The organism is Clostridium sp. BNL1100 (genome assembly GCF_000244875.1).
In the GTDB taxonomy this organism is placed as follows: Bacteria; Bacillota; Clostridia; order Acetivibrionales; family DSM-1351; genus Ruminiclostridium.
Window position 1 is genome coordinate 1,388,873 of record NC_016791.1, and the last position, 115,343, is coordinate 1,504,215.

Below are 115,343 nucleotides of genomic sequence, written 5' to 3' on the forward strand. Positions count from 1 at the left end.
AGTTTACGAACTTGTGAAGAATGATGGTAATAACCATCTTCACGGCGGTACAATAGGTTTTCATAATGTAGTATGGAATGCTGAAATACAAGAAGAAAAAGGAGTTCAAAAGTTAGTTTTAACTCACACTAGCCCTGACGGTGAAGAAAATTACCCCGGAAATCTCAACGTAAAGGTAGAATATTCACTTTCCGAAAATAATGAGTTAAAGATAGACTATAATGCGGTTTCTGATAAGGACACGGTTGTAAATCTTACAAACCATGCATATTTCAACCTATCCGGACATGATTCCGGAGATGTTTTAAAACATCAGATATATATTAATGCAGACAAATTTACTCCTGTAAATGACGAATGTATTCCTACCGGAGAAATACGCGATGTTAAAGGTACTGTAATGGACTTTACTAAATTGAGTAGTTTTTCAGAAGGGATTTCCAGCGGCGACGAGCAGATTGTATATGGTCTGGGTTACGACCATAACTGGGTACTGAATACAGAAGGAAATATAAATGAAGTTGCTTGTGAGCTATATGAACCTGAAAGCGGCCGTGCTATGCAGGTATTCACAACAAAACCGGGTATTCAGTTTTATTCCGGAAACCATTTAAATGAAAAAGTAGAGTTGATTGGAAAGAATAATACTGTTTACAACAAGAGAACGGGCCTTTGTCTTGAAACACAGTTTTTCCCTAATGCAATGAAGCATAAGAATTTTCCATCACCGATTCTTAAAGCTAATGAAACGTATCATTATGTAACTATATATAAATTTTTTAATAAATAAAATCAAAAAGCCCCTGATTCTTCAGGGGCTTCAATTTGCTCATAATTACGAAAATTATCTTCTGTTAAATCCGCCATTAAAGCTTTTCTGTGATGCCTTCTTAGCTCTTCTGCAATCAGGACATCTAGCTGGTTCATTAGTGAATCCTTTTTCGGCGTAGAATTGTTGCTCGCCAACCGTAAATGTAAAAGTTGCACCGCAATCTTTACAAGTAAGAGTTTTATCTTCCATGGGTCTACCTCCTATAAAATTTTATTGCTGAGCATATAAGAACTTAAACATTACGGACCAAAAAGGATGTTATGAATCAGTATAAGAAATTATAAGCTTTGCATCTTTATTATACACTTTGGAAAAATAATAAGCAATAAAATTAAAATAATTAATGTAAAAATATTACATATAAGAAGCTATATGGATTTAAGAAATACTTTATATATAGTATTTTGATGGTGATTGAGCTATTTAATAAAAAATAGTGAAAAATAATTTATTTTCTATTGACAAAAGTAACATTGTACCGTAAAATATCAAATGTGTCTTGCGGGACATACTTATAAATGGTGGGTATAGCTCAGTTGGTTAGAGCGCCAGATTGTGGCTCTGGAGGCCGTGGATTCGAATTCCACTATTCACCCCATATTTAAAAAAAGCCGATAAATTTACTTTATCGGCTTTTTTGCTACTTGTCAGTTTTATCATTGTCATACTCTATAATCAAGTCAGGATTGTGCTTTTTTCCCATCTTATGTCTTGCTTTTCGATTTTCAACAGTATCAAATATTATTGAAAAATCGTAGTCAGGCGGGTACAGCTCACTGGCAGGCACGTGGAGCTTTATTCTTTTGTGGGAGATAAGCTTTTTTTGGCCTTTAATCTGAACACCTATTTCACCATACTCATTGGCTTTTTGATAGACCAGCCCCAATTCTTTCTGGGGAAAGACCATAACACTGTCTCCTATGTTAAATTTGCTGCTCCGGTTTTGAGGCACAGGTTTCTTTGGAGTTTCCTTAATTAGTACAGGCGAGCCTAAGCCTGGTGTAATTTGAGTTTGACTTTCCTGTCCAATAGAGCTCAAAAAAGCTTCTTTATTTTCCGAAGCAATAACCTTGGTAGAGTGGTACTCCTTATAGGCAGCATCGTGAGCAAGACTGAGAAGATGTGCAGGAAAGCCCAGCCTTTTTGCAATATACAGAGCACAGCTTTCCCCAGCCTCGCCAATTTCAAGTTTATATAAAGGTTTTAGACTCTCCTTGTCAAAAGCCATTCTTGCATTTATTAGACCGGCTGTATTTTTGGCATAGTCCTTTATTTCGGGGTAATGAGTAGTTGCCACAAACAGGCAGCCTTTGGTTTTTAGTTCTTCCAGAATTGCCGTAGCTATGCCCATACCCTCTGCCGGATCAGTTCCTGAGCCTACCTCATCCAGCAGGACGAGGCTTTCTCCTGTGGATTGCTTTAGGATATCATTAATGGTTGTTATGTGTGCCGAAAAAGTTGATAAATTTTCGGTAATACTTTGACCGTCACCGATATCACACAAAATCATATTATGCATTGAAAATTCACTTCCCGGATTGGCAGGGACATGAAGTCCACTTTGGGCCATAGTTGAAAGCAACCCTACAGTTTTAAGGGCCACTGTTTTACCTCCTGTATTCGGGCCTGTTATAACAACTCCTCTAATTTCATTACCGATTTCAAAGTCAAGAGGTACACATTCCGACTGGTTGAGAAGAGGGTGTCGTCCGGCTTTAATAACAATCCTACGCTTCATATGGATGTCAGCTGCAGTTGCCTTCATTTGAACAGAAAGTTTGGCCTTGGCAAAAAAGGCATCTAAAGTTTCCATAATATCTACGTTGGTTTTAAACACAGGTAAATGTTCATCTACCAAGGAGGTCAGAGTATATAGTATTTTTCTTTCTTCATTTTCTTCTTCAACAGCAAGGGTTGATATATCATCCTGAAGTCTGCGAACAACAGAAGGCTCTATAAAATATGTGCCTCCTGTGGCCGAGGTTTCTATCAGGGTACCGGATACCATGTTCTTATATTCTTTTCTAACTGGCAGTACGAAATGCCCGTTCCTCATAGAAATAAAACTGTCAGCAAACCATTCCTTTTTACCCCTTAAAATACTTTCAAGCTTGGAACGGATTTGCTGATGGGCATTTTCCTTTCTTCTGCGAATATCTTTCAGTTTCGGTGATGCAGAATCATCAACCCTTCCATTTCTTATTGAACCCTCAATTTCTTCACAAAGGTCATTAAGGGCATCAATTGAGCTTCCATAATAAGCAATTTCATTCTCCAGGCTTTCAGCCCTTTTAAGATATGATTTCATGCGTCGGCAAGCCAGAAGAAACTGTGAGACCTCCTCAAATTGTTCTGGAATAAGCATTGCTCCCTTTGCACATAAATCAAGAATTTTATCAAGCTCGTTCATAGAAGACAGAGGAGGAGTACCCAAGCTTTCAAGAAGCCTCTTTGAATCTGTGGTTTCCTTCATTCTTCTTTTACATTCACTTTCACTCATATATGGTTCAAGCAGTGAAAGTTTATCTTTAGCTTTCTGGGAAACGGTATTTTCAATAAGCATTTCAATTATTTTATTAAACTCAAGTGTTATGGCATATTTATTCATAATTACTCTCCTGTTATTAGTAGGCAGAGAGGTGTGTCCAATCTGCGTGAAATTTTACTTTTAATTAAGCGGACACGATTTTTGTATATACGTTCTCCAGAACAAATAAAAAAGCGTAACAGGAACAAACCCGTCACGCTTTGCTAAAATCATTTGAATACGGCTAATAACTATATTAGTAAAAATGGTTTTGAAGCATATCTGTAATGTACTGAACGTACGAAGCAGGTGTCCAATGATACCCAAACTCAGGTATCTGTAATAAAAAGGTACACTAAATAAACAGGATTACGACCTGTTTAAGAAAAGGACCTTTTCCAACTATTTAGTTGTTAATCACCTTTACAGATAATACCGACATCAAAACCTTCCTTCCATGTTAAAATTTATTTCAGAATAGCATATGCTATTTGGAGTTGTCAAGGATCTCTAAAGTAAACAACAAAAAAACTCTTTTAACAATAAAGTTAAAAGAGTTTTGGTGACCCATCGCAGATTCGAACTGCGGACACCTTGATTAAAAGTCAAGTGCTCTGCCAACTGAGCTAATGGGTCAAATGGCTGGGATGGCTGGACTCGAACCAACGAAATGCCAGAGTCAAAGTCTGGTGCCTTACCGGCTTGGCTACATCCCAACGTCAAGCGCAAAACCTATTATAAAGGGGTTTGCACTTTTTGTCAAGCTTTATCGAACAATTTATTTTATTATTTTTTAACTTTAAAATCCTGTGTTGCAATGTCAATAAGTTTAAGGTCTTTGTTTCTTTCTTCTGCCATACGTATAGACCACTCATTTTCAAATAGAATGGAATTTCTTCCTTCCTTATCCTCAACAATAATAGATGTACTTGGCAAGTTTAATTTTCTGGGATCTAGACCTTCATTCTCAATCCATCTGGCGTGTCTGAAAGGAAGATTCTGTACACGGAGGGAGACACCGTATTCATTCTTCAGTCTGTATTCAAGGACTTCAAACTGCAAGGCACCTACAACACCGATAATTAATGCTTCTATACCTATATCAATCTGTTTGAATACTTGTATGGCACCTTCCTCGGACAATTGGTCTATTCCCTTAATAAATTGCTTTCTCTTCATTGTGTCGGCAGGAGATACCCTTGCGAAAAATTCGGCAGGGAAGATAGGAATACCTTCAAACCTGACGTTGCCGTTTCCTTCATATAATGTATCACCCAGATTGAAAATGCCTGGATCAAACAAACCAATGATGTCACCGGGATATGCTTCTTCCACGATTGTTCTCTCCTGAGCCATAAACTGCTGAGGCTGTGAAAGACGTACATCCTTTCCGGCATTTACATGTTTTACTGTCATACCTTTTGTAAACTTTCCGGAGCATATTCTTATAAAAGCAAGTCTGTCCCTGTGAGTAGGATTCATATTTGCCTGAATTTTAAATATAAAGCCGGAGAACTTGTCACTTTCCGGGTCGATTTCACCATCGGAAGTTGTCTTGATTCCCGGCGAAGGCGCTAATTCCAGAAAAGATTCAAGGAATGGCTGAACACCGAAATTTGTCATGGCACTTCCGAAGAACATGGGAGTCAACTCTCCGCTGCGGATTTTTTCCTTGTCGAACTCGTCTCCCGCCATATCCAGCAACTCTATATCTTCACAAAGCTTGTCATGGTAATGACTTCCTAAGAGGTCTGCAAATATCTTATCATCAACTTTACCAACTGTTGATGATACCTGAGTTTGTCCATGCGCACCGCCGTCAAAAAGCTCTATTTGTGAAAGCTTTCTATTATATATACCTTTAAAATCACCCTCTGTACCTATAGGCCAGTTCATAGGGTAGGAACGGATTCCCAGAACCTGTTCGATTTCTTCCATAAGCTCAAAGGGGTCTTTGCTGGCACGGTCCATTTTATTTACAAATGTAAATATGGGAATACCCCTCATTTTACAAACATGAAATAGCTTTATTGTTTGTGCTTCCACACCTTTTGCACCGTCAATAAGCATGACTGCACTATCAGCGGCAACAAGAGTTCGGTAAGTGTCCTCACTGAAGTCCTGGTGACCGGGTGTATCCAATATATTGATACAATAGTCGTTATATTCAAACTGCATTACACTGGAGGTAACTGATATTCCTCTTTGCTTCTCAATCTCCATCCAGTCGGACACAGCGTATTTATTGGCTTTTCTTGCCTTAACAGAACCCGCAAGTCGGATAGCTCCTCCATAAAGGAGCAATTTCTCGGTCAAAGTGGTTTTTCCTGCGTCAGGGTGAGAAATAATAGCAAAAGTTTTTCTGCGAGATACTTCTTTTTTTATTTCATTTTTTAAATCAGGCATCGTTTATAACCTCTCGAAATTCTATTTATAACCACGTTTCATTGTATATTATAGCCTTGTTACTGTCAAATAGTAATGAATATTAGAAAATGGTTTTACAATGTTTAATATTGTGTGTTAAAATTTACCAAAGAATGTACAAAAGCATCATAATTATTTGAAAGGGTATTTAAAAATTCTTATAGAATAGTATAATTAGGTAAATGTTATATAAAGTCATATATAATAAAGCATTCGGAGGTTTTGGATGAGCAACGGTCAAATATTTGTTACTATAAAGAATCAAAGGTATGAATTGGAAGATAGTATTACTTTGCTGGAATTGAGTAAACGTTTTGCAAAGGAATGCGTATCGACTATTATTGCAGCAAGAGTTAATAATGATATTAAGGAACTCAGCTTCAGAATAAAAGAAAATGCTGAAATAGGTTTTATAGATTTAACCGACGAAGACGGCATGAGAATTTACAGGAGAAGCCTGTATTTTATATTTATTATGGCAGTTCACGATGTTTTTCCAAATAGAAAGGCAGTAATAAGCCATCCTATGAGTAACGGTGTTTATTGTGAGATAAACGGTAAGGATGAGCTTACAGAAGACGATATTGAGCTGGTTGAGAAAAGAATGAGAGAGATAGTCTCCCAGAAAATACCTTTTGAAAAAAAGGAGATTTCAACAGAAAGTGCGAGAAAACTGTATAAGGACAGCGGGAAGCTTGACAAGTATGAGGTGCTGGAACACAGGCAAAAACCTTATGTTACTTTTTACAATTGCGGAGGTTATGAGGACTACTATTATGGGTACATGGTACCTGATACAGGATATATTAACTGTTTTAAACTAAAGTTTCATAAACCGGGAGTAGTTATTCAGTTTCCATCAAAGACAGACCCCTGCAAACTTCAACCCTTTACGGAACAGAAAAAGCTGTTTAACGTATTTATTGAGTATAAAAAATGGGTGAGGATATTAGGTGTTGAAAACATTGGTTCACTTAATGAAATTGTAAGGTCCGGTGAAATAGGGAATCTTATAAGAGTAAGCGAAGCCCTGCATGAGAAAAAGATTGCCCAAATTGCAGATAAAATAACAAATCATGAAGAGGAAAAAAGAATTGTACTTATTTCAGGTCCATCGTCTTCAGGCAAAACTACATTTGCAAATAGATTAGGTATTCAGTTGAGGGTAAACGGTTTTGTACCAAGAACTATTTCCCTTGACAACTACTTTGTAAACAGGGACAGGACTCCTATAGATGAAGATGGAGAATTTGATTATGAGGCACTTGAAGCTATTGATATTGAGTTGTTTAATGAACATCTCTCCCAGTTGCTAAAGGGCAATGAAGTTGAAATACCTCTCTATAATTTCGAGACCGGTTCAAGAGAACCTGTAGGTAAAAAAATGGTTATGAAGGATAATAATATCCTTGTTATAGAAGGAATTCACGGCCTGAATGACAAACTTACCGAAGCAGTGTCCTGTGAAGATAAATATAAAATCTATGTCAGTGCATTAACATCTATAAACATTGATGACCATAATAGAATACCGTCAACTGATACCAGAATCTTAAGGAGAATTGTAAGAGATAATCAATTCAGAGGGTGTTCTGCAATTAATACAATAAGCAGGTGGCCTTCGGTGAGAAGGGGTGAGGAAAAAAACATATTTCCTTTTCAAGAAAACGCAGATATTATGTTTAATTCATCCCTTGTATATGAGCTGTGCCTTTTAAAAGTATATGCAGAACCTTTGCTGCTTAAACTGGGGCCTGATAATGAAAGATACTCGGAAGTGAAAAGGTTAATAGAGTTTTTAAGCTACTTCCTGCCAATTGATGCAAAAGAAGTTCCCAATAATTCAATAGTCAAGGAGTTTATTGGAGGAAGCTGCTTCTTCTAAAAGCCTTTTAAAAAGCTGTTTCAAAGTGCTGTTCTGCTGGAAGGACGTACGATTATCCCGAAAAGCAGAGCAGCCAGAACCCATTTTGGGGAGGGAATGTATGACGTTGGAAAATCTTTTAAAGAAAATTGACGGTAAAGTATTAACGGATAATTTAAAAGAGATAACTATTGATAATATTTACATATGTGATTTATTGAGCTGGGTTATGTCTCATGCAAAAAAGGGCGATGCATGGATTACCGTACTAACAAATGTCAATGTACCTGCGGTTGCACTTCTCACTGAAGTAGCTTGTGTTATTATACCGGAGGACATTCGGGTAGAGGAGATGACATTAAGAAAAGCCAAAGAAAACGGCATCATAATAATAGGCACACAATATAATGCTTTTGATATTTGTAAAAAGTTTATAGATCAATAGTTCGTACAAATTTACGGAGGAAAAATCTTATATGAATTATATACAAAGCAGCCAAAACTCAACTTTAAAGGAAATTAAGTCACTGCACTTGAAAAAAAACAGGGATTCGCAGGGCTTATATTTTGTAGAGGGAATACGCTTTGTCAACGATGCCATTGACAACGGAAAGGTTATATCAAAAATAATAATTTCAGATAAGCTGGAAGGCCTTAATGGGGGTAGTGAACTGATAGAAAAGGTTAAAGGTGTTTGCAGCGACATAAGCCTTGTTCCTGAAAAATTATTCAAAGAAGTCTCAGATACTCAGACTCCTCAAGGTATTCTTGCAGTGCTTGAAAAGAATCAATTTGATTTTGAGCAGGTTATTGAGGAAGGCAATTCTGTGGTAATATTGGATTGTCTACAAGATCCCGGCAACGCAGGAACAATTATTAGAACTGCAGATGCCGCGGGAATTTCGGCAGTACTTATGTCAAAAGGCTGCGTTGATCTTTATTCTCCAAAAGTTCTTAGATCTACAATGGGTTCTGTTTTTCATGTCCCGATATTTGAAGGATTGAATATTACAGAAACTATCCAAGTACTTAAACAAAAGGGTTACAAGGTAATAGCCTCTCATTTGTCAGGCAAAAACAATTACTTTCAGGAGAACCTGACAGGCAGGAGTGCAATTATTGTAGGCAATGAGGCAAATGGTATTTCTGATGAAACAGCCCATATGGCGGACAGCCTCGTAAAAATACCCATGCCCGGCAAGGCTGAATCCTTAAATGCTTCTATTGCAGCGTCTATAATGATATATGAAATTGTAAGACAGAAAGCAATGTAAAATTTTGTTATAAGTCCTTGAAGATTTACCAAAACCCATATATAATATTCCTATATGGGAACGTTCCCATTTTTATTAAATTTCATGGAGGAATTTTTGAACAATATTTTTGATATAGCTAGAATGGCAGGTGTATCAAAAACTACGGTTTCAAGGGTAATAAACAACCAGCCCGGTGTCAGGGAGGAAACCCGTATAAAGATACAGGAAGCCATAAAAAAGTTAAATTACATTCCGAATCATGTTGCAAGAAGTTTGGTTTCAAGAAAATCCGGAGTTATCGGAGTTGTTTTAAATGAGTTTAATGCTTCTGTGTATCTCAAACTTGCAAATTATCTTGAAAAATATGCGGCTCTGTATAATTACAATGTAGTTTTCTGCAGCTCAAACGACAATTACGAGTCCAAATACAGATATGTTCAGTATTTCACTGGAGGTGCGGCAGACGGGCTTATACTTTTTGGAAGTGACACAAGAGACAGAGAGTTGGTTAAGAAAGTTCTCAAAACAGGTTTTCCACTAGTATTAATAGAGAATTACTTTAATGAAATAAAGATTAATGATGTAATAATTGACAACTTCTCAGGAGCAGTAAATGCTGTTAATTATCTGGTAGAGCTGGGGCATCGTAAAATTGCACACATTACCGGAAATAAAAACCACAAGGTTGCGTTGGAAAGGCTTAACGGTTATATAAAAGCCTTAAACGAAAACGGTATAGCCTATAACAAGGAATACGTCATACATACAGATTCCGGTGAGCAAAGCGGATGCAAATCTGCAGACAAATTGTTAAGATTAAAGGAACCTCCCACTGCCATATTTACATTTAACGATATGCAGGGATATGAGGTAATCCAAAGGGCATCCGAGTTGGGAATAAGTGTTCCGCGGGATTTATCAGTGGTTGGTTTTGATAATATTTACGATATTCTCAGGTTCATTCCGTCCAATATACGGCTCACTTCCATGAAGCAGCCCATGGACAAAGTAGCTGAGGCTGCAATAAGTTTAATGATGACAAATATTGACGACATTAATGCAAAACCTCAGATTATTTCATTTGAAACGGAAATATTTCATGGTACTTCTTGTTGTGAAAAGAAATGAGCTTGGTGAGAGCTTAATAAAATAATATATTTTAGCATAAAATGGGAACGTTCCCACTGTATGCAGAGGAGGTAAATATGAGGTTCGGATATTTTGATCGACAGAACAGAGAGTATGTTGTTACAAGGCCTGATACACCAACGCCATGGATTAATTACATAGGCAGCGGAAATTACGGGGGGATAGTTTCCAATACAGGAGGAGGGTACAGTTTCCATAAGGACCCTCAAAATCGCAGGGTAACACGATACAGATACAACAATATACCAATGGACAGACCCGGACGGTACGTTTATATAAGAAATAAGGACACAGGGGAGTACTGGAACCCCGGATACCAGCCTGTCCAGAAAAACCTGGACGGTTACAGCTGCCGTCACGGTCTAGGCTACACTGTTCTGACCGGAGAATATAAAGGGGTTATAGGAGAGGTTACATATTTTGTACCCGACGATAAGAACTTTGAACTATGGTTTGTAAAAGTATCCAATACCCGGAGTATAAAGCAGAATCTTCAGGTTTTCGCATACTCCGAATTCTGCTTCTGGGATGCAATCATGGATCAACAAAATGTTGACTGGGTTCAACAGATTAATCAGGGCAGGTTCGATGATGGAATTATCACATGGCATCCGCACCACATAAGTGACAATGCTGCTTTTTTTGCAACAGGTGAAAAAGTAAACAGCTTTGATACCAATCTGGAAACCTTTATAGGAAAGTATAGATCGGAAAGCAATCCTATTGCCTTGGAACAGGGAGGTTGCAGTAATTCCGTATCTTACAGGACAAACGGAGTAGGAGCCTTTTGCATCGATTGTGATCTTGGCCCCAATGAAGAGCGTGAGTTGGTTTTTGTACTTGGGTTTGCAGAGGAAAAATCAGAAATAAAAAAAGACATAAAGGATTACCTGTTGCCGGAAAATGCTAAGGCAGCTTTCAGCAGACTACAGGGTTCATGGGTTGACTTTATATCCAAGCTCAGTGTTGAAACACCTGATGAGGATATGAACCTATTTGTAAACATATGGAACCAGTATCAGTGCAAAACAACCTTTAACTGGTCAAGATTTGTTTCACTGTATCAACTGGGTCTGGGAAGAGGTATGGGTATCAGAGACAGTGCCCAGGATACACTAGGGGTAATGCATACCATACCCGGGGAGGCTAAGGAGCTTATTATAAAGCTTCTCAAATGTCAGTACACGGATGGAAGGGCATATCATTTATTCTTTCCGCTTACAGGGGAAGGCGGACAGGGGGATGCTCCCGTCAAGAAATTTGACTGGTACTCCGATGACCATCTGTGGCTAATACTTGCTGTAAATGCGTATATAAAGGAAACAGGAGATTTTGATTTTCTTAACATGGAAGTTCCGTATAACGATAAAATTACCTCCCAGACGGTAATGCAGCACCTTGATAAGGCCTTGGAATTTACAAATAATAACCGTGGTCCTAACAATATTGCTCTTGCAGGCCGTGCTGACTGGAATGACACACTTAACCTTGATACCGGTAAGGGTGTTGCAGAAAGTGTATTTACGTCTATGCTTTATTGCAGGGCATTAATAGAAATGATTGAAATACTGGAATTCTTAAAAAGGACGGATATGATAGGAAAATATTCCAACATGTATGAGGATATGAAGAACGCCATAAACGATACCTGTTGGGATGGAGAATGGTACAAGAGGGCTTTTGATGATAACAGTCAGCCTCTTGGCTCAAAGGAAAACAAGTTCGGTAAAATATTTATAAATTCCCAGTCATGGGCAGTTTTAAGCAAAGTAGCGGAAAACGGAAGAGAAGAGCAGTCAATGGAATCCGTCGAAAAGTATCTAAATTCAAAGTACGGGATTGTAACCATGTATCCTGCTTACACGGAGCATGACACCACAAAAGGCGGAGTAACGACATATCCTCCGGGAACAAAGGAAAATGGGGGGATTTTCCTTCACACAAATCCTTGGGTAATGATTTCAGAGGTAATGCTTGGCCACGGAGATAAGGCTTTTATGTATTACAATCAGATTTTGCCGGGCAAAAGGAATGATGATGCGGAACTTTATGAGGTCGAGCCTTACGTTTATTGCCAGAATATTTTGGGCAAAGAGCATCCTCAGTTCGGAATAGGCAGAAATTCCTGGCTTTCAGGAACGGCTGCTTGGAATATGGTAGCTTCCAGCCAGTACATACTGGGAATAAGGGCAAACTATGATTCACTGACGGTTGATCCGTGTATTCCTTCAAGCTGGAATGGTTTTAAAGCTACAAGGGTATTCAGGGGTGCTACCTATAATATAGAAGTACAAAATCCAAACAGGGTTTGTGCAGGGGTGGCAAAGATAATTGTAGACGGCGTTGAAGGGGAAAAGATTCCTGTATTTGAGGCGGGAACAGAGCACAACGTAGTGGTTGTAATGAAATAAGATAATTAAAAGGGAGTGCCGTTGAGGCACTCCCTTTGCTAATTCCTTTCTTTTGAGCAGAATCCATAAATCAAAACAAGTAATGAAATAATGAATTGAACCCCAAGCAAGAGCTTTAAGATGGGATTTATATCACTTAAAATCCCTCCATGGCTTCCGCCGTACGTCCTTTGGATTATGTATGCATCATTCAAGGTTATTACTGTCATTAATTCAAACATACATACAAACAGCAGAGCAATTCCGAATTTTATCATAGATAATCCGGTTTGGGATATTCTATATACATGTTGGGGAAGATCAGCTTGTTCCACAAGGTCTATATGACAGTCACTGCACTGTGTATAACCGTTTTCATATTCTACTTTACATTTTGGACAAATCATTATTGCAACCTCCTATAAAGCTTATATTTCTATCGACGAGATAAGATCTGCTTTTCTGCTTTCATTATCGGAGAGGTTTTTCTTTAGTTCCTTTCTGTTGGTTTCAAGAATTCTTAATGTTTTATTTATTTTATCCATAAGATTTCTTAGACTTTCAGCATCACTTCGTATCCTGTCTCTTACTTTTAAATCTGTAAAAATATTATCAAACCAGAAATCAACAGCTCTGGTAGTAGAATCGATTTCGGAAGAAAGGTACGAAGCCTGTAGATTCACATCCTTTAGTTCATTCTCGAAAGCCTTAACTTGAGAGTTCAATATATTGAAATTTCTTTGAGCTTCTTCAATATGGTTGTATTTTGCCGAATGAGTTAAAATTCCTCCATCCAGCCATACATCGAGCGTAGCAAGGTCTTCTGCCTTATTGAGATGCTCCATGGCATTGTTAGCTGTAATCAAAACATTGTTACCGGCTCTAATAGCTTCCTCTGCCTCAACCAGCTGCCCGGAAAGGAATTTATGTTCCTGCCCTAGTTCCATGTACGTTTTGTATGACTCGGCTGAGATATTGTTTTTTATTGATTCCTCACGTTTTGCCAATTCATCCTCTACTGTGCGTTTCAATTCGTAAAGTTCAGACAGCTTCACATTTAGTTCTGATTCTTGCTTTAACAATACACATACATTTTCAGTAGCCCTGTCATAATCCATTTTTGCAGCAAACATTTCTTGGGTTTCTTTATTTACTTTTCCCTCATATTTTCCTAAAATTTTTCGTAGAGAGTTTGCTAAGGAATCCTTTTTTATATTTTCCACATCCAGGGATTCAGCTTCAAATTTATGAAGAAGAGTATTCACATTGGCCTTAGCATCAGATACTTTTCCACGAATATTTTCCATTCTATGTTCCAGTACAGGTAGCACTTCGAGACGGTCTTTTATTTCCTGCAATTGCTTGTTGTCCATTTTAATCCCTCCAGTTATTTAAAATTATTATAATATAAAGAACCATATTCTCAATTTTTAGGTAATATGTATAGGCGGTGTATCAACAACATATATTATTTTTTTCAATACACTTTCGTTTTTCTCATAATAATCACTGTCCTTCAAGATACTAAGACTGGTTCCGTAATCTATAAGTCCTCTTGAAATAATTGTGCCTTTTCGTATAAGAATACTGTCAACCTTTAATATATTTCTCCAGAACTGCTTTGATCTTCGTAAATCTATATCCTTGCCGTTTTTAAACTTCAAAACATAGTGAAGGTCAACTTTTGAAATGGATTTTCTATTGTATGAACAGTAAACCTCAGCATTATTTACATCCTTCCAACTATATATTCGGCTTTTATTAAAAAAGCCTTCGTCCGAGATTATCTCATTCTCACTTACTTTTGTATATGTAGAAAAAAGCTGAATTACTAGTATTAAAAAAATAACTGAAATAATCAGAAAGACTTTCTCAATGCCCAGTCTTGTTATGGTTTTGTATAGTATAGGAGGATAAAAACCTGCTTCTTCACGAGAAATAATTATACAAAATATAGCAAAACCATATAAGAAAAATACCCATTTCAGGAATCCTGAACTAACAAACAGTAAATCTCCCGTTGACATAAATGTTTTTTGTTGAATAAAAATAAAAAGATTGTAAAGCATAATTAAAATTATAGAAATCGGTGCACCTGTAAATACACATTTTAACGTAAAGCTAATTTTCTCTGCAGCATCCATGAAAACCTCATAAATTATAAAATATTTCCCATCCATTATATAATCTGGAAAAGCTGTAGTCAAATAGAAACAAGCAAATTTGTGCCTTGATTGTTTTAGTTTAAGTTGCTATAATACCTTTATATATGTGGTTTTGAAATTATAATTCAATTGCAATGATGGAGAAAAGTAAGCGAGAGACGAGTATTTCAGAGAGAAGGTATCACCGGCTGAAAGTACCTTTATTATACGACTTGCCCAAGTTCCCTCCGAAGCTGCAGCTTTGAACCGTGATATGTTTTTTATCATTTGTAGAGGCTGCCGGTTAAAACCGTTATATTTAAAAAAGAGTCCGGGTAAGTTTATCCGGAAATCCGGGTGGTACCGCGAAGATATCCTTCGTCCCTTTATTGGGGCGGAGGTTTTTTATTTTGTGACAGTAAGTAATGAAAGGAGATAATAGAAGTGATTGAAAAAATCAGTAATTTAAGAGATACTGCCATTGGTAGGATCAAGGAAGCTGTCAGCAGTGCAGAGGTAGAAGAACTCAGAGTAAAGCTGCTGGGCAAAAAAGGTGAATTGACTGAAATGCTAAAAGACCTCAAGAATATGGATATTGAGGAAAGAAAGCAGTTTGGGCAGGAAGCAAATGCATTGAAAAACGAATTAACTGAGATAATTGAAGGAAAATTCAAGGAGCTTAGTGTAAATGATGTAAAGAAGTCTTTATCCAACGGGTCAAACTTTGATATATCTTTACCGGGTACTAACTTCAAGCTCGGCTCTTTGCACCCTGTAACTATTGTACAAAAGGAAATAGAAAGAATATTTACGGGAATGGGCTTCAATATAGTTGATGGTCCTGAGGCAGAGGAAGAATTCTTTAATTTTGAGGCATTAAATATACCAAAGCACCATCCCGCAAGAGATATGCAGGACACATACTGGTTGGAAAACGGCTCTTTGCTGAGAACCCATACATCTCCATGCCAGGTTAGGGCAATGCAGAAGTACGGAGCACCTCTCAAGGTAATTGCTCCGGGAAGATGTTTCAGAAATGAAAGTACTGATACTTCACATGAAAATACATTCTTCCAGTTGGAAGGAATGATGATTGATAAAAACGTATCAATTGCAAATCTCATTTATGTAATGAAGTTGCTTTTGTCCGAAGTGTTTCAGAGAGATGTTAAAATAAGGCTTAGACCAGGGTTTTTCCCATTCGTTGAACCGGGCTTTGAACTTGACTTGAACTGTATGATCTGTGGCGGAAAAGGCTGTCCTACTTGTAAGCATTCAGGCTGGATAGAATTACTGCCTTGTGGAATGGTTCATCCTAATGTACTCCGCTACGGTGGCATAGACCCTGAGGAATATACAGGTTTTGCATTCGGACTTGGACTTACAAGACTTGCAATGATGAAATATGGAATAAGTGATATCCGTGTTCTTAATTCAGGCGATTTAAGGGCTATGGAACAATTTTCGGTAAGATAGGAGGGAAAAAGATTGAAAATATCATTAAACTGGATTAAAGATTATGTTGATTTAGAAGGCATTGATATAAAGGAATTATGGTATAGGTTTACCATGTCCACAGCTGAAGTAGAAGATGTGGAGTTTGTAGGACAGGACATAAAAAACGTAGTTGTGGCTAAGGTTTTAAGCGTAGTTCCCCATCCTGAATCCAAAAAGTTGAAAATTACACAGGTAGATTCCGGAGATGGTGTAATTCAGATTGTTTGCGGAGCTCCTAATGTAGCCGAAGGAATTCTGGTGCCATTGGTAAAAATCGGAGGTTCTGTAAATAAAATACCAAAGATAGGAAAGGCAAAACTTGTAGGAGTTGAAAGCTTTGGTATGCTGTGTTCTGCTTCAGAGCTGGGAATCAGTGATGATCACAGTGGGCTTCTTGTACTGGACGGCGATTATGCACCGGGAACAGATATAAAATCAATAATTGATATTGATGATGTAATTATTGAGATAGACAACAAGTCACTTACAAACAGGCCTGACCTCTGGGGACACTATGGAATTGCCCGAGAAATCGCAGCTATTTACGGCAGAGAGCTAAAGCCAATGAACCTTGATAGTCTGGAAGGTTCCGGGGAAAAGGCAAAACTGGATATAAGTGTTGAAGATACAGAGAAATGCCTCAGGTATTCAGGACTCAAAATAGATGGTGTAAAGAAACTGGAAACTCCGTTGAATATGAAGGTAAGGCTTTTCTACTGTGGAATGAGATCCATATCTCCATTGGTTGATTTAACCAACTACCTTATGCTTGAAATGGGCCAGCCAATGCATGCATTTGACAGCAGACAGGTGGAAAGCGGTATTGTTGTTCGTTCTACAAAAGAACCAACAATGTTCAAGACTCTTGACGGCATTGAGAGAAAGCTCCCAGAGGATGTACTGCTCATTTGTACAAAGGAGCGTCCTGTTGCAATAGCAGGTATTATGGGTGGGGAAAATTCAGAGGTACTGGATGACACCACCTCAATATTGCTGGAATCTGCTACTTTTGAGGGTTCATCAACCAGAAAAAGCTCAACCAAAATAGGACTTCGTACAGAAGCAAGTGCAAGGTACGAAAAAATGCTTGACCCAAATATGACAGTTCAGGCAATACAAAGGTTTGTAAAACTCCTTCGTGATATGCAGCCTGATATACAGTTTGCATCAGCTTTAACAGATGTTTATTGTAATAAGCTTGAACCAATTGATATAGAAATAACCAAACCGTATATCGACAAGTATATCGGAAACACCCTGACTACCGAAAAAATGGTTGAGATACTCCGGGCTCTGGAATTCAAGGTTGATGCGGACGGAGATACTTTCAGAATAAAAGTTCCTACCTTCAGAGCAACAAAGGATATAACTATGAAGGTAGATATAATAGAAGAAATAACAAGGGTTTTCGGTTATGATAACATTCAGCCTCAGACTCTTGATATTGCCTTGAAACCGCTGCAATATAATGAAGAAAGACTTCTTGACCACAAAATAAAGGAACTGCTTTCAGAAAGATTTGGTGCTTCCGAGGTCAACAGCTATATATGGTATGACAATACTTTCAATTCAAGAGCAGGTATTGAAACAAATGCACAGGTAAAGGTTCTGAACCCTCAGGCTCAGGATTCCAATACTTTGAGGGACAGTATGGTTCCCGAGATGCTTTCATTTGCTGAAAAAAATGAAAAGACGTATGACGATTTTTCATTGTTTGAAATCGGAAGTGTATTCAAAGCTGCAACCCCAAAGGATAAATGTGAACAGCATAAGAATATATGTGTTTTGGTTGCCAGCAAGATTAAAAGTGAAGACGAGCTTTTCTATGAATTGAAAGGAATGCTCTCCTTTATTGCCAAAACGGTAAAAAATATTGATCTTGAATTTACAGCAAGTACATGCGGAAATAACTGGGTTCATCCTATGAAATCAGTTGATGTGAGCTTTAACGGGAATATGATGGGATACATTTCGGTAGTTCACCCGATGATTAAGAAAAACATCGGCAAAAAACTGAACATTGCAGTCTTTGAGATAAACAGGGATGTTCTCCAGAGTATTGAACAAAAACTGGTTAAATACAAGGAACCGTCCAAATATCCGGAAGTTCTTCTTGACTACAGCTTCCTGGTTGACACTAGTGTAACATTTGACAAGCTGATGCAAGATATCAGAGGCTTCAAGTCAAAGGTACTAAACAGTTTTGAGTTTGTTACAATATACAATGGAAAAGGCTTACCGGAAGGAAAGAAGAGTATGACTTTCAGATTTGTAATCGGTTCAGCTGAAAAAACCCTTTCCAGTGAGGATATAAATGAATTTGCAAACAGTCTGCTGAATTATATGGCGGGAATTGGTTACACCCTCAGATAATGTTGCAGTAGTTACTGATATTAATTAATAAAAGCACATTAGCGAAAAGCCCTATTTACATTGGTTTCCAGCTAATGTGCTTGCTTTTTATTTATATATTTATTCTTGATTTTTCAACTGATTTTCATAAGCTTCAATCATTCTCTTAACCATCTGTCCACCAATAGGGCCGCCTTCAGAGCCATTCTGTTTTGCTGTCAAATCTCCCTTGTAGTGGTCGTTGTTCTCTTTTGTAAATTGAGTCCTGCCAATTTCAGCAGCACACTCCATCTTAAACCTTGTAAGAGCTTCTCTGCTGTCTTCCACAAGTGGTGTTTTAGGTCTCGACATAATAATTCTCCTTTTTGTTCATATTATTAACGGAAACATTCCGTTTAAATGTAGTTTTATCAACATTGCCGATTTTGTTACATGTAAATATTACTCGAATTGGTTCAGAGAACATTTCTTTTTATTATAAAAAAAGGAAATATAACTTTAATTTACTAGTACCTAATGTTATACTAGTAAAGATAAAATTCTTTAGCAAAGAGCAATTTAGGAGGGTACTTATGGAAAGAGTAACATTTGACAGCTCCAAAGCTTCCGGCTTTGTAAGCGATTACGAGATTAACTATTTCGAAGGCTACGTAGAACAAGCACACAAAATGCTTCACGAAAAAAACGGCCCTGGAAGTGATTTTTTAGGATGGGTTGATTTACCTTTAAATTATGATAAAGATGAATTTGCACGTATAAAGAAGTCAGCTGAGAAAATCAAATCCGATTCAGATGTGTTGATAGTTATAGGAATCGGAGGTTCATATCTTGGTGCAAGAGCAGCAATAGAAATGCTTTCACATTCTTTTTACAATATGCTTCCAAAGGATAAAAGAAAAACCCCTGAAATCTACTTTGTAGGAAACAACATTAGTTCTACTTATCTTTCTGACCTATTGGAATTAATAGAAGGTAAAGAAGTATCAGTTAACGTTATATCAAAATCAGGTACAACTACTGAACCTGCAGTCGCTTTCAGGATATTTAGGGAATACATGGAAAACAAGTATGGCAGACAGGAAGCTCAGAAAAGAATATATGCTACTACAGACAAGGCAAGAGGAGCTTTAAAGAAACTTGCTGATGAAGAAGGCTACGAGTCCTTTGTAATACCTGATGATGTAGGCGGCAGATTTTCAGTTCTGACAGCTGTTGGACTTCTGCCAATTGCTGTTTGTGGTGCAGACATTGATATGATTATGAAAGGAGCTCTTGACGCATACAATCAGTACAAGGACTTTGATTTCAAAAACAATGACTGTTACAGATATGCAGCTGCAAGAAATGCACTCTATAACAAGAATAAAACTATTGAAATTATGGTTAACTATGAGCCATCACTTCACTTCTTTACAGAATGGTGGAAGCAGCTTTACGGAGAAAGTGAGGGAAAGGATCAGAAGGGCATTTTTCCTGCAGGTGTTGATTTTACAACTGACCTTCATTCCATGGGGCAGTATGTACAGGATGGTTTGAGAAACCTGTTTGAGACTGTTATAAATGTTGGTAAGGCTAAGAAAAGCATAACAATAAAGGAAGATAAGGACAATATCGACGGTCTTAACTTCCTTGCCGGAAAAGAAATGGCTTTCGTTAACAATAAAGCCTTTGAAGGCACACTCCTTGCACATACAGATGGCGGAGTACCTAATCTTATCGTTAATGTTCCCGAACTTAATGAGTATTACTTCGGAAACCTTGTATACTTCTTTGAAAAGGCTTGCGGAATAAGCGGTTATCTTCTTGCTGTTAATCCGTTCAACCAGCCCGGTGTTGAGGCATACAAGAAAAATATGTTTGCACTCCTTGGTAAACCGGGATTTGAGGAACAGAAAAAGGAACTGGAAGCAAGACTTGGTAAGTAAATTATAAAAATTTTAATACTAAATTAGAAAAAACATATGACCGTAAAAAGTCATATGTTTATTTTTTTCGCTAAGTATCCCAAGTATATTCACATTGTTTAAAGCGAAGTATATAATTTAAGCAATAATAGGACATTAAGGAGATTACAATGGATAAATCAATCAAGCTAAAAATATCGGAAAATAAAAAAGTAAAAGGTGCAATATCAGATTTTACAATATCGTACTCCTCCAAAAATCCGAATAATAAAAGTGCCAGTAATAAAATAATATCAGCACTTAAAGGCAATGAAAATATAATTATTGAAATAGACAGTTCACTGATGACTTTGGATGAGGATAAAAAGAACTACTTACTCGGACGCCTGACAGCTGCTTTAGAGAGAATGAGCCTGAACTATATAATAAATAAGGTTTATTACGACAAAAAACGTTCATTCTTATCAGTTCCCATCGAAAGTAAAAAAGTTGAGGGTTTGGAAATCTATGTTTTTGCCGACGATAATATTTGGGGAAATGAAGAATTCACAGATGTGATTCCTGAGTACGGAGTAAGGTACTATATTTCAGGTGGATTTAATGATTTGGAAACCTTTACAGGAGAGGATGAAGAAGAACGTACTAACAAGTGCAGTATGGTTATTTTTGATCATATAATGCTCGGAAGTATGGGAATAAATACTTCAAAAAGCTTGGAAGAATTAAAAAGTATGTTGGATAAAAACATGCTATAAAAAGGCTCCTGACCGTTTCACATTGACTGTGTATAAAAAAACTGATATTGTTTACTTATATTATATATATTTGACAATAAGTAATAATATTTGGAGGTTTACCATGAATTATGAAGCTGCATTGGAATATTTACATGGTACCCTGAAGTTTGGCAGTATATTCGGGCTTGACAGAATTACCAAACTTTTGGAATTAATGGGTAATCCCCATAAAAAACTAAAGTTCATCCATATTGCCGGAACAAATGGCAAGGGTTCTACTACAGCATTTATCGGCAACATTCTGGTTGAATCGGGATACAGGACAGGAATGTTCACATCTCCGTATATTCAAAGATTTACCGAAAGAATTAAAGTTGATAACACTGAGATATCAAATAATGAACTGGCTGAACTGGTTTTACAAATAAAGAGAAAAATAGAAGAAATGGTAAGCAGTGGATTTGAACATCCTACAGAATTTGAAATTATTACTGCTGCTGCTATGGAATATTTCTACATAAAAAACTGTGATTTTGTAGTATTAGAAGTAGGCCTTGGGGGTATTGTAGATTCCACTAATGTAATAGATTTGCCGGAAGTATCGGTTATTACCACAATCAGTATGGATCATACGGATAGATTGGGAGATACCCTCGGGGAGATTGCATCCCATAAGGCGGGTATAATAAAACACAATGGAACGGTTGTACTTTATCCTCAGGAGCAAGAAGCTGAAGAAGTGATAAAAAGGGTTGCTAAAGAGAAAAACGCAAAAATACATAAAGTAGATTTTTCATCAATATTGGAAAAATCTTTCGGTTTAGAAGGGCTGATGTTTGATTATAAAGACTATGAAAACATAAAAATCGGTTTATTGGGCGATCACCAAATGAGAAATGCCGCAGTTGCAATTGATACCTGTGAACTTTTGTGTAATAAAGGATTTGCTATTACACATAGGAATATATTAGATGGGCTGGAAAAGACTATATGGCCCGGTAGGTTGGAAATTATTAACGAAAACCCTTTAGTTATGATAGACGGCGCACATAACCTGGAGGGTGGTCAGGCTCTGAATTCCGCAATGGACAAGTATTTTCTGCAAAAGAAAAAGATTTTTATAGTAGGATTTTTACGTGATAAGGATTTTAAAGGAATAATGGATATGTTGAGCACTAAAGCAGATACTATTATTACCGTCACTCCCAATAATGAGAGAGCTGTTCCATCCGCCGAACTGGCCGAAATTTTAAAGGTATACTCTCGTCGCATAATAAATGGAATGAGTATCGATAATGGATTACAGATTGCAGTTGGCCTTGCGGATAAAGAAAGCGTTATCTGCGCTTTTGGTTCACTTTATATGATTGGAGAAATAAGAGGACATTATAAATAGAAAAATTTAAACCACTTTGAAGGGAGCTTTTGTTATGGATTTGAAACAGGAAATCAGAAGTTTTACTCCTATCGACATAGAAAAACTATCCCAGGAAAAGAACGTGTCCGAAAAGGTAATAGACTCTGTAAAAGGGTACAATAAAGCCATAGAAAATCTGCGTACCGGCAGCGAAGATATAGCTATGATTGAGCTGAAGAAGGTCATTTCAGTTAATCCGGATTTTTATGATGCAGTTAATTTGCTTGGATTATGTTATGCGTATACAAATCAGATAGATAAGGCACAAGAACTTTTTGGCAGAGTCGCAGATGCAGAGGGCAATTCAGTTAAAGCAACAGAATATTTAAATTATATAGGCAGAGGAAGTACTTCCGGAAAGGGCAGTGGCAATATCAAAACAGTAAAGACCGAAGTAAATCCACAGAAGCCTGTTCAAAAAAACAGATCTGCAAAACCAAAAAAGCCTTCTAACGAAGAAGTACAAGCAGAATATGTATTAATCAAAAATTTAGGTTCACATTTAAAGAAACCTTCTGTTGCCGTAACCATAAACATTTTAAGCGTTATATGTCTTATAGCTGCAATAGCTGTTTTTATGTCAAATTATAAAAATACCAGCAGAAATGAAAGTGGGCCTGATACAACTGTAAATACAGAGCTAAATGAGAAATACGACATGGTAGTGTCTCAAAATGAAAAACTCAAGAAAGATTTGGATGCAGCCAATTTAAAATTAAAGCAAATACAGCTGTCTTCACAGTTATCCCAAGTATCAGGATTATATGGACAATACAAATATATTGAAGCTGCAGATAAGCTTTTAGCAATACCGGCAAAGGACTTGTCCGCAGATAGTAAAAAGAAATATGATTCCATCAAAGCTAATGTACTGAAAAACGCAGCAAACCAATTAACTGTAGAGGGAACCGGCCTTTTTAATAAAAAGAAATATAAAGAAGCAATTCAAAAGCTTGAAAAGGTGTTTACCTATGGAGCAAAATGGTCTTTTGGAGACAAGGCCCTCTACGTACTAGGTAAAAGTTATGTGGCAAACAATGAGCCTCAAAAGGGAGCAGAAACATATAAAAAGCTTATTAAAGACTACCCTGATTCATCATATGTGAAATATGCCAGAAGCAGGCTGGAGTCATTACAATAACATGTACGTATATAAAAGGCACTTTACACCACCACGTGTAAAAGTGCTTTTTTTGCAACTGCAATTTGTACATGTAGTGAGGGGATGTACAATATACTAATTAACTTCCCGCCATAATATATATACTTTAGATAGTTTTTTATCGAGGTATATGTATATGAATAAAAGAAGCCGAACAGTAAATATTGTACTCAGCGGAGGCGGAATAAAAGGCATAGCCTTTGCCGGAGCATATGAGGAAATTGAAAAAAAATATAAAAGAACAGGCAATGTTGCAGGTGTTTCAGCAGGTGCACTGGTGGGGGCCCTTATCGGAGCGGGATATACTTCAAGAGACTTAGGCAGGATTATGAAAGAGTTTGATTTTAGTTCATTATCAGACATGGGGGAGATACCAATGGATATCTCTATTGCTAACAGCATGAGAAGTATAGAGCAGGAAAAAAAGGTTCTTAATGAAAGTGATCTGGAAACATTGCTTCACCGTCAAGATTACACAGAACTAAATCTTGTCAGAAAATCCAAGGAAGACTTTGTTGGTTCCAGAGGAAACTTTCTTGTAAATCTGATTGCATTCAGTAAAAAGAATGCATTTTTGAATGGTGAGCTATTGGAAAGTTGGGTTGCTCAGCTCCTTGCCAACAAGGGAATACGTACCTTCAGTGATTTCCGGGGAGGAATAGCAGATAAGGTTAATCCCAGGGGTTACAAGGTAAGAATGACTGCGGTTGATGCCAATACCGGTAAAGTAATTGTTCTTCCCGATGACATGGCATTATATAATATTGACCCTGACCAACTGGAGGTTGCAAAAGCAGTAAGGATGAGCACATGTGTTCCTTTTGTTTTCGACCCGGTTACAATCGACTACAAAGATGCCGGAAACAAGCCTAAAACTCACTACATAATAGATGGAGGTGTTCTTGATAACTTTCCGGTTTGGCTCATTGACAGCACTGAAAACAATGTAGTTATAGGACTTAAACTGGAAGGCAAGGAGCCAAAAGGCCTTAGTTCTGCAGAACATATACTAAAAAAATTACTGCACTCTTCCCATGACACAGGGGTTCCAAAGAACTCCTACAACATAGATAATATTGCTCATATAAATACCGGGGATATCTCCTTTCTTGATTTTGATATAACTGACGAAGAATCCCTTTATCTCTATAATCAAGGCAAACTGGCTGTTCAGAAGCTTTTTGTCAGTATGCAGAAGAAAACCAGAGGATGGAGAATTTAGGGTAAATAGTTTTAATTGTTATATTAATGTTAACTGCTTCGTTGCTTTTTTTCGATTTTTATTATATTATTAAGTTTAATGAGAATAAGAAAGCTAAGGCGCTAAAGAATAAAGAATATATCTCATAAATAATATATGGTTGGGTATTTGGCAGGAGGTAAAAATGTTATATCGAAGCACAAGAGGAAGTTGCAGAAGTGTGAGTGCAGCTGAAGCTATAAAGAGAGGTATTGCAGCAGACGGAGGTCTGTTTGTACCTGAAAAGACAGTTCAGTTTAATCTTGAACAAATAGCTCTTATGAGTGAAATGAGTTATCAGGAAAGAGCCGTTAAGATACTGGAAGGTTATTTGGATGACTATACTTTCGAGGAACTTTCAGAGTGTGTAAACAAGGCTTATACCGCAGAGAAATTTGAAAGTAATGATATTGCTCCTTTGCATAAGCTTTATGATTCGGTAAATATACTGGAACTGTGGCATGGGCCTACAAGTGCATTCAAAGATATGGCTCTGCAAATACTTCCACATTTTCTTGTTAAAGCACTTAAGAAAACTGGGGAAAAAGAAGAGATAGTTATTCTGGTCGCAACTTCAGGAGATACAGGAAAAGCTGCTCTTGAAGGATTCAAGGATGTAAAAGGGACAAAGATTATAGTATTTTTCCCAAGCGAAGGCGTCAGCCAGGTACAGAAAATGCAAATGGTTACCCAGGAGGGTGGCAATGTACACGCTATAGCTGTAAACGGCAATTTTGATGATGCTCAGAATGGTGTTAAAAGAATATTCGGTGATGAGGATGTATCGGTATTAATGGAAGAAAACGGATACAAGTTTTCATCAGCAAATTCTATAAACTGGGGCAGACTCGCACCACAAATCGTTTATTATTTTTCAGCATATGCTGATATGATAAAGAAAGGTGAAATTAAAGCAGGGGAAAAGATTAATTTTGTTGTTCCTACAGGTAATTTCGGTAATATTCTGGCCGCATATTATGCAATGCAGATGGGCTTACCTGTTAACAAGCTAATTTGTGCTTCAAATGACAATAATGTGCTGACAGATTTTATTAATACAGGCGAATACAATAAAAACAGAGATTTCAAAAAGACTTTGTCTCCATCAATGGATATTCTCATATCAAGCAATTTGGAACGCCTTTTGTACCTGATAACCGGTGATAATGCCGAAAAGGTTTGCGAATGGATGAACAAGCTTAAAAATGAAGGTTCATATACTGTAGATCAGGATACCAAAAAGAAAATCCAGAATATATTCTGGGCAGGTTATTCAAATGACAGTGATACTTTAAAAACGATTGAAAGTGTTTATCAGGAGACAGGATACGTAGTTGACACACATACTGCGGTTGCAGTGGATGTATATGACAAATATGTTATCTCCACAAGCGATGTTACAAAAGCGGTTATTGTTTCTACAGCCAGCCCGTTCAAGTTCAATGAGAGTGTTGTAAAAGCAATTGCAGGAGAAGAGACGATTAAAGGAAAGACTGAGTTCGAGTTGCTGTCTGTACTGTCTGAAAAGTCAGGCCTTAGAATTCCTGCTCCATTAAAGGAATTGGATAAAAAGCCTGTTCTTCACAAAGGTTTTTGCGAACCTATAAACATGATTGATAAGGTTAAGGATGCATTAAATATTCAAGAAAATATCAAAACAGAAAAATAAATATAAATATAAAAAAAGGCACTGATCTTGTATGATTAGTGCTTTTTTAGTTGCATTAAAAGAAAAAATATGCTAATATTACACCAAGGAAACACAATTGTACGTATCACACGGACAGGAGAAAATATGAAACAAGAATCTATATTTTTTTTAGTTGATTCATTTATTTTGCCAGACATATTTGCAAAGGTTATAGAAGTTAAAAAGATTCTTAGTCTTGGTAAAATAAAAACTGTTAACGATGCCGTCAAAGAAGTAGGAATCAGCAGAAGCGCCTACTACAAATACAAAGATTATGTTTTCCCTTTTAATGAGACATCAAGGGGTAAGGTCATAACGTTATTTTTCGTTGTAGAAGACTTTGCGGGCATTCTATCGAGTATTATAAATAAAATTGCTTCAGCCAGTGCAAATATATTGACAATAAACCAAAACATACCTATAAATGGTTTGGCAGATGTGACAATTTCTATTGAAACTATGAATATGAAAATAGATATTCAAAATCTTTTAACAGAGATTAACAAGGTTGAGGGTGTCAGAAAAAGTGAAATATTAGCTAGGTAATGTAACAAAATGTAATTTATTGCAGGAGGGTTTTTATGGTTAATGTTGCTATTCTAGGTTACGGAGTTGTTGGCTCCGGTGTTGCAGAGGTTATTAAGAAAAATAGTGAAAGCATAAGACAGCGTGCTGGAACAGACATAAAAGTAAAATGGATATTGGATATAAGAGATTTTCCGGATAGTCCGGATAAGGATGTGCTTACAAAAAATGCGGATGACGTATTCAATGATAGTGAAGTTAGTATCGTAGTAGAAACCATAGGAGGGGCAAGGATTGCCCATGAATTTACCAAAAGAGCTCTTATGGCCGGAAAAAGTGTTGTAACTTCCAATAAGGAGCTTGTTGCAACCCATGGACCGGAGTTGCTGCAAATGGCAAAGGATAATGGTGTTAGCTATCTGTTTGAAGCCAGTGTCGGAGGTGGTATTCCTATAATACGTCCGTTGAATCAATGTCTGGCAGCAAATGAGATAAACGGTATAACTGGTATACTAAACGGAACTACAAACTATATACTGACCCAAATGAAAAAAGAAGGCAAGAGCTTTGAAACTGCACTAAAGGAAGCACAGCAGAACGGTTATGCGGAGCAGAATCCAACAGCTGATGTTGAGGGACATGATGCTTGTAGGAAAATTGCCATTTTATCATCTATTGCGTATAATGAATTCGTCGATTGTGAAAATATATATACCGAAGGCATAACAAAGATAACTGTTGATGACATGAAATATGCAGATGCAATAGACGGAGTTATAAAATTGATTGCCGTTAGCAAAAAATCAAACGGTAAGATATTTGCACGTGTTTCACCTGCCATTGTGCCTAATGAACATCCCCTTTCTAATGTTGAAGATGTTTTTAATGCAATTGTTGTTAATGGTGATGCTGTAGGAGATGCAATGTTCTATGGAAGAGGGGCAGGAAAATTGCCTACTGCAAGTGCTGTTGTAGCCGATGTTATTGACATAGCAAAACATCCGGGTTTCGGAACAGCGGGTGTGTGGGTGAGAACACAGGAGAACAATATTCTGCCCATCCAAGAAAGCACTACCAAATTTTTGGTTAGGGTAACTGCAAAAAGCATAGCTGATGCAAAGAAGGATATTTTATCAATATTCGGAGAAACTGAATTTGTAGAATTACATTCCAAAGCAAAGGACAATGAGTTTGCATTTATAAGCGGCAAGATAGCAGAAAGCGAATTCACCATAAAGCTTGACAAGCTTGAATCTGCCCCTGACGTTACAGTATTAAACAGAATAAGGATTGAAGAATAAATGAGAATTACCACAAAAAAATTAGTACTTTGTGCATTAATGACAGCGATTGTTTTTTTGATTACCTTTACCCCGTTTTTGCAGATTCCCAGTCCAATGACTCAGGGCTACTATAATATAGGAGATGCGGCCATTATGATTACTGCTATTCTTTTAGGAAGAAGGGTAGGATTCATCGCAGGTGGAATCGGCTCAGCACTGGCCGATATTGTGACAGGGTATTATATATATGCTCCGGCAACCTTGATAATCAAAGGCATTGAAGGATATATAATAGGAGCAATCGGCAGTAGAAAAAATGGTGTTCCGTCCCGCCTGAGACAGGCAATAGCTGTTGCAGCCGGTGGACTGGAAATGGTTCTGGGATATTTTATATATCAGGCGACTGTTATGAGAATGATTAATCCGACTCTGGGTATGGCGAGCATTATTGCAGACCTTCCGGGTAATCTGATTCAGGGAGCCCTTAGTGCAGTCCTTGCATTGATTTTTCTTACTGTATTATTTAGGACAAGAGCGGTTAAAAATTTATTACGTTGAATAAAAGAAAGCCGGAAGATTAATAAAATTCCGGCTTTTATGCTATCCTTTAATTTTTTAATACGTCAGCATCAATTTCGCATAGATCCTTCGTAACCAGTCTGACTGCAAAATCTGTGTTTTTAGCCAAAGTAGTTTTAGGAATACTGATTATCTGTACCCCTTTTCTGCACGGCGTACCGGTAACAATAATATTGTTTTCAAACAAATGAATCGAATCAACAGAGAAGTTCTTTATAAAGAAGCCTGCATTTTTTTTGTTTATGGAAGGACGCTTTTCAAAAAAGCCCAGTTCTCCATACAAGTCGTCAAGCACATCAGTATCTGAAGGTAGTACAAAAATTTCTTTCATATTAAGATATATTTTTCTCGGTAAATAGCACCATTCAAGGTCGTAGTTTTTCTTCCAGTCAGGATGGTAAACCGGGCTTTTGTATTTCAAGTTGTTGTAAAGAAATTTATGGCCTAGAGGCTTGGAACTGTTAAAGGCTTCTTCCAAATCTATGTTTGTATCAAGTACATCGGATGTCTGATAGCCTCCATTTTGCTGAAAATAGATTTCCTGAGAGGAGTCTGAAATGTAGTGTGTCAGTTCCTGACGCAACCGAACATTCTGTTTAGTTAAATCTGAATTATTTTTTGAATATGTTAAGACAGTATCATCATCAATCCCGTAATCCTCAGTTGCCTTTCCACTATTGCTCAAAGCCATATTTTGGTAATCCAATTCATAGCCAGCCGGAGTACAAAGCTGTGCTATTATATTGTTATAATTTTCATAATTATTTATATCCTCTTTTTTAATGGCAACTATCTGAATGCCCTTTTTTAAAGGTTTTCCAAAGAAGACAATCCTATTACCCCGCTTAACTGCATTTTCTAAATCATAATTGTAAATAAGAAAGTTTAGATAGTTTTCGTTATCTATGGATATGTTAGGATAGAACCCCAATTCTCCTTCAATATCTAAAATATTTGCGGAATTTCCGGTGTAAGCAAACAAATTATGTCTTGCATAGATTATTTTGCGAGGGAGATACAGCCACCCACGATAATAAGCTTGTTTCCACGAATTTACATATATTGGCCTTAAATATTCCTCGTCGGAGTAAATTGTAGTATAAGAAAGTGAATCTCCCGAATTCTGTATGTTTGCAGGCTTGACATCCACAGCTCCAGCCAGATTTTTAGAATTACTTGTTTTTCTGAAATCATCCTCATACAGAATTTTATTATCCTCCGGTACAATAGAAGATAAAATTTCCTTCAACCGCTTATTTTCACTTTGAGAACCGGAAAGATTCTGTGGCTTTGTGGGAATATCATTTATTGTAGTTTTTGGAAATTCCAGCATTGAAATTAAGGCAGCAGATAGTATAATAAATATAACAGATATGGCCAGTATTAGAAGTTTTTGTTTATTAGTTATCATAATAAGCCGATTCATATAATCCTCCTTATAAACTTTGGTAAATACGCTTGGCACAATATATAGTTATTCATTTATCTGTGATTATAGAATTGGAACTATGTAGAATACGTAGCTTTTGTAGAACCTTGACTGATTTATAAAAAGCTGTTATTGTATCTTTATAATAAAATAATTTTATGCAGAATATTTTTTGCTTTATAATTGAGGAGTTTTAATTATGAATTCCAAATTAAGGGATGAACATACAGATAGTTTATTTGATGCAATTTTACTTTTAAAGGATAGGGAAGAATGTTATAATTTTTTTGAAGATCTTTGTACGATTGCAGAACTTAAGGCTTTGGCACAAAGGCTTCAGGTAGCAAAAATGTTAAGGGAAAAGAGAACCTATACAGAAATTTGTGAGCAAACCGGGGCCAGTACGGCAACCATAAGCAGGGTCAACAGATGTCTTGTTTATGGTGCTGACGGGTATAATACCGTACTTGATAGATTGCAAGAGAAAGATGGGCAAATGAATGTTTAAGAAGCTTTTTTTAAGTATAATCATATTATCTGCATTAGCCTCTGAAAATGGGGTCTATAATGCTGCCGATTTATTTGACTTATACTTGATAAATTTTACACATCTTGATATGATTCAGGAAAGCAGAAGTGCTGTTTCTGTTTTAGAATTGCAGAAAGAGGCATCTTTACGTAGAAAAGGAACACCCCTTTCATTTTTTAAGGCAATTTCCGCAGATGCTTTAAATAAGGAAATGCCAAATAATAATAGACATGGGGAACTTGCGTTGCTGATGTCTATTTCCATTGCCATTCTAAGTCTTTTAGTATTAGTTTATTTTAATTCAAATATAAATATAGCTTTTTCTTCAAGAAGGCTTCTGTTTAGCCAATCTGATTCCTCACCGCCTGTTTGCTGCTAATTTTATTAATTACCCCACAATTGATGGGTTATTTTCGTGCAGACAGATTAAAAAATTTTCCCGTTGCGGGTCATGGAGGATTATGTTATGGTTAAAAATTTTATAGAAAAAATTATTGGGTCATATAGTGACAGAGAATTAAAAAGGATTTATCCGATTATTGATAAAATCGAGGCATGTGAGCCGGAGATACAGAAATTAACAGATACAGAGCTTAAAGCTAAAACACCTGAATTTAAAGAACGTCTTGCCAATGGTGAGACTTTGGATGATATTTTACCTGAAGCTTTTGCTGTTGTTCGTGAGGCTTCAAAAAGAGTATTGGGTATGAGACACTTCAGAGTTCAGCTCATAGGCGGTCTTGTATTGCATCAGGGAAGAATTTCAGAAATGAAAACAGGTGAAGGTAAGACCCTTGTTGCAACATTGCCTGTATATCTTAATGCCCTATCAGGAAAAGGAGTTCATGTAGTAACCGTAAATGATTACCTTGCAAGACGTGACAGCGAGTGGATGGGAAAAATATATAACTTCCTGGGATTGACTGTAGGTCTTATAGTACATGACATGGAAAATGAGGATAGGCGTGCAGCATATAACTGTGATATAACTTACTGTACAAATAACGAGCTGGGTTTTGATTATCTGAGAGATAACATGGTTATATACAAGGAAGACAGAGTTCAGAGAGACTTGAATTATGCCATAGTGGATGAGGTTGACTCCATCCTCATAGATGAAGCCAGAACACCTCTTATTATTTCAGGTATGGGTGATAAGTCCACCGACTTGTACAAAAGGGCAAATTCCTTTGCCTCAAAATTAAGAGCAAAAGTAATTACTCAAATGGATGACAAGGTTGATGCCGATGAAGTCTTTGACGAAGATTACATTGTTGATGAAAAGGCACATACAACGGTAATTACGGCAAATGGTATCAAAAAGGCGGAGCAGTATTTTGGAATAGAGAACCTGTCCGACCCTGAAAATATGACAATTTCACACCATGTTAATCAGGCATTGAAAGCACATGGTCTTATGAAAAGAGACAAGGACTATGTTGTTAATGACGGAGAGGTCATTATTGTTGATGAATTTACAGGTAGACTTATGTACGGAAGACGTTACAGCGACGGTCTCCATCAGGCAATAGAAGCAAAAGAAGGCGTAAAGGTAGAAAGAGAAAGTAAAACACTTGCAACCATCACATTCCAGAACTACTTCAGAATGTACAGCAAGCTGGCAGGTATGACAGGTACTGCTCAGACAGAAGAAGATGAATTTAACACAATATATAAACTGGATGTAATCATAATTCCGACAAACAGGGAAATGGCAAGAAAAGATCATCCAGATGTTGTTTATAAAAATGAAATCGGTAAATTTAACGCAGTTATAGAAGATGTAGTACAGTGCCATGAACAAGGTCAGCCGGTGCTGATAGGTACAATTTCAATTGAAAAATCCGAATTCCTAAGTACTATGCTTAAAAGAAAGGGTATTCCCCATCAGGTATTGAATGCAAAATACCATGACAAGGAAGCAGAGATTATTGCTCAGGCCGGAAAGCTGGGAGCAGTAACCATTGCAACTAACATGGCAGGTAGAGGTACCGATATAGTTCTTGGCGGTAATGCCGAGTATATGGCAAAACAGGAAATGCGTAAGTTGGGTTATGACGAGGAACTTATAAATGCGTCAACCAGCTATAACGAAACAACTGATGAGCTTATAATTGAGGCAAGAGAGCAGTTCAGAAAACTAAATGATAAATTTAAGGCTGTTATAAATAAAGAGAGAGAAAAGGTTGTTGAAGCAGGCGGATTGCACATTATAGGTACTGAGAGACATGAATCCAGACGTATAGACAATCAGTTGAGAGGACGTGCAGGTCGTCAGGGAGATGCCGGTTCATCAAGATTTTACATTTCACTGGAAGACGATTTAATGAGACTTTTCGGCTCAGAAAGATTAACCAATATAGTTAATGCACTTGGTCTTGAAGATGATCAGCCTATAGAGCATAGAATGTTGTCAAATGCAATTGAAAATGCCCAAAAGAAGGTTGAAGGAAGAAACTTTGATGTACGTAAGAGAGTTCTGCAATATGATGATGTAATGAACAAGCAGAGGGAAATCATATACGCTCAGAGAAAAACAGTTTTAGATGGTGACAACCTGAAAGATTACTTTATAAAAATGTTTGAAAGCGTTATAGACGGTGTTATAGCAAACTACTGTACAGAAAGTGAATATTCCGACACATGGGATTGGCCAAGTATAATAGCTTATCTTGAGAGTGTATTTATTCCACAGGGTGCTTTTGTTCTGACTGATGAAGAAAAGGCTTCCATGGATAAGATAGACCTTAAAGAAAAACTAATGGAAATTGTTAATAAGATATATGAATTCAAGGAGATAGAAAACACTCCTGAATTAATGAGAGAGCTAGAAAGAGTAGTACTTCTCAGAGTTGTTGATGAAAAGTGGATGGATCACATTGATGCAATGGATCAATTGAGATCAGGAATAGGTTTGAGAGCATACGGACAGAGAGATCCTGTTGTTGAATATAAGTTTGAAGGATTCCAGATGTTTGAAGAAATGATTAAGAGTATTCAGGAGGATTCTATCAGACTTCTGGTTAGAGCAAGGATCGACAGAGAACACGCTCCTCAACGTGAAAAGGTTGCAGAACCTGTTGCAGCAAGTCATGGGGACGAACCGAAGAAACCTGTTGTAAACAAGGCGAAGGTTGGTAGAAATGATATGTGCCCATGTGGAAGTGGAAAGAAGTATAAATTCTGCTGCGGTCAAGGTGAATAATAAACACGTATTATATAAATATAAATAAAATAACTCAACTTCTATGTTAGAAGTTGAGTTATTTTATTTTAAGCACTAATAGGGGTTAGGCGTAAAACGTAAATTAAAGGGTTTAGGAAACATTGGTCATCGAAGAGCCATAACTTGTGTAGTATTCCTTGAGATTATCATAAATAATACTGCATCTGCCTGTTTCCTTGGCACGGGAGGCATATCGGCATCCCGTATAAGCGGCTTTATTTACCAAGGCACATATATGACAGGGAATTTCTCCATAGCATTTGCCGGTCAATATACCTTCAAGGGTTTCCAATTTGATAATACTGCTTGACATATTCAGTGAAAGGAAATTCCGATAGTAACTCTTAGGCTCCAATACGTCAAAATTAAGACATGGGTTTTTAAAAAGCCAAGGTACTTGAAAGGCTTCTTCACTATATGTTTTAACCAGCTTTGAATATGAGTCGGGAATAATACAGGGAACAAGAGAACTACTGGCTTCATATTCCTTATGTGAACAAACGTATTTTTTTATGGTCTTGTTGTAGTGCAGATTGCGGCAAAAAACACAGGACCTGAAGGATGAAATCCTATGTCTGTAGTACAGGTTTGAACCAAATAGTAGTTTATAGTTTATCCTGTAAATTAAATCAACGGACAATAGCCCTGCTTTTCTAAGTATGCCAGTAAAAGAATTTATTTTATCTTCTGTATATTCCACTTATTACCACCTCGCAGATACATTGTATCACTAAAATCCGATTAGGTCGCTATATTTCCCGAAACCCGTATGTACCAAGCTATTTGAAGGAATAATCAGACATATTGCGACTGATTAAAACATAAAAATTGTTTTATCTATTGTGGTATAATTATTGTAGTTAGTTTGAATAAAATGTTTTTATATATAGTTTGGAGAGAATAGAATGGGGAATTTTGTACACCTGCATGTACATACTGAATATAGTCTTCTTGACGGAGCAAATAGAATAAAAGACCTTATACAAAGGGTTAAAGAACTGGGCATGGACAGCGTAGCCATTACTGACCATGGAGTAATGTACGGAGTTGTAGAGTTTTATAAAGAAGCTGTAAAAAATGGAATTAAGCCTATACTTGGTTGTGAGGTATATACTGCAAAAAGGAATATGAAGGACAAGCAGCCGGGAATTGACTCTAATTATGGCCATCTTGTTTTACTTGCAAAAAATCAGATAGGGTACAAAAATCTTATGAAAATAGTCTCACTGGGGTTTACCGAAGGGTATTATTACAAGCCCCGAGTAGACTATGAAACCTTGGAGAAATACTCAGAAGGAATTATAGCCCTGAGTGCATGTTTATCAGGGGATATTCCGTCTGCAATACTGAATAACGATTACGAAAAAGCTGTGGAACTATCTAATAATTTAAATCGCATATTTGGACAAGGGAATTTTTACCTTGAGCTTCAGCATAATGGAATAAGCGAGCAAAATCTGGTTAACCAGCAGCTTATTAAGATGTCAGGGGAATTGGGAATACCTTTGGTTGCCACAAATGATGCACACTATCTCACAAAGGAAAATGCCAAATCTCATGAGATTCTATTATGTATTCAAACAGGCAAAACAATTAACGATGATAACAGAATGCGGTTTAACACGGATGAGGTTTATGTAAAATCACCGGAGGAAATGTATGAGAACTTTAAAAATGTTAAGCAGGCTCTTGAAAATACGGTAAAAATTGCCGAAATGTGTAACGTTGAGCTGGAATTCGGAAAGCTGCACTTGCCAAGCTTTGACGTAGAGGATGGTTACACTCCTTATGAATATTTGAGAGAGCAGTGTTATAAAGGACTCAAATCAAGGTATGGCGAGAATTGTTCGGAAGAAATAATTCACAGACTTGAATATGAGCTTTCAGTTATATCGCAGATGGGCTATGTAGACTACTTTCTCATTGTATGGGATTTTATAAGATATGCAAGAGATCAGGGTATAATGGTAGGACCGGGAAGAGGTTCCGCAGCAGGAAGTATAGTATCTTATGCCCTTGGAATAACCAGTATTGACCCTCTCAAGTATAACCTTTTGTTTGAAAGGTTTTTAAATCCTGAGAGAATCAGCATGCCTGATATAGATATTGACTTCTGTTACGAGCGCAGACAGGAAGTAATTGATTATGTAATCGGAAAGTATGGAAAGGACAGGGTTTCTCAAATAATTACCTTTGGAACCATGGCTGCAAGGGCGGTTATAAGAGATGTTGGGAGAGCGTTGGATATTCCTTACGGGGACGTTGATGCTATAGCAAAAATGATACCGTTTCAAATTGGTATGAATATAGATAAGGCATTAGAGCTGAATCAGGAACTGAAAAAAAGGTATGAAACCGACGAGGAGACTCAGTTGCTTATTGACACAGCAAGAACCCTTGAAGGTCTTCCACGTCATGCATCCACACATGCTGCCGGAGTTGTTATTTCAAAGGAACCAATAGTAGAATATGTACCTCTCCAATTAAACGACAATAGTGTGACAACCCAGGTAACGGCAGTACCCCTTGAAGAGTTGGGACTCCTCAAAATGGACTTTCTTGGACTAAGAACCCTTACTGTAATTCGTGATGCAGTAGATTTGGTAGAACAAGGTCATGGCAGGAAAATAGACATTCAGCAAATCGATTATGATGACAAGGAAGTCTATAAAATGATAGGAGAGGGCAGAACAGCTGGTGTATTTCAGCTGGAAAGTGCGGGAATGACTCAGTTTATGAAGGAACTCCAGCCAAACTCACTGGAAGATATCATAGCGGGTATTTCTCTCTATAGACCGGGCCCTATGGATCAGATACCAAGATACATCAGAAATAAAAACAACCCAAAAGAGATAAAGTATCACCATCCGATGCTTGAAAGTATTCTTGATGTTACGTATGGTTGCATGGTTTATCAGGAACAGGTAATGCAGATAGTAAGAGAGCTGGGAGGCTACTCATTGGGCAGGTCTGACCTTGTAAGACGTGCCATGTCCAAAAAGAAGATATCCGTAATGGAACAGGAACGCAAGAACTTCATATACGGAATAACAGATGAGGAAGGTAACGAGATTGTAAAGGGTGCGGTAAAAAACGGTGTAGATGAGATTACAGCCAATAAGATATTTGATGAAATGATGGACTTTGCAAGCTATGCCTTTAACAAGTCCCATGCTGCTGCCTATGCTGTTGTGGCATATCAGACCGCATGGCTTAAATACTATTATCCCGTAGAGTTTATGGCAGCTTCCATTAACAGCTTTTTGGGCAGCAGTGACAAAGTATCCCAATACGTCAATGAGTGTAAAACCCTCAACATTCAGGTACTCCCACCGGATATCAATGAAAGCAACGTAAAATTTACAGTTGTAAATAAAAATATACGTTTCGGTTTGGCGGCAATTAAAAATGTAGGAGAAAATGCAATACAATCTGTTATTACAGAAAGACAACAGAACGGAGAATTTAAATCTTTTCTGGATTTCTGTCAAAGAATAGAGGGGCGTGATATTAACAAAAGGTGTGTTGAAAGCCTTATAAAAAGCGGAGCCTTTGACTCGCTTAAAGTATTTAGATCAAAGCTGATGGCAGTATATGAGAGACTTCTGGATGGAATTTCACAGAACCGTAAAAAGAATATGGACGGTCAGCTATCAATATTTGATATGATGAGTGAACCACAGGAGCTTTTGCAGGAGGATTTTCCGGACATAAAGGAATACCCTGCAAATGTACTTCTTTCAATGGAAAAGGAGATGCTGGGGTTGTACGTCTCAGGCCATCCGATAAGTGAATATCAAGATATATTGGAACGAAATGTAAACCTATACAGCAGTGAAATGTTTGTTGACGATGAAAATTCAAGTGATATGGAGTTAAACAGTAAAAAACTTCAGGACTCCATGAGAGTAACTGTAGGAGGTATAGTAGTATCCAAAAAGACCAAGTCAACAAAAAATAATAATTTAATGGCTTTTGTAGGTCTTGAAGATTTGTTCGGTACTATGGAACTCATAGTTTTTCCTACAGTGTATGAAAAATTTTCTCAGCTTTTACAGCAGGAAAGTATAATAATTGTAAACGGCAGACTTAGTGTAAGAGAGGACGAACAGCCTAAAATAATTGCAGAGGAAGTTCTGCCTATAAAAGGTCTTCAAGAGAAGGGATTGTATTTAACTTTGCCTGAACAGCTTCCAAAGGAGGATGGCGCAGCTTTGAGAGCACTTTTAAAATATTTTTCAGGTGCTACTCCAACTTACGTTGCAAAAAAAAATCAAAATTTTTTCAAAAAACTTGACAGGCAATACTGGATATATGTCAATAATGTAATAATGGAAGAATTAGTAAGCAGGCTAGGCGAAGAAAATGTGGTATTAAAATAACGAAAAAGTAGCCAAATATTGATTTTTTGTACAAAATAATATAATATAAGTGTCGAGGTGGTTATATATGGACAACCTGGAGGATAAGTTATCCGGTGAGTACGTTGCTATTAAGGCTGGGGAAAACGGGGTCACAATTATCGGGTTAACGCGTGGAAGGGATACAAAATTTCATCATACCGAGAAGTTGGATAAGGGCGAAGTTCTTTTGGCGCAATTTACAGAGAATACTTCTGCGATAAAAATAAGAGGCAAGGCCACTGTTTATTGCAGATATGGTACTATTCAAAGCGGTGAATAACAATTTGAAAGGTAGTGTAGATGATAATGTGGACAGTGGTATATATGGCCCAAAGCAAAGATGTTGCTAATCAGCTTCAGGAGCTTTTGTCCAATGAGGGTATTCTTGTGAAACTGAGACCTATAAGTAAAAATCATGAAAACAATGACAATTATTATGAAGTTCTCGTTCCTGAAGCAGAGGTTGAAGAAGCACATAGCGTAATCATTGAAACGGGTTATTAATAAAAATGAATGATAGTAGCTCCGAGCTTTTGCCCGGAGCTACTACTGCTTATCAGGCAAAAATATTACTATTTGTAATATAATTATCATACTTTTTAAGGAGAATGATCGTATGCTATATATAGATGTACCGTTAACAGTCAGGTATGCTGAAACAGACAGGATGGGTATTGTTCACCATTCAAATTATCCCGTATGGTTTGAAGTAGGTAGAACAGAATTTATCAAGGAAAGCGGAATATCTTATTCACGTGTGGAATCTTTGGGTATAATGTTGCCTCTATTGGAGTTGCATTGTAAATATATCAACTCATCTACATATGAGGATAATATAATAGTAAGGACAAGTATCAAAAGTTACTCAAAAGCCCGACTGAATTTTAAATATGAGGTATTTAAATCGGATAATATGGAAAATCCTATTACAACAGGAGAAACTTCTCATGTTTGGACCACCTGTGATTTAAAGCCTATAAACTTGCAAAAACATTATCCCGAACTTTATGAAATAATTGAAAAAGCGGCAAGGGATGACTAAAGTCATGTAAGTTGAAGAAATAAGAAGTTATTGCATTTAAATGACACATTATGATAAACTAGGTGTGCTATTTACTCTAATATTGGTAATCAGGTGGTGTACTGGTGAGAAAATATATTCCAAACGCTTTAACATTATTAAGACTCATAATAGTGCCTTTTCTAGGTTACTTTATTTACTGTGAAAAATATACTACAGCCATTATTCTTTTCGCTTTTGGCGGGTTTACGGATGTACTTGACGGCTATATAGCCAGAAAGTATAATTTAATTACAAAATGGGGCAAGGTTTTTGACCCTTTGGCTGATAAGCTTATGCAGATAACAGCATTAGTCTTTCTTGTACTACATAAATTTATACCTTTAGTTGTTTTGGTTATTGTTGTAATTAAGGAGTCTTTAATGCTAGTAGGCGGTATAATGGTGTATAAAAAAGGAAGAACGGTTATAGGAGCCAACTGGTATGGTAAGTTAGCCACAGTAATATTTTATTTTGCAATACTGGCAACTATTATACTTAAAATTGTAGCAGGCGACAGCGGTTATGCATTAAATGCCATCTATGTTGCAATAGGTTTGGCGGTAGCATGTACGTTGTTTGCACTAACAATGTATATAATTATTTATTTTAGATTCTCCAAGGATTATAATGAGAAAAAAAACAAGTAATTGCATCTGTATGTTAAGGTACACATTTTGTGTACCTTTTTAAATAAAAGTGGTTTGTTTAAGATTCGCAGCAGTGTTTATCAACGGAGGATACAATGTTCGGTTATATAATGCCGGAAAAACCGGAATTGAAAATAAAGGAATTTGACATATACAGGGCATATTATTGCGGTGTGTGTAAATCAATAGGAAAAAGGCACGGACAGATTAAAAGAATGACGCTGACTTATGATGCTGCTTTTCTGGCACTTCTTTTGGGCTCCGTACTTAAAATAAAAACAGGTCTCACCAAGGAAAGGTGCATTGTCCATCCATTAAAAAAATCATTTGTCACGCATAATGAAATTATTGATTATTCTTCCGACATAAATATTATTTTAGCGTATAATAATATGAAAGATAAGTGGAATGATGACAAATCGAAAATAGCACTGGCAGGTATGGCAGCTTTTAAAAGAGCATATGGAAAGTTAGTTGTGGAATATCCGAAAAAGTGTGCTATAATTAACCAAAGACTAAGCGACTTGTCCAAATTAGAAAAGGAAAAATGTAATTCCATAGATGCTGCTTCTGAGCCTTTTGCAAAGCTTATGGAAGAGGTTTTGGACTACGAAAGACTAGATGATAAAACCAGACAAATTTTAAGATGGATGGGTTATAATATCGGGAAATGGATATATTTGGTTGATGCTTTTGACGATATGGAAGATGATCTAAAAAACTCCAGCTATAACCCATTTCTTACTCAGTTCAATTATAAGGGCCAAAATTTAGCGGTTTTTAAGAATGATATTAAGAGTCAGGCGGAGTTTACGGTATTATATTGCTTACAGGAAGCATCCAAGGCGTTTGAATTGCTTAGTTTAAAAGAAAATAAAGGAATATTGGAGAACATATTATATATAGGTATGTTAAGTAAAACGGATAAAATTTTGTGCCAGAGGAGTTGTGGTAAAGGTGAAAAATCCATATGAAGTACTAGGAATAAGTGAGGGAGCATCAGAAGAAGAAATAAAAAAAGCATACAGAGAACAGGTAAAGAAATATCATCCGGATCAATACCATGATAATCCTCTTTCCAAACTCGCTGAAGAAAAACTCAGAGAAGTAAATGAAGCTTATGAGTATCTTACGGGAAAAGGTCAGACCGCCAAAACCAGTAATGGCTGGAGTGGGAGAAGCGGAGCACCAGGGGCTTCAGGTTTTGGAGGTGCAGCGGGCGGAAATGCAGGAGGAGACAACTTCCGACAAGTAAGAATGTATATAAATACAGGTAACATTGCAGCTGCGGAATCACTACTCGAAAGCATTCAAAACAGAAGCGCCGAATGGTTTTATCTTCGCGGACTGGTCTTTATGAAAAAAGGTTGGTACAACGAAGCTATAATGAATATCAAGCAGGCTGTAAACATGGACCCTTCAAACTATGAATACAGGGACGCCCTTAACCGGATAAATGTAAATAATAACATGTACCGGGGTAATGCTGCTAATCGTGGATATGGTGCAGGACCAAGCTTTTGCGATATGTGTACATGCTTATGGTGTTCTGATTCAATGTGTGAGTGCTGTGGGGGAGATTTAATTTCTTGCTGCTAATGCTCCAGATTTAAACTAAATTTATGAGGTAGATATGAATAACGCAACAAGAGCCAAAAAAATTACATTAAGCGGAATTCTTCTTGGGTTTACCGTCATATGTGTGTTTCTTGCATCTGTTTTGCCTACCAGCAGGCTTTCGTTATATGCAGTAAGTTCGCTTTTTACTTCAATAATAATAATCGAATTCGGCTCAAAAGCAGGATGGACTTTTTATGCTGCATCTGCTGTTTTGTCGGCGGTTTTGATTCCAAGACTTGAAGTACTGCCATATATAGTGTTTTTCGGAGTTTACGGACTGCTAAAACTATATTTTGAAAGACGGCAAAGCAGAGTTTTGGAATATATATTAAAGTTGGTTTATTTTAATATATGTCTGCTTCTCGGGTTTGTATTTCTAAAGGAATTTATAATGGCAGGTGTTGAATTAACTGCACCTGTATATATAGTTGCAGCTTTGCTGGAAATAGTTTTTGTAGTGTATGACTATGTGTACACTTTGTTTATAAGGTTTTATTCGTCTACACTAAAACCAAAGCTTAAAATCTAAATCAATGATTTAGTCTTGATTTCCTTTAACTGAGAAATAATTTGTATAAAAGCACTGAGTATATTACAATATTTGTAAAGTATTCAGTGTTTTTTAATGCGTAAAATCAAATGGAGGTTGTTTATGTCGCCGGCTTTTTCGTATTCAATAGCAGTTTTTATAATAATATTTATTGCAGGTTTTGCAGTTAATCTGCTGAGACAGCATTATATATTTCAGTTGCTGGGAATAGCCTTCTTTTTTACGTACATTATAATTAATACTGCGGTTTATATGGAAAGAACCTCTGAAACAACATTTCAAACACTTTTTTTAAGGTCAATGCCATCTCTTTTTGGTATATCTGCCTGTCTTATAACCATGACTCTTGGTTTCTGGCTGTATCCCGTCCTGAGAAAAAAAATCAGACATTGAAATAGATAAAATATAATAAACCTCCTTGGCTAAATATGCTATAATAAGAATATTGTTGTTATTTTTTAGGTAATATTTACATTGTTATAACACTCATGGAGGTTTTAAATATGAATGAAAAAGTCAAGGACATCGCTGTCAGAATAAAGGGACTCAGGCTTCTGGCAGGGTCTACAGAGGAAGAAGTTGCAGAGCAGCTGGGAGTTAAGCTTGCACAATATAAATTATACGAAAATGCTGAAGACGATATTCCTGTCAGCCTTTTATATGAGCTGGCAGAGATTTATAAGGTCAACATTACTGAAATTTTAACAGGAACATCACCAAAGCTTCATGATATATGCCACGTTAAAAAAGGTGAAGGTCTCAAAGTTGAAAGATACGACCAATACAGCTTTGAAAGTCTTGCTTACAAATATTCAAACAGAAAAATAGAACCTATGCTTGTTGTACTTGATCCCGGAAATAGTCCTGAAATGGTTTCTCATAAAGGACAGGAGTTTAATTACTGTCTGGAAGGAAAAATGCAGGTGTTAATAGGGAAAGAGAAATTTGATTTGGAACCAGGGGATTCTTTATATTTTAACTCTTCACTTCCTCACAAACAGATTGCCTTGGACGGTAAGGAAGCCAGATTCCTTACAATAATTTTACTTTAATTTAAAAAAAAATATGGTTTAAATGTATTGGGAGGATATACGAATGAGTTTGGAAACACGATATTTGAGTAAAACTGATTTTGAATCCTATGAGGATTTTAGAGAGAACTTTAAGCTAAACGTTCCATCTAACTTCAACTTTGCTTATGACATAATAGATGAGTATGCGAGACTGGAACCTGAGAGACTTGCGTTGGTGTGGTGCGATGACCACGGAAACGAAAAGAAGTTTACTTTCGGAGAGTTGAAGTACTGGTCAGACAAGACTGCCAATTACCTGGTTGCCAACAGATTAGGCAAGGGAGACAAGGTAATGTTCATATTAAGAAGAAGATATGAATTTTATTTCTTTGCATTCGCTGCCATGAAAATAGGCATTACCTTTATTCCGTCCACAAATCAGCTGATGAAGAAGGACATAGTATATAGAAACAATGCAGCAGAAGTAAAGGCTATTATAGCATATAATGATTCGGCAATTATTGAACATGTTGAGAATTCAATGGAAGATTCCCCTACGGTTAAAAAGTATATAATGGTTGGCGGAACCAAGGATAAATGGCTGGATTATGATAAGGACATAGAGGGCTTTTCTGATAGCTGGATAAGGCCTGCAGGAGAAATGAATACTCAAAATAAAGACTATATGATAATTTATTTTACGTCAGGCACTACCAGTATGCCTAAAATGTCAATACATGATTTTACATATCCGCTGGGACATATTGTTACTGCCAAGTATTGGCACAGGGTTGTTGAAAATGGGCTGCACCTGACAGTTGCCGATTCAGGTTGGGCAAAATTTGCATGGGGCAAGCTTTTTGGACAATGGATATGCGGTGCAGTACAATTTTTATATGATATGGATAGATTTGATCCTTGCAATCTGCTTGAGAAAATAGAAAAATATCAAATAAAGACTTTCTGTGCTCCGCCTACAATTTACAGGTTTATGCTTCAGCATGATATTACGAAATTTGATTTATCATCTATGACGCACTGTTCAACAGCAGGAGAACCTTTGAATCCTGAGATTTTCAACAGGTTCAAAAAGCTGACGGGACATGAAATATTAAACGGATTCGGACAGACTGAAACTACCGTAATTGTAGCAAATTATGAATGGTTGCCGGTAGACCCCGGTGCCATGGGAATGCCGAATCCTGCCTACAACATTGATGTAGTGGATGAAGAAGGGAACTCCTGTCAGGTTGGAGTAGAAGGCGAATTGGTAATAAGGGATGTTGATACCAATAAGCCCGCAGGTTTGTTCTGCGGATATTATAAAGACCCTGAATCAACGGCAAGAGTGTGGTATAATAACACATACCATACGGGTGATGTTGTTTACAAGGACGAGCATGGTTACCTGTGGTTTGTAGGAAGAAATGATGATGTTATAAAAGCATCAGGCTACAGAATAAGTCCCTTTGAAGTAGAAAGTGCAGTAATTGAGCATCCGTCAGTTGTAGAATGTGCCGTTACCGGTGCGCCTGACAGTATAAGGGGTACGGTTGTAAAGGCGACAATTGTTCTTGCAAAAGGTTATCAGCCTTCAGATGAATTGAAAAAGGAAATTCAGAGTTATGTAAAGAAAGTTACAGCACCATACAAATATCCCAGAATAATAGAATTTGTTGATGAATTACCAAAAACAATTAGTGGAAAAATAAAAAGAGCGCAGCTTCGTCAGGATGATCATAAAAAGTTTGAATCTTCATGATTCAAACTTCCAAATCATCATAGAAGCTGATGTTTCATATGAATTGGAAGGATTATCTTATGAATGAAAAAACTCAAAGAGTACTTGAATTTTATAAAATTATTGATAAATTAAAAGGCTTGACCGCATCTGAATTGGGGAGGGAGCTTGTTTTAGAGCTAACTCCTCAAACTGATTTAAGGGCGGTTGAAAAAATGCTGTCAGAGACCAATGACGGTGTAAGTTGTGTATTGAAAAGGGGCTCACCTCCCCTTGGAGGAATAACTGATATCAGGATGACCCTTAAAAGGCTTGATATGGGAGGAGTGCTTAGTCCGGGGGAATTACTGCGCCTTGCAGGAGTACTAAGAGCCGCCAGAAGGCTAAAAGGATATATTAACGATAAACTGGACGAAAATAAAACCAATGTGGTCAATGAACTCATATCCTGTCTTGAGTCAAATCAGAGGTTGGAGCAGAAAATCGAGAACTGTATATTAAGCGAAGATGAGATTGCTGATAACGCAAGCCCTGCACTAAGCAGTATCAGACGCCAGATTAAGGAGCAGCAGGCGTCTATTAAGGATAAGCTGAACTCCATCATTCGTTCCACAAAATACCAGAAGTTTATTCAAGAATCTGTTGTAACCATGAGGGGGGACAGGTATGTAATCCCGGTAAAACAGGAGCATAAGGGAGATATACCCGGATTGGTGCATGATTCTTCTGCCAGCGGTGCCACATTGTTTATTGAGCCAATGGCGGTTGTTGAAGCGAACAACAGTATAAAACAGCTTAGGGTGAAGGAGCAAACGGAGATAGACAGGATACTTGCCGAGCTGTCTCAGGATGCTTCTCTGATATTGCCGCAATTAAATGCAAACATGAGTATAATGGCAAGGCTTGATTTTATTTTTGCAAAGGCAAAACTGGCAGTAGATTATAAATGTATTTGTCCTAGAATTAATGATACCGGCAAAATCATTATAAAAAAAGGAAGACATCCTCTTCTGGATCCTCAAAAAGTAATACCAATTGATTTCTGGATCGGTGAAAAATTCAGTTCATTGATTGTTACCGGGCCTAATACAGGGGGCAAAACAGTATCCCTTAAAACAGTGGGACTGTTTACTTTAATGGTACAGTCGGGGCTTCTGGTTCCTGCAAATGAGGGAACGGAGATGAGTGTGTTTGAAAAGATTTATGCAGACATTGGGGACGAGCAGAGCATTGAACAAAGCCTTAGTACATTTTCATCCCATATGAAGAATATTGTGGATATACTTAGCGGTGTCAACAACAAGTCGCTGATACTGCTGGATGAGCTAGGGGCAGGGACAGACCCCACAGAAGGGGCAGCTCTGGCTATGTCAATTCTTGAATCTCTGCACCAGATGGGTGCTACAACTCTGGCAACAACACACTATAGCGAACTCAAGGTTTATGCTATTTCTACTACAGGAGTTGAAAATGCATCCTGCGAATTTGACGTGGAAACACTTAGACCTACCTACAGGCTTCTTATAGGTGTACCCGGAAAGAGCAATGCATTTGCCATTTCTAAAAGACTTGGTCTGACAGATGACATAATAGAAAGGTCAAAGGAGTTTCTGTCTCAGGAGGACATAAGGTTTGAGGATATACTATTAAGTATAGAAAAGAACCGTAGCGAGGCCGAAAAAGAGAAAATGCGTGCCGAAAGCTACAGACAGGAAGCAGAACGACTTAAAAAGGATTTGGAGGATCAGAAAAGAAGATTAGCAGCACAGAAGGAAAGCGAACTTCGAAAGGCTCGTGAAGAAGCACGACGGATTCTAACAGATTCAAAACATCAAGCAGACGAACTGGTTTCAGAAATGAAAAGACTGGCAAAGGAGCAGGAGGAGGCTGAAGTACGAAGACAAACAGAGGAGCTTCGTCAAAGACTTAACAAGAGTATAAACAATTTGGATGATTCTCTGGTTGAGTCCATAATGCCTAGACAGGGGCTAGTGAAACCGCCTAAAAATCTTAAACCAGGTGATACTGTATTAATAGTTAACCTTAACCAGAAAGGAACGATTTTATCACTACCGGATAAGAACGGGGAAGCACAGGTTCAGGCTGGAATTATGAAAATAAATGTTCATATTTCAAACCTCAAATTAGTAGATGAGCAGAAACAGCAGATACAAAGAACCGGAATGGGTAAAATAGGTGTTTCGAAAGCACAGAATATGTCAACTGAAATTGATTTGCGTGGAATGATGCTCAGCGAGGCTGTTGACGTTGTTGATAAGTACCTCGATGATGCAAGTATTGCAGGTATGGGGGAAGTAACGCTTATACACGGGAAAGGCACCGGAGCTTTGAGAGCCGGACTCCATCAGCACCTGAAGCATAATCCTCATATAAAAAGCTTCAGACTTGGTAAACTGGGTGAGGGCGAAAACGGTGTTACAGTTGTGGAACTTAATTAACTTACGCCCAAAACATGCAAAAGGTTGACAATTTAGATATGGTAAATTAGAATAATTAGTGGCCTTTTACTTTATATTAGATATATTGTTTAATATGGATTAAAAAGAAGATTAATTATAGATAATAAATTAGGAAGTAGTGAAGGAGAATTTTTGTGGATATCAGACAGGAAATAAAGAACATAGCAATAATAGCGCACGTTGACCATGGAAAGACTACTCTGGTTGATGCCATGCTTAGACAGAGCGGTATTTTCAGAGAAAACGAGGCTGTTGCTGAAAGAGTAATGGATTCCAATGACCTTGAAAAGGAAAGAGGTATTACAATACTTGCAAAGAATACTGCTGTCAACTATAACGGAACTAAAATCAATATTGTTGATACTCCCGGACATGCCGACTTCGGTGGAGAAGTTGAACGTGTACTAAAAATGGTTGATGGTGTTTTACTATTAGTTGATGCATTTGAAGGTGCAATGCCCCAGACAAGGTTTGTACTTAAAAAAGCATTACAACTGGACTTAAAGCCAATTGTTGTTGTAAATAAGATTGACAGACCGGAAGCAAGACCAGAGGAAGTGGTTGACGAAGTTTTGGAATTGTTTATCGAATTGGGAGCCGACGATGACCAGTTGGAATTCCCGGTTATTTATGCTTCTTCAAGGGAAGGTTTTGCAGTTTGCGACCTTGGCGGGGAAAGAAGAGATTTAAAACCGCTATTTGATGTAATCATAGACAAGGTTCCTTCACCTCAGGGTGAACTGGATGGAACTCTTCAGTTGTTAGTTTCAAACATAGACTATGATGAGTATGTAGGAAGAATAGCTATAGGAAGAGTTGAGAGAGGTTCAGTAAAACTTGGCCAGCCCGCAATAATTTGTAAGAAGGAAGGAAATCAGCTTAACGCTAGAATAACAAAGCTATATTGCTATGAAGGTCTCAAGAGAATTGAAACTGCAGAAGCAAAGCTGGGGGATATAGTTGCGGTTTCCGGCGTAGGTGATGTTACAATCGGTGACACTATATGTGAAATAGGTGCACCGGACCCGTTGCCTTTTGTTGCTATTGACGAACCTACTTTGTCAATGACATTCAGCGTAAATAACAGTCCGTTTGCAGGAAGAGAAGGTACTTTTGTTACTTCAAGGCATTTGAGAGACAGACTCTTCAAAGAATTGGAAACAAATGTAAGTTTAAGAGTTGAGGAAACTGATTCTGCTGATGCTTTTGTTGTATCAGGAAGAGGAGAACTTCATCTTTCAATATTGGTTGAAACAATGAGAAGACAGGGATATGAATTCCAGGTTTCAAAGCCATCGGTTATTAACAAGGAAATAGACGGCGTGTTAATGGAGCCTATAGAATACTTAATGATAGATGTTCCTGAAGAATTCATGGGAACAGTAATGGAAAAACTCGGACAAAGAAAATCCGAGATGGTTAATATGACATCTGCAAACCAAGGTTATATGAGACTTGAATTCAGGATTCCAGCAAGAGGTTTGATCGGATACAGGTCTGAATTGCTTACTGATACAAAGGGAAATGGAATTATGAACCACGTATTCCATGGATATGAACCATATAAGGGCGAAATCCCTACAAGGTCAAGAGGTTCACTGATCGCTTGGGAAGATGGCGAAGCTGTTACTTACGGCTTGTACAACGCTCAGGAAAGAGGAACTCTTTTCATAACACCGGGAACAAAGGTTTACGAAGGTATGATTGTAGGTGAGAATGCCAGATATGATGACTTGGTTGTAAATGTATGTAAGAAGAAGCATGTTACAAATATGAGAGCTTCCGGTTCAGATGAGGCATTGAGGTTGACACCTCCTACAAATTTAAGCTTAGAGCAGGCTTTGGAATTTATTGCCGAGGATGAACTTGTAGAGATGACTCCAAAGAGTATCCGTTTAAGAAAAAAAGTACTGGATACAGAATCAAGAGCTAAGATAAGAAGTAAAATGTAATTACCGGGAATATGGACAAAATTTAAAAAGAATATTATAGTATTTATTATAAAAGCTTTTGAATTTTTAGAATGGAGTCACATATTTGATGGATAGAAGATTAAAAGTGTCATTAACAGGGATACTGACTGTGATTGTCGGGATATTGCTATCAATCCCAAACATCATGAATTATTTCGGAACTCTGTTAAAAGGCTTTGATGCTAAGTTTGGTCTGCTTAACGCAGCGTTTACGGCAGTAGGACTTACATTGGTTCTTTTTGGATTATTTATAATATCAGCCGGATTAAGGAAGATGTCCTTCTGGCTGACCATTTTTATTGTTTTTGTATTTATTTTTACAGTGGGAGCTGTTATAACTTTTAGAAGTACGGTTTCCACGGATACATCTGAAACAGTAACCAAGGAAGTCAAAATAAAGGCTGATGCCGAAGGCGCAAAGATGGTTGATATACCTATGGGATCAGATACCAAGACTATTGCCGGAATACTTGCAAATGAAGGTATTATCAGCAAGCCTCAGATTTTTACAATTGTGTCAAAAATTAACGGGTTTGACGGCAAGTATCAGGCAGGTACCCACGTTCTGAAATCGGGATTGGAATTCAACACAATAATGACAATTCTTACCGGAAAGCCGGAAAGTAAAAAAGTAACCATACCAGAGGGCTTGAGCTACAGACAGATTGTGAATACCTTTGTTAAAAAGGAACTTGCTACTATAGACAAATTTGATTATGCAATGAAGTATCAAAAGTACGATTATGATTTTGTAAAAGATATAAAAGACAGTAATAACCGTGAATTCAAATTAGAAGGGTATTTATTTCCCGATACATATGAATTTGCAATGAACGCCAGTGAAAAGACAATAATAAACGTAATGCTTGAAAACTTTAAAAACAAGATAACAAAAGAGCATTATAAGCGTGCCAAGGAATTAGGTATGTCAATGGACGAAGTTATTACTCTTGCTTCCATTATTGAAAGAGAAGCAAATAATACCAAAGACAGAAGGCTGGTATCGGCAGTATTTCATAGACGTTTAAAAAGCAGGGATTTGAATAAGTTACAGTCCTGTGCTACTATACAGTATGTTTTCCTAAATAAAGAAGGAAAAGTACATGAGAAGCTTACCTACGAGGATACTAAAATTACAAGTCCATATAATACGTATATTCATCCGGGTCTTCCACCGGGACCAATCTGTTCACCGGGTATGGATTCCATAAACGCAGCATTATATCCCGATGAAGATACGGACTACATGTTCTTCATCGCAGGGCCGGACGGTTCTACTAAGTTCTCCAAGACATATCAGGAGCATTTAAAGGCGATGAAGCAATATGGATTGGCAAAATAATTACACAAAAATTAATTAGGCTGGCTTAAATGCCGGAAATATATAAAATAAAGATGGCAGCAGCCATCTTTATTTTTAACGTTGTAGCTGATTGGAGCAATGACATGATTAATTACGAATACATTACTCAATATATAAGAAAGACAATTAAACCAAATACCGGTCTTTTAGCGGAGCTTGAAGAATATGCTTCAAAAAATCATGTACCAATAATTCAGCCTGAGGTCGCAGCACTTTTGAAGGTTATTGGTAGTATGAAGCGTCCCGCAAGAATTCTGGAAGTTGGGACAGCCATAGGATATTCTTCTATATTATTTTCAGGATTTTTACAACAAAAGGGTATAATAGATACCATAGAGCGAAATGAAGAAATGATTGAGGTGGCCAGAAAAAATATTAAGCGTGCCGGACTTCAGGGTACTATAAATGTAATTGCAGGAGATGCTTTAGAGGTTCTGACCTGCCTTGATAAAAGCTATGATATGATTTTCATTGATGCAGCAAAAGGACAGTACGGTGAGTTTTTTGAACATTGTAAGAGGATGCTTGCTTCAGACGGAATTATTGTTTCCGACAATGTTCTATATAAGGGTATGACTGCAAGTGATGAGCTTGTGGTAAGAAGAAAGAGAACCATAGTAAACAGAATGAGAAGTTTCCTAAAGGAGCTTTGCGAGGATGAGTCATTTGAAACAGGTATAATTCCTATTGGAGACGGAGTAGCACTTAGCTATAATAAACAGTAAACAACGTTGTGGGAGGATTTATGAATAAAGTTGAGCTTCTGGCTCCGGCCGGAAATCTTGAAAAGCTTAAAATGGCAATTATGTATGGTGCTGACGCAGTATATATTGGCGGACAGAAGTTTGGTTTAAGGGCATCTGCTGACAATTTCTCACTTGAGGATATCAAGGAGGGACTTTCCTTTGCACACCAGCGTGATTGTAAGGTTTATGTCACTGTTAATATAATTCCTCATAATGAGGACCTTGAGGGATTGCCTGAATATATAAAGCAGCTTGATGAACTGGGAATTGATGCGGTTATAGTTTCTGATCCTGGAATTTTTGATATTGTACGTGAGAACGCTCCTGACATGGAGATTCATATAAGTACTCAGGCTAACAATACCAATTACTCCAGTGCTATGTTCTGGTACAGGCATGGTGCGAAAAGAATTGTTACTGCAAGGGAGCTTTCTCTTCAAGAAATAAGTGAAATCAGGTCGAAAACACCTGACGACTTGGATTTAGAGGCATTTATCCATGGTGCGATGTGCATTTCATACTCAGGAAGATGCCTGCTCAGCAGCTATATGGCAGGACGTGATTCCAACAGAGGAGCATGTTCTCACCCTTGCAGATGGAAGTATCATCTGGTTGAAGAAAAGCGTCCCGGAGAGTATTATCCGGTTTATGAGGATGAAAAGGGAACATATATATATAATTCAAAGGATTTGTGTATGATTGAGCATATCCCTGAATTGGTTAAAGCAGGTATTTATAGCTTCAAGATTGAAGGCAGAATGAAAAGCTCATTTTATGTGGCAACAGTTGTAAGTGCTTACAGACAGGCTATCGATGCGTATTTGGCCGACCCTGACAATTACAGGTTTGACCCTGAATGGCTGAAAGAACTGTCTAAAGCCAGTCACAGAGAATATACCACCGGATTTTATTTTAATAAGACTACAGGTGCCGATCAGATATACAATACCAGCTCCTATATTAGAGAATACGACTTTGTTGGTATGGTACTGGAATATGACAAAACAACCGGTATTGCAAAGATTGAGCAGAGAAACCGTATGATTGTGGGAGATGAAATAGAAGTGGTAAGCCCACGTAAAGGCTATTTTACCCAAACTATTAAAGAAATGCATAATGAGGATGGTGAAAGCATCAGAACTGCGCCTCATGCACAGATGATTGTATATATGCCTATTAATGAGGAAGTGGGGCCTTATACGATTTTGAGGAGGAAGTAGACGTTAGCTTTAAAAATAAATATATAAATATAAAAAAGAAGAATGCCATTTGGTATTCTTCTTTTTTATATAATACATTATCTTATTTCAATCCACAAACACTTGACCTTTAAATGTAAAAAATTAATCAAATATTTGACTATATAAAAAATTATATCAACTGATAAAAAATAAGTCAAAATTAATTGACAAATAATACCAAAAAGAGTATATTCAAGATAATGTAGTATATAATGGAAATTGAAATTTGGATTATATTTTTAGTTTAGTAATATTATTATCTGATTTTATTTAAAAAAGTTCAACAGTTAAGTTAGCAAAGAAAAGAGGAAAACTATGTTCATAGCTCATATCAGAGAAGACGGAACAGAACAAAGTGTAAGGGAGCACTTGGAAAATGTATCTTTACTATGTGCAAAGGCTTGTAAAAAAATTTCACTGGAGAATACGGGAAGATTAATCGGACTTCTCCATGATATGGGAAAGGAAACTATAGAATTTAAAAATTATATCAAATATAGTTTTCTGCATCCCGAAGATAAGTCAATGAAAGGAAAGATTGACCACGCTACCGCAGGTGCTAAATTTATTTACAAAACTTATTATTGCTCAAAAGATCCTTATGAAAAGCTTACTGCACAAATTATATGTCTTGTAATTTGCTCACATCATGGGGGGTTAATCGATTGTATTGATTTAGAGTTGAGAGATAAATTTACCTCAAGAATCAATAGAGATGATTTGCAAATAAATTATGATGAAGCTATAAATAATTTTTTCGAGGATTGCCGTGAAATGAATGAAATCCAAAGATTGTTAATGGAAGCCGTTCAGGAGATAAAAGATATTTTAACTAGAATCAGATTGGTATATGATAAAAAACCTTTTGGTAAATTTTCAATGGGACTAATAGTTAAGCTTTTATTCAGTTGTCTTATTGATGCCGACCGATATGATACATATAGCTTTATGGTATCAAAAGACATAACGGATAACGAAAACGATATATTTAAAAACTGTTTGTGGACAGGACTTTCAGAGCATTTAAATAAAAAGCTGGAAGGCTTACCGAAGCTATCTCATATAGATTTGTTACGAAATGAAATATCACAATCTTGTAAAAGTTTTGCCAAAAATAAAACAGGTATATATAAGCTCTTAGTACCTACTGGTGGAGGAAAAACGCTATCAAGCCTTAGATACGCCTTAGAACATGCCCGAAAATTTAAGAAAGACAGAATTGTTTACATAATACCATTTACCACTATAATAGACCAGAATTCTAAAGAAATTAAGGATTTTTTGGATAGAGAGGACATTATTTTAGAGCATCATTCTAATCTGATAATAGACAATGAAAATGAAGATTATAAGCTTTTGACCGAAAGATGGGACAGTCCTATAATTCTGTCAACAATGGTACAGTTTCTAAATACTCTTTTTAACGGGGGAACTCAAAGTGTCAGAAGATTGCACAATCTTGTAAACTCAATAATTATCTTTGACGAAATCCAAGCCATACCAATCAAATGTATTAGCATGTTTAACTATGCTATAAATTTTTTGTCTAAAATTTGCAATACAACGGTGATTCTTTGTACAGCTACTCAACCTATGCTTTCAATGACTGATAGACCATTATTTATTGAGGAAAATACAGATATTATCTCTAACGTAGGTGAAAAATTCAGAGATTTTAAAAGAACAAAGGTTATACCAAAAATAAAGTCCGGAGGTTATAGTATACAAGACCTGAAGGATTTTTCTTCAGGTTTAATGGAACAGGTAAACAGCACTTTAATTATACTTAATACAAAGAAAGCAGCCAAAGAATTGTTTAAAGGAATTAATGAAGAGAATTCAAAGTTATCAAAAGATAAAAGAGCTTTGGTATTTCATTTGAGTACGAATATGTGTCCCGCCCACAGAATAGAATCGCTTGATAAGATAAGAAAAGTCCTTGGCAAGAAGAAAGTAATTTGTGTCAGTACTCAGCTGATTGAAGCAGGAGTAAACATTTCATTTGAGTGTGTTGTACGTTCTCTGGCAGGATTGGACAGTATCGCCCAGGCAGCCGGAAGATGTAACCGACACGCTGAGAGCAGTTGTGGAAATGTTTATGTTATAAATATGGACGCCGGTAGTGAAAATGTCAGCAGGCTTTTGGAGATAAAAACAGGTCGGGATAAAACATTGCGGTTTTTTGAAGAGTTTAAACAGAATCCCGAAGCTTTTGATAGCGACTTACTCTCGCCGAAAGCTATTGATAAATATTTTGAGTACTATTTCAATGAATTGAAATTACAAATGAATTACACTCTTCCAAAGCCATATGCCGATAAAACTATGTTTGATTTACTCTCGGAGAATAAGCAAGCTGTACAAGACTATATTGACAGAAATCAAGTAAAACCTGACTTAATGCTGTACAATTCCTTCAAGACGGCGGGTGATTATTTCAAGGTTATAGACCAAAATACAGTTGGTGTAATTGTTCCATATGGAAAGGGAGAAGAGTTAATAACAAATATTAATGGTAAATGCAATATTAAGGACTTAAAAAAATATTTAAAGGAGGCTCAGCAGTACTCGGTTAATTTATACGATCAGGAATATAGAAATTTGAACGACTTGGGAGCTTTTATACAGTTGAATAACGGAGGGGTGATTACACTTAGAAAGGAATTTTATGACGAACAAGTAGGCATAACAGATGAGAACCAACAAATGGAATTTTTAAATTATTGAGGTGAAAATGATGGAAAGAGCAAACAGCGTGGAATTTAAGGTTAGTGGAAGGTATGCACTTTTCAGTGACCCGATAAACAGGATTGGAGGTGAAAAAATTTCATACCAAATACCTACCTATCAGGCTATAAAGGGTATTTTGGAGAGCGTTTACTGGAAACCAACATTTATTTGGTATATTGATGAACTTAGAGTTATGAAATATATTAAAACCCAGTCACAGGGTATACGACCTATCAATTATACAGGCGGGAATACTCTATCAATCTATTCATATCTTACTGACGTGGAATATCAGGTTAAAGCTCATTTTGAGTGGAACTATAACCGTAAGGATTTAGGTAAGGACAGAAATGAAAATAAGCATTTCATAGTCGCTAACAGAATGATTGAAAGAGGCGGAAGACGTGACATTTTCCTTGGTACACGGGAATGTCAGGGGTATGTGGAGCCATGCAAATTTGGAGAGGGTAAAGGAGATTATGACAATTACGGAGAGATATCTTTCGGAATAATGTTTCACGGGTTTGATTACCCTGACGAGGCATATGATGAATCAGGCAGGGACAAGCTTGTGGCAAGGCTATGGTATACGAAAATGGAAGACGGATATATAAAATTCATCAGACCTGAAAATTGTGAGATAAAGCGTGAGATAAAAACTATGAAAATGAAAGAATTTAAAAATAGTAATTTTAGCGGTCTTAAAGAATTTGAAGAGGGAGGTGAAATACTTGGGTTGGATTAATAAACTTTATGATACATATGAAAATTGTATAAGTGAAGTTGGAAAACCCCGAACCGATAAAAAAACTCCTTTGCTGCCTGTTGGACATTCTACACAAAATGCACAAATTGGGGTTGTTATTGATATTGAAGGAAATTTTCGCCGTGCCAGAATTTTGGATAAGAATGAGCAGGTTACTATAATTCCCGTAACAGAAGACTCTGCAACAAGAAGCAGTGGAATCTCGCCACATCCCTTATGCGACAAGCTTCCATATGTTGCAGGAGATTTTTCTCAATATGTAAATAAGGAAAAGGGTAAAGATTTTTTTAATAAATATATCGAACAGCTTGAAGACTGGTGTAGTTCAGAGGATAAAAATAAAAAGGTTTGTGCTGTCTTTGATTATTTAAAAAAGAAGCAGCTTATTGCAGACTTGGTCGAACAAAAAGTATTGTACTGTGATGAAAGCGGTAATTTAAAAAAAGACATAAAGCTCGGAACAGTTTCTCAAATAGATGCATTTATAAGATTCGTAGTTGAGGATACAGGAAATTCAAGTAGTGAGACAGCTGTTTGGCTGGATAATGAGGTTTATAAAAGCTATATTAAATACTACCTTAAAAAGCAGAATGGGGCAGATATATGTTATATAAAAGGGGAGAAGATTCCATACTCGGAAAAGCATCCTTCTAAAGTAAGAAATTCAGGAGATAAGGCAAAGTTAATATCAGCTAATGATGAAAGCGGGTTTACATACCGGGGTAGGTTCTCTGACAAAAAACAAGTGATAATTGTTAGCTATGAAGTTTCTCAAAAAGCACACAATGCACTTCGCTGGCTTATTGACATTCAGGGTTATAGGTTTGGAAATCCTAAGGATGGGGAAGAGGTAATTGTGGCATGGGGTACAAATAATCAAAAGGTTCCTCCCTTATTAGAGGATACCGATGATATTTTTGGGGAAGAAGGGGATTCACTGACCATAGTATCTACCCAGAAGGAATATGCACGTAGGCTTAACAAGGCAATTTCAGGATACGGGTGTGAGCTTGACACCAATGCAGATATAGTAATAATGGGACTTAATTCTGCGACAACCGGAAGGCTGTCTATAACATATTTCAGAGAGTTAAAAGGACCAGACTTTCTGAACAGGATTGAAAAGTGGCACAACACGTGTAGCTGGAGGCACAGCTATAAAAGGATTCAGGATGGGACTGATGAAAAAGGAAAGAACAAGTATAAAACAATAGAATTTATTGGGGCCCCGGCTCCAAAAGAAATTGTCAGGGCTGCATTTGGTATCGAAAGAAATGAAAGGCTTGAGGTTGATGACAAATTAATGAAATCAACAATAGAAAGGTTGCTACCATGTATTATTGATGGTGCCAGATTACCTTACGATATTGTTAATTCAGCCGTGAATAGGGCATCTAATCCAATTTCCATGAACCCGTTTAATTGGGAAAAGTCACTAAGCATTGCATGTTCATTAGTTAAAAAATATAGAAATGATAAATATCAAAAGGAGGAATGGGATATGGCACTTGATGAAAATCAAAATGACAGGAGCTACCTTTTTGGAAGATTACTTGCAATCGCACAGGAAATTGAATCGTGGGCTATCAGTACTACAGGAGAAAGAAGGGAAACTAATGCAGAGAGGCTTATGCATCAATTCAAGCTCCACCCTTATAAAACCTGGGGAACAATAACTAACAAGCTCAGACCTTATATAGCAAGGCTGGGTGAGAAAGGTAAAAAATATGTAGAGCTAAAGACTAAAGTTAACTCAATGATTTCATATGAAGATTTTACTAGTTCTGAACCTTTAAAGGACAGCTATATATTAGGCTATTACTGCCAGAGACAGGTATTTATTGATGAAATGAACAGGAAAATTGCAGAGAAAAATGAAAAGAAACTTGAAAATTTAAATTAAAGGAGTTGTTAATATGAGTACTTTAAAAAACAAGATTGATTTTGCAGTGATTATTTCGGTTAAAAACGCCAACCCAAACGGTGACCCACTGAATGGAAACCGTCCTAGAGAAAATTATGACGGATATGGAGAAATATCAGATGTGTGCATCAAAAGGAAAATAAGAAATCGTCTACAGGACACGAATAAAGAGATTTTTGTTCAATCAGACGAAAGAAGAACAGATGGCTTCAGAAGTTTGAAAGATAGAGCAGACGGTTGTCAGGAATTAAAAAAATTGATTAAGGATAAGGAGAAATATGCTGAGTATGCCTGTTCAAAATGGATTGATGTAAGGAGCTTTGGTCAGGTATTTGCATTTAAGGCAGGTGAGGATAATTCTGTTTCTATAGGAATAAGGGGCCCCGTATCAATACATTCAGGTGTCAGTGCTTCACCAATAGAAATATCAAGTATGCAGATTACAAAAAGCGTAAATGGAGAAACCGGAAAAGATCCTGACAAAAAGAGTGCAGATACAATGGGTATGAAGCATAGAGTTGATTTTGGTGTGTATGTGATTTATGGAAGTATTAATACCCAATTAGCTTCTAAAACAGGGTTTAGTGAAGAAGATAGTGAACTTATAAAAGAAGCGTTAAGAACATTATTTGAAAATGATTGCTCGTCTGCAAGACCTGACGGAAGTATGGAGGTACATAAGCTTTATTGGTGGAAGCATAATTGTGAAATAGGGCAATACTCTTCTGCAAAGGTACATAGAACCTTAAACATCAAGGCGAATGTTGATGTTCCAAAATGCATTAATGATTATTCTATTTATTCAAATGATTTAGAGGGATTGGAACTAAAAGTTTATGACGGAATATAACGAAGAAGACTTTCTGCTATTATCAGGTATTCAGCACTTTGCTTTTTGCAGGAGGCAATGGGCGTTAATACATATTGAACAGCAGTGGCAGGAAAATCTGAGGACGGTTGAAGGGAATATACTGCATGAAAAGGCTCATGACGACGGATTCTCAGAAAAACGCGGAGACGTAATTATTTCAAGAGGTATGGCTGTTTTTTCAAAAACCCTTGGAGTCAGCGGTGTATGTGATATTGTGGAACTGCATAAATGTGCCGATGGTGTGAACATATTTGGCAGAGACGGGTTGTACAGGCCTGTTCCCATAGAGTACAAGAGGGGTAAGCCAAAGGAAAATGATGCTGATATTCTTCAATTGTGCGGACAGGCTATGTGCCTTGAAGAAATGCTTTTGTGTGAAATCAAGGAAGCATACATGTTCTACGGAGAGACTAAACACAGGCTGAAAATTATACTTGATAATGCTTTACGTGAGCGGGTCAGAGATGTTATTCAAGAAATGCATGAATTGTTTGAGCGAAAATATACCCCAAAAGTAAAACCTTCTAAAAGCTGCAAAGCCTGTTCATTGGCAGATATTTGCATGCCAAGACTATGTAAAAATACTTCTGTATCAAAATATATTAGAGATAGTTTGAAGGAGGCGGAGCAATGAGAAAACTCTTAAATACTGTTTATATTACCTCTCCTGACAGCTATCTTTCCTTAGATGGAGAGAACCTTGTTGTACTAAAAAGAGATAAAGAGGCTGCACGATTGCCGCTGCACAATCTGGAAAGCATTATTGCTTTTGGATATACCGGAGCAAGTCCGGCACTGATGGGTGCATGTGCAAAACGAAATACTTCTCTTAGTTTTATGACCCAAAGCGGAAAATTTCTGTCAAGGGTCGTTGGAGAGGTAAGGGGAAATGTAACTTTAAGAAAAGCACAGTACAGATTATCTGATAATATGGAAGAAAGCACGAAGATAGCCAGAAACTTTATCTTTGGGAAGATTTATAACGGCAGGTGGGTTATTGAACGTGCCACCAGAGATTATTCGGAGAGGCTTGACGTCAATAAGCTTAAAAGGGTGTCAGAAGGATTGGCAAAAGCCTTGAATCTTGTATTGAACTGTGGAAATTTGGATGAACTCCGCGGCTTTGAGGGAGAGTCTGCAACACAGTATTTTAGTGTGTTTGATGACTTAATACTTCAACAGAAAGAAAATTTCTTCTTTCACGGAAGAAATAAACGTCCTCCTCTTGATAATGTTAATGCAATGCTGTCATTTGTTTACACTCTGCTGGCACATGATACAGCGGCGGCACTGGAAACTGTCGGTCTTGACCCTTATGTAGGCTTTATGCATAGGGACAGACCCGGAAGAATATCTCTGGCACTGGATTTAATGGAGGAACTGAGATGTGTTTATGCTGACAGGTTTGTAATTTCTCTTATTAATAAAAGGGTAGTCAACTTCAATGGTTTTACGCAGAAAGAGGACGGGGCAGTAATAATGGATGATGATACTCGCAGAACAATTTTACAAGCGTGGCAGAGCAGAAAACAAGAGAAAATTACTCACCCCTTCTTACAGGAAAAACTGGAATGGGGACTTGTACCTTATGCTCAAGCAATGCTGCTGGCAAGGTTTATCCGAGGAGATTTGGACGAGTATCCTCCATTTTTATGGAAGTAGGTGAATTGTATGATGGTACTTATTACATATGATGTTAATACAGAATCTGAGGGCGGAAAAAAGAGATTACGACGTGTTGCGAAGCAATGTGTCAACTATGGTCAACGGGTTCAGAATTCTGTTTTTGAATGTGTTATGGATGCCGCAAAGTGCAGGGAAGTTAAGAACAAGTTGGAAAAAATAATTGACAAGGAAAAGGATAGTTTGAGATTCTATTATCTAGGTAACAATTATCAAAACAAAGTAGAGCATATTGGTACAAAAGAATCTTTTGATGTCGAAGGTACATTAATTATATAGTGTGCGAATGTGAAGCAAACATTAAAACACGGGGATATTCGCACCGAAAAAACAGTACTTTTTTAGGTTATTTTACTTACTTATATTTACCTTCATTTACGAATAGATTTTTAATGCTTATTTTTTGTGCAACATTAACAAGTAGGTTTAATTATTTTGTTTATTTTTGCTGTCGCTCCTCTCGTAGGAGCGTGGATTGAAATCGTAGTTGCTTGAAGGTATGAACAGTTTTACTTTGAGTCGCTCCTCTCGTAGGAGCGTGGATTGAAATTGACATAATGCGAGACATTAGAGACGAACTTGGAGTCGCTCCTCTCGTAGGAGCGTGGATTGAAATCATCTCATCCTCCGATTTAGCAAACATTAGCCCGTCGCTCCTCTCGTAGGAGCGTGGATTGAAATACCTGTGAAGAATAGTGCCAATATGCCTGTAACAAGTCGCTCCTCTCGTAGGAGCGTGGATTGAAATAGAAATTATGTAAGCGGTATTGGACACCCCAGAGTCGCTCCTCTCGTAGGAGCGTGGATTGAAATCAGAACGTATAACAGTTCCATCATCATATATACTGTCGCTCCTCTCGTAGGAGCGTGGATTGAAATCACTTACTACTTTTGCAATTGTACTCATATGTAAAGTCGCTCCTCTCGTAGGAGCGTGGATTGAAATCAGTTATAACTTACAACTGACAACATAACAACAATGTCGCTCCTCTCGTAGGAGCGTGGATTGAAATCTCAATTAATTCAGCCATTTACACTCCCTCCCCTGGTCGCTCCTCTCGTAGGAGCGTGGATTGAAATTGTACATTTATACCTATATACCTTTTTAAAAAAAAGTCGCTCCTCTCGTAGGAGCGTGGATTGAAATGTCATTTGTAGCGCCTTTTGCAATTTGGCTTTTAGTCGCTCCTCTCGTAGGAGCGTGGATTGAAATAAATACTTGCGCATTACCCTGGATCACACCCACAGTCGCTCCTCTCGTAGGAGCGTGGATTGAAATTCGCCTTTTGACTGTTTTAGATAGCTTTGCAATACGTCGCTCCTCTCGTAGGGGCGTGGATTGAAATATCTCTATGGATCCTGAAGACTTTGAGTATTATCTGTCGCTCCTCTCGTAGGAGCGTGGATTGAAATAAACTGAACTCTGAATCTCTAGCTCTGGCCAAAGTCGCTCCTCTCGTAGGAGCGTGGATTGAAATAAGTTGTCGGAGTGTTTGTTATAGCAATGCTTGCGTCGCTCCTCTCGTAGGAGCGTGGATTGAAATTTAACTTCGATAATTAGCAGGTTATCGTTATCATCGTAGCTCCTCTCGTAGGAGCGTGGATTGAAATTTTACTATAAATAGCTACATAATGATAATTATTGTCGCTTCTCTCGTAGGAGCGTGGATTGAAATCCTCATCAACAAACGCTTGTGCTGCATCAAATAAGTCGCTCCTCTCGTAGGAGCGTGGATTGAAATACCATAACCCCAATATGTTGATATTTAATCAAATAGTCGCTCCTTTCGCAGGAGCGTGGATTGAAATTCCATCGATTTTGTGCTTTTTAAACAGATTTGCAGTCGCTCCTCTAGTGGGCTAAATCCGAAATTACGACTATAGAACTTATTAGCTTACAGAATATACCATAAAATTATAAGGATAGTACAAATTTTTTTTTATATTGCAAAGTAAAGGTAAACTAAATTTGTATATAGTAGGTGAGTATATGAAAGTACCGGATATTTAGAACGCAGTAAAAATACCAAACGAAGCTGAAAAATTAAACCCTGGAGCATGGGTTGAACATAACAAAACAGCAGGTATGTGTGCATATAGAATACAATGATTATGACCATTTAATTCAGTTGTGATGCAATTTCGTTTCCTACAGGACCAACTTATATTGAAAAAAACTTGTTGATGTCATATTAAGAAGAGGTTTAATGAACTAACTATCCTAAAATGGAAACCACTTTTTGAGATTAAGCATTATTTTGATAATAAAATTAATGGTGATATTTATAAATTGTTAAAAGTGTAATTCCATTTTTGAGTAGAAGTGAAAGGAGTGCATCTTTGATGCCTAATAATATCATTAAATTACAACCCCAAGATTACTTTAAATGCAGCAACATATGGGATATGAATCGTAATTCTGAAAATGCCAAGAAGTGGTATGATGAATTAGTAAAAGGTATAAGAATAATTTTTGTTTATACAGAAAATGGTGAATTTATTGGAGAGGGGGCCTTGGTCTTACACAACAGTGATCCGGATTATACTATTCCGGGTAAACGAGTATACCTTTCTCGCATGGTAGTCAAAACCAAATATCGTAATCGAGGTATTGGGGGTATTATTCTTGATTTTCTTATTAACTATGCCAAAGTCCTTGGATTTGAGGAAATTTCTTTAGGGGTTGATATTGATAATATAGTTGCTAAACACCTTTATGAAAAAAAGGGTTTTACAAATATAATCTTTGAAGGAGAAGATGAGCTCGGCAAATATATAAAAATTCTAAAAAAGATATAATTCAATTTGAGGAATATCCATAAGTTGTATAACCTTCCCTTTAAAATGGAAATAATTAGTACAAATAATCATTTTCAATTAAAGGGGTTTATTATGACAAAAAGAATTAAAACGATACTATTTATATTTATGGCAACATTTGCTTTACTGGTGACAAGACTATTTTATATACAGGTTGTTGTTGGTCCCGGCTATTCAAAGGAAGCTTCCAGTCAAAGAGTGAACAACGTTAATATAGAAAATTCAAGAGGCGATTTTTTGGACAAGAATGGAATAAAGCTTACAGGAAGAACACCAAAAGTAACTGTAGTTCTGAAACCTTCTCTTCTTCGTGGACAGAATGAAGCCGTTGATAATATATGCCGGATACTGGGGCTTGATCCCGAAAAAACAAAAGAATCTTTGCAAAGAAAGAATACCCCCATAATAATGGAAGTTGACAGTGAAACAAAGGATGTTCTTTCCCAGCTTAATTATGAAGGAATATCTTTTGTAAATACATTAAGCAGATACAACACTGATACCAGGGCAAAACATTTGCTTGGTTACTTGAATAAGGTTGACCAGGTGGGAAGTTTTGGTCTGGAAAAAATATATGAAAAAACATTGAATTATGGCAAAACAGACTCAATAGGTGTAATAACAGACGGAGGTAATAATTTACTGGGTGGTCTCGGATACAGAATAATTGAAGAAAACAGTGAGAATAAAAAGCTGGATATCAGGCTTACCTTAGATTACCATATACAGAGTATTATTGAAAAAGTTCTGGATGAAAAGGGATTAACAGGCGCTATTGTAGTAGAAGATGTGGCAACGGGAGATATTGTAGGTATGTGCAGTAAACCGGATTTTGACCCCAACGATATTGAAAACTATCTGCTCAATAACAAAAAGCCTTTATTTAACAGAGCTGTTGCCCAGTACAATATCGGTTCAGTTTTCAAGTTGATTGATTTGGCTGCCGTATTTGAAAAAGACCAGGATTACAACATGGTATTCAACTGTCCGGGATATATACAAATAGGAGATACAGAGTTTAAATGCTCTTCATATAATACCGGAGGCCATGGAACAATAGATATAAACAGTGCACTTGCAAAATCATGCAATGCTTATTTTATTAATATGTCCTTGGAACTGGGTGCTGAACCAATAATCTCAATGTGTGAAAAACTAGGTCTTGGAAAATTTACAGGACTGTCTAAACAGGGCATTGAAGAAGCAAAGGGGGTAATTCCCGCCATAACGGATCTTCAAAATCCCGGTGATGTTGCAAATGTATCTATTGGGCAGGGACAAACTATGGCAACTCCGGTTCAGATAGCTGATATGATAGCTACTATTGCTAACGGTGGCATAAAAAACAATGTTAATGTAGTTGATTGTATAGTAAACGAAGAAGGTAACAAAGTAAGGGATTTGAAGGAAACAGATCAAAAAAGAGTACTGTCAAAGGCCACCAGTGACAGGATTAAAAACTTAATGGAAGGTGTTGTAAACACCGGTACAGGGAAAAAGGCCAGTATTGATGAGTATGGGGGCGCAGGAGGCAAAACGGGAAGTGCTGAAACAGGTCAATATGTAGACGGCCAAAAAGTAGTTCAGGCATGGTTCGCAGGATATTTTCCGGCAAAATCTCCAAAATATTCGGTAGCTGTTTTTATCGAGGATGGAAGAAGCGGAGGAGAATCAGCAGCACCTATATTTGCAGAGATTGGAAAAGAGATTATGAAAAAAGGACTATAACAGAATATATTATAAAAAATGGTTTCACAACTTATAAATGAGAATGTGAAACCATTTTAACGTAAGGGCTTGCTGGCAGTAAGCAGTTTTTATTTGGCCTTACATCCAAGCACCTTTACTATGTTCATTATAAAACTGTCAAAATATTTTATTTCTTTAAGCTTTGGGAGCCAGTATTCTGGATTGCTTTGGGTTCTCTTAATTATATCTTCTGCATTTGTAAAATCGTGTCCCAAAATTTCCTGACATACCTGTAAAACCTCTTTTGCCTTATACTTTGTATTCGGACCCGGAATTCCGTCATTCACAAGTCCTGTCATAGACTGAAAATCTTTGATATTCATAGTACAATTTACCCCCTTCAGACAGCTGTTCCTGATTGCTATTTTTTGATCCTCACTTATCCCTATATGCTCAATCAATTGAACATGCCAAGGCTCATAGGACATGGGCTTTACCAAACCATACTTTTTTAGCTGACTGTTGGTAAGTTCTTCAAACCAGCCATTCATATCCATTGCAATACAGAAGCAATGATTTGATTTTCCATAAGCAGCTGCAAGACATCTTCTGTTACTTCCCGTACCGATATACACTGAGCCGTCATTTAATTGATAGCTACCCTTATTCTGAGCCAAAACCAGTTTGGCTGTGGCTTTTTGACATTCCAGAGAGCGATACCCTGCTGAACACTCGGCGTCTTTTTGAAAATCATTGCATACTCGGTTTACTGCGTCTAGCAGTTTAGGAAATATGTAAGCCTGATCAGGATGTTTGAATTTTACACTATGCATCTTTAACCAACTCCTCCCTTATTTCATTTATTCTGAGATGAGCTTGTTTAGCACTTTCCTCAACACGGGCCAATCTATCTGCATGGTTGTTTACAGTATTGTTAAGGCACCTTATTTCAAGCAGTGTAGTATCACTGCTCCGCTTAATATAATCAATATCTGCCTTAAGCTGCCCGGCCTCAATACCGCTTTGCTTGGATTCACCTTTAATCCTCGCCTGCATTGTAATATAACCGAAAATAATCCCGCAAACAGCCGCAACGCATGTAATTAAAATGTTTAATTGCATCTGCACCCCCTCTTTCTTTTTTTATATAAAAAGGACTACCTATTTATAAGTAATCCTTTCGGTTAATATTACAATCATATCTTATAAAAATTTTTACAACCTACCCGATTTGATGGATTTAATAAATAGTTTATGAAAATAAGTTTATGGAAATATTAGTTTGGCTATGAATATAGCCGGAGTGGATGACAGATTTTTGCACAGGACATTTTAGTATATGTTTTCTGCAAAAGGACTGCAATTATTTCCATGGCAGCTACATATTATAGAATTAAAAACTGAATGGATATAAACAAATTGTTCTTTCCGTAAAAAAGATTATAACTGATAATGTATTATACTCATTAGTTCAATTTTAAGTGTTTGAATAGCATCCTCTCTTGGAAGCATGATATATCTGGATAAATATTCAATATCAGCATTGAAATAATCCAAAATCTTATCCATACATTCTTTATCACCTTGTTGAGCCTTTTTAACCATCTCTAAAAATCCATTAGATTTTTCCGCAATAACTCCAATCCCTTCTTTTTCCATTTGTTCACCCCCTGTTGAGTCATATGTAATTCGAGTGCAACTTCTTTTTCTGTCATTTCATCAATTATTGTTTTTTCTAAAATGAATCTGCACTTTTCCCATGGTATGGTGTCCAATAGTTCTTTTACATATAGTTTTGAAAGTATTTCTGTTTCAAACCCACAGTTATACGCCTGATTTTCAAAAATTATCTGACATTCTTTAGCTTGTTGAACACGCGCTTTATACTGTATTCTCCATGCTGCTCTTCTCAGTAGTTTTCTGCAATTTTCCACCGAGATGTCATCGTTTGTATACATAAATATACCTCCGAAGTATGATGGTTTTTGTAATTCAATAATCCGTCTTTTAACAGTGTTTTACTTGTGTGAATTCTTTTTTGCTAGTGATGTCTTCCCGTGGTGTTTCACTAATATAGTAATATTTTCGGTACATATAACAACCATAATTTAAAAAAATTACAATTACTTACATAAAATTGTAACTAGTTTTTTAAAAAAAGTTGTAAAGAGTGGGGAGAAATTGCCTTTATATAAGAAGGAGGTTTAATTTGAAAGGTTGTATTCTGACTTTTTAATAAAAAAAAAGGGGGTGTTGGTTTTTATGTATTTGTAGGATGTCTTAGATTATATTTTGAAAAATACAAAATAAGCAATTGGAGGAATTCAGATGAAAGAAAAAAAATCGCCTTTTGCGGCGAAGAGTAAGAGCATTAGCATGCTACACAAGTGGGTGTGCTGCATCCTGCTTGGGGTACTGTCATTCTCGTTGGCAGTAGTATTAAGTGATGGGCAGGCATATTCTGCTGATACCTCAGGGTCTGCTTTATATGCAGTTTCTCCGCTCCGTCAACAGATGATGTTATCACAGCCTTCGCCGGCAGTAACCGGAGGACGAGGATTTATGATGCCTCTGACAGTTGTAGCGAAGGATGCTGAAGGAAAGCCTCTTGCCGGTATTCCGGTTACTTTTGAAGTATCCGATAGTAAAATAGTAATTGCACAAATGAGAGGCTACGAAAGCAGGTTTATTACTGCTACGACGGATGCAAATGGTATGGCATCTTGTGTAAATACATATACAGGCTATGTAGGCGAGGGCTACCAACTGTATTCACTAATCACAGGGTCAATAGAAAATCTGCAGGTTAAGGCAAGTGTCCCCGGATTGAATACTATAACCTTTACAGTTCAGGTAGGGACATATAGGGCAAACCTTGTAGATAACACTCCTCCGCTAATGTCTGTAAGTGCAAAGGATGACACCGGTGCTGAATATATAGCTGGAAAGTGGACTAATCATACGGTTACTGTAACCTATGAAGCTAAAGATACAATGTCTGCTATAAAAAGCTGTACACCGGAGCAGGTTTTTTCAGACGATGGTGCAAACATGACATCTACAGGTACTGCGGTTGATAGTGCAAACAATACTTCAACTCTGACATTTAGTCCCATATGTGTTGATAAATCTCCTCCTTCTACCAATGCCACATTACCAAATGCAGAAGCATTTGGATGGTACAACAAAAATGTTCCAATTAGCTTTGGTGGGACGGATTCCTATTCCGGTGTTGAATCAATTTATTACAGGATTGGCAACGGTGAGGAAATAAAACTTCCCGGCCCGAGTGCAACAGCAGTTGTTGAATTAGAAGGATCTCAGGAAATCTACTTTTATGCGGTTGACAAAGCCGGCAATATTGAAAGTACTAAAACAGTATATACCAAATTAGATAAGTCTCCTCCCGAAGTAGCATGTAGTGTCAGTCCCGAAAGTTACGAAAATGGCTGGAATGACACTAATGTTACTGTTACTCTTAAAGCAACGGATATATATTCAAATGTTAAAGAAATTCATTACAAAATCGGTGAAACAGGCACAGAGAATATAGTTCAGGGAACCCAGAAATCCTTCATGATAAATACCGAGGGCATTACTGATGTAATCTACTGGGCTATTGATAGAGTAGGGAATAGCAGTACTCAACAATGTACCCAAGTAAAGATTGATAAAACAAATCCAGCGGTGTACCCGCCTAAAGATATAACTGTTGAAGCAACTGCAGTAAAAACTCCTTTGAACATAGGTATTGCAACGGTTGAAGATATGTCAGATGTTGAACTGACAAACGATGCACCTGTAGACGGATTCCCTGTAGGAGTAACTTTCGTAACATGGAAAGCAAGGGATAAAGTGGGAAATATGACTTCTGCTGTACAGACGATTACTGTGAAAGATACCATAGCACCTGTGCTTACGGTACAAGGTGATATAGTTGTCGAAGCCACCGGGGTAGGAACCAAGGTTTCGCTTCCTCCTGCAAAAGCAACGGACATATTCCCTGTAGCTATTTCAAACGATTCTCCTGAAGAATTTCCTGTAGGAGAGACGCTTGTTACATGGACTGCAGAGGATGCAAATAAAAATATTACTAAAGCGACTGAAAAAGTAATAGTAATTGATTCTACAAAACCAGTTCTTACTGTTCCTGATAATATGACGATAGAAGCAATTGGAAGAAGAACACCTGTAAATATAGGTCAAGCATTGGCTACAGATATATTTAAAGTGGATATAACTAATAATGCTCCTATTGACTATCCGGTGGGAAAAGCCACGGTTACATGGAAGGCAACAGATGCCAATGGTAATGTGACCACCAAAGACCAGATAATAACCGTTCAGGATACAAAAGCACCGGATCTGGTTATTCCGGAAGACATAACAATTGAAGCAACAGACAGAAAAATGGTGTTGGACATCGGTCAAGCAACGGCAACAGATATATTCAATGTCACAGTTTCAAGTAATGCTCCTGAATACTATACTATAGGGACAACACATGTAATATGGAAAGCTGTTGATGAAAATGGCAATGTTACAACTAAAGTTCAGAATATAACTGTAACAGACAAAACCAAACCGGTCATAACAAGACCAGCAGATATTAAAGTAGAAGCTACGGGAATTTTGACACCAGTACAGATACAAGTACCAGAAGCATACGACATATTCCCTATTGTAATTTCCAGCAATTGCCCTGAGACTAAGCTGTTTCCTATAGGAACTACAATTATCAAATGGAAGGTAATTGATGAAAATGGAAACGAAAGCATTATTGAACAGCGCATTACAGTAGTAGACACAACAAAGCCGCTATTGACAGTACCAAAAGACGTAAAAGTTGAGGCAACGGGAATAAGAACTCCTGTAAACATAGGTCAAGCCATAGCAAGTGATATATTCAGTGTAGATATAAAAAATAACGCACCAAATGACTATCCAATTGGTACAACCAAAGTAATATGGACTGCAACTGACGCAAATGGCAATATAACTATCGGCTATCAGAACGTAACCGTAGAAGATACAACAAAACCTGTTCTTTCAGTGCCCGGGGACAAAAAGGTGGAAGCAACTGCCATAAGAACACCCGTAGACCCTGGTATAGCTACAGCAAAAGATATTTTCCCGGTTACAATAAAAAATGATGCTCCGGCGGATTATCCTATTGGAACCACACCTATCACATGGACAGCAACGGATGAAAATCAAAATGCAGATACAAAGGTTCAGAATATTACTATTGTTGATACAACAAAGCCTTTGTTAATTATTCCTGATGATATAACAATTGAGGCAACGCAGGTAAGAACACCAGTAGACATAGGCAAAGCAGAAGCCAAGGATATATTCCCAGTAGAAATAAAGAACAATGCTCCTGCAGATTTCCCGGTGGGAATTACCAAAGTTATCTGGACAGCAACAGATGCTAACGGAAATCAAAGCGAAGCTTTACAGAACGTAATTGTAAAGGATACTACAAAACCTGTTTTGACAATTCCAAATGATATTACATTGGAGGCTACTGCTAAACTCACCCCTGTTGATATCGGAAAGGCCGATGCAAAAGACATATTCCCTGTTGAAATTAAAAATAATGCACCTGAGGCTTATCCTCTTGGTACAACAGTGGTAACCTGGACTGCAACTGATGCAAACGGAAACGCAATAACTAAAACACAAAATATAACCATTACAGACAAGACATGTCCAATTCTTGAAGTGCCGGAGGACATAACTAAAGAGGCTACCGCAATTTTAACACCAGCAGACATTGGTCAAGCCATAGCAACTGACATATTTGATCCAAGTACAAAAAATGATGCTCCACAAGCTTATCCTCTGGGAACAACAGTAGTAACCTGGACAGCCACTGATACAAACGGAAATACTACAACTAAAACACAAAGAATAAGAATTGTTGATACTACACCGCCGGAACTTAATATCCCAGGTGATATAACCAAGGAAGCAACAGCTATATTGACTCCTGTGGATATTGGACAGGCATCAGCAAAGGATATATTCGACGTAAAGGTTGCAAATAATATACCGGAAGCCTATCCGGTAGGAACAACAGAAGTAACCTGGACAGCAACCGATGCCAACGGAAATTCTACAACTAAAGTACAGAAAATAACAATAACAGACACTACCAAGCCTACATTAAAGGTTCCAGAAGATATAAAAACAGAAGCAACAGCAATAAATACACCTGTTGATGTTGGGATTGCAGAAGCAACTGACATTTTCGAGGTAAACGTAAAGAATGATGCTCCTGAAACCTTCCCAATCGGGACAACAGAAGTTACATGGACAGCTACCGATGCAAATGGAAACGTAACAACAGCGGTACAAAAAGTAACAATACAGGATACAACAAAGCCGTTGCTTTTAATCCCTGACGATATAACAACCGAAGCAACAGCAGTAAATACACCAGTAGCAGTAGGAGATCCAAAAGCAACTGACATTTTCAAGGTAGAAGTAAAGAATAATGCTCCAGAAGCCTTCCCAATCGGATTAACAGAAGTTACCTGGACAGCTACCGATGAAAACGGAAATGTAACAACAGCGGTACAAAAAGTAACAATACAGGATACAACAAAGCCGTTGCTTTTAATCCCTGACGATATAACAACCGAAGCAACAGCAGTAAATACACCAGTAGTAATAGGAACTGCAGAAGCAACTGACATTTTCAAGGTAGAAGTAAAGAATAATGCTCCAGAAGCCTTCCCAATCGGATTAACAGAAGTGACCTGGACAGCTACCGATGAAAACGGAAATGTAACAACAGCGGTACAAAAAGTAACAATACAGGATACAACAAAGCCATTACTTCTAATACCCGACGATATAACAACCGAAGCAACAGCAGTAAATACACCGGTAGCAGTAGGAGATGCAACAGCAACAGACATTTTCAAGGTAGAAGTAAAGAGTGATGCTCCGGAAACCTTCCCAATCGGAACAACAGAAGTTACCTGGACAGCTACCGATGAAAATGGAAATGTAACAACAGCGGTACAAAAAGTAACAATACAGGATACAACAAAGCCATTGCTTTTAAAACCTGATGATATAACAACCGAAGCAACTGCAGTAAATACACCTGTTATTATTGCTGAAGCAACAGCAACAGACATTTTCAAGGTAGAAGTAAAGAGTGATGCTCCTGAAACCTTCCCAATCGGATTAACAGAAGTTACCTGGACAGCTACCGATGAAAATGGAAATGTAACAACAGCGGTACAAAAAGTAACAGTACAGGATACAACAAAACCTGAATTGGTTATACCAAAAGACATAACAACCGAAGCAACTGCGGTAAATACACCAGTAACAGTAGGAACTGCAGAAGCAACAGACATTTTCAAGGTAGAAGTAAAAAGTGATGCTCCTGAAACCTTCCCAATCGGATTAACAGAAGTTACCTGGACAGCTACCGATGAAAACGGAAATGAAGCTACAGCCGTACAAAAAGTAACAATACAGGATACAACAAAACCTGAACTGGTTATACCAAAAGACATAACAACCGAAGCAACTGCGGTAAATACACCAGTAGTAATCGGAACTGCAGAAGCAACTGACATTTTCAAGGTAGAAGTAAAGAGTGATGCTCCGGAAGCCTTCCCAATCGGAACAACAGAAGTAACCTGGACAGCTACCGATGAAAACGGAAATGCAGCAACAGCGGTACAAAAAGTAACAATACAGGATACAACAAAGCCTGTGATAAGCGTTCCACAAGACATAACAACCGAAGCAACTGCAGTAAACACACCAGTACCAATAGGAACTGCAGAAGCAACAGACATTTTCAAGGTAGAAGTAAAGAATAATGCTCCAGAAGCCTTCCCAATCGGAACAACAGAAGTAACTTGGACAGCTACCGATGAAAACGGAAATGCAGCAACAGCGGTACAAAAAGTAACAATACAGGATACAACCAAGCCTGTAATGAGCGTTCCACAAGAAATAACAACTGAGGCAACGGCAATAAAAACACCTGTTGAAATTGGAAAAGCAACAGCCTATGACATTTTCCACGTGGATATTACAAACGACGGTTTGTTGGATTATCCGATAAATACGACGAAAGTAACCTGGACAGCAACCGATGCAAATGGAAATGTTACTACAGGTTATCAGAATGTAACAATCATAGATACTACTAAGCCTAAATTGACCGTTCCTGAGAACATAACCGTGGAAGCTACAGCGGTAAGGACCCCTGTAAGCATTGGACGAGCCACTGCAACTGATATATTCCCGATAATGTTGATGAATGATGCACCTAAAGACTATCCGATAGGAAAAACAATCGTAACTTGGATGGCAAGAGATATTAACGGTAACGAATCACAGGCTGAGCAGTATATTACAGTAAAGGATACAACACCACCTGTGCTGAAAATACCAGCAGACATTACAGTTGCTGCGACAGGCTCACGAACAAAGGTGTTAATTGGAACGGCAACAGCAACTGATATATTCGGTGCAAATGTAACAAATGATGCTCCGGCAGATTTCCCTGTAGGAAAAACAGCCGTAACATGGACTGCAACAGATGCTAACGGTAATATTACCAAAGCTGTACAGTACATAAACGTTGTTCAAAAATATGTAATAAAATCATTTAATGCAAATACGAATACAACTTCAAACGCCATTGAACCGAAGATACTACTTGAGAACACCGGGGACACACAGCTGAAACTATCTGATTTAAAAATAAGATATTATTTTACATCAGAAGGGGACAAATATCAGCTATACTGGTGTGATTATGCACAAATTGCGGGAACTGCCGGAAGTCGTAACGTAACCTCATGTGTAAAGGGAAGCTTTGCAAAATTAAGTGGAACACAATGTGATCACTACCTTGAAATAAGTTTTTCTAACAGTACGGAAGTTCTTAAACCGGGAGAAAAAGTTGTAGTTCAGGGAAGATTTGCAAAGATAGACTGGTCAAGTTACACACAAACCAATGACTACTCATTTAACCCAACAGCTAGAGATTACACTGAAACATCAAAAATAACCGTATACTCCTCTGGAAACCTAATTGGAGGAATAGAACCATAAAATCGGTTCAAATCATTACAAGCTGCAATCCGTAAAAGGATTGCAGCTTGTAACAATTAAAAGTAGCAAGGGAGGAAAACGGCTGATGAGTCCAGTTATAACGGCGCAAAAACAAAAAGAGAAGACAACCGGCGTAAAAAGAAATAACATACAGGGTCAAGCCGGGAGCCGCAAGCCGGTTGCCGGAAAAGCGGATGCGGTTGAAATAATACATCGACTCAAAAAGGATCCGGATTCGTTAAAACGTGACGATGTAGTAGTACTACAGAGCACAATAGGAAATAAAGCTCTGGGAAAAATGCTAACAGATTTGAAGACAAAGAAGGAGCAAAAGAAGGAAGAACAGGGAAAAGATAAGGTTGGTGCCGTAAAATCCCTGAATGGAACAGCTGAAAAAACAAAGGTTCCTTATATAAAAGTTGAGGAAAAGCCTCAAAAAGCTCCTGAAGTTAGTAAGAATACAGAAAAGCAACATACTAAGAATGATAATGTTGCTACTGATAAGAATAAAATAGTGCAAAGTCAAAAAAAGAATGAAAATAGCCCCGTTTTGGCTAAACCTGAAAAAGGGACTGTTAAAAAACAAGGTGATGAGGCTCGAACCCAAAATATTGAACCCACCATATCCTCAAAGCCAAAACAGAAACCAAAAAAAACTGATATTGAAAACAAAAGTCAAGAGAATTCTTCTCCAAAGAAAAAAGATAAAGTTCAGGAAACAAGCGCACCTGCAAAAAGTGAATCATCTACTTCAAATAAAATAAACTCAGGCTTTGGCGGAACTGTAAAGAGTCAGAATGAAGCACCGACGAAGAAGGCTCCCGTTAAAGCACCTGTAATTAAAATAAATTCAGAGGACCCGGGTAAAATACTAAATTCACTTGGAACTGTTCCTCCAACTGAAATAGTAAATGCTTTCTCACAGGCATCATCAGTGTCTGAGACTGCTTTTGAAAAACAAAAGACAAAAACTCAGGCTAAAATTCCGGTAATACCAACTCCAACAGGAATTCCTGCTAAAAAGGGCCCGGCAAAGGTTGTAACCAAGGTTAAGGAGTTAGCTCATTCTGCAATTTCCTCATTCAAGAGTGAGAAATCAGGCGGTAAAACATCTGAAGGAATGCCGGAGAATATTAAGATTCGTGAAGGCGATGACATTGATGCTGATGAAGTAAGGCAGCAAGCAAAAGAATATGCAAAAAATGCTCCGGAAATAGGAATGACAGGAGAAGCCGACCCTAATCAGATGGAAGGCTTTATGAATGAAGCATCCCAGAATGCCGGAAATGCAAAACAGGCTGAATTAAACCAAACAAAGCAGGATTTTGGAGAAAACGGCATTGCACCTCAGGAAGACCCGACAACAATAAAAGCAGATAAAGCCATAGGAGGAGTACTTCCGCTTGGAATTGATATAAACAAGCAAGCTCCTATATCTCCAGAAGTAGCTTCAAGGGTAAATCCTCAATTGAATGCACAGCTTAAAAGCTTTATGCAGGGTAAAGAAAATGAATTCCAAAAGGGCAAGACCCAGTTTGACTCAGGAGTTTCCAATGCAAAAGCAAACGCAGATGCTCAGATAGAAAACCACAAAGCGGAAGCAAGACATAGTCAGTTAAAGGAGCAGGAAAATGCAAAGGCCGAAGTAGGCGGCTTAAGAGACCAGTGGAAGAATGAGATAAACACTGCAACAGAAGGATATGAAAAAGATGCCGGTGCAGAGACAGAAAAGAAGAAAAAAGAAGTAGGAAAAATAAAGGACGAAAAAGAAGGCGAAGTAAAAAAGACCCTTAAAGATGCTGAAAAGGATGCTGACAAGGAATGCAAAACAGCCAAGAAAGATGCTGATGAAGAGAAAAAGAAGCAAGAAGAAAAACCTAAGAGTCTTGCTGGAAAAATATGGGGAGGAATTAAAAAAGTAGGTAAAGCTATTGTAGACGGTATATCAAAGGCTGTCAGCTTTATATTTGACAAACTCCGTCAGGCGGTAAAAACAATATTTGAAAAAGCAAAACAGCTGGCAGTCGGAATAATAGAAGCAGGCCGCAGGTTGATAGTAAGTGCTATAAAGGGCTTGGGAACTGTCCTTAAAGGACTGGTAAAAACCCTTCTTGCTAAATTCCCGGGAATAGCGAATAGAATATGCAATTTGATAGATAAAGCCTTAAATAAAGCAGTTGCAGCAGTCAACAAAGCAGCAGCGCTTCTGAAAAAGGGAGTAACTGCAGCACTGAACTTTATGGCAAAAGCAGTAGATGGCTTATTTGCCGGTTTACAAAAGTTATACAAGGCAGTCATGGCGGGAATAAAGAAGTTCCTCACCATGGACTTCAAGAAGATATTTGGAGCAATCCTTGAGGCAGCAGAAATAGCTGCAGAAATAGCCCTTGCCTTTGCAACAGGCGGAGGAAGCGTGCTGATTCAGATAGTAAAATGGCTTGCGACTACACTTCCACAACTGCTACGTACAGCAGGTTCGGTAATGAACTTTGTAAATACAATAAAAAGTATAAAACTCAAGGATGTATTAAAGCTACTGTCAGCAGCAGGAATAGCAGGATTCCTTACAAAGGGATTGTTCGGAGAATTAACAGGCCTGCCTAAGGAAAGTAAGGACGAAAAAGGTGAAAAAGAACCTTCATCAGGACGTGCAGAAAAGGGACTGGTCAAAGTCCTTCATACACTATCATCTGTATTCAATGTATTTAAAGGAGTATACAACAAGATTGCAGGTGGAGTAGGAAAGATACTAGGAGTAATTAATATAGCCACAAAACCATGGTTTGCAACCTTCAGTGCAATATATGCCGGGGCAGTAAAAGCAATGGATGTGGTGGGAAATCCTGTAGAGGCCCTCAGCGAAGGCGCCGGGAAACTAAAGGAGTCAGTCGGGAGCTTCTTTGGCAGTGTAAAGGGAAAGCTTAAGGAAATAGCAGGAAGCATTAAGTCAAAGGTAGCAATACTGGGACAGCCTGCACAGTTAATGAAGTTAATAGCCAATAAGGCTGTGGACATGGTACTGAACTTCATTATCTCGCATCCGCCATCAGCACTAATAAAAGCAGTATTCAAAGGAATAGAAGCCATAGCAGGAAAATCCATAGTAGAGCTGGTGAGACAGTACATACCATTTGCAGACAAGTTGTTTGACAAAATTGCGGGGTCAGGCCCGGTACAAAGTCTGATGAAGCCACTGCAAGGACCTATAAACAATGTAAGTGGAATGGTAGACGAGGTAACCGATGGAGCTACCGGAATGGTAAACAATGCCGAGAAGTCAGCCACGTCTACTCTGGGCAGCGGAGCAAAACTTGTGACAGCAATGGGCATAGGTAAAGCGGGTGGCAGCAAAGCAAACAGCAAAGGCGACGCCAAGGGAGAAAGCAAAGGAGGAGGACCAAAAGGCGGAGGCGACTTCCTGGGCATATTGTTATCGGGAATACATACAAAACTCTACGCAATAGGATTAAGAAACATCGCCAAACTTGGCAAAAACCTTGCAAGCAAAGTGGCAGGCGGAGCAAAAGCCATTATAGGGAAGATGCTTACTCCGAAGGTCAAATTCAAGCTTGGGAATGAAAGCCATGAACTGTGGGTGGAAAAAGGCAAGAATAAGAATGTTGTAATGATGGCGAGTACACCAGAAGAAATTCAGAAAAATAGTAAAGTTAGCAGGATTTTAAGTGAAAATAATAGAACTAAGGAAAAAGTAAAAGATTTACAGAGCCAAAATAACCAACAGGTATTGAACGAAGATTCTAAGACTTTAGGGAAAGAACTACAAAAAGCTGCTGAGGTAGTAAGTGGGGCTAAGAGTAAGGCAGATCCTTCTGCTGAAGATATACTAAGTGGGAAAGCAAAAGTACCAACTAAGACTAAAGATTTTGATAAATGGTTTGATGACCTTACTATTGATGAACTAGATAAGCTTTGGGAAGATAGTAAAAGCAAAAAAACTATTAAAGATAAATTACGGGCAGGAAATAATCACGAATGGTACAAAGTTTCTCAAGCAAATAAAGCTAAAAGATGGGGACTTACTATACAGGAAATAAAGTACGGAGCTGTTACAAAAATAAACCAAAAAGAATCTAACGATTTATGGTTTCTTGATATAAAGGTCCCAGATGAAACAAAGGAAAGTAATAATGAATTACGAGATAAAGATATGATAAGCGGTAGGCATGGTGATGGCAAGAAGGGAGAAAAGTCAACTCATACAAGTGAAGAGAATTCGGCTAGTTCTTTAGCACATAAAGAACTAGATGATTTATTTGGTAAATGTGAAACAAAGGAGGAGTACCTGCAGAAATTGAATAAATGGGCAGATGCCCATCTTGCCTTAACCCAAAAAGATAAGGGTATAGACGATACTAGTAACATTATTAAAAAAGGAAGAGCTGTATTGCCAGAAGGTATAAGATTAATAAAAGAGGATGAATAAAAAATTCTAGTAAGCGGTAAAATGTAGATGTAACCAAGTTTTTGAAAAGTTAAACATTTATTAAATTATTTCTAATTGGAGGGTAATATGGGGGAAATAGAGGAAGAATTAAAAGATTTACCAAAGGAATGGGTTGAATTATTGAACTTTATGCCTAGTATTAAAGCACAGTTTATTAGGGATAAAAAGTTAAATAGAGATGAAATGATATCACCATATTTCTTTTCGTATTTTATTGATGATTATAAGAGATGTGAACCTTTTTTTCTTTGCTTTGAAAGTGGAAAGGAGGTATTTGACAATTTTTATGAATTGTATGGGAAAGAAGAACCTATAATAACAGAGGACAAGACTTTGAATCAGGATGAATTATCCCAATTACTTACCAAGCATATATATGGAATGAATTACCTATTAGAGATTGGTGGCGAAGAAACATATGATATCCATGAAATGAAAATTAAGGAACTTAGTGAAGAGGATTTTTTGAATCAATATGACTCAGACGATATTGAAAATGAAGATATCAAAGGATGTTGTTCTCAAGTTATGCGTCTCAATATATTGCCAGATGAAAATATAAATCCGATTGTTGAATTTGAAGAAGCGTTATACGAATTAACGTTAGATTATAACCTTATATTTTATATTTTATGGCCACTTGGAAAAGTTGATGATGTAGAAAATCCATATAAGCCATATGTTGAACTATGGAAAAAGGAAATCAAACCTTACATAATAAACAAAAATCTATTAGTTGCGGTAAGATAGAAACAATATCTTTACATGATTTTATAATCATACGAGGCTTTCAAAGAAATGGTTGATAATTTTTCTGTAAAAAGCTTTTAGTCTGATTAAATTAGAGGTATGAAGGTTTATAGAAGCGTTCATATCTCTTTTGCTTTTATGGTATAAACAAGAATTATATAAATTCGGGGGTGTTTATAGGCAATCTAAGTTCAGGTGAAAATATGCATTAATAACGTATACAAACAAGGGCAGTTATCTATATTGAGGTAGCTGCCTTTCTTTATGCTTTTAAGAGTAATATAATGCAATAATAATAAACCAATATTGGATTACCCGAAAGTGTATTTTTGACAAGCAAGAGCACAAGTACTGTGAAAGATTGTTACAGATAATTGCATATGTAACCTGATAGAGTTGTAAATAAGGCGGTAGCAGCAGTCAACAAAGCAGCAGCGCTTCTGAAAAAGGGAGTAACTGCAGCACTGAACTTTATGGCAAAAGCAGTAGATGGCTTATTTGCCGGTTTACAAAAGTTATACAAGGCAGTCATGGCGGGAATAAAGAAGTTCCTCACCATGGACTTCAAGAAGATATTTGGAGCAATCCTTGAGGCCGCAGAAATAGCTGCAGAAATAGCCCTTGCCTTTGCAACAGGCGGAGGAAGCGTGCTGATTCAGATAGTAAAATGGCTTGCCACTACACTTCTACAACTGCTACGTACAGCAGGTTCGGTAATGAACTTTGTAAATACAATAAAAAGCATAAAACTCAAGGATATATTAAAGCTACTGTCAGCAGCAGGAATAGCAGGCAACATAGGTAGCAATACTGGGACAGCCTGCACAGTTAATGAAGTTAATAGCCAATAAGGCTGTGGACATGGTACTGAACTTCATTATCTCGCATCCGCCATCAGCACTAATAAAAGCAGTATTCAAAGGAATAGAAGCCATAGCAGGAAAATCCATAGTAGAGCTGGTGAGACAGTACATACCATTTGCAGACAAGTTGTTTGACAAAATTGCCGGGTCAGGCCCTGTACAAAGTCTGATGAAGCCACTGCAAGGACCTATCGCAAATCCACCGATTTAAGGCTATAGCACAATAAACAATATTTATTGTGCTATAGCCTTATTTTTTTGGTTGTTAAACAAAAAACTTTTTTTACTTATAAAGTGAGAAGTTATCAATCAAAAAACAAGAAGGAGAACTCCCTCATGGAAGAACTCAAGACCATAATAGAACTCTTGAAAAAGATCAGGGCGAAAAACAGTGTAGTATTTAATTCCTGTCAGGATGAAAAATTAATGCAGGATATTGAATACGGGAATTTATACCAGGAGTACTGGACAGCTGACTTCAGACTCAAAAATGTCATTGGGCTCCTTGAAGCGGTAGAGAAGGAATTAATTAATGACAAGAGGGCAGATAAAAAATAATTTTCAATAATAGTTGTAAATTACATGGTAAATTTTCCGTATATAGTGAACGGATTAAATCCAAAGCAAAGTAAAGCATATCTTTGATGAAAGGCCAAAAAATGATAAGTTCAGAAAACAATGCAAAAGGCATCCCCGGAAATCAGGGAGATATGGAAAGTATACAGAAATCAATCGCATATGTTTCAAGTCGAGAATACCTGTCGGATGAATTAAGGCGTCTGGATTTAGTATTCAGACGATATATCCGGGATGATACAGAAGAGGGCAGTACAACATCATATGCAGGTGTGGTTTTGTCAAAAGAGGAAATATGTGATCTTTTGGAAGAAGGAAATACATTTGGACAGGAAACCTTGATAGAGGACAAGATTAGCGAACTGGACGATCAAATTACCAAAAGGCTTGAAGCAACCAGAGCATGCGGAAGACACATTTCACTACCGTACATATCAAAATTACTCAACCTGAGTCTGTTTGAAGAAAAATGTCTTGTTGCCTGCATAGCCCCTGAGATAGATCCAAAATATGAAAAGGTATACGGGTATTTTGAAAATGATACTTCAATAAAAACTCCAAGCATTAACCTATTGATGAAGATATTTATATCATCAGAGGATGAAAGAATTGAAGCTAGAAAAGTCTTCAGTCTACAAGCACCTTTGGTCAGGCTTTTGCTTGAAAGCGGAAATGATTTATCAGATAGCTGTATCCCTTTGATATCACGTCATCTGAAGTTGGATGATTGGGTTGTCAATTATTTACTGGATATAAATATACTTGATTCACGGTTAATACATGTGGCTGAACTGATTCAAACACGGCAAACAGAAAACATCAGCATTAATACTGAAAACGTCAGAATGCTGCGTTTTATCGACTATTACAGGAATGGAAGGACAAGAAGAAACCAAATACTTTACTTCTATGGCCCTGACGGAGCCGGCAAAAAAGAGTACGTACTATCAGTATGTGAGCGTCTGGGGTTACCTCTTATTGTAGCGGATTTAGAAAAGATATTAAGCTCTGATTTACCTTTTGATGAAATTCTCCGTCTATTGGGAAGGCAGATTAGAATAAGCGATGGTATTCTCTGCCTTGAAAACTTTCAGCTATTGGTTTCAGAAGAAAGAAGCCAGCAGATAAGAATCAACAGAATCCTACAAATGCTCCATGAGTTTTCTGAAACAACATTCATTCTCGGAAGAACTCAGTGGCATTTAACAAATACTGACAGCAGGTTTGCCTATGTTGCAGTGGAATACCCGTATCCTTCCGCAACAGAAAGAAAAAAATACTGGCAGGAACTTAGTAGAAAATATCAGTTGGATGCAAATTTAAACCTCAATAATTTTTCTGAAGTTTTCCGTTTTACACCGGGTCAGATTGAAAATGTTCTTAGATTAGGTGAAAACTATTCAGTATGGAATGGAGCCAGCGATGGAAGGATTGAGACAAATGACCTTACAAATGCCTGCTATACTCAATCAAACAGAAAACTTGGTGAATTAGCAAAAAAGATAGATACACTTTACACAATGGATATGCTTGTTTTGCCCGAAGATCAAATGTTGCAAATGAAAGAAATATGCAGGCAGGTAAAATACCGTTCGATCGTTTACGAAAAATGGGGATTTGAAAAGCGTCTCGCACTAGGAAAAGGATTGAATATTATGTTCTCAGGTCCCCCGGGCAGTGGGAAAACAATGGCTGCAGAGGTAATAGCAAATGAAATAGGCCTTGAAATATACAAGATTGACGTCTCAAGAGTTGTAAGCAAGTATATCGGAGAAACGGAAAAAAATCTTGGAGAAATATTTCATGAGGCCGAGACCTCAAATGTCATACTGTTTTTCGACGAAGCCGATGCTCTGTTCGGAAAACGTTCCGAAGTCAAAGATTCTCATGACCGATATGCAAATGTTGAAATAGGCTATCTGCTTCAAAGAATGGAAGAATACAAAGGAATAGTTATTCTGGCAACAAACTTGAATCAGAACATTGATGAAGCTTTCTTGAGAAGATTGCACTTCAACATAGCATTCCCATTTCCTGATAAGGAGCAACGTAAGCTTATATGGTTGAGTATATTTCCGTCCGGGGCTCCGGTAGAGGACAAGCTGGATTACGATTTTCTGGCAGAGAAATTTGTTATGGCAGGGGGAAATATCAAAAATATAGCATTAAATGCAGCTTTTTATGCTGCCCATGCAGGGTGCCCCATAGGGATAAAGCAAATAATGCAGGCGGCAAAAAGAGAATACAAAAAAATGGGTAAAACCTTTTTGAAATCAGATTTTGACCCATATTATCAACTGATTGAGGTGGTGAAATAAATGGCTGTGGAAACCCGTACAGTAATCAGAGATGTCAGTGCAAGCCTAAAGGCTTTGATTAAAGCAAATGTTCCAGAATTAAATGATGACAGTTACATAACATTCGGTTCACCAAGCGATGTAGACTCAGCAAACATGACTCTTTCATTATGCTTGTATTACCTTACCGAAAGCCATAGCATGAGAAACAGTGAGAGAGAACGTATACCAGGGACAAACCAGTTATTTGACCCTCCCTCCTATCTTGACCTGTATTATCTTATGACCCCATATGCAAAGGACAGGGATACAGAACTTTTGATTTTGGGAAAACTATTTCAACTGTTTCATGAACATGCTGTGCTCAGTGGAGATGATCTTAAAGGAAACCTGGTCGTATGCGGAAACGAACAAATAAGGATATCCTACAATAATTTATCACTGCAAGATATCAAACAGTTATGGGAGGTATTCCCGGGAAAACCGGCAAAATTAAGCCTGTCTTATCTGGTATCTGCGGTAAGAATGCCGGCTGAAAAGATTATTACATTCCCATTAATTACAGAGCAACCAACACCAAAATATTATGATTTAAAAACCCATACCGAATTATCTAAAAAGAATACATGATGATTCAACCAGAGATTATACAAATTAACGAATATGATTTCGCATATTTAAAAATATAGCGAGGGCATATAGGTCTATTCAACAGAAGGACCATAAAAACAGTTATAACAAGGAGGACTTGAAATGCCAAATTATTTATCACCAGGAGTTTATGTAGAAGAAGTTTCCAGCGGAGTGAAGCCGATAGAAGGCGTAGGTACAGCGGTGGGTGCTTTTATCGGAATTGCTGAGAAAGGTGTCATTGGTAAAGCTATTCTGGTTACTAATTGGAGCCAGTATGTCAGTGAGTTTGGAGGATTTATCCCCAATGCATACCTTGCTTATGCCGTGTACAATTTCTTTGCGGAAGGAGGAACATCCTGCTATGTTGTAAGAGCCGCATCAGAAGATGCAAAGAAGTCTTTTAGTATTGTAAAGGATGACCAGGGAGCAAACTTATTCGAAATCAGTGCCCGTTCTGAAGGAAACTGGGGTAACAGAATTTCCTTTCAAATAAGCAGTTCAACAAACGGACAGATTAACGGCTTTAAACTTAATATCAAGTATACTGAGCAGAGTTCATTCAGCGATGAGTATGTAGGAGAAGATGTTGTAGGCGAACTTGTTGAAACATTTGACAATTTACTTATAACCAACTTTGAAGAGAAAATCAATGAGGTATCATCATTTATCACCGTAACACCATTGGTGGATCTTAAAAAAGTTGATAACATGGACAAGGTTCCAATGTTTACAGAAGGGGATGAATTCACCGAATTGGGAAATGGCGTTGATGGAATATCATACGTAGAGTACATTGACAGTCAAAACCAAAAGTTGGGAATCAATGCATTTACACCTATAGACGAAATTAATATACTTGCAGCTCCTGACGTTGCAGATATGGAGGCTAACAGAAGCATTATTCTTGCAATGCTAAATTACTGCAAGAACAGAAAAGACTGCTTCTTCGTTATTGATCCTCCACACGGCTTGACACCTCAGGAAGTAAAGGACTTCAAAGAGGGTGCAGGAGACTATGCAGGTAACTCATTTAACTCTTCTTATGGAGCATTGTATTATCCATGGGTATTTATCAACGACCCGCTTACAGGCAAGAAAAAACTTATTCCACCTTCAGGTTCAGTTGTAGGTACATATGCATATGTTGATTCAGCAAGAGGAGTACACAAAGCTCCTGCCGGAACTACCGACGGATACCTTGACACAGTAGTAGGTGTTGAAAAGATAGTAACTAAAGGTGAACAGGAACTTCTCAATCCTATAGGTATAAACGTAATCCGTTCTTTACCTGAGGGAATTTGTATCTGGGGTGCCAGAACTCTCTCATCTGATTCAGAATGGCGCTATATAAATATCAGACGTTTGATGATGTATATCGAAGAATCAGTTGACAAGGCAAGCCAATGGGTAGTTTTTGAACCAAATGAGCCAACTCTCTGGGGCAAGGTAAAGAGGAACATATCAGCTTTCCTGACAAGAGTGTGGCGAGACGGAGCACTCTATGGTTCCACCCAGGAAGAAGCCTTCTTCGTTAAAGTAGACGAGGAAAACAATCCTCCGGCATCAAGAGATGCAGGTCAATTGGTAATAGAAGTCGGTGTAGCTCCTGTTAAACCGGCAGAATTTGTAATAATTAAAGTCAGCCAAAAGACGCTGTCAAAATAACATCCAGAGAGGAGATTAACCAATGGCAACAGGAAAGAGAAATGATCCATACAGAAATTTTAGATTCAGAGTAGTAATTGACGGTATTCAGATAGCAGCGTTTTCTGATGCAACAATTCCTGATATATCTACAGAAGCAGTAGAATACAGAGAGGGAACAGATGCACCTCATTCAAGAAAACTTTCAGGTCTTACAAAGTTCGGTAATGTAACCTTAAAGAGAGGTCTTACAGATACTATGGACCTGTACAACTGGCGTAAAGCAGTTGTACAAAAAGGTGCACTTAACAACAGAAGAAGCTTATCAATAATATTGGTAGATGAAGAAGGCAATGACAAAGCTCAATGGGATATCATTGAAGCATGGCCAATTAAATATGATGTTAGTGCATTAAGTGCAAAGGGAAATGAAGTTAGTATTGAAAACATTGAACTGGCACATGAAGGCGTATCAAGAGTTAAGTAAGCTTAATCATTAGTCGGATTATTATTGAATTGATAACATACTGCAAAATTAAATATTAGTATAAACGGTCAAATTTCAATAACTATCCTTTTATTGTGTATTTTGAGGAACAAAATGATGGTGAAGGTCGCTTCAACCCGGTTTTCAGGGTTGAAGCCGTACCTTACATCAGTTAAAGGTAATAATCAAAAGAGAGGAATGTAGAATGGATATTTTACAAACAGAATTTAATTTTACACTGCCCAAAGGTTACGTTGACGATACAGGAACGGTACATAAGCAGGGAAACATGAGACTTGCTACTGCCGCAGATGAAATAATGCCCCTTCGTGATGCCCGTGTACAGCAGAACCCGGCCTATTTATCAGTAATTCTGCTTTCACGTGTAGTAACAAATTTAGGTACGCTTAAAATGATAACTCCCAGAGTTATAGAGGAGTTGTATACTTCCGACTTTTCCTATTTGCAGGAATTATACAACAGAATCAACCAGAATGGCTCTAATACTATAAAAACTAAATGTCCCAAATGTGATCACGCTTTTGAGGTTGAGGCTGAGATTCTGGGGGAATAACCGGCTACCCTCTCGACCGCCTCTACGAGGAGGTAGCCTTTTTGTCCTACTACCTGCACTGGGATTACAAAACTGTGCTGGGTTTGGAGCATTTTGAGAGAGAACGCTGGTGCAGGGAAGTTAGTGAAATAAACAAGAAGCTCAACGGAGATGAGGGCAAGAAAGATTTCTTTGAGGTTTAGGAGGATACCATGGCAAATATAGTAAATTTGGTAGAAAGAAGAAACTGGGTTCCCGGATACAGAAAAGATCCATACCTTACATTTAACTTTGTAGTAGAGATAGATGGTATTGCAGTTGCAGGATTTACTGATGTTTCAGGGTTGAGTATTGAAACTCAGGTGGAGCGTAAAACCTTCGGAGGAGAAAACCACAAAGAGTACACATTCTTAACTCAGACTAAATACAGTGATATAACTTTGAAACACGGAATTACGAATGACGACTATTTATGGAACTGGTATCGGAGAGTAATTAATGGCAGGATAACCAGAAAAAACGGTTCAATTTGCTTGCTGGACCATTCGGGTAATCCGAAATTGTGGTGGGACTTTCTGGAGGCATGTCCTATTAAGTGGGAGGGTCCGGCATTTAGTGCCACAAGCAGTTCTATAGCTGCAGAAACACTGGTATTGACTCATAATGGAATAAACATGCATAAATAGAAAATACAGGGTTGGGACGTAAGTATATGATTAAAACAAATAAGTTAAACAAATTTAATACGTCCTTTGCACAAAATATACTGAGCAAATACGGTATCGGAAGGTGGAAAGGTCAATTTACCAGACTGATTTTCAGAAACAGCTCCGATATGGTTTTAGAATCCGGTGAAGGAAAAGAGCCCTTTAATTATACTGAAATAAAAAGGTACAACACTTTACTAAAAGTTTATAAATATATAAACAATAATTCAACAAAAATAACACTACCAGGCACAACACGGACTGTCAGTTTTAAACCTTCATATAATAAATACGACAATATCATAAGTATTACAGCGCCAACGGAAATTAAGCTATATTCTAAAACCGAACCGACAAAACTCATTCAGAAAGTTCTATTGAATACCAATAATCAGGAACAAAAATACTTTTTTCATAGGCTCACTGAAAAAACAGGATCAGAACCATTAGACGATTTTACAGATGTAAAAACAGGAACTGCCAGCTATAACAAATATTTTTACCATATTACAGATATTCAAAACAAAGAAAACGTTATCAATAATAAAACAACCGATACAAAGCTGATTGATACTGAAAGGGTAGTTATAAAAGAACCACGTGAGAATACAACAAATCAAAATATTCTTGAGAAAGAAATAATATATAAGAAGGATTACGAGAAACAAACAGTAGTACAGGAAGTGGATCAAAAGCCAGTAGTATCCGGCAACAAATATGTCGGGCAGAATAAACTAAACACATTGATTTACAATCTGTTTCCGGCAACAAAATCTTTGACAGACAGGTTCTCTGGAACCATTGAAGACAGAACTATAAGCCAAACTACTATAATAAATAAGCTTATCACAAAGGAAAAGTACCAACATCCGGAACCAGGGGAATTGAATTCAGAGAGGTTTAATGTAAAGAATGATATTCCCACACAGAATATAATTCACAGTACACAAAAACAACAAATCAATCGTAATATCCTTCGTGAGCATGAAATAATAGAAACAGACTTAGATGAGTACGAGAAATTTGTTCATTTTTTACCTCAAAAGAATGATAAAATTACTGATTTGGTTTTTTACAGGCCTCAGTTAAAGGAGAAAGATAAAAAAGAACAGGAAATAAAAGAAATTTTGCCAATGGATGTTATGCATGCAGAAAAAAATGTTTACGCTAAAGCAACCTCCCCGTCAAAGCCGGATAAAAAACTGCAAACCATAGGAAATGAGGAAGTAAAAGTACTTGCAGACAAAGTTTTTCAAATACTTGAGAAGAGGTTGACAATACAAAAAGATAGGAGGGGTCTTAGGTAATGGCAGAAAAAGCACAAATAATCCCGCTGGATTTACCCGGCGCCGAACCAATATCAGTAATGTTTAACCCAAACGAATACACCGTATCCTTCGAAGGAAAATACACGGGAGAAAATGATAAAAAGCAGTTTCAGATAGCAGAAACACCTGAATTTAAAATCTCATTGTTTTATGACACCTATGAAAAGCGAAGAGACGTAAGGCGTGAAACAATGAAAATAACAGATCTCCTTGACCCGAAAGTAGCCGGAAAAAGTACAAAAAAGCCACCAACATGTTTGTTTGTTTGGGGCGGTTACTCATATCGAGGGGTTATCAGCAAGATAGAACAAAAATATACAATGTTTCTGGAAAACGGAACTCCTGTAAGGTCATTGCTGGATATAACACTCATATCAGACGAACCCCAAAAGAAGGTTGAACTTGCTCAGGGCAAGGAAGCCTGCAGAAAGCTGTGGATAGTCAAGAGCGGAGACAGACTGGATATAATCGCGAATGAAGCACTCAAAGATCCTTTAAAGTGGCGTACAATTGCTGCTGCAAACGGAATAGTCAATCCAATCGGTTTCCCAGGAAAAAATGATTTCGGAAGGACTCTGGTTATACCGGATTAAGAGGTGGAACTATGGGTACTACAAAAGTTGCAAATTATAAAATTAAGCTCAATGGATCGGATTTAGCTGCTGACTTATTTAACGCTATAGAAACTGTGACAATTGAGGATGAAATAAACCTGCCGGCTCTGTTCAGAATACAAATGAATATGGTGGACAGTGGTAACGGTAAATGGCGGGGGATTGATTTAAAAACCTTCAAACCCGGAGATAAGTTATCAATTTTGATGGGACTTGACAAGCCTGAATTAATGATAAGTGGAGAAATAACCTCTTTGGAACTGTTAGTTGCCGATCACAGCTTGGTTGAAATAAGAGGCTACGACATGCTTCACAGGTTACGTATGGGAACAAGAAACAAGGTTTTTACCAAGAAAAAGGACAGTGATATAGCCAGTGAAATTGCTCGGGAACATGGACTCACTCCTCAGGTAGACGATACAAAAACTATTTATCCGTATGTTTTTCAGAACAATATCAGCAATTATGATTTCCTGATGAAAAGAGCTGCATATCTGGATTATGAGCTTTATGCCGAGGACAAAAAATTATACTTTGTTAAGTCCCGGGCTCCTAAAGCCCCTGAACTTCCTGATTTTAATTACAAAAGGGATTATGAGGAACTGAATCTTGAACTCAGAGCATTAACAAAGGGAAGTGAAGTCAAAGTAAGAGGTTGGAACGTTAAGGAAAAGAAAGAAATAGAAGCCCTGGCGAAAAAAGGGGACGAAACGACAAAAATGGGTGGAAAAGAATCGGGCTATGAAATTACTGAAAAAAGTATTGAAAAAGCTCCGGTGTCCTTCTGGGTAGAAAACCTCATTGATGTCAGTGAAGGTAAAGCGGCAGCTGCGGCAGCGTATAACAGCCTTCTTCGAGAATTTATAACCGGCGAGGGAAAATGCTATGGTAATCCTCTGGTCAGGGCCGGGAAATCCGTAAAAATTTTGGGGATAGATGAGCGCTTCACAGGAGTCTACTATATTATTTCAACTATCCATAACATAGATAAACAGGGCTATATGACTAAATTTAAGGTAAAGAGGACCGGAATATGAGTGAAGGTATCAGCATTTCAAATTTTACTGAATATGTTCAAAAAGATGAAAAGGTTTTAGGTGTAATGATTGGGGTTGTCATAAAGAATGACTCCGCAAATGATTCCGAAAAGCCGGGGCCGGGACTTGTAAAGGTACAGATTCCATTGCTTGGAATGAAAGAGTCAAATTGGGCCAGAATTGCATCCTTTATGGCCGGAAAAGAGAGAGGGGCTTTTTTCCTTCCAGAAGTAGGTGACGAGGTACTTGTTGCATTTGAAAACGGAGACGTCAACAAGCCCTTTATTATTGGAGCTTTATGGAATGGAAAAGACACACCTCCTGAAAAAAACAGTGATGGAAAAAATAATATCAGAGTTATAAAGTCTCGCAGCGGACATATATTCGAGTTTTCTGATAAAAGCGGCGAAGAAAGAATTTTATTGAAATCATCAAAAGGCCATATAGTACAAATTGATGATAAAAGTGGAGCTGAGAGTATACAAATTATAGATAAATCAGGTAGTAATAAACTGACTATCAGTACAAAAGACAATAAAATAACTATAAATTCAGGTAAAGATATTGAATTTTCAGCACCTAACGGAAAACTTTCAATAAATGCAAAAGATGTAGAAATTAAATCCTCGGCAGCTACAAAAATAGAAGCTTCAGCCGCAATGGACATAAAGGCATCCTCTAATATGACAATTAAAGGAGCCACTGTTAACATAAACTGATTAAAAGTTCTAATCTTTTATTATTATACAAAAGGAGAGAATGTGTATGGGACAACCAGCGGCAAAGCAAGGTGATCGCATAATAGCAACGGATACGCATATAGAATTGGTTCCGGTAGGATCAAGCACAGTGCCGACACCGATACCGAATCCCTTTACCGGCATTATAGACGGGAGCCTTAGCAGTAATGTGAATATTATGGGGAAGCCGGCTGCAACAGTAGATTCAACAGCTACAAATACACCATCTCATTCCCCGAAATCGGGGCCTTTCCAAAAAGCACCAAAAAATAAGGGCAAAATCTCAGTGGGTAGTGCCACTGTTAAAATAAATGGAAAAATGGCAGCCAGAAACGGAGATACGGCTATTACATGCAATGATCCTGCGGACCTTCCGGTGGGGAAGGTAGTAGCTGCAGGTACTGTAATTATCGGAGGCTGAATTAAAAAATACTTTTTAGCCTGATGTCACGCTTAGCCGGGCACATTGGGGAATTGGAGGGTATATGGAAGTAATAGATTTTTTAGGAAAAGGATTAAAATATCCTGTTTCAGCAAAAAAATCAAAGCTGCGTACTTCTGTCGGTGAGGAATCTATAAAGGAGTCAATAATGCTTATCCTGGGAACTTCCAGAGGCGAGAGGGTTATGAGACCGGATTTTGGATGCAGACTAAATGACATGCTGTTTTCATCCAACGAACTTGGAACTGCTACATTAATCCAGACCTATGTTGAGGAGGCTTTACTTAATTGGGAACCTAGAATAGAAGTACAGAGCGTAACAGCTACTATGAACCAGACAGAGCCGACTATAGAAATCAATATAGAATACATCATAAAGTCCAGTAATTGTAAAGCAAACCTTGTTTATCCATTCTATCTTGAAAGTGTGGGAAGATAATGACAGATATGATACCGAAAATTGATAATCGAAGCCAACAAGATTTGGTTAGTGAAATAAGACGCTTGATACTTTATTATTGCCCTGAATTTGGAAGTGTTGATGACATTGCGGCAGATAAAGAGCTTGATGCACTTGTAAATATATTTTCCAATATGATGGGACATGTCAATTATTCATTAAATCAGGCATTGGATAAGAATTTTACCGCTTTTTTAAACCTGATAGGAGTTAGTCCTACTTCTCCAATACCGTCAAAAGCACCCTTGGTTTTCAAGCTTAAAGATGACTGGGACAAGGATGGATTTATACCTGCAGGTGCTAAAATTTCAGCTCAGCCTGAGAACAAAGAAGAAGTTGTATTTGAAACTCAAAATGATTTGACCGTAATTAGACCAGGCTTAATCAGAGTATTGAGTATAGATCCGTCAGAAGACAGATGGAGCAATTTGGATTTTTTATTAGCTGAAAATAATAGTGGTATTGAGGCAGAACTGTTTAGAGGAGAATCACCAATAATACACCGCATATACATAGGTCATTCAAGATTATTCAGTATAGAAGATGCTGTAGTAAATGTGAAATTACAACTCAATGGTGACAGCAGCGATATATACAGCCTTCAGTGGTATTACTTTGACGACAAAGGAGATCCGCAGCCCCTGAAGCTTGAAAATGGGAGCAGACAGACTCTTTTACAAACTGGAGGAATTTCATTCTCAGGTATAAAGGGAATTTCTCAAAAAGAAATTTCAGGGTACAAGAAAGACAATTCCTTTAATTGCTGGAAAAACCATTGGATTTACGCAGAGTTAAAGTCAGCCCTGAGGGATACAAATCTTTTACCTGATGTTGAGGATATAAAAATAAGTGTTGATACTTTTGGAAATGGGCTTGCTCCCGGTGTAGCAGTCTTTAATTACGCACCGATTGATTTAACAAAGGATTTTTACCCATTTGGAGAAAGACCCATATTCAACGACACATTTTACTTTGCTTGTAAAGAGGCTTTTTCAAAAAAAGATGCGGACATAACTTTAGGTATTAATCTTTCAGATGCAAAAAGTATACCTGATACTAAAAATATTTTACTTGCATGGGAATATTGGAATGGAACTAAATGGAATGGATTTGCAAAAACCGGAATGTCAGATAATTCAGGCAGCAGTATCTTTATCAAGGAAGGCTTGATTTATTCGGATACTACCTATGCCTTAACAAAAAGCGGAAAAATAAAGTTTAAATGCCCCGAAATACAATCACACAGCATAAACGGTGAGGAAAATTACTGGATACGTGTAAGAATAATCGGAGGCAACTACGGTGAAGATGGAAGGGTTTCATATGTACCCAAGCCTGTATTGTTAAATAATGAGGAAATTTCTATTACAGAGGCTGAGTACATTGAACCTACATTCATACCACCGTCAATAAGGGAATTACTGATTGATTATACCTATTCATCTCCGGAGGTATTCCCGGAGAATGTAATCACAGAGAATAACTTTATTATGGGAGAAAAAACTAAGGAATGTCTTGCCTCAGGAAAAACCTTTAAACTGTTCTCTTCGTGCATAGATAATGAACCTGCCTTATATCTGGGCTTTAACAGAGACATAAGTAATTTACCTGTTTCTTTGTTTTTCCCGCTTACAGGAGACCAGAAAGGTAAAAAGCCGGTTGTTGCATGGGAATATTCAAATGGAAGGAAATGGTTAGCCCTAAGTGTTAACGATGCAGTAAGGGATTTTACAAGGAGAGAGATTCAACAGCTTGTCATTCCCGGGGATATTGAAAAAATACCCCTTTTCGGGTCAGAAATGTTCTGGTTGCGAGCAAGACTTGAGAGCGCAAATCAAGTTGGCGGAGATTACATAGTTTATCCCAGATTAAGTGCAATTTATTCAAATGCAGTGTGGGCATTCAACTCAAATACAATACAAAATGAAATACTGGGTTCAAGTAACGGGGAACCAAACCAGACATTCCAATTTTCACGTACTCCGGTATTAAACGGTCAGGTAGTAAGGGTAACGGAAACACTGGGACAGGGGGATGCGATAATATGGGAGGAAGTTCAGACTTTTTCACTGTCAGGCCCGGACAGCAGGCACTATATGCTTGATAACAACAGCGGAGTTATTACCTTCGGAGATGGTAATAATGGCATGATTCCTCCTGCCGGAAAAGAGAACATACAGTGTAATTACAAATACGGTGGTGGCTCTTGTGGAAACGTTGAAGCAGATTCGATAAAAAAGCTGTGGGACAGTTATCCGGGTATCGATTCAGCCACAAACCCCGTAGCAGCTGATGGAGGCTTTGATCAGGAAGAGGTTGAGGAAACCAAAAAACGAGGACCACACACATTAAAAAGTATGGACAGGGGAATAACCTGTGAAGATGTGGAATGGCTTGTTCGTGAGGCTGCACCTCAGATAGCTATTGTAAAATGCTTTCCAACAATGGACCAGAACCTGGATTTTTGCCCTGGGAAAGCAACAGTAATCGTAGTTCCAGATTATGATGCTCCAAAGCCTAATCCAAGTCAGGAGCTACTAAATGAAATAGAAAAATATCTTGCTCAACGAATCCCAACTATTTTAAATAATCCTGACAGTCCGCGCCTTGACATAATAGGGCCTGACTACATAAGAATCGGAATAGAGGCGTCCGTTAAATATACAAAACCTGAATCAGCAAAAATTATAGAGGGTAATATTATAGAAAATCTAAGGGAGTTCTTGAATCCTTTAAGAGGCGGGCAAGAAAAAACCGGTTGGACACTTGGAAAAAATCTGTATATATCCGAGGTTTGTTCAATAATAAAAAATACACACGGAGTGGACTACATTACAGACATCTCAGTTAAAGCTTCGGTTCAATGTTATACCCTTAATATTGAATTATTAAAAGAAGTACCCTTCAGGCCTGCTATTTCTTACCCATCATATTGTGCCGTAAAAAGCAAAGATAACCGAATAATATTTGCACTGGCACAAAAGCTCGAGGCAAACAAGGATGTTCGAACCCTTCTTGTAAAAGGATTCCGAGAAGGCGACAGAATTATGCTTACCTGTGTAAATTGCCCTCCAAAGGAACTGATCGTGGAATCAGTAGAAGGCGATACTCTGCAATGCAGGACTTTTGACGGAGAACCCCTTGAGGTTGATTATCCTGTTGGCAGTGATATAGAAGCTGAGGCTACGCAGGATTTGTTCATAAGATCCTTTATATTAAATGAAATAAAAGCCCAGAGTGAAACCTTTAATATAAAGATAGCCGTTCCTGAAGCCAGAGATGTAGTCTTTTTAAGCAGAAATGATGAATATGTCAATACAACACCTCTTAGAATAAGCGAAGTTTTGGAGGGTGACGTATTTTTAGAGGAAGATGAGCTGGTATACAGTGGAGAGCACTTCATAAATAAAAAGTCAGAAATAAAATTTCCATATCTTCTTAACAGGGATACAAATGTTATACATGATTCCATCAATCCCGCTGAAGAGTGTCGGATTGGAGAACTTTTAAAAGAAGACAGAAGATATCTTGAGAAAATCAGTGACGCACCCTTAGGAACAAAATGTGATCATTGCTTTCCTAATAAGGATTAGATTTTAAATTAAGGTCTTATCCTAAGAAAAATATATGAAAGGAGGTACATAAAATGTCACTGCCAATACAAAAATTGGACGAAATTACATTTGAAGATCTTGTTAAAGAAGCAAAATCGTTAATACCGATGTATGCCCCTGAATGGACAAACCATAACCCGTCCGACCCGGGTATCACACTGGTGGAATTATTTGCATGGCTTTGTGAAATGATTATTTACCGAATTGATCAGGTACCGGAAAAAAACAATCTGCGTTTTCTAAAACTACTGGGGACACAGCTTGAGAATGGGGAGGAACTAACTTCGGGAATCCGACGTGGTGTGCAGCAACTGACTCAATGTACCAGAGCAGTTACTACCGAGGATTTTGAGTTTCTTGCATTAAAGGCACTTATGGAAAAGCCTGAAATAAAAGAAAGCTACCCTGATTTGATTGCAAGAACAATCTGTCTGCCAAACCGAGATATGGAAAACAACAAAACAGATGAAGCCGGTCAGTTTGGTCATATATCTTTAATTCTAATCATGTCAACAAAAAATCAGAATGATCTGACTAAAGAAACATATGACATCAAGCAGTATATTAAAAAATACCTGTTGGAAAGAAAAGTACTTACCAACAGAGTACATGTAGTTGATCCTGATTATCAGGAAATAAGAATCAACATGCAGGTTGTTGCAAAAGATAAAAAAATGGGTGATACGGTAAGAGAGGTTATAGAAAAATACATTGATCCTATTACAGGCGGCGAAAATAAAAATGGATGGCCGCTGGGAAGAAATCTTTATGCATCTGACCTCTATTATATTGTGGAAGGGATGAAGGGGATTGACCATGTAAAACATATGGAACTGGATGCTCCTCTTCTTAAACCTTATCAATTAATACGATTGAAAGAATTAAGCATCGAGGTGGAATAATGAGTAATTACGAAAGCAGTAAATATACCCAGTACCTCCCCCGAATTTTTCAAAAGGGAAATAATGAAGACGGAGATTTTCTGGGACGGCTGTTAAAATCCTTTGAACAGATTCTTTCCGGAAAAACGGAGATGCAGGAAACACTGGGAATTGAGGAGATTTTAGATAATTTTGATATGTATTTAGACCCGGATCAAACGCCTCCGCAGTTTCTTGAATGGCTTGCAGGTTGGGTTGCTCTGGACTTGGAAGACGGAATCGAATTTTTCGGAGCAGATGATACTATCGGAAAAAATGTCGATCAAGTTCAGATACTACCACTACCGGAAAAACGTTCTTCCGTCAACAGACAAATGATTGGGGCTATTGTTCAGCTATACAAAAAACGAGGAACCTGTGATGGTCTGCTGGAGTACCTGCAACTGTATACAGGAGAGGAGACCACTATTTCAATAAATGAATTCCAGGATACGGCAAGAATCGGGGAATCCAGAGAAATAGGTCATAATACCATGGTCGGCAGCTCTTCAACCAGTTTCTTTTGTGTAAACGCAATGATTCCGGCACACAGCAAAACTATGCTGGAAAATAAGGTTGGTCTTATACGAAGAGTAATAGAGGATGAGAAGCCGTTTTATACAAATTACAGGCTTAACGTAGAAATACCGGAAATGCGGGTCGGGGTTTATTCCAGGGTAGGAAAAGAGACTTTGCTGGGCGGTATGATTGATGAGTAGGACTTTAAAAAAGAAATAACATTTTGAATATCCGGAGGAAGTGGCAAAATGGGAAAAGAATTGAAAAGAATGCGCTATTTTGACGGACTGTTTTTGAATGCAGAAGACTATAAACTGGATCAGGATTACCAGAAAAGAATTCAGCAGCTACACAACCGATATCTGCATACTTGGGGAATAATTGCAGGATTAACGGTTGTACCGTCAGAAAACTGTTCAGTAAAGGTACAGGAAGGAATAGCAATCAATGAGGTTGTAGCAGAAGTTACCGGAGAGAGTACAAGTCAGTATATCTACATATATGACGGACATCCGGACAGCATTATTGATTTGTCCCAATACCGTGCCAATGACGAAAGTATTTATATTTTTGTTAGCTATGACGAGGTAGAACAGGACAAGGAAAACCTCGAAAAGGGAAAAGGCGAGGCAATACACATCTGGGAGAGAGGACGTATCTGGCACAGTACGGAAAAACCGACTGACGAGAAAAAGTACATAATTCTGGCCAGAGTGGAAATCGGGCTGGCTAGTAGCCAGGACACAAACCCCTTAATTATCAATGAGGATGGCAGTGAAGATGATACCCAAATTGAAAGTAAAAAAGTTATTAGTTTAATCTCATACTTTGATGATGCAGAAGAAAAAATTCCTCTTAGAAGGTATGCCGGGCCTGCCGGAGAAGTGTTATCCCTGCAAAAAATCATATTCAAATTGAATGATGATGTAGCCGGAATGCCATTTGTAAGAGCCTTGGAAGAGGACAAGAAAAAGGGAATCGGTCTTGAGGTTAATTCCACGTTTGCAAATTTCACGGGATCAGTCAACATTAAGGGGGACTTAGAAGTACATGGAAACCTTACAAACATGGGGGCAGTTGAAAATGAACTTGAAGTTTCAAACACATTCGTACAGGTAAACAGTAAATCTGAGGACGATAGCACATGGAAATTGCAGGATGGCGGACTGGAAGTATTCAGGGATTACGCTGATGGAAAATCGTTGGATGCACGGATTGTGTGGTCGGAATTGGATAAATGCTGGAAAATGGGTTATGCAGGAGATCTATGGAATATAGCCTATGGCCCGGTTTGGGAAAAACTAATAAAAAACGACATTGTGGATGAATTGCACAGACATTCAAAAATCAGTTTTGAAGGCGGAGTAGCCCTTGAGTCAGATGACAAAGGAAATCTTTCAGCCTACGGAAATCTGAATATGAATGACAAGACAATATGGCTTAGAGACAATGGTAATGCCAACCACGGTCTTGGATGGTACGGTATCGGAAAACCATTTGCAGGTCTGAATGTAGACGGGCCGGTATTATTCGGCCAAAAAGGCGGAATATTGGGAACAACAGATGGCGGACAGAAACCGGTCATAACATGGAATAGCCTTGGAAATGTAGGAATTGGAGAAAGCAATCCAAAAGATGACACAATGGAAGTCAACGGAACCATGCGTATACTCAGCAATTCAAATCCTTTACGTTTTACTCCTTCATGGTCCGGCTTTCCGGATTCAATTACCAACGGTGCTGAAATCAGTAATGATACAGGTAACTACAAAGCATTAATGATTGTAGGAAACAGTTCTGCTGGACAAGGCAGAAAAGTAGCTGTTTGGGACAGGCTTGAAGTAAACGGATTCCTATATGTAAATGGCAATATGCAGCTAAACCAGGCACTTACGCCAAGTGCAGGGAAAGAGAAAAACAATGGTATTGTATTTCCAAGTGATCCGGGAGGAGGCTCAGGAGATAGTGCCTGGATAAGATACTATCCCAGAAGCGGAGAAGCATGTACTTTGGAGATAGGAACCTCAAATGATGGTGATGACAGCATATCACTTATGGCATCGGGAAATGTAGGAATAGGAACCTCAAATCCTAATGATAAGCTGGATGTAAGCGGCTATACAAGACTTCTGAGCGGTTCAAATCCAATAAGGTTTACATCGTCTTGGAGCGGATTCCCTGACTTTGCAGAAAATCAGGCGGAGATATGTAATGATACAACAAATTTCAAGTCCTTGATGATAGTTGGAAACAAGTCGGGGAAACAGGGCAGAAAAGTTTCAATATGGGACAGGCTGGAAGTAAATGGAACCCTAAATGTTAGTGGTGATGTTCAAACTCAGTGTGCAATAATTCCAAGTATTGGTTATAGCGAAAGTAATGGAATAATGTTTCCTAAGGATTATTTTGGAGGTACTGGGGATAGTGCCTGGATAAGGTATTATTCAGATCAAAGCCGAGGCGGCGGTGAAAATATGACCCTTGAGATAGGTATAGCCAATGATTTTGGGACAGGCGGATACTACGGAGGCGGTGACCGCATAAAGCTTACTGCCAGCGGTGGTGTTTATGTAGACGGATACTTCTACTACAGTTCATCAAGGGATCTCAAGGAAAATATAACATCACTCACAACAAAAAAGGCAAAACAGATATTGGACGGAATGAATCCTGTTACTTTCAATTTCAAGGGAGACAATGAAAAAACAACTTTGGGCTTCATAGCAGAAGATATGCCGGGGCCAGTTGCCGCAAACGATCAAAAAGCCATTAGCCCTATGGAAATAATTGCGGTATTGACCAGTGTTGTAAAGGATCAGAGAGAGGCAATAACACAGCTTCAGCAACAAATAGAAACATTAGCCGGTTAAACAAAAAATATAGGAGGTTTTTAAATATGAATGAACAAATCGATGCAAGAATAAAAGAGCTCAAGGCAGAACTTGAATCCGGACAGAAAGCAATGGAAAATCTTGAAGTGCAACGTACAAACGTTGTGTATACTCTTTTGAGAATTAATGGAGCAATTCAGGTTCTTGAAGAGCTTGTACAAGAAGAATCCTCTGATTCCTGATGAAACGTTTAAATATAGTGCCGAGGATGGCATCATTTTGAGTATCCGGAGGAAGAGGAAATGGGAAAAGAATTAAAGAGAATGAAATATTTTGACGGACTCTTTTTGAAGGCGGAAGACTATAAACAGGATAAAGAGTACCTTAGGAGAATTCAGGGTTTCCATAACCGGTACCTACATACTTGGGGTATAGTCTGCGGCCTTGAGGTGAAGCCTGTAATAGACAGCAGTATGGAGGTTGTTGTTACAGAAGGAGCTGCACTGGACTTAACAAATATCGGAACTTACGGGTTAGAAGAGAGTACCAGCAGGCAAATAATAGTATACGAGGGGCATCCTGATAATCCACTCGATCTTTCGGACTATCCGGCAGAAGAGAACATTTATATCTTCGTCAGTTATTGCGAAATCGAAGCTGACCGGGACAATGAAAAAGGTCAAGGTCAGGAAATACATTTGTGGGAACGTGGAAAAATCAGTCACGCAAATAAAAAGCCCGAAAATTGCAAAGAAAATATAATATTAGCAAGAGTTGTGCCCAAAAAAGTAGAGAAAAAAATTAAAAACAGTGACGGCAGCGTTAGTACGTATTATGAAGTAGTTGTAGACAGTACATGTATTTTTGAAGACGATGTTGACGGAACTCCTTTGAGAGTGTATGCCGGTCCATATGCCAAGGTTTTAGAACTAAAAAAGTTCATTTTCAAATTAGGTGAAGATATAAAAGCCATGCCTTATATTTCTTCAATTCCTGAAGATGATAAAGTAAATGTCAAACAGCTTGATATAGATTCTAAATATGTAAAATTTAGTGGAGACGTAGACGTAGTTAATGATTTAAGCTTTGAAGGAAATTTAATCCATAAAAAAGACGGCGTTGTTATGGATGAATTTCTTACCGAAGAAAGCTTTCTTCAAATAAACAGTAAGAATGATGACTGCCCTGATCTCTGGAATCTAAGGGATGGTGGATTTGAAGTTTTTCGTGGAGGCCCTGAAGTTGCTCCTGATGCCAGAATAGTATGGTCCGAGGGTGACAAAGTGTGGAAGGCAGGGCTCGGAAATGATCTTTATACTATTGCCTATGGAGATACGTGGGAAAAGCTCAGTAATAAGGAAAAAAGATATTTTGTTGATGGTATGCATGGACACAGTAAATTATTTTCGTCATCTAAAGGAACAACACTATCTGTTAATACAGCCGGAGACATATCTTCTTTAACAAATATGGTATTTCCTCAGAAAGAGATATTACTTTTATCAGGTTCACTGTCATGTTACGGAAATGGTAAGTCATTTGCGAATAATGATGTCGATGGACCTGTATTGACAGGTAAAAAGGGAGGTATTCTCGGAACAGCGGAGAATGGCCAAAAGCCGATTCTTTCATGGAAAAACAACGGAAATGTAGGGATTGGTACAATAGAGCCGTCTGACACGCTGGAGGTTTGCGGAAGCACAAGAATACTTGGCGGATTAAATCCTATCAGGTTTACTTCTCAATGGACTGCTTTTCCGGATATGACAACAAATCAGGCAGAAATATGTAATGATACAACAGTGCACAAGGCTCTGATGATTGTTGGAAACCAGTCTGCAGGACAGGGAAGAAAAGTAGCCATATGGGACAGACTGGATGTTAACGGAATACTAAGCATAAACGGAAACATGCAAATTTCAAAAGGGCTTACCTTGAGTTCAGGAGCAGGAAATAATGGAGTAATTTTTCCAAGCAATCCCGGCGGAGGATCACAAGACAGTGCTTGGATAAAATACTATCCTAAATATGGAGAAGCATGTACGTTGGAAATAGGTACTTCAAATGACAGTAACGACAACATATGTATTTTAACACCAAGTAATGTAGGGGTAGGCACATATACGCCCACTGACAAACTGGATGTAATTGGAACTACACAGTTTATGAGTAGTTTAAACCCTATACGTTTTACAGCAAAGTGGAGCGGTTTCCCGGATATAGCTTCAAGAAATGCTGAAATATCCAACGATACAAGTGACTATAAAACATTAATGATAGTAGGAAACAGATCGGGTGGACAGGGAAGAAAGGTTTCAATATGGGACCGTCTAGATGTTAACGGACCTTTAAAAACCACAGGTAATATTCAGGCAAAGGGCGCAATAATACCGGGCGTTGGAAATTGCAGCGTAAAAGGAATAATGTTTGAAAGACCAAAAAACACTGATGATGCTGCTTGGATCAGATACTATTCAGATACACTCCGCGGAGGCGGAGAAAACATGACACTTGAGATAGGAATCTCAAATGACAGTAATATTGAAACATACACACAAAATTATTTTGTTTCCACATGTCCATGGAATATTCCTAATGGCTGCGGTTATTGGACAACCGTTACAAATACAATAATAGGGAATAAGGGAGACAGGATACGTTTGCGGGCAAGCGGCGGGACATATGTTGAAGGAAACTTCTATTATACGTCAACAAAAGAAATCAAGGAAAATATCAAGAGGCTTAAAAAAGAAAAAGTCAGAAGTACAATTGATAGTCTTGACCCGGTTGAGTTTAACTTCAAAGGGGATAGAAAAAGAAAAACAATGGGCTTTATTGCAGAGGATGTTCCTGATATTCTCGCATCCGGTGATAAAAAAGCCATCAGCCCCATGGAAATACTTACGGTGCTCGTAGGAGAAGTAAAGGAACAGGAAAATTTAATTAAAAAACTCAAGAAAAAGGTTGCAGCTTTGCAAGCCTGATATAAAACTAAAAACTAATTAATAAGGGGATTATCAGATCCCCTTAAAAAGGAGGACTTATTAATGAAAGAAAAGATTGAAGAAAGAATTAAGGAATTAAAGGGTGAATTCAAAAACGGTCAGAAGATGCTGGAGGAATTGGATGGCAAACGTACAGGCCTCAACCAGACTCTTTTACGTATAAGTGGTGCTATACAGGCTTTAGAGGAATTAATGCCGGAAGAAAATGTTCCTGAGCAATAAACCTTGTAAAATGAACTGTACTTCTGTAAGTGAACATAAAATGATTGGTACAGGAAAATCTGAGAAATTGGAGGAACAATAAAATGTCAAACGAAATCAAACGTATGAAGTATTTCAATGGACTATTGCTAAAAGAAGAAGACCTTGAACTTGATCAAGACTATCATAAGAATTTTCACCGTATACACAACAGGTTTTTTCATAACTGGGGAATTGTAGACGGCCTCAAGGTTGAATCAGTAGGAAATTATCCTCAGGTAAAGGTATCTAAAGGATTGGCACTAAACAGCACGTTAGATGAAAAAACCAATGAAAAGATAAGTCAGGAGATATGGATTAGTGACAACCATCCAGATAACCCGTTAAACTTATCTGAATATGATGTAAATGAAGATATTTACATAATGGTATCATATAAAGAAGTAGAATCAGACGTAGATATCAAAAAGGGCGGGGATAAAAATATCCATGTTTGGGAGCGTTCGGAAATAAAACACAGCAGAATTAAACCGGACCCAAAAACCAAGGACGAAATTACAGACATCATTGTGGCACGTGTCAGGTTAAAGGATGCAGGCTCAGGACAAAAGACCATTGAAGGAATTTACGATACGGCGGAAGATGGAGTAGTACATGCCGTTACACAGGGAACTTCACAGGAGTTTCAGAAGATTTCAATAGGTGCGCAGGAAAAAACAAATCTTCCATACATAGACGGGCTTTCAGATCAAACCCTTGGTCAGAGTGACGGACTGGAAGTTCATTCACCATATACGAAATTTTCAGGTTCAGTAATCACAGGTAATTTAAAGGCGAACGGCAATACAGATTTAAACGGAACATTATCAGTAAATATAAATAATACCCCTGCGCTAAAAGTTGATTCAAAAGGCAGTGTAGCCATATCCAAGACTGCTGCGGTAACAGGTGTCCTGTCAGCAGCTGGAGGACTTAACGTAAGTGGAGATAATACAACCCTTGATACAACACATGTAGTTATGACCGGTAATATGCTTACAGTAAACAAGTATACTCCAAAGGAAAATGAAACAGAACCAAGAAAACAGAGCAGTGGTGTTGAAGTATATAGAAGCGGTTACCTTCCATATGCAAAATTAATCTGGGATGAAAATGAAAAAGTTTGGAAAGCAGGAACCGACAAGAAGGATGATATCCCGGAAAGTGGAATATATAAGCTTGCATATGGCCCTGATTGGGATGCAATGCATAATGGGTCAAATGTGGACACTCTTCATAAACACAGTCATATAAATGATGCCAACGGAAATATTTCATTAACTGCTGAAGATGGAAACGTTAATATAACCAACGATATTATTGTAGCTGGAACAGTAGTAACCCAAAATGGTATTGAAGTTCCAGGGAAAGATCTGAATGCAAAGCTTGTGTGGAATAAAAATGACCGTCGCTGGCAAATCGGTATAGAAAATGACATGTACAATATACCATACGGAAGAGCATGGGAAGATTTAACAACCGGTACAAATGCAGACTCACTCCATACACACAGTGAAATATATAACAGTGACGGTGATTTGGCTATAAATGTAGGCCCCACCGGGGATGTAAAAATCAACTCGAACCTGACAGTAGGTGAAAACCTTACAGTTGAAGGAACGCTGACGGTACTAAACCCGGCTACCGAATACAAACAAATCAACCAGGTAGTCACAGAAAATATAGTAATTGTCAATAAGCCTGATAACGGGCAAGCACCTGTTAAAGAAGGTGGCTTGGAAGTATATCGTGGAGATGGTTATGAAAATGCAAGGATAATATGGGATGAAGGTAGTTCTACCTGGAAAATGGGAACAGGCAGTAATATGTCGGAAATACCATCTGGTATAGAGTGGGAGTACCTTACCCACGGGCAGGTTGTTGACAATATGCACAGCCATGGAAATCTTTCAATGGAGGATGAAACAGTAGTTGTATCCGTTGACAAGGATGGTAATGTAGATATTGAAAAAAACGTCAGTGTTTCAGGAAATCTCATTGTAGATAAAGATGAATATATTCAGGGTAATGTAGATATAAAGGGTTCGGTTAAAATAGAAGGAGATTTGACTGTAACCGGAACTCCGACAATAATTAAGCAAAATGTTCTTGAAGTAGAAAACAACACAATCATTGCCAACCGTTATACAGGGATAGCCCAGCCTATTAACAATGAGGGTGGTTTGGAAGTATACCGTGGCAGTAATACTAATAAAGCAAGACTTGTCTGGAATGAAGAAGCAGGAAAGTGGAAAGTAGGCATAGGAAATTCAATGCAAGACCTTGCATATGGTGATGATTGGGAGACGCTAACTAAAAAGAAGAATGCCGATAGACTTCATTCACATTCATCAATAAGTGATAATTTTGGTAATACTGCAATCAGTGCTGGATCTGATGACAAAATAACGATTAATAGAACAACGGAGGTTAAAGGGGGCCTTGAAGTAACCGGAAACGTAAGCTTGATGGGAGACCTTAACGTAGTCGGAACAGTTACAACTGTAGATAAAATTGATCTTAAAGTAGAGGACAATGTAATACTTCTTAATAAATTTGCGGGTGAAAACCCTCCTTTAAATGAAAGCGGCTTGGAAATTTTCAGGGGAACTTCAATAGACAATGCCCGACTGGTATGGAATGAAAAGGAAACTACATGGAAAATAGGTGTTGGCAATAACCTTAGTGAAATAGCTTGTGGGCCTGCTTGGCAGAAGCTTTCAAAAAAAGGTAACGCTGATGCTCTTCATACCCACGGCCAACTTTATAATACAAAGGGCAACATACTTTCTTTAAGCACAACAGCAACCGGAAATATTGATATAAAACATGACCTGACTGTAAGTCAAGACCTTACCGTATCTGGAAACCTTAATGTAAAAGGTGATGTAACAACAATAAGAAGTGCCAATATAGAACTTGAAGGTAACAAACTTACAATGAATAAAGGTGAGTCGGGAGAGATTAAAAAGGGAACAAGTACTCTTTCGGTTTATAGGGGAATTGATGAAAAAAGTGCTATTCTTAGATGGGACGAAGCGACAGGAGTATGGAAAATAGGAATGTCCGATTGGACCTGGGCTCAGGAAAACAGTGATCAGAAAATGGTTCCATCAGGTAATTCTACATGTCTGGTGGTAAACAATGACGGAAGCATACAGACTCCTATTGCAAAAATAGAGAAAGAATTAAGCACCGGAAGTGCATTAATCGGAGATATCCTCTCTTTGCAGAAGGATGGTATCCAGATAAACAGAGTAAACGAGTCAGCAACATATCTAAAGTTTGATACAAACTTATGGAAATTGGGCTTTGGAGATGTTAACTGTATCAGTGCCACAAGCAGCGGGAAGGTTGGAATAGGTAAATTAAACCCAACAGAAATGCTTGACGTAATGGGAAATGCAATTGTAAACGGTAGTATGGACATTACCGGCAACTCTGAAGTTAAAGGTTATTTGACTGCTGGAAGCACTGATATAAAAGGCCGCTTGAAAGTAGACGGAAGTATAATAATGAACGGGGGAATAGAAGTTGAAAGACAGGTTGCCTCGGATGGAACGCCACAGCCTAATGCCAAGATAGTCTGGAATGAACAAAAATGTGCATGGACATTTGGATTTGGCGACAAATTATTCGAACTGAATCTTAACAATACGTTTCTTCCCTCAAAATTATATACAAGTAACGGTGGTGCTGTTGCAGTAGTTACAGATAATGACAGTAATGTAGGAATAGGTGTAAAGACTCCACGAGCAAAACTTGACGTAAACGGCGATACACTTGTTAACGGAAAAATAACATTAACAAACACTTTAGGTACAACATTAAAAATTGCTACGGAAGGTTTGGAATTATCCAGAAATACCGAAAAGCCGGCGAAGTTCTACTGGAACGAAAAGAGCAAGGTCTGGCAAGCAGGAATTGATGGTTCCATGCAAGATATCTGCGTGGGGAATCATACACACAATAATGTATGTACTTCTACCGGGACAGAAGTAATTTATGTTGATAACAGCGGAAACGTTGGGGTTGGGAAGAGCATACCAGAAGCAAAACTTGACGTTGCAGGAAATCTAAAGGTAACTTCGATTGATGTCTCCGGCAGTCTTACAGCAGTAGGCAATGTCAAGAGTGAAACTGCTGATATAACCAGCACGTTAAGAGCTGGCAACATCAGTATAACCAAGGACTTGACAATAGGCGGTAATCTGGTTGTAAATGGTGACACAGTTACAGTTAATACAAAAACACTAGAAGTTGAAGATAATATTATAACCCTAAACAAATACAATACTCAGACTCAACCGGTTCCCACCAAAGCCGGAATAGAGGTGTTCCGCGGCGGCACAGCCAACAGTGCCCAGATTATATGGGATGAACTGGGAGGTGTATGGCAGGCAGGTACTACAGATAAGATGAAAAACATATGCTATACCGACCATACACACCCGGAATATAATAATAGTGGGGTATCAGATCTTACTGCAGTATTAAAAGTAAGTAATGGGAATATAGGCATAGGAACTTCAACACCCGCCGATAAATTATCAGTTTCGGGAAATGTAGGAGTTACAGGAACTATGACAGCTAATACTGTTGTAGCCGGTGATACAACAATAAACGGAACAATAACTACAACTAATGAAACGGTAAAATCTAAACTTACTACTTCACTTGCAGATATCAGTACAAAACTTACGTCCAAGGACGCGGATATCACTGGAATATTAACTGTAGGTGCACTTACATCTGGAACGCTTACATCCGGTAATACAATTATACATGGAACTATAACTACTGACTATGCTAATGTGAAAACAAAATTTACATCTAAAGATGCAGATTTTACAGGTGTATTGTCAGTCGGAACGCTTACAGTTGGTGATACAACAATAAACGGAAGTGTAGTTGCAAACAATGTAAAAGTTAGTGGTTTACTAAATGTAAGTAGTGGAATTGAAATAACAAGAAGTGACTTAACTAAGGCTCAGATTATATGGAATGAATCAGGCGGTGTATGGCAGGCAGGTACTACAAATAGTATGAAAAACCTATGCAATACCGACCATAAGCACCCGGAATATGATCTAACTTCAGTTTTAAAAGTAAGTAATGGAAATATGGGCATTGGGACTACAAACCCCACCGAAAAGCTTTCCGTTTCAGGGAATGTAGCAGTTACAGGAAATATGACCGCTGCTACAGTAATTACAAACAACATAAAAGCAAATGGTGGGAGTATAAATGTAACAGGAAATGTAGCAGTTACGGGAACATTATCAGCCGGCGATACAACAATTAGCAAGGGAATTGAAATAACAAGAAGTGACTCAACTAAGGCTAAGATTTTCTGGGATGAAACCACTACTTCATGGAAAGCAGATACAGGTACTAATATTGACCAAATAGCTCTTAGTAAGCATACACATAATACTCTTTATGCAAAAACTAATCCGATTGTAAATGTAAGTGATGATGGTAATGTAGGAATAGGTAAAACTCCTGAAACAGGAGTCAGGTTGTCTGTTGATGGTGATATTAAGGCCAGAACCATAACAGGTGATATCGTAGCTACAAGCCTGACCCAAACATCATCCAGAACATTTAAGGAAAATATATCAGCACTTCCATTAAAAACAGCATTAGATTTATTGAAAAAACTGAATCCTGTTACTTTTGATTACAAAAATGACAGCTTGAAAAAACATAATATAGGTTTTATTGCTGAGGATGTTCCGGAGATATTTACCAGTGATGATTGTAAATCAATATCAGTTATGGATATTGTAGCTGTATTAACTTCGGTAGTAAAAAAACAACATTCTGAAACAATTGCAATAAAGAAGCAACTGGCTGCATTGCAAAAACAGGTAGCCGGATTACTGGGAGCTTAAAATAATTAAAAGGGGCTGTTGCACAATGAATATATTATATTCAATAGGCAGCAGCCCTTTTAGTTTGTTCAAATTTTTGGTGTGAAAGGAGGGAACTAATGAAATTCCTCCTACCGATTGCAATAATTATTGTAGACATAAATTAAGCAGGTGTTATATTATGGTTATGTTGGACATATTAAAGAATATACAATTTTATTGAGGTATTTATGGAGACAAAAAAGGTTGCTGAAATAGCGGTATCAGCGGGAGAAATTTTGTTGAGCAATGGAGCAGAAGCTTACAGAGTAGAAGAGACGATATCAAAAATATGCAATTCATACGGTTTAACCGGTGAATGTATTTCAAACCTGACAGGAATATTTATTTCAATAACAGGTCCGGATGGTGAAATGGTTACATCAATAAAAAGGGTACGTCAAAGGCGTGTAGATTTATACAGAGTTGAGCTCATAAATTCCTTTTCAAGAGGTCTAATGGAAAACCCTGTGTCCTATGAGGAAGCAAAGAGAATTCTCGGGGATATAACCAATGCTCCAAGCTTTAACCTTGGAATAAGATTAATGGCAGCTAGTATGACTTCATTTGTATATACATTATTTTTTAAAGGAACCGTTCCTGATGCGATAATAGCTTTATTAATCAGTCTGGGCATTTATTTTATTCTTCAAAAAATAGACGAAGTCGGGTTTTTTCAATTCCTCCAATACTTCCTATCCGGGTTATTAATAGGAGCATTAAGTGTCTCAATACAGCACTTGTTTCCAATTATTCATAAGGATAATGTAATAACCGGAGCAATAATTGTCCTACTACCGGGAGTATCTCTTACCAACGGAATAAAGGATATACTGTACGGGGACTATGTTTCGGGACTTGCACAATTTGGCGAGGCCATGCTTATAATTATTGCAATGAGTGCCGGTATAGTAACTGCACTTTCACTATTTATGAAATGGATGTGATTTAAATGCTTCAACAAACCGTGCTGGCTTTTTTTGGAAGCATATTTCCGGTTATACTATTTAATATTGATAGAAGGAAAATACTCTGGGCAGGTTTTTGTGGGGCTATTGGCTGGATTATATACAGCCTTGTATCTGTAAATACAAACAGTCCCATATTTTCATCTTTTTTTGGTGCACTTACCGTTGGGATTTACAGTGAATCCATGGCAAGAATACTTAAAACACCTACCTTTGAATTTTTAATACCAGGAATATTTCCACTGGTACCGGGAATGATGGCGTATAAAACGCTGCGATATATAGTAGAAAACAACATGTCATCAGCTTTCAGCAGCGGAACCCAGACCTTGGCAGTAGGTGGTGCAATAGGGTTTGGAATAATGCTTTCAACTACAATTTTTAAATTTATATCAAGAATACAAAAGAATAGAAAAAAGTAAGTCAAACAATTATATTATTCGAACTACTGTACCTATTGAAACTAAATTGCTTAATTCAATTACCTGATCATTGAACATTCTTATACATCCATTTGAAACATCTTTTCCAATAGAAGAAGGATTATTTGTTCCGTGGATCCCATAATCGCCATTTGGTGCATTAAGTCCCAACCATCTTGCCCCAAACGGTCCTCCGGGATTAATAGCGCGGTTGACTATTCTGAAAGTACCTTTGGGTGTTGGCGTAGATGCTTTACCCACAGCAACAGTATAATTTTTAAAGACAATATTACCTCTGTAAAGGGTTAACTTATGCAAACTTCTATTGATAGTAATTGAGTAAACAGGTCTGGATAAATAAACAGGTTGCTGATAAAACATAGGTATTCTCCATAATTACTTATATTACTTTATTATTCAAAAATCCATTAAAACGTTACACTAATTAAGAAGTTTTGATTATAAAAAAATATAAACCCTATTTTCACACATAAACTTTGTGAAATTTACTTTTATAATTTATATATATTAAATTACGACAAAAAAATTCTACAAATATTATTGACAGAACTAAACTGACATGATAAACTAAAAAAGTCGCTCGGCAATGAGTGATTTATTAAGATGGACTTTGAAAAGTAAACAGTGATAAACATGTAAAGGAACTCGAAAAATTCCGAAATCGTAAAACGATTTCAAAATTGAGTAACTTGCGAACTTTACAACCTGGTTTTTGGAAACAAGAACTAGAAAAAAGTCAGCAATTTTTAATGAGCTAATTAAATTTTTCAAATATTAATTTGAGAGTTTGATCCTGGCTCAGGACGAACGCTGGCGGCGTGCCTAACACATGCAAGTCGAGCGGAGTTAATTGAAAGCTTGCTTTTGATTAACTTAGCGGCGGACGGGTGAGTAACGCGTGGGCAACCTGCCTGTTACAGGGGGATAACACAGGGAAACTTGTGCTAATACCGCATAACACAACGAGAAAGCATTTTCTTGTTGTCAAAGGAGCAATCCGGTGACAGATGGGCCCGCGTCCAATTAGCTAGTTGGTGATGTAACGGACCACCAAGGCGACGATTGGTAGCCGAACTGAGAGGTTGATCGGCCACATTGGGACTGAGACACGGCCCAGACTCCTACGGGAGGCAGCAGTGGGGAATATTGCACAATGGGGGAAACCCTGATGCAGCAACGCCGCGTGAAGGATGAAGGTTTTCGGATTGTAAACTTCTTTAGTCAGGGACGAAAAAATGACGGTACCTGAAGAATAAGCCACGGCTAACTACGTGCCAGCAGCCGCGGTAATACGTAGGTGGCAAGCGTTGTCCGGAATTACTGGGTGTAAAGGGCGTGTAGGCGGGAATGTAAGTCAGATGTGAAATCCCAGAGCTTAACTCTGGAGCTGCATCTGAAACTATGTTTCTTGAGTGCCGGAGAGGAAAGCGGAATTCCTAGTGTAGCGGTGAAATGCGTAGATATTAGGAGGAACACCAGTGGCGAAGGCGGCTTTCTGGACGGTAACTGACGCTGAGGCGCGAAAGCGTGGGGAGCAAACAGGATTAGATACCCTGGTAGTCCACGCTGTAAACGATGGATACTAGGTGTAGGAGGTATCGACCCCTTCTGTGCCGGAGTTAACACAATAAGTATCCCACCTGGGGAGTACGGCCGCAAGGTTGAAACTCAAAGGAATTGACGGGGGCCCGCACAAGCAGTGGAGTATGTGGTTTAATTCGAAGCAACGCGAAGAACCTTACCAAGGCTTGACATATAGCGGAATATGGTAGAGATATCATAGTCCTTCGGGACTGCTATACAGGTGGTGCATGGTTGTCGTCAGCTCGTGTCGTGAGATGTTGGGTTAAGTCCCGCAACGAGCGCAACCCCTGTTGCTAGTTGATAACATTTAGTTGATCACTCTAGCGAGACTGCCGGTGATAAATCGGAGGAAGGTGGGGACGACGTCAAATCATCATGCCCCTTATGTCTTGGGCTACACACGTACTACAATGGCTATAACAGAGGGAAGCTAAGCTGCAAAGTGGAGCAAATCCCCAAAAATAGTCCCAGTTCAGATTGTGGGCTGCAACCCGCCCACATGAAGTCGGAATTGCTAGTAATGGCAGGTCAGCATACTGCCGTGAATACGTTCCCGGGCCTTGTACACACCGCCCGTCACACCATGAGAGTCTGCAACACCCGAAGTCGATAGTCTAACCGCAAGGAGGACGTCGCCGAAGGTGGGGCCGATGATTGGGGTGAAGTCGTAACAAGGTAGCCGTATCGGAAGGTGCGGCTGGATCACCTCCTTTCTAAGGAGACATGATTCATGCAGAACTAGTTTCTAAGATGAATCAAATCTTTAGGTCGAAGATAAATGACAGGAAGGCTTGAGCTAAGCTCGCCGGACTGAAAATCATTATCTTAGAGTTTCTTTACAATCACTGTTTAGTTTTCAAAGCCCATGAAAATGGACTTTGATTTTATGGGGGTATAGCTCAGCTGGGAGAGCACCTGCCTTGCAAGCAGGGGGTCATGAGTTCGATTCTCATTATCTCCACCAAGGCTTTTTAGAAAAGCCTAAAAAATACCAGTTGACATGATAATTGAAACTGGTATAATAGGAACTCCGCAGTCAGTGTGGCAACACAAACAACTGCGAGGTTTGTACCTTGAGAACTGAATAATGTTATTCAAAGAATGCGTTTCAAACGAAAGTTTGAAATACGTTTTAAGAAGATGAGAAGACAAGAGATATATAATTAATTATGTATTTTCTGAAAAGTAATAAGGGTAACATGTGAAAAGGAGAAATCCTTTGAAACACGTAAAGCAGTTTACGTTGGAAACATGCAACTCTTAGGAAACTAACTCATTGATAGGTTAAGACAATCACTTTAAATCAATTACTATGTAATTGACATTGAGAATCTGATCAATCGAAGATATTCGATAAAAATTGATAGAAGCAAGCAGTACAAGGAAGGCGACCGACGAGAAGCGGAGTTTACGGTGGTAAATGAGCATCGCAGGAGGGAAGCCTGACACAGTAATGCGAAGCTTATAGCAATTTTAGAGGTCAAGCTACTAAGAGCATAGGGTGAATGCCTTGGCACCAGAAGGCGATGAAGGACGTGACAAGCTGCGAAAAGCTACGGAGAGGCGCAAATAGCCATCGACCCGTAGATATCCGAATGGGGAAACCCGGCCGAGTTAAACACTCGGTCATCGTAACATGAATACATAGTGTTACGAAGGCAGACGTTGGGAACTGAAACATCTAAGTACCAACAGGAGTAGAAATCAAAAAGAGATTCCGTAAGTAGTGGCGAGCGAAAGCGGAAGAGCCCAAACCAAAAGATAGCAATATCTTTCGGGGTTGTGGACTAGCATAATGATCCTCAAGACATAGCAGAATGAGCAGCTGGAAAGCTGAGACCATAGAGGGTAAAAGTCCCGTAAGCGAAATGTTAAGAGGCAGGCTAGTATCCAGAGTACCACGAGGCACGTGAAACCTCGTGGGAAGCAGGGTGGACCACCATCCAAGGCTAAATACTAACTGGTGACCGATAGTGAAGCAGTACCGTGAGGGAAAGGTGAAAAGAACCCCGGGAGGGGAGTGAAAGAGAACCTGAAACCCTATGTTTACAAGCAGTTGAAGAGCGTTAAAGCTCGACAGCGTACTTTTTGTAGAACGGTCCGGCGAGTTATTGTATGCAGCAAGGTTAAGTACTAAAGGTACGGAGCCGAAGGGAAACCGAGTGTTAAAAGCGCGTCAAGTTGCATGCTATAGACCCGAAACCGGGTGACCTACCCATGGACAGGTTGAAGCGGGAGTAAAATCTCGTGGAGGACCGAACCACATGACCGTTGAAAAGGTCTGGGATGAGCTGTGGGTGGCGGAGAAATTCCAATCGAACTCGGAGATAGCTGGTTCTCCCCGAAATAGCTTTAGGGCTAGCCTCAAGGGAAAATCAAACGGAGGTAGAGCACTGAATGGGCTAGGGGCCTTACCGGGTTACCGAACCCTATCAAACTCCGAATGCCGTAATGATGTTACTTGGGAGTCAGACTATGAGAGATAAGTCCCATGGTCAAAAGGGAAACAGCCCAGACCATCAGCTAAGGTCCCAAAATCACAGTTAAGTGGAAAAGGATGTGGGCTTGCTAAGACAACTAGGATGTTGGCTTAGAAGCAGCCACTCATTCAAAGAGTGCGTAATAGCTCACTAGTCGAGTGAGCCTGCGCCGAAAATTACCGGGGCTAAACTGTGTACCGAAGCTATGGATCAGCGTACATCCAATAGTATTGCTAAATAAATTAAGAAGCGATGAGGTAATTTCACGAAATGTAACATATCAAAAATGATTCAAAACATTTCGTCAAATTCCCACAGCTAAACTTGTGCCGTTAGCAGTAGTATTGGATGTACGAGGGTGGTAGGGGAGCTTACTGTTGTAGGTTGAAGCAAGATCGAAAGGACTTGTGGACGAAGCAGTAGTGAGAATGCCGGAATAAGTAGCGAGAGTAAAGTGAGAATCTTTACCGTCGAAAACCTAAGGTTTCCTGGGGAAGGTTCGTCCGCCCAGGGTAAGTCTGGACCTAAGCTGAGGCCGAAAGGCGTAAGTGATGGACAACAGGTTGAAATTCCTGTACTACCGTTAATCGATATGAGAGAGGTGGGGACGCAGGAGGATAAGTCAAGCGATCAGCTGGAAAAGATCG

The 115,343-nt window shown here is 38.0% G+C and carries 88 protein-coding genes, 4 tRNA genes, 2 rRNA genes, 1 CRISPR repeat array and 1 other annotated feature (2 of these 96 running past the window's edge); of the genes, 78 read left to right on the top strand and 16 right to left on the bottom strand.

Going from position 1 to position 115,343, the window contains the following annotated elements; translation table 11 throughout:
• A protein-coding gene (locus tag CLO1100_RS05850) for an aldose epimerase family protein (RefSeq protein WP_014312835.1) crosses the window boundary here: on the top strand, positions 1–790 show its 3' portion. The gene continues 275 nt to the left of window position 1, outside the view; only the last 790 of its 1,065 coding nucleotides appear in the window; its start codon lies beyond the left edge, outside the window; its stop codon occupies positions 788–790.
• Between the two features lie 54 nt (positions 791–844).
• Here the strand turns inward: CLO1100_RS05850 and CLO1100_RS05855 are convergent, their stop codons facing one another.
• A complete protein-coding gene (locus tag CLO1100_RS05855) occupies positions 845–1,021 on the bottom strand; it encodes a zinc-ribbon domain-containing protein (RefSeq protein WP_004617411.1) in 177 nt (58 codons plus the stop codon).
• Positions 1,022–1,353: 332 nt separating this feature from the next.
• Between CLO1100_RS05855 and CLO1100_RS05860 the strand changes: the two genes are divergently transcribed.
• Positions 1,354–1,430, top strand: a tRNA-His gene (locus tag CLO1100_RS05860).
• Positions 1,431–1,472: 42 nt separating this feature from the next.
• Here CLO1100_RS05860 and CLO1100_RS05865 read toward each other — a convergent pair.
• The 4 genes from CLO1100_RS05865 to CLO1100_RS05880 form a co-directional block, all read right to left on the bottom strand.
• Positions 1,473–3,440: a DNA mismatch repair protein MutS gene (locus CLO1100_RS05865; protein ID WP_014312836.1), complete on the bottom strand. Its 1,968-nt coding sequence runs from the start codon at positions 3,438–3,440 to the stop codon at positions 1,473–1,475.
• A 479-nt stretch (positions 3,441–3,919) separates the two neighbouring features.
• Positions 3,920–3,995 (bottom strand) — tRNA-Lys (locus tag CLO1100_RS05870).
• A 3-nt stretch (positions 3,996–3,998) separates the two neighbouring features.
• Positions 3,999–4,075 (bottom strand) — tRNA-Gln (locus tag CLO1100_RS05875).
• Positions 4,076–4,145: 70 nt separating this feature from the next.
• The gene (locus tag CLO1100_RS05880) at positions 4,146–5,765 is read right to left on the bottom strand and encodes a peptide chain release factor 3 (RefSeq protein ID WP_014312837.1); all 1,620 of its coding nucleotides are present in this window, start codon (positions 5,763–5,765) and stop codon (positions 4,146–4,148) included.
• Positions 5,766–6,012: 247 nt separating this feature from the next.
• Here CLO1100_RS05880 and CLO1100_RS05885 point away from each other — a divergent pair, with 247 nt between their 5' ends.
• The 5 genes from CLO1100_RS05885 (at position 6,013) to CLO1100_RS05905 (ending at position 12,466) form a co-directional block, all read left to right on the top strand.
• Entirely contained in the window at positions 6,013–7,671 is a 1,659-nt protein-coding gene (locus CLO1100_RS05885; RefSeq protein ID WP_014312838.1) for a nucleoside kinase, read from the top strand.
• A 100-nt stretch (positions 7,672–7,771) separates the two neighbouring features.
• The gene (locus tag CLO1100_RS05890; RefSeq protein WP_014312839.1) at positions 7,772–8,095 is read left to right on the top strand and encodes a DRTGG domain-containing protein; all 324 of its coding nucleotides are present in this window, start codon (positions 7,772–7,774) and stop codon (positions 8,093–8,095) included.
• A gap of 31 nt (positions 8,096–8,126) precedes the next feature.
• Positions 8,127–8,924, top strand: coding sequence for an RNA methyltransferase (locus CLO1100_RS05895; protein ID WP_014312840.1), 798 nt, complete (start codon positions 8,127–8,129; stop codon positions 8,922–8,924).
• A 96-nt stretch (positions 8,925–9,020) separates the two neighbouring features.
• The gene (locus CLO1100_RS05900) at positions 9,021–10,034 is read left to right on the top strand and encodes a LacI family DNA-binding transcriptional regulator (RefSeq protein WP_014312841.1); all 1,014 of its coding nucleotides are present in this window, start codon (positions 9,021–9,023) and stop codon (positions 10,032–10,034) included.
• 77 nt (positions 10,035–10,111) lie between these two features.
• Positions 10,112–12,466 (top strand): glycosyl transferase, encoded by a 2,355-nt coding sequence (locus CLO1100_RS05905; protein ID WP_014312842.1) that lies wholly within the window; start codon positions 10,112–10,114, stop codon positions 12,464–12,466.
• 38 nt (positions 12,467–12,504) lie between these two features.
• Here CLO1100_RS05905 and CLO1100_RS05910 read toward each other — a convergent pair whose 3' ends face one another.
• From CLO1100_RS05910 to CLO1100_RS05920, 3 genes are read right to left on the bottom strand one after another with little or no spacing between them, the layout of a single operon-like run.
• Entirely contained in the window at positions 12,505–12,852 is a 348-nt protein-coding gene (locus CLO1100_RS05910; protein WP_014312843.1) for a hypothetical protein, read from the bottom strand.
• A 21-nt stretch (positions 12,853–12,873) separates the two neighbouring features.
• Positions 12,874–13,818: a hypothetical protein gene (locus CLO1100_RS05915; RefSeq protein ID WP_014312844.1), complete on the bottom strand. Its 945-nt coding sequence runs from the start codon at positions 13,816–13,818 to the stop codon at positions 12,874–12,876.
• A gap of 57 nt (positions 13,819–13,875) precedes the next feature.
• Positions 13,876–14,589, bottom strand: coding sequence for a hypothetical protein (locus tag CLO1100_RS05920; RefSeq protein WP_014312845.1), 714 nt, complete (start codon positions 14,587–14,589; stop codon positions 13,876–13,878).
• A 146-nt stretch (positions 14,590–14,735) separates the two neighbouring features.
• Positions 14,736–14,978 (top strand) — a binding site (T-box leader).
• 55 nt (positions 14,979–15,033) lie between these two features.
• Here CLO1100_RS05920 and pheS point away from each other — a divergent pair.
• Together pheS and pheT are read left to right on the top strand one after the other, a co-directional pair.
• Positions 15,034–16,065: a phenylalanine--tRNA ligase subunit alpha gene (gene pheS, locus CLO1100_RS05925; RefSeq protein ID WP_014312846.1), complete on the top strand. Its 1,032-nt coding sequence runs from the start codon at positions 15,034–15,036 to the stop codon at positions 16,063–16,065.
• Positions 16,066–16,077: 12 nt separating this feature from the next.
• Positions 16,078–18,459, top strand: coding sequence for a phenylalanine--tRNA ligase subunit beta (gene pheT / locus CLO1100_RS05930; RefSeq protein WP_014312847.1), 2,382 nt, complete (start codon positions 16,078–16,080; stop codon positions 18,457–18,459).
• 99 nt (positions 18,460–18,558) lie between these two features.
• Here pheT and CLO1100_RS05935 read toward each other — a convergent pair whose 3' ends face one another.
• Positions 18,559–18,789 carry an alpha/beta-type small acid-soluble spore protein gene (locus CLO1100_RS05935; protein ID WP_014312848.1) on the bottom strand — a complete coding sequence of 77 codons (231 nt, stop codon included), beginning with the start codon at positions 18,787–18,789 and terminating at the stop codon, positions 18,559–18,561.
• Positions 18,790–19,010: 221 nt separating this feature from the next.
• Here CLO1100_RS05935 and CLO1100_RS05940 point away from each other — a divergent pair, with 221 nt between their 5' ends.
• The 9 genes from CLO1100_RS05940 (at position 19,011) to CLO1100_RS05980 (ending at position 28,954) form a co-directional block, all read left to right on the top strand.
• Entirely contained in the window at positions 19,011–20,363 is a 1,353-nt protein-coding gene (locus CLO1100_RS05940) for a glucose-6-phosphate isomerase (RefSeq protein WP_014312849.1), read from the top strand.
• Positions 20,364–20,512: 149 nt separating this feature from the next.
• On the top strand, positions 20,513–21,097 hold the full coding sequence (locus CLO1100_RS05945; protein ID WP_014312850.1) for a hypothetical protein: 585 nt from the start codon (positions 20,513–20,515) through the stop codon (positions 21,095–21,097).
• A gap of 103 nt (positions 21,098–21,200) precedes the next feature.
• Positions 21,201–22,475: a folylpolyglutamate synthase/dihydrofolate synthase family protein gene (locus CLO1100_RS05950; protein ID WP_014312851.1), complete on the top strand. Its 1,275-nt coding sequence runs from the start codon at positions 21,201–21,203 to the stop codon at positions 22,473–22,475.
• A 34-nt stretch (positions 22,476–22,509) separates the two neighbouring features.
• Entirely contained in the window at positions 22,510–23,637 is a 1,128-nt protein-coding gene (locus CLO1100_RS05955; RefSeq protein WP_014312852.1) for a tetratricopeptide repeat protein, read from the top strand.
• 157 nt (positions 23,638–23,794) lie between these two features.
• Positions 23,795–24,880 carry a patatin-like phospholipase family protein gene (locus CLO1100_RS05960; RefSeq protein ID WP_014312853.1) on the top strand — a complete coding sequence of 362 codons (1,086 nt, stop codon included), beginning with the start codon at positions 23,795–23,797 and terminating at the stop codon, positions 24,878–24,880.
• A gap of 163 nt (positions 24,881–25,043) precedes the next feature.
• Positions 25,044–26,567: a threonine synthase gene (gene thrC, locus CLO1100_RS05965; protein WP_014312854.1), complete on the top strand. Its 1,524-nt coding sequence runs from the start codon at positions 25,044–25,046 to the stop codon at positions 26,565–26,567.
• Positions 26,568–26,693: 126 nt separating this feature from the next.
• Positions 26,694–27,134 (top strand): ACT domain-containing protein, encoded by a 441-nt coding sequence (locus tag CLO1100_RS05970; RefSeq protein WP_014312855.1) that lies wholly within the window; start codon positions 26,694–26,696, stop codon positions 27,132–27,134.
• A 35-nt stretch (positions 27,135–27,169) separates the two neighbouring features.
• Positions 27,170–28,414: a homoserine dehydrogenase gene (locus CLO1100_RS05975; RefSeq protein WP_014312856.1), complete on the top strand. Its 1,245-nt coding sequence runs from the start codon at positions 27,170–27,172 to the stop codon at positions 28,412–28,414.
• The gene (locus CLO1100_RS05980) at positions 28,415–28,954 is read left to right on the top strand and encodes an ECF transporter S component (protein WP_014312857.1); all 540 of its coding nucleotides are present in this window, start codon (positions 28,415–28,417) and stop codon (positions 28,952–28,954) included.
• Positions 28,955–29,003: 49 nt separating this feature from the next.
• Here the strand turns inward: CLO1100_RS05980 and CLO1100_RS05985 are convergent, their stop codons facing one another.
• Entirely contained in the window at positions 29,004–30,401 is a 1,398-nt protein-coding gene (locus CLO1100_RS05985) for a hypothetical protein (RefSeq protein ID WP_014312858.1), read from the bottom strand.
• A 202-nt stretch (positions 30,402–30,603) separates the two neighbouring features.
• Here CLO1100_RS05985 and CLO1100_RS05990 point away from each other — a divergent pair, with 202 nt between their 5' ends.
• From CLO1100_RS05990 to secA, 3 genes are all read left to right on the top strand, one after another.
• Positions 30,604–30,912 carry a YerC/YecD family TrpR-related protein gene (locus CLO1100_RS05990; protein ID WP_014312859.1) on the top strand — a complete coding sequence of 103 codons (309 nt, stop codon included), beginning with the start codon at positions 30,604–30,606 and terminating at the stop codon, positions 30,910–30,912.
• On the top strand, positions 30,905–31,312 hold the full coding sequence (locus tag CLO1100_RS05995) for a hypothetical protein (RefSeq protein WP_014312860.1): 408 nt from the start codon (positions 30,905–30,907) through the stop codon (positions 31,310–31,312). Before CLO1100_RS05990 ends, CLO1100_RS05995 begins: the two co-directional genes overlap by 8 nt.
• An 87-nt stretch (positions 31,313–31,399) precedes the next feature.
• Positions 31,400–34,138 carry a preprotein translocase subunit SecA gene (gene secA / locus CLO1100_RS06000; protein WP_014312861.1) on the top strand — a complete coding sequence of 913 codons (2,739 nt, stop codon included), beginning with the start codon at positions 31,400–31,402 and terminating at the stop codon, positions 34,136–34,138.
• Positions 34,139–34,250: 112 nt separating this feature from the next.
• Here secA and CLO1100_RS06005 read toward each other — a convergent pair whose 3' ends face one another.
• Positions 34,251–34,859, bottom strand: coding sequence for a hypothetical protein (locus CLO1100_RS06005; RefSeq protein ID WP_014312862.1), 609 nt, complete (start codon positions 34,857–34,859; stop codon positions 34,251–34,253).
• Positions 34,860–35,064: 205 nt separating this feature from the next.
• On the opposite strand from CLO1100_RS06005, the gene CLO1100_RS06010 reads away from it, so the two are divergent.
• From CLO1100_RS06010 to CLO1100_RS06130, 25 genes are all read left to right on the top strand, one after another.
• Positions 35,065–38,541, top strand: a complete 3,477-nt coding sequence (locus CLO1100_RS06010; protein ID WP_014312863.1) for a DNA polymerase III subunit alpha — start codon at positions 35,065–35,067, stop codon at positions 38,539–38,541.
• Positions 38,542–38,608: 67 nt separating this feature from the next.
• Positions 38,609–38,842 (top strand): trp RNA-binding attenuation protein MtrB, encoded by a 234-nt coding sequence (mtrB, locus tag CLO1100_RS06015; protein ID WP_004617461.1) that lies wholly within the window; start codon positions 38,609–38,611, stop codon positions 38,840–38,842.
• A gap of 26 nt (positions 38,843–38,868) precedes the next feature.
• Complete coding sequence (locus tag CLO1100_RS06020; RefSeq protein WP_024833688.1) at positions 38,869–39,066, top strand: LAGLIDADG family homing endonuclease; 198 nt, start codon at positions 38,869–38,871, stop codon at positions 39,064–39,066.
• Positions 39,067–39,178: 112 nt separating this feature from the next.
• Entirely contained in the window at positions 39,179–39,604 is a 426-nt protein-coding gene (locus CLO1100_RS06025) for a thioesterase family protein (protein ID WP_014312864.1), read from the top strand.
• Between the two features lie 104 nt (positions 39,605–39,708).
• Positions 39,709–40,272, top strand: a complete 564-nt coding sequence (locus CLO1100_RS06030; protein WP_014312865.1) for a CDP-alcohol phosphatidyltransferase family protein — start codon at positions 39,709–39,711, stop codon at positions 40,270–40,272.
• A 95-nt stretch (positions 40,273–40,367) separates the two neighbouring features.
• Positions 40,368–41,246, top strand: coding sequence for a DUF5685 family protein (locus tag CLO1100_RS06035; protein WP_014312866.1), 879 nt, complete (start codon positions 40,368–40,370; stop codon positions 41,244–41,246).
• Positions 41,230–41,871, top strand: a complete 642-nt coding sequence (locus CLO1100_RS06040; RefSeq protein ID WP_014312867.1) for a DnaJ domain-containing protein — start codon at positions 41,230–41,232, stop codon at positions 41,869–41,871. Before CLO1100_RS06035 ends, CLO1100_RS06040 begins: the two co-directional genes overlap by 17 nt.
• A 34-nt stretch (positions 41,872–41,905) precedes the next feature.
• The gene (locus tag CLO1100_RS06045) at positions 41,906–42,421 is read left to right on the top strand and encodes a hypothetical protein (RefSeq protein ID WP_014312868.1); all 516 of its coding nucleotides are present in this window, start codon (positions 41,906–41,908) and stop codon (positions 42,419–42,421) included.
• 123 nt (positions 42,422–42,544) lie between these two features.
• Entirely contained in the window at positions 42,545–42,835 is a 291-nt protein-coding gene (locus CLO1100_RS06050) for a hypothetical protein (protein WP_014312869.1), read from the top strand.
• A 110-nt stretch (positions 42,836–42,945) separates the two neighbouring features.
• Positions 42,946–43,494, top strand: coding sequence for a cupin domain-containing protein (locus CLO1100_RS06055; protein ID WP_014312870.1), 549 nt, complete (start codon positions 42,946–42,948; stop codon positions 43,492–43,494).
• Positions 43,495–43,537: 43 nt separating this feature from the next.
• A complete protein-coding gene (locus CLO1100_RS06060; protein ID WP_014312871.1) occupies positions 43,538–45,217 on the top strand; it encodes an AMP-binding protein in 1,680 nt (559 codons plus the stop codon).
• A gap of 59 nt (positions 45,218–45,276) precedes the next feature.
• Complete coding sequence (locus CLO1100_RS06065; RefSeq protein ID WP_014312872.1) at positions 45,277–47,655, top strand: endonuclease MutS2; 2,379 nt, start codon at positions 45,277–45,279, stop codon at positions 47,653–47,655.
• A 149-nt stretch (positions 47,656–47,804) separates the two neighbouring features.
• A complete protein-coding gene (gene typA, locus CLO1100_RS06070) occupies positions 47,805–49,628 on the top strand; it encodes a translational GTPase TypA (protein ID WP_187288926.1) in 1,824 nt (607 codons plus the stop codon).
• Positions 49,629–49,716: 88 nt separating this feature from the next.
• The gene (gene mltG / locus CLO1100_RS06075) at positions 49,717–50,991 is read left to right on the top strand and encodes an endolytic transglycosylase MltG (RefSeq protein ID WP_014312874.1); all 1,275 of its coding nucleotides are present in this window, start codon (positions 49,717–49,719) and stop codon (positions 50,989–50,991) included.
• Between the two features lie 104 nt (positions 50,992–51,095).
• Positions 51,096–51,737, top strand: a complete 642-nt coding sequence (locus CLO1100_RS06080; protein WP_041700385.1) for an O-methyltransferase — start codon at positions 51,096–51,098, stop codon at positions 51,735–51,737.
• Positions 51,738–51,757: 20 nt separating this feature from the next.
• Positions 51,758–52,978: a U32 family peptidase gene (locus CLO1100_RS06085; protein WP_014312876.1), complete on the top strand. Its 1,221-nt coding sequence runs from the start codon at positions 51,758–51,760 to the stop codon at positions 52,976–52,978.
• Between the two features lie 336 nt (positions 52,979–53,314).
• Complete coding sequence (locus CLO1100_RS06090; protein WP_014312877.1) at positions 53,315–55,726, top strand: CRISPR-associated helicase/endonuclease Cas3; 2,412 nt, start codon at positions 53,315–53,317, stop codon at positions 55,724–55,726.
• A gap of 10 nt (positions 55,727–55,736) precedes the next feature.
• Entirely contained in the window at positions 55,737–56,474 is a 738-nt protein-coding gene (gene cas5c / locus CLO1100_RS06095; protein WP_041700180.1) for a type I-C CRISPR-associated protein Cas5c, read from the top strand.
• A complete protein-coding gene (gene cas8c / locus CLO1100_RS06100; RefSeq protein ID WP_242836688.1) occupies positions 56,452–58,398 on the top strand; it encodes a type I-C CRISPR-associated protein Cas8c/Csd1 in 1,947 nt (648 codons plus the stop codon). The genes cas5c and cas8c overlap by 23 nt, the downstream gene beginning before the upstream one ends.
• Before the next feature lie 13 nt (positions 58,399–58,411).
• Positions 58,412–59,269, top strand: coding sequence for a type I-C CRISPR-associated protein Cas7/Csd2 (gene cas7c, locus CLO1100_RS06105; protein WP_014312880.1), 858 nt, complete (start codon positions 58,412–58,414; stop codon positions 59,267–59,269).
• Entirely contained in the window at positions 59,256–59,924 is a 669-nt protein-coding gene (cas4, locus tag CLO1100_RS06110; protein WP_014312881.1) for a CRISPR-associated protein Cas4, read from the top strand. Before cas7c ends, cas4 begins: the two co-directional genes overlap by 14 nt.
• A complete protein-coding gene (cas1c, locus tag CLO1100_RS06115) occupies positions 59,921–60,952 on the top strand; it encodes a type I-C CRISPR-associated endonuclease Cas1c (protein WP_014312882.1) in 1,032 nt (343 codons plus the stop codon). Before cas4 ends, cas1c begins: the two co-directional genes overlap by 4 nt.
• Before the next feature lie 9 nt (positions 60,953–60,961).
• Positions 60,962–61,252 carry a CRISPR-associated endonuclease Cas2 gene (gene cas2 / locus CLO1100_RS06120; protein ID WP_014312883.1) on the top strand — a complete coding sequence of 97 codons (291 nt, stop codon included), beginning with the start codon at positions 60,962–60,964 and terminating at the stop codon, positions 61,250–61,252.
• A 171-nt stretch (positions 61,253–61,423) separates the two neighbouring features.
• A CRISPR array of direct repeats spans positions 61,424–62,782; the repeat unit is 32 nt; unit sequence GTCGCTCCTCTCGTAGGAGCGTGGATTGAAAT.
• A gap of 534 nt (positions 62,783–63,316) precedes the next feature.
• Positions 63,317–63,772 carry a GNAT family N-acetyltransferase gene (locus tag CLO1100_RS06125; RefSeq protein ID WP_014312884.1) on the top strand — a complete coding sequence of 152 codons (456 nt, stop codon included), beginning with the start codon at positions 63,317–63,319 and terminating at the stop codon, positions 63,770–63,772.
• Between the two features lie 93 nt (positions 63,773–63,865).
• A complete protein-coding gene (locus CLO1100_RS06130) occupies positions 63,866–65,521 on the top strand; it encodes a penicillin-binding transpeptidase domain-containing protein (RefSeq protein ID WP_041700181.1) in 1,656 nt (551 codons plus the stop codon).
• Positions 65,522–65,610: 89 nt separating this feature from the next.
• On the opposite strand, the gene CLO1100_RS06135 is transcribed toward CLO1100_RS06130, so the two are convergent.
• The 4 genes from CLO1100_RS06135 to CLO1100_RS06150 form a co-directional block, all read right to left on the bottom strand.
• On the bottom strand, positions 65,611–66,315 hold the full coding sequence (locus CLO1100_RS06135) for a peptidase M15 (protein ID WP_014312886.1): 705 nt from the start codon (positions 66,313–66,315) through the stop codon (positions 65,611–65,613).
• Positions 66,308–66,604 (bottom strand): hypothetical protein, encoded by a 297-nt coding sequence (locus CLO1100_RS06140; RefSeq protein WP_014312887.1) that lies wholly within the window; start codon positions 66,602–66,604, stop codon positions 66,308–66,310. Before CLO1100_RS06140 ends, CLO1100_RS06135 begins: the two co-directional genes overlap by 8 nt.
• A 318-nt stretch (positions 66,605–66,922) precedes the next feature.
• Positions 66,923–67,141, bottom strand: a complete 219-nt coding sequence (locus tag CLO1100_RS06145; RefSeq protein WP_014312888.1) for a helix-turn-helix domain-containing protein — start codon at positions 67,139–67,141, stop codon at positions 66,923–66,925.
• Entirely contained in the window at positions 67,090–67,440 is a 351-nt protein-coding gene (locus CLO1100_RS06150) for a sigma-70 family RNA polymerase sigma factor (protein WP_014312889.1), read from the bottom strand. The genes CLO1100_RS06145 and CLO1100_RS06150 overlap by 52 nt, the downstream gene beginning before the upstream one ends.
• Before the next feature lie 370 nt (positions 67,441–67,810).
• On the opposite strand from CLO1100_RS06150, the gene CLO1100_RS06155 reads away from it, so the two are divergent.
• The 29 genes from CLO1100_RS06155 to CLO1100_RS06285 all read left to right on the top strand — a co-directional run bounded on the left by CLO1100_RS06155 (position 67,811) and on the right by CLO1100_RS06285 (position 110,611).
• Positions 67,811–74,581 carry an HYR domain-containing protein gene (locus CLO1100_RS06155; RefSeq protein ID WP_014312890.1) on the top strand — a complete coding sequence of 2,257 codons (6,771 nt, stop codon included), beginning with the start codon at positions 67,811–67,813 and terminating at the stop codon, positions 74,579–74,581.
• Positions 74,582–74,666: 85 nt separating this feature from the next.
• Complete coding sequence (locus tag CLO1100_RS06160) at positions 74,667–79,025, top strand: hypothetical protein (protein WP_014312891.1); 4,359 nt, start codon at positions 74,667–74,669, stop codon at positions 79,023–79,025.
• An 87-nt stretch (positions 79,026–79,112) separates the two neighbouring features.
• On the top strand, positions 79,113–79,796 hold the full coding sequence (locus CLO1100_RS06165) for a hypothetical protein (protein WP_014312892.1): 684 nt from the start codon (positions 79,113–79,115) through the stop codon (positions 79,794–79,796).
• A 473-nt stretch (positions 79,797–80,269) separates the two neighbouring features.
• Positions 80,270–80,647 carry a hypothetical protein gene (locus CLO1100_RS06170; RefSeq protein WP_014312893.1) on the top strand — a complete coding sequence of 126 codons (378 nt, stop codon included), beginning with the start codon at positions 80,270–80,272 and terminating at the stop codon, positions 80,645–80,647.
• Positions 80,628–80,870, top strand: a complete 243-nt coding sequence (locus CLO1100_RS06175) for a hypothetical protein (protein WP_014312894.1) — start codon at positions 80,628–80,630, stop codon at positions 80,868–80,870. Before CLO1100_RS06170 ends, CLO1100_RS06175 begins: the two co-directional genes overlap by 20 nt.
• A gap of 125 nt (positions 80,871–80,995) precedes the next feature.
• A complete protein-coding gene (locus CLO1100_RS06180; RefSeq protein WP_014312895.1) occupies positions 80,996–81,217 on the top strand; it encodes a hypothetical protein in 222 nt (73 codons plus the stop codon).
• Between the two features lie 101 nt (positions 81,218–81,318).
• Positions 81,319–83,553, top strand: coding sequence for an ATP-binding protein (locus tag CLO1100_RS06185; RefSeq protein WP_014312896.1), 2,235 nt, complete (start codon positions 81,319–81,321; stop codon positions 83,551–83,553).
• Entirely contained in the window at positions 83,554–84,162 is a 609-nt protein-coding gene (locus tag CLO1100_RS06190) for a DUF4255 domain-containing protein (protein ID WP_014312897.1), read from the top strand. It abuts the gene before it with no gap.
• A 123-nt stretch (positions 84,163–84,285) separates the two neighbouring features.
• Positions 84,286–85,830 (top strand): phage tail sheath C-terminal domain-containing protein, encoded by a 1,545-nt coding sequence (locus CLO1100_RS06195; protein WP_014312898.1) that lies wholly within the window; start codon positions 84,286–84,288, stop codon positions 85,828–85,830.
• 22 nt (positions 85,831–85,852) lie between these two features.
• Positions 85,853–86,296: a phage tail protein gene (locus tag CLO1100_RS06200; protein ID WP_014312899.1), complete on the top strand. Its 444-nt coding sequence runs from the start codon at positions 85,853–85,855 to the stop codon at positions 86,294–86,296.
• A 205-nt stretch (positions 86,297–86,501) separates the two neighbouring features.
• Positions 86,502–86,870, top strand: a complete 369-nt coding sequence (locus tag CLO1100_RS06205; RefSeq protein ID WP_014312900.1) for a phage tail assembly protein — start codon at positions 86,502–86,504, stop codon at positions 86,868–86,870.
• Positions 86,867–87,052, top strand: coding sequence for a DUF6760 family protein (locus CLO1100_RS20685; RefSeq protein ID WP_014312901.1), 186 nt, complete (start codon positions 86,867–86,869; stop codon positions 87,050–87,052). The genes CLO1100_RS06205 and CLO1100_RS20685 overlap by 4 nt, the downstream gene beginning before the upstream one ends.
• A 9-nt stretch (positions 87,053–87,061) precedes the next feature.
• Positions 87,062–87,535 carry a phage tail protein gene (locus CLO1100_RS06210; protein ID WP_014312902.1) on the top strand — a complete coding sequence of 158 codons (474 nt, stop codon included), beginning with the start codon at positions 87,062–87,064 and terminating at the stop codon, positions 87,533–87,535.
• A 26-nt stretch (positions 87,536–87,561) separates the two neighbouring features.
• Entirely contained in the window at positions 87,562–88,863 is a 1,302-nt protein-coding gene (locus CLO1100_RS06215) for a hypothetical protein (RefSeq protein ID WP_014312903.1), read from the top strand.
• On the top strand, positions 88,863–89,477 hold the full coding sequence (locus CLO1100_RS06220) for a hypothetical protein (RefSeq protein WP_014312904.1): 615 nt from the start codon (positions 88,863–88,865) through the stop codon (positions 89,475–89,477). Before CLO1100_RS06215 ends, CLO1100_RS06220 begins: the two co-directional genes overlap by 1 nt.
• A gap of 11 nt (positions 89,478–89,488) precedes the next feature.
• The gene (locus tag CLO1100_RS06225) at positions 89,489–90,535 is read left to right on the top strand and encodes a contractile injection system protein, VgrG/Pvc8 family (protein ID WP_014312905.1); all 1,047 of its coding nucleotides are present in this window, start codon (positions 89,489–89,491) and stop codon (positions 90,533–90,535) included.
• Entirely contained in the window at positions 90,532–91,254 is a 723-nt protein-coding gene (locus CLO1100_RS06230) for a phage baseplate assembly protein V (RefSeq protein ID WP_014312906.1), read from the top strand. Before CLO1100_RS06225 ends, CLO1100_RS06230 begins: the two co-directional genes overlap by 4 nt.
• Positions 91,255–91,300: 46 nt before the next feature.
• Positions 91,301–91,696 carry a PAAR domain-containing protein gene (locus CLO1100_RS06235; protein ID WP_014312907.1) on the top strand — a complete coding sequence of 132 codons (396 nt, stop codon included), beginning with the start codon at positions 91,301–91,303 and terminating at the stop codon, positions 91,694–91,696.
• A 64-nt stretch (positions 91,697–91,760) separates the two neighbouring features.
• Entirely contained in the window at positions 91,761–92,156 is a 396-nt protein-coding gene (locus CLO1100_RS06240) for a GPW/gp25 family protein (protein ID WP_014312908.1), read from the top strand.
• Positions 92,156–95,770 (top strand): putative baseplate assembly protein, encoded by a 3,615-nt coding sequence (locus CLO1100_RS06245; RefSeq protein ID WP_014312909.1) that lies wholly within the window; start codon positions 92,156–92,158, stop codon positions 95,768–95,770. The genes CLO1100_RS06240 and CLO1100_RS06245 overlap by 1 nt, the downstream gene beginning before the upstream one ends.
• Before the next feature lie 53 nt (positions 95,771–95,823).
• Complete coding sequence (locus CLO1100_RS06250) at positions 95,824–96,693, top strand: hypothetical protein (RefSeq protein ID WP_014312910.1); 870 nt, start codon at positions 95,824–95,826, stop codon at positions 96,691–96,693.
• Entirely contained in the window at positions 96,693–97,430 is a 738-nt protein-coding gene (locus tag CLO1100_RS06255; RefSeq protein ID WP_014312911.1) for a tail protein, read from the top strand. Before CLO1100_RS06250 ends, CLO1100_RS06255 begins: the two co-directional genes overlap by 1 nt.
• A gap of 48 nt (positions 97,431–97,478) precedes the next feature.
• A complete protein-coding gene (locus CLO1100_RS06260) occupies positions 97,479–100,100 on the top strand; it encodes a tail fiber domain-containing protein (RefSeq protein ID WP_014312912.1) in 2,622 nt (873 codons plus the stop codon).
• A 26-nt stretch (positions 100,101–100,126) separates the two neighbouring features.
• Positions 100,127–100,303 (top strand): hypothetical protein, encoded by a 177-nt coding sequence (locus CLO1100_RS20690; protein ID WP_014312913.1) that lies wholly within the window; start codon positions 100,127–100,129, stop codon positions 100,301–100,303.
• Positions 100,304–100,363: 60 nt separating this feature from the next.
• Positions 100,364–103,045, top strand: a complete 2,682-nt coding sequence (locus tag CLO1100_RS06265; RefSeq protein ID WP_014312914.1) for a tail fiber domain-containing protein — start codon at positions 100,364–100,366, stop codon at positions 103,043–103,045.
• Between the two features lie 63 nt (positions 103,046–103,108).
• On the top strand, positions 103,109–103,288 hold the full coding sequence (locus CLO1100_RS06270) for a hypothetical protein (protein ID WP_014312915.1): 180 nt from the start codon (positions 103,109–103,111) through the stop codon (positions 103,286–103,288).
• Between the two features lie 83 nt (positions 103,289–103,371).
• Positions 103,372–109,203, top strand: coding sequence for a tail fiber domain-containing protein (locus CLO1100_RS06275; protein WP_014312916.1), 5,832 nt, complete (start codon positions 103,372–103,374; stop codon positions 109,201–109,203).
• 209 nt (positions 109,204–109,412) lie between these two features.
• Entirely contained in the window at positions 109,413–110,168 is a 756-nt protein-coding gene (locus CLO1100_RS06280) for a threonine/serine exporter family protein (protein WP_014312917.1), read from the top strand.
• 5 nt (positions 110,169–110,173) lie between these two features.
• Entirely contained in the window at positions 110,174–110,611 is a 438-nt protein-coding gene (locus CLO1100_RS06285; protein WP_014312918.1) for a threonine/serine exporter family protein, read from the top strand.
• A gap of 9 nt (positions 110,612–110,620) precedes the next feature.
• Here the strand turns inward: CLO1100_RS06285 and CLO1100_RS06290 are convergent, their stop codons facing one another.
• A complete protein-coding gene (locus tag CLO1100_RS06290) occupies positions 110,621–110,992 on the bottom strand; it encodes a L,D-transpeptidase (protein WP_014312919.1) in 372 nt (123 codons plus the stop codon).
• Between the two features lie 415 nt (positions 110,993–111,407).
• Between CLO1100_RS06290 and CLO1100_RS06295 the strand changes: the two genes are divergently transcribed.
• The 3 genes from CLO1100_RS06295 to CLO1100_RS06305 form a co-directional block, all read left to right on the top strand.
• Positions 111,408–112,929: ribosomal RNA gene (locus CLO1100_RS06295) — 16S ribosomal RNA — on the top strand.
• Between the two features lie 175 nt (positions 112,930–113,104).
• Positions 113,105–113,180 (top strand) — tRNA-Ala (locus CLO1100_RS06300).
• A 514-nt stretch (positions 113,181–113,694) separates the two neighbouring features.
• Positions 113,695–115,343 (top strand): 23S ribosomal RNA (locus CLO1100_RS06305) (it continues 1,403 nt past the right edge of the window).
• Together the 16S and 23S rRNA genes with 1 tRNA gene alongside form the textbook arrangement of a ribosomal RNA operon.

Coding starts and splice junctions, on each gene's coding strand:
- CLO1100_RS05855 (WP_004617411.1), bottom strand. CDS start 1,021: ATGGAAGATAAAACTCTTACTTGTAAAGATTGCGGTGCAACTTTTACA.
- CLO1100_RS05865 (WP_014312836.1), bottom strand. CDS start 3,440: ATGAATAAATATGCCATAACACTTGAGTTTAATAAAATAATTGAAATG.
- CLO1100_RS05880 (WP_014312837.1), bottom strand. CDS start 5,765: ATGCCTGATTTAAAAAATGAAATAAAAAAAGAAGTATCTCGCAGAAAA.
- CLO1100_RS05885 (WP_014312838.1), top strand. CDS start 6,013: ATGAGCAACGGTCAAATATTTGTTACTATAAAGAATCAAAGGTATGAA.
- CLO1100_RS05890 (WP_014312839.1), top strand. CDS start 7,772: ATGACGTTGGAAAATCTTTTAAAGAAAATTGACGGTAAAGTATTAACG.
- CLO1100_RS05895 (WP_014312840.1), top strand. CDS start 8,127: ATGAATTATATACAAAGCAGCCAAAACTCAACTTTAAAGGAAATTAAG.
- CLO1100_RS05905 (WP_014312842.1), top strand. CDS start 10,112: ATGAGGTTCGGATATTTTGATCGACAGAACAGAGAGTATGTTGTTACA.
- CLO1100_RS05910 (WP_014312843.1), bottom strand. CDS start 12,852: ATGATTTGTCCAAAATGTAAAGTAGAATATGAAAACGGTTATACACAG.
- CLO1100_RS05915 (WP_014312844.1), bottom strand. CDS start 13,818: ATGGACAACAAGCAATTGCAGGAAATAAAAGACCGTCTCGAAGTGCTA.
- CLO1100_RS05920 (WP_014312845.1), bottom strand. CDS start 14,589: ATGGATGCTGCAGAGAAAATTAGCTTTACGTTAAAATGTGTATTTACA.
- CLO1100_RS05935 (WP_014312848.1), bottom strand. CDS start 18,789: ATGTCGAGACCTAAAACACCACTTGTGGAAGACAGCAGAGAAGCTCTT.
- CLO1100_RS05940 (WP_014312849.1), top strand. CDS start 19,011: ATGGAAAGAGTAACATTTGACAGCTCCAAAGCTTCCGGCTTTGTAAGC.
- CLO1100_RS05945 (WP_014312850.1), top strand. CDS start 20,513: ATGGATAAATCAATCAAGCTAAAAATATCGGAAAATAAAAAAGTAAAA.
- CLO1100_RS05950 (WP_014312851.1), top strand. CDS start 21,201: ATGAATTATGAAGCTGCATTGGAATATTTACATGGTACCCTGAAGTTT.
- CLO1100_RS05955 (WP_014312852.1), top strand. CDS start 22,510: ATGGATTTGAAACAGGAAATCAGAAGTTTTACTCCTATCGACATAGAA.
- CLO1100_RS05960 (WP_014312853.1), top strand. CDS start 23,795: ATGAATAAAAGAAGCCGAACAGTAAATATTGTACTCAGCGGAGGCGGA.
- thrC (WP_014312854.1), top strand. CDS start 25,044: ATGTTATATCGAAGCACAAGAGGAAGTTGCAGAAGTGTGAGTGCAGCT.
- CLO1100_RS05970 (WP_014312855.1), top strand. CDS start 26,694: ATGAAACAAGAATCTATATTTTTTTTAGTTGATTCATTTATTTTGCCA.
- CLO1100_RS05975 (WP_014312856.1), top strand. CDS start 27,170: ATGGTTAATGTTGCTATTCTAGGTTACGGAGTTGTTGGCTCCGGTGTT.
- CLO1100_RS05980 (WP_014312857.1), top strand. CDS start 28,415: ATGAGAATTACCACAAAAAAATTAGTACTTTGTGCATTAATGACAGCG.
- CLO1100_RS05985 (WP_014312858.1), bottom strand. CDS start 30,401: ATGAATCGGCTTATTATGATAACTAATAAACAAAAACTTCTAATACTG.
- CLO1100_RS05990 (WP_014312859.1), top strand. CDS start 30,604: ATGAATTCCAAATTAAGGGATGAACATACAGATAGTTTATTTGATGCA.
- CLO1100_RS05995 (WP_014312860.1), top strand. CDS start 30,905: ATGTTTAAGAAGCTTTTTTTAAGTATAATCATATTATCTGCATTAGCC.
- secA (WP_014312861.1), top strand. CDS start 31,400: ATGGTTAAAAATTTTATAGAAAAAATTATTGGGTCATATAGTGACAGA.
- CLO1100_RS06010 (WP_014312863.1), top strand. CDS start 35,065: ATGGGGAATTTTGTACACCTGCATGTACATACTGAATATAGTCTTCTT.
- mtrB (WP_004617461.1), top strand. CDS start 38,609: ATGGACAACCTGGAGGATAAGTTATCCGGTGAGTACGTTGCTATTAAG.
- CLO1100_RS06020 (WP_024833688.1), top strand. CDS start 38,869: ATGTGGACAGTGGTATATATGGCCCAAAGCAAAGATGTTGCTAATCAG.
- CLO1100_RS06025 (WP_014312864.1), top strand. CDS start 39,179: ATGCTATATATAGATGTACCGTTAACAGTCAGGTATGCTGAAACAGAC.
- CLO1100_RS06035 (WP_014312866.1), top strand. CDS start 40,368: ATGTTCGGTTATATAATGCCGGAAAAACCGGAATTGAAAATAAAGGAA.
- CLO1100_RS06045 (WP_014312868.1), top strand. CDS start 41,906: ATGAATAACGCAACAAGAGCCAAAAAAATTACATTAAGCGGAATTCTT.
- CLO1100_RS06050 (WP_014312869.1), top strand. CDS start 42,545: ATGTCGCCGGCTTTTTCGTATTCAATAGCAGTTTTTATAATAATATTT.
- CLO1100_RS06055 (WP_014312870.1), top strand. CDS start 42,946: ATGAATGAAAAAGTCAAGGACATCGCTGTCAGAATAAAGGGACTCAGG.
- CLO1100_RS06060 (WP_014312871.1), top strand. CDS start 43,538: ATGAGTTTGGAAACACGATATTTGAGTAAAACTGATTTTGAATCCTAT.
- CLO1100_RS06065 (WP_014312872.1), top strand. CDS start 45,277: ATGAATGAAAAAACTCAAAGAGTACTTGAATTTTATAAAATTATTGAT.
- mltG (WP_014312874.1), top strand. CDS start 49,717: ATGGATAGAAGATTAAAAGTGTCATTAACAGGGATACTGACTGTGATT.
- CLO1100_RS06080 (WP_041700385.1), top strand. CDS start 51,096: ATGATTAATTACGAATACATTACTCAATATATAAGAAAGACAATTAAA.
- CLO1100_RS06085 (WP_014312876.1), top strand. CDS start 51,758: ATGAATAAAGTTGAGCTTCTGGCTCCGGCCGGAAATCTTGAAAAGCTT.
- CLO1100_RS06090 (WP_014312877.1), top strand. CDS start 53,315: ATGTTCATAGCTCATATCAGAGAAGACGGAACAGAACAAAGTGTAAGG.
- cas5c (WP_041700180.1), top strand. CDS start 55,737: ATGGAAAGAGCAAACAGCGTGGAATTTAAGGTTAGTGGAAGGTATGCA.
- cas7c (WP_014312880.1), top strand. CDS start 58,412: ATGAGTACTTTAAAAAACAAGATTGATTTTGCAGTGATTATTTCGGTT.
- cas4 (WP_014312881.1), top strand. CDS start 59,256: ATGACGGAATATAACGAAGAAGACTTTCTGCTATTATCAGGTATTCAG.
- cas1c (WP_014312882.1), top strand. CDS start 59,921: ATGAGAAAACTCTTAAATACTGTTTATATTACCTCTCCTGACAGCTAT.
- cas2 (WP_014312883.1), top strand. CDS start 60,962: ATGATGGTACTTATTACATATGATGTTAATACAGAATCTGAGGGCGGA.
- CLO1100_RS06125 (WP_014312884.1), top strand. CDS start 63,317: ATGCCTAATAATATCATTAAATTACAACCCCAAGATTACTTTAAATGC.
- CLO1100_RS06130 (WP_041700181.1), top strand. CDS start 63,866: ATGACAAAAAGAATTAAAACGATACTATTTATATTTATGGCAACATTT.
- CLO1100_RS06135 (WP_014312886.1), bottom strand. CDS start 66,315: ATGCATAGTGTAAAATTCAAACATCCTGATCAGGCTTACATATTTCCT.
- CLO1100_RS06140 (WP_014312887.1), bottom strand. CDS start 66,604: ATGCAATTAAACATTTTAATTACATGCGTTGCGGCTGTTTGCGGGATT.
- CLO1100_RS06145 (WP_014312888.1), bottom strand. CDS start 67,141: ATGGAAAAAGAAGGGATTGGAGTTATTGCGGAAAAATCTAATGGATTT.
- CLO1100_RS06150 (WP_014312889.1), bottom strand. CDS start 67,440: ATGTATACAAACGATGACATCTCGGTGGAAAATTGCAGAAAACTACTG.
- CLO1100_RS06155 (WP_014312890.1), top strand. CDS start 67,811: ATGAAAGAAAAAAAATCGCCTTTTGCGGCGAAGAGTAAGAGCATTAGC.
- CLO1100_RS06160 (WP_014312891.1), top strand. CDS start 74,667: ATGAGTCCAGTTATAACGGCGCAAAAACAAAAAGAGAAGACAACCGGC.
- CLO1100_RS06165 (WP_014312892.1), top strand. CDS start 79,113: ATGGGGGAAATAGAGGAAGAATTAAAAGATTTACCAAAGGAATGGGTT.
- CLO1100_RS06170 (WP_014312893.1), top strand. CDS start 80,270: ATGGCAAAAGCAGTAGATGGCTTATTTGCCGGTTTACAAAAGTTATAC.
- CLO1100_RS06175 (WP_014312894.1), top strand. CDS start 80,628: ATGAAGTTAATAGCCAATAAGGCTGTGGACATGGTACTGAACTTCATT.
- CLO1100_RS06180 (WP_014312895.1), top strand. CDS start 80,996: ATGGAAGAACTCAAGACCATAATAGAACTCTTGAAAAAGATCAGGGCG.
- CLO1100_RS06185 (WP_014312896.1), top strand. CDS start 81,319: ATGATAAGTTCAGAAAACAATGCAAAAGGCATCCCCGGAAATCAGGGA.
- CLO1100_RS06190 (WP_014312897.1), top strand. CDS start 83,554: ATGGCTGTGGAAACCCGTACAGTAATCAGAGATGTCAGTGCAAGCCTA.
- CLO1100_RS06195 (WP_014312898.1), top strand. CDS start 84,286: ATGCCAAATTATTTATCACCAGGAGTTTATGTAGAAGAAGTTTCCAGC.
- CLO1100_RS06200 (WP_014312899.1), top strand. CDS start 85,853: ATGGCAACAGGAAAGAGAAATGATCCATACAGAAATTTTAGATTCAGA.
- CLO1100_RS06205 (WP_014312900.1), top strand. CDS start 86,502: ATGGATATTTTACAAACAGAATTTAATTTTACACTGCCCAAAGGTTAC.
- CLO1100_RS06210 (WP_014312902.1), top strand. CDS start 87,062: ATGGCAAATATAGTAAATTTGGTAGAAAGAAGAAACTGGGTTCCCGGA.
- CLO1100_RS06215 (WP_014312903.1), top strand. CDS start 87,562: ATGATTAAAACAAATAAGTTAAACAAATTTAATACGTCCTTTGCACAA.
- CLO1100_RS06220 (WP_014312904.1), top strand. CDS start 88,863: ATGGCAGAAAAAGCACAAATAATCCCGCTGGATTTACCCGGCGCCGAA.
- CLO1100_RS06225 (WP_014312905.1), top strand. CDS start 89,489: ATGGGTACTACAAAAGTTGCAAATTATAAAATTAAGCTCAATGGATCG.
- CLO1100_RS06230 (WP_014312906.1), top strand. CDS start 90,532: ATGAGTGAAGGTATCAGCATTTCAAATTTTACTGAATATGTTCAAAAA.
- CLO1100_RS06235 (WP_014312907.1), top strand. CDS start 91,301: ATGGGACAACCAGCGGCAAAGCAAGGTGATCGCATAATAGCAACGGAT.
- CLO1100_RS06240 (WP_014312908.1), top strand. CDS start 91,761: ATGGAAGTAATAGATTTTTTAGGAAAAGGATTAAAATATCCTGTTTCA.
- CLO1100_RS06245 (WP_014312909.1), top strand. CDS start 92,156: ATGACAGATATGATACCGAAAATTGATAATCGAAGCCAACAAGATTTG.
- CLO1100_RS06250 (WP_014312910.1), top strand. CDS start 95,824: ATGTCACTGCCAATACAAAAATTGGACGAAATTACATTTGAAGATCTT.
- CLO1100_RS06255 (WP_014312911.1), top strand. CDS start 96,693: ATGAGTAATTACGAAAGCAGTAAATATACCCAGTACCTCCCCCGAATT.
- CLO1100_RS06260 (WP_014312912.1), top strand. CDS start 97,479: ATGGGAAAAGAATTGAAAAGAATGCGCTATTTTGACGGACTGTTTTTG.
- CLO1100_RS20690 (WP_014312913.1), top strand. CDS start 100,127: ATGAATGAACAAATCGATGCAAGAATAAAAGAGCTCAAGGCAGAACTT.
- CLO1100_RS06265 (WP_014312914.1), top strand. CDS start 100,364: ATGGGAAAAGAATTAAAGAGAATGAAATATTTTGACGGACTCTTTTTG.
- CLO1100_RS06270 (WP_014312915.1), top strand. CDS start 103,109: ATGAAAGAAAAGATTGAAGAAAGAATTAAGGAATTAAAGGGTGAATTC.
- CLO1100_RS06275 (WP_014312916.1), top strand. CDS start 103,372: ATGTCAAACGAAATCAAACGTATGAAGTATTTCAATGGACTATTGCTA.
- CLO1100_RS06280 (WP_014312917.1), top strand. CDS start 109,413: ATGGAGACAAAAAAGGTTGCTGAAATAGCGGTATCAGCGGGAGAAATT.
- CLO1100_RS06285 (WP_014312918.1), top strand. CDS start 110,174: ATGCTTCAACAAACCGTGCTGGCTTTTTTTGGAAGCATATTTCCGGTT.
- CLO1100_RS06290 (WP_014312919.1), bottom strand. CDS start 110,992: ATGTTTTATCAGCAACCTGTTTATTTATCCAGACCTGTTTACTCAATT.